Source organism: Olsenella sp. KH3B4, from assembly GCA_900111695.1.
Lineage (GTDB): Bacteria > Actinomycetota > Coriobacteriia > Coriobacteriales > Atopobiaceae > Tractidigestivibacter.
On record FOHD01000001.1, the window covers coordinates 115344 to 230068 of the forward strand.

Sequence of the window (114725 nt, forward strand, 5' to 3'; positions counted from 1 at the left end):
CCTTGGGTGTAGCCAGTGCGGCCGCGGGATCCACCGAGCAAATCCCCTCACGAAGCATCCATCCATAGAAGTCACGGACTGCCGAGAGCCGACGATCAACCGTTCGCACCGTGTAGCCCGAACGCCCGAGGTCAGCGAGAAAGCCACGCAGTTCCCGGTGGGTTGCCCGCAGGGGATCCACGTGCATGCGCTCGGCCCACGAGGCAAAAGACGCCAGGTCTGCCCGATAGGCCCTCACGGTGTTCTCGGAAAGCCCACGGACTTGCCCGAGATACGCGAGAAAGGCGCGGCGCTCGTCAGGCAGCACGTGCGAGCCAAGGGGGGCAGCGGCCTTCGAGTGCGATAAGCCCTTCTCGCCTTCACGCCGCACGCTCATGAGACGGATTCCTGCCCCGCTATTGGAAAGAGGTCCCGCCTCTCCCCCACAAACGAGGCCATGTCGGCTCGGGCGCGCTCCGCCATGCGACGGCGCCGATCATCCTTCCTTCTTGGGGCGTCCTCCAGCGGCGGGACAAGACCAAAGTTCACGTGCATGGGCTGGTACCCCACAGTTGCCGGATTGGTCGCATAGGCGACAAGCGATCCCAACGCACCGGTCTGCGGAAGCTCCGGGTATGGGAGGTCGGCGAGCTCCGCATAGGTGTTGAGGGCGGCGAGAAGCCCAGACGCAATGGCCTCGACGTAGCCCTCGGTGCCTGTTATCTGACCCGCGAGACGAACTTGGGTACCGGGGATGGCAAACGTAGCGTCGAGCGCGTGCGGCGAGTCCACAAACGAGTTCCTGTGCATGACGCCGTAGCGGAGATAATCAGCCTCAGCAAGGCCGGGGATCATCCTGAAGACGCGTCGTTGCTCGGGCCACGTGAGGTTGGTCTGGAAACCCACAAGGTTGTAAGCAGTACGTCGGGCATTCTCGGCACGCAGCTGCACCGCCGCCCAAGGTCGCCGGCCCGTCCTTGGGTCGGTAAGGCCCACGGGCTTGAGTGCCCCAAAGCGAATCGAGTCATGCCCCGTGCGGGCCACTTCCTCGATGGGCTGGCAGGCACAGAAGAGGTCCGCCTGCTCGAAGTCGCGCGATATGACGCGCTCGGCAGAGAGGAGCGCGTCCATGAAGGCATCGTACTCATCGCGCTCCATGGGACAATTGAGGTAGTCACCCGCAGCGTTCTCCTCGTAACGAGATTGCGAGAAGGCGATGGAGCGGTCGATGCTCTCGGCTGAGACTATTGGTGCCGCGGCGTCGAAGAACGACATGGACCCTTCGCCCACGGCCTTTGAGATTGCCTGAAAGAGCGCGTCCGAGCAGAGCGGTCCGGCGGCGATAACGGCGGGACCATCCGGTATCTGCGTGACTTCCTCGTGAATAACGTCGACAAGCGGGTGCGACGAGACCGCCTCGGTCACGGCGCTCGAGAACCTCTCCCGATCGACGGCTAACGCACCTCCGGCAGGCACGGAGCAATCTCGGGCGATAGACAGAAGGTGGCAACCCATGGTATCGAGCTCCCATTTGAGGACGCCGGCCGCCGTCTCTGGCTTGGTGGACTTGAGGGAGTTAGAACACACGAGCTCGGCGAAGCGGTCGGTATGATGCGCAGGTGACATACGCACGGGCCTCTGCTCGTGGAGTCGAACCCTCACGCCCCTGTCGGCAAGCTGCAGCGCGCACTCGCTTCCCGCAAGGCCCGCTCCCACCACGTCAACTGTCTGCTGCATGCTCCTCCTTCTGTCCCGCAGGGGACGCCTTGGTCCCAGTCAGACCATTGTGCGACAAATAGAACGCGCTCGTGGGCGCATATCTCCCGTCCGCAAGCTTGGTAACCACACCGGCCGCCTCGTAGTCGGAGAGCGCACTCAGGACGGTGATGATGCTCTCGCCCAAGCGGGCAGCGAGGTCATCCGCCCGAGAGGGAGACGCGACAAGCGCAGAGAGCACCCGTCCGAGATCCTCGCGCCGCCCCGGGGCATCCGTGAATCGAAGCCTCCCATAGTCCAGGGATATGGCAGCCTCGAGCGAGGCCTCGTCGCAGATGACGCGCGCGCCCTCGGAGATGAGCCAGTTGGTTCCCGTAGAAAGCGGTGAGAAGATCGACCCCGGGATGCCGTAGACCTTGCGTCCGAGCTCCACAGCAACGTCCGCCGTGCTCATGGTACCCGAATGCATCCCTGCCTCTGTCACGAACAGACACGCTGACAGCGCCGCGATGATGGCGTTTCTCTTGGGGAAGGCATAGCGCCGAGGCGGAGACCCCCACCGCTCGAGGGAGACAACCGCTCCGCCTGTCGCGACTGCACCAGCAAAGACATCTGCCGAGCTCGCTGGGTAGACCATGTCGGCACCACACCCCGAGACAACGACCGTTTTTCCACCTGCCTCGAGTGCGGCGCGTCCCGCGGCACAGTCGCACCCCATGGCTCCTCCAGATACCACAACGATGCCGCTCTCGGCGGCCACCCTCCCAGCCATCTCCGCCACGGCAACTCCGTAGGGACTCGCCTTTCGCGCCCCGACGATCGAGAGGCAAGGCCCCTGGAGCACCTCGGGGTCTCCCCTCCCGTAGAGTATTTCGGGGACTGGATCAAGGTCGTCAAGCGCAGGCGGAAACGCCTCCTCTCCCCGCCTCAACTCCCAGCGCTCTCCCTCACGCGCGGCTCCGCCTCTCATAGCTGCCTCCTCGATCGGTATTGAAGGGCCTCCCCTACGTCATCGCGTGACACAAGCTCGTGGCCACCCATGTCAGCAATGGTTCGTGCGACGCGTCCCACACGCGCTATTGCGCGCCCGCCCAGGGCAAGTCTTTCCGCTGAATCCTCGAAGAATGCGCGAGCGCTCGGCTCGAAGCCAAGCCTCGCCACGCCACGCACCCCGCTGCCATAGCGAGCCTCGTCACGCGCCTCGCGCCAGGAGGAGAACTCCCGCGCTGCCAAGACCTGCTCGAGCATCTCGGAAGAGCCCGCACCCTCCGAGCCCCTAATGACATCTGTCGAGGCGGGTCTGTGGACGTCAACCACAACGTCTATGCGATCCATGAGTGGACCCCCTATGCGTCCCTGGTAGGCAGCCACGCGGGCAGGTGGGCAGGTGCACTCGTGAGCGTCGTCGCCCAGGTGTCCGCAAGGACAGGGGTTGGCCGCAGCCACCAGCTGAAAATCGCACGGAAAGACGTACACGCCATCGACCCGCACGATTCTCACCTCATGGTCCTCAAGGGGCTGGCGCAGAGACTGCAAGGCATTTGTCGCGAACTCGGGGAGCTCGTCTAGGAAGAGGACCCCTCCATGGGCAAGTGACACCTCTCCAGGCATGACCGGCCTGCCTCCCCCAACAAGGCCGCCTACGGAAATCGAGTGGTGGGGTGCACGAAACGGCCGCTCTCCTCGCTCGAGAGGACCTATGGGCTGTCCCGCCACCGAGTGGATAAGCATTGCCTCGGACCGCTCGGCATCCGTGAGCGGCGGAAGTATTGTGGGCATTCTACGTGCAAGCATGGTCTTGCCCGAACCAGGTGGCCCCACCATGAGCATGCCGTGCCGCCCGGCTGCCGCGATCACCATGGCACGCTTGGGGATGTCCTGGTCGACAACATCTCTGAAGTCGAGTTCACAGGAATCACCCGAATCTGCCTCATCGAGGTCGTGGCCCGTAGTCAGGAGGGGCAGCTCGCCAACGCCAGCCTTTAACCGCGAGATGGAAGAAATGCCATAGGCGCCTGTGGAGAGCGCAAGCGGCAACCGCGTGTTTTCGGAGCAGGCAAGCGAGAGCCCCTCTCGCTCGGCAAGCGCGGCGTACGCAACAGCTCCCCGTGGTGGGCACACGCTCCCGTCAAGGGCAAGCTCGCCCACAAAGAGCAGCTTGGAGAGACCCTCGTGCGGTATCTGACCCGTGGCGGCAAGCACGGCCACGGCTATTGGGAGATCGAATGCGGTACCGGTCTTTCGGATTTCTGCAGGAGCAAGGTTTACGGTCACGTGAAGCCGAGGAATCTTGTAGCCGCATGACTTCATGGCGCAGCGCACCCTTGACCGGGCTTCGAGAACCGAGGTATCTGGCATGCCCACAATGGAGAGTCCCGGAATCCCACCCGAAACGCTTACCTCGACCGTCACCGGCACGGCCTCGACGCCCCTCAGGGTTGCCGTGGGGATGCGCACGTCCGGGCTGCCCATCAGTCGTCCCAGCTATAGGCGCAGATGAGGTGACGGAGCTTTGCGTGGCCATATCCCACCACGTTGATGGCAACCACGTCAAAGCGAACCGAGTCGACCTCGGTATGCTCAACGAGGTACAGGAGGCCCAGCAGACGATAGCGTTCCTGCTTCTTGGGGTCGACGGCAATCTCGGGCACGTAGTCTGCCTCGTCACCCAGGGCAAGCCTTGTCTTCACCTCAACGAGTACCACGCTGTGGCGCATCTCCTCGTCTGGCTCATCCTCGGTGGCAACTATGTCAACCTCACCAGCGCGGCACCGCCAGTTCATTTCGAGAATGCGATAGCCATTCTCGGCAAGAAAATTGGCGGCAAGTCGCTCACCCTCGGCACCAAGCTCCTTTGTCGTGTACTCGTCAAGCGGCTTGCGCTCTGCGTCCTGCCAGTCTGGTCCGAAGCCCACCCCCTCGTCCTCGTCGAAGTCGACGCACAAGGACTCCCTGGGTCCTCCAAACCCCACACCGTACCCGTCGAACTCGTGGCCAAGGTGCCCAAAGCAGAACTCGCTGTGAGGACGTCCACTCTCGACGCCTCGACCCTGTCCACCACGCACGCCAAACGTCGTCTCCTCCATCGCAGTCTCCTCTCTCGCAACCAATCGGGAGAGCGATGATGTCACCACACCCTTGCACGAGGCCGACAGCGCGCGATTACGCGGCTGGCAGACAGCCGACAGTTCAAGAATGCGAGGAGAAGATTAGGCAGCTCGAAGCCATAAGGCAGCAAATGCACCTCACGAGCGTCAAAACCAAAACTGCAGGGGAGAATTTTCCGCAAGAGCAAACCGGCAGCAAAAACCCACTATCTAGAAGAGGGGCGGCGTCTCGAGGAAGTTCCCGCAGAAGGATACGCGGTGGATGGGCGAAAGGCCGTGCTCGCGTATGGCCGCGATGTGCTCAGGCGAGCCGTAACCTTTGCATTCCGCAAGGTGATACTCCGGATACTCCTCGGCAAGCGAGACCATGAGCGCGTCTCTCGTCACCTTGGCAACAATGGAAGCGGCGGCTATGCACGAGACCCGCGCGTCACCCTTCACAAGCGTGACCTCCTTGGGGCTCACGTGCACTGGGTTTCCGTCGATGAGAACGGCATCCGCATCGACCCCGGCATCGTCAATGGCGCGTTTCATGGCCATGCGAAGGGCAACCCCCATTCCCACGGCATCGATGGAGGCGGGTTCCACGTGGGCAATCCCCACGGATATGGCGACGTCTGCAATGCGCGCGGCGAGAACCTCGCGCTGCGCGGGAGTGAGCTGCTTGGAATCGTTGATTCCCCAGATGATTGGCTCGTCAGGAAGCGCCACGGCAGCCACGGTGAGCGGCCCTGCGAGTGCGCCACGGCCCACCTCGTCCACGCCCAGCACAATGCCGGGGCCGCCAAGCTCCCGAGCCTTGGCATACATCGCCAGCACGCGCTCGCGCTCGCTCCTCTCACGCGCCAAGCGCCTCTTGGCAACCTCGCGTGCGTGCTGCACCTGCTTGCGCGGGTCGTCGGCATAGCGCTCCTCCAGGCGGACGAATTCGTCCTCGTCGGCGCAGGCAAAGAGCGCCGCGACCTCGTGTGCCGTTGCCGAAGACCGAGCCATTGAATCCTCCCCATAGGGCGCCCCCACACGCAGAGAATCGGGCGCGCTTTGACTACATAGAGAAGAGGGGCCACCCAAGTGGGCAGCCCCTCCAGACCAAACGATGGTATGCTCTAGCGCTTCTCGGGGATGCGCGCGGCCTTGCCCACGCGATCGCGGAGGTAGTAGAGCTTCGCGCGACGGACATCACCGTGGTGCACGACCTCGAGCTTGGCAATCTTGGGGCTGTGAAGGGGGAACGTACGCTCCACGCCAACACCAAAGCTGATCTTGCGAACGGTGAAGGTCTCGCGAGAACCGGCACCGCTCATGCGGATAACGTCACCCTGGAAGACCTGCTCGCGGGTGCGGTCACCCTCGATGATGCGGTAGTGGACCTTGACGTTGTCGCCAACCAGGACCGTGGGGATGTCCTCACGAATCTGCTGACGCTCGATCGCGCGAATGTAATCCATGCTATTTCCTCGTCTCTAGACCAGAGGTGCCGACGCACATGCGAGCGACACATAGGCTTACACACAAGCGAGAATTATAGAGCACCGCACGGGGCAGGACAAGAACTACATAACTTGATGGAAATGGTATTGGCGCTATCTCTGCGCTCCCTATAGGCAAAAACCCGCAACGACACCTGAGGGGGTGCTTGCATCCCCGACAGAAGACGGATACCCCGTCTCGCTCGCTCGGAAGAAGTACTGGCTGGAGCTGGTGTCGGCATAGTTCAAGGGATACGCGGATCGATACCACCACGGCCGAGCGGACCCACGGTACGTGAGCGCCAGCGCGCCCGATGGCCCGCCGGTCTCCCCCGTCACACCTGCCGCCGAGAAGTACGCGTACTGAGAGCCCTCGGCGTTGAGCACGGCATCCAGTCCGGCCGTATACGAGATCTCCGACGCAAACTCGTCCTCGAACCAGGTGATGTTGCCGCAGACCTCGACTGCTGAGAAGGTCCACAGTCCATCGGCCGTCTGGGTGACCGACGCGACGTCCGAGGTAACCCCCACGTTGTTGGTGGCCTTGGAAACGCTCACGACATGGGAGGCAAGGTCATCCGGAAGGAGCGCCATACCGTCACCTGCAAGCCACGCCCTGAGCGAGGAGGACTCCCACCCGCCCTGGTTGGTGTTAGAGGTTTCCATGGGCTGCTCGGAGAGCATGGACACCATGAGCGTCATGCCCGCAACGCCAGAGCCATCGGCGCGCTGGTCATGCCTGAACCCCACAATGCGCGCGGGCGCCAAGGTGTTGTCATCGAGAACCACCTCGCGTGTCTCGTTGACGGGCACGCCTGCGGCATCTGCCAGGTTGTATTCTTGTGCAATCGCCAGGCCATCGTTGTCCGTCGCGGCAGCGGCAATCTTTGTGGAAATCTGGGAGAGCTCGTCCCAGCTGTAGTCCGAGAAGTCCTTTGGCTCAAGCGCCTGCGCAGCTTCGGCGGCCTGCCCATCGGCGACTTGGCCGCTCTGCTGGGCAGCCTCCCCCGCAAGTCCGGGAGCCACATTCTCTACCAGCGGACGCAGCTTGCCCGTCATGGCAAGCGCGAGCACCCCCACCGCAAACGCAATAAACACGCAGGCAGCGATCAACAGCCCACGCCCCGTGCCCCTGCTCTCCCTGCGGCCATGCTTTGGAGCCATACATCCCCCCTGGTAGCGTTCCAAGACGAGAAAAGCCTACCAGACATACGCGCACACGGTACCTCGTCATCACCTGCCACGCACCATGACGCCCTTCCAAGAGCGGGGCACGGTGAGGTCTTCGAACACGCGCACGGCATAGCGGTCTGTCATGCCAGAAACGTAGTCTGCCACCTGCACGTCGGGATGATTGCCATCGTGCTTGAGGTACTCCTCCGGGACCTCGTCCATGTGGGTCACAAGATGGTCGAAGAGAAGCTCGATCATGCGCGTGGCCTTGGGCTCTTCTTCTTTGGCATCACCTTTGGTGTAGAGCGACTCAAAGAGGAACGAGCGGAGCTCCATCATCGCGTGCCATACGCCATCGGACATGCGGATGTCCCCAGCCTCTGCACTCCCCGCGCAGATGTCGCGCACCATGGCGTCAATGCGCTCGGATGAGCTACCGCCAAGAAGCTCGCGCGGACCCTGTGGCAGGTCGTTCTCCGTGAGAAGGCCAGCGCGCTCGGCGTCATCGATGTCATGACACACATAGGCAATGCGATCCGCGCAGGCAACGACCCTGCCCTCGAGCGTCTGAGCGCGCTGCGACCCAGTGTGGCAGAGGATGCCGTCACGAACCTCCCAGGTGAGGTTGAGCCCACGGCCATCTTTCTCAAGACACTCGACCAGCCTCACGCTCTGCCTGTTATGTCGAAAGAGAGAGCGGCCCTCATCGGACTCCGGGTCGATGCCCCGATAACGGGCCATGGCCCGTGAGAGGGCTCGCTCCCCGCAATGACCAAATGGCGTGTGGCCAAGATCGTGTCCAAGGGCGATGGCCTCGGTGAGGTCCTCGTTCAAACCGAGTGCCCGCGAGATTGTGCGGGCAATCTGAGCAACCTCGAGGGTATGCGTGAGGCGCGTGCGATAGTGGTCGCCTTCGGGGGCCAGAAAGACCTGCGTCTTGTTGGCAAGACGCCTGAAACTCTTGCAGTGAAGGATTCGGTCCCTGTCACGCTGGTAGCAGGGCCTGAGAAAGTCCTCCTCCTCTGGCAGATCCCTGCCCCTTGACTGCGAGCTCTTGGCTGCCTGAGCAGAGAGGAGCTCCTCCTCGCGAGCAATCTGATCCTCCCTGTCGTGAACCCTCATGAGCGCCTCCAACATGCCGGATGCCCTAATAAAGAACAGGGGGAGAGGCACCAGGCCTCTCCCCCAATGTGCTAGACGTACATCAACGCCAAGTTACTTGGCGACCTTGGCAGGACCGCCGTTGGAGTTGATCTTTGCCTGCGCGGCCGCAAGGCGGGCGATGGGCACGCGGTACGGCGAGCAGGAAACGTAGTCGAGGCCAAGGTCATAGTAGACCTGGATGGACTCGGGGTCGCCGCCCGTCTCGCCGCAGACGCCGCAGACGATGTCCGGGTTGGCCTTGTGACCACCCTCGACGCCCATCTGGACAAGCTTGGCAACGCCGGGGTCGACAGTCGCGAACGGATTGCGCTTGACGATCTTCTTGTCAAGGTAGAGCGGCATGAACGCGGACTCTACGTCGTCGCGGGAGAACCCGAGGCAGGTCTGGGTGAGGTCGTTGGTGCCGAAGGAGAAGAAGTCGGCGTGCTTGCCGATCTCGTCGGCGGTGATGGCAGCGCGAGGGAGCTCGATCATGGTGCCGATGGGGATCTCGAGCTTGACGCCCGTCTCCTCCTCGACCTCCTTGAGGGTCTTCTCGACGCCGGCGCGGACGAGCTCGATCTCGGTCTCGAAGGCGACGAGCGGGATCATGATCTCGGGCTTGGGGTCGAAGCCCTCCTTCTTGAGCTCGGCAGCGGCACCAGCGATGGCGCGGACCTGCATGACGTTGAGCTCGGGATAGACGATGCCCAGGCGGCAGCCGCGAAGGCCGAGCATGGGGTTGGCCTCCTGGAAGGAGTCGAGCTTGGCGAGCAGGGCGCGCTTCTCGGTGCAGTCCTTGCCGGCGCACTCCTCCTTGGTGATCTCCACCTCAAGGTCGCGGGGGTTGTCGAGGAACTCGTGCAGAGGGGGATCGAGCAGGCGAACGATGACGGTCTTGCCGTCCATGGCCTTGAACATGCCAAGGAAGTCGCCCTTCTGGGCCTCGCCCAGCTTCTTGAGGGAATCCTGCTTGACGTCGTCGGACTCGGCGAGGATGAAGTTCTGGATGAGCTGCTTGCGCTCGCCCAGGAACATGTGCTCGGTGCGGTCGAGGCCAATGCCCTCGGCGCCGTTGTCGGCAGAGAGCTGCGCGTCGGCAGGGTTGTCAGCGTTGGCGCGAACGCCGATCACGCGGCCGCGTGCGGGGTCCTTGCGGACGTCGTCGGCCCAGTCGAGGATGGTCTCGAGGTCGCCGCCGAGCTGCGGACGAACCAGGGGCACCTCGCCCAGGATGACGTCACCCGTGGTGCCGTCGATGGAGATGATGTCGCCCTCGTGAAGGACAACGTCGGTGCCGGCAACCTTGCACTCCTTGTTGGGAGCGTCGATGTGGAGCGCCTCGACGCCGCAGACGCAGGGAGCGCCCATGCCACGGGCAATGACGGCCGCGTGGGACGTCTTTCCGCCGTGGGACGTGAGGATGCCCTCGGCCGCGACCATGCCCTTGAGGTCATCGGGCGTGGTCTCCCAGCGCACGAGAATGGAGGGCTTGCCGGCCTCCTTGAAGGCCTCGGCGTCAGCGGACGAGAACACCACGGCACCGGTGGCGGCACCGGGGGAGGCGTTCAGGCCCTTGGCGAGGACCTCGTACTTGGCCTTGGGGTCGAACTGCGGGTGCAGGAGCTGGTCGAGCTGCTCGGGGGCAACGCGCATGACGGCGGTCTCCCTGGAGATGCGGCCCTCCTCGTACATCTGGATGGCAACCTTGAGCGCGGAGAGCGCGGTGCGCTTGCCAACGCGGGTCTGGAGCATCCAGAGCTTGCCCTCCTGAATGGTGAACTCGAGGTCCATCATGTCAGCGTAGTGGTCCTCGAGGATCTCGAAGACGTGGTAGAGCTCCTTGCCAGCCTCCTCGAGGCCCGGGGTCTTGGGCAGGTCGGAGATGGGCTCGGTGTTGCGGATGCCGGCCACGACGTCCTCGCCCTGTGCGTTCACCAGGAAGTCGCCGTAGCGCTCGTTGGTGCCGTCGGCGGGGTTGCGCGTGAACGCGACGCCAGTAGCCGAGGTGTCGCCCATGTTGCCAAAGACCATGCACTGCACGTTGACGGCGGTGCCCAGGTCGTCGGGGATCTTGTTCTGCTTGCGGTAGAGAATTGCGCGCGGCGTGTTCCAAGATCCAAAGACAGCCTGCTCGGCAAGACGAAGCTGGAGGTACGGGTCATGCGGGAACACGGGCTTGCCGTCGACAACGACCTCGGGGTACTTCTCGGGGTCAACGTTGTCGGCGAAGATCTGCTTGAAGGTGACGACGAGGTCCTTGAGGTCGTCGGCGTTGAGCTCGGTGTCGAGCTTCACGCCGCGCTCGGCCTTCTTGGCGTTGATGGCGTCCTCGAAGAGCTGACCGTCGACGCCCATGACAACGTCCGAGAACATCTGGACAAAGCGACGGTAGGAGTCGTAGCCAAAGCGGGGGTTGCCGGTCTTCTTAATGAGACCCTGGACGGAGTCGTCGTTGAGGCCGAGGTTCAGGACGGTGTCCATCATGCCTGGCATGGAGAAGGGGGCACCAGAGCGAACAGAGACGAGCAGCGGGTCGTCCTTGTCGCCGAGCTTCTTGCCCATGCGCTTCTCGAGGTCCTTGCGGTAGACGTCAATCTCGTCGAGGACGCCGTCAGGCCAGACATTGCCAGCGGACGAGTAAGCGACGCAGGTCTGGCAGGTGATGGAGAATCCCGGAGGAACGGGAAGGCCAATGTTGGCCATCTCCGCCAGGTTGGCGCCCTTGCCGCCGGTAATCCACTTCGCCTCGTCGACGGTAGCACCGGCAACTTCGGTCACGTTGTTGCCGTTCTCGTCCTTTCCGAAGCGGTACACGTGCTTCTCAGACATTTCACTCCCCTGTTCGAACAACCTGACACGCCTTTCGGCGCGCACTCACATCGCGGACCCAGGTTCAGGTCACCGCAACGCCCAATTCTAGACAGGCCCATTTTCGGGAGATGCCAAAATCAAGCCGTAACCGGTGGACGGAAAAATACTCCGGCGAACGAAACAAAAATGGGGCCAGACGCAAGTCTGGCCCCCTGAACGGGCACATATGTACCTACAAGTTACTCCTGCGATGCCGGATGCTCGGAGAAAGTGGCACCAATGGCGTGGCTCGGCTCCTCGCCCGTGAGCGTCGAGATGACGGTGACGGCAGGGCCAAGCAGGTCGATAGAGGGGATGCCCCTCCTGTCAAGCTCGCGGCGAATCTCGCGGCGAAGCTGACCGTTTGCGAAGGTGTGGAATACTGCGCTCGGCCTGTCCGGGTCGAAGTTCTTGTCGAAGTAGTCTCGGACCTGCTCGACGCTCTCTACGCCAGATACACGGATGATCTCGACGGAGCCATCGCCGAACTGAGCAGCAGCAGCCTCCACAACGGCCTTTGCGGTCTCGCCGCGCGCGTCAGAGAGCACGTAGATGGCAGGGACAACGTGGCCGAAGACATCATCGTCCAGATCAAGTTTCCTCATAGTCTATCCTCCCAAGTGACCCAATCGTGCGGGGACGTTGCAGCAAGTGTAACCGCTCTTACCCTACTTTCGCTTCGAAAGTGCACCAATATCGGCGACGTCACCAAAGACGCCTGCGAAACGGTTGAGAAGTCGAAGACGGTTGTCCCTCACCGCCGGATCGGGGTCCATCACGAGGACGTCGGTGAAGAATCGATCGATGGGGCCACGGAGGCCCGCCAGAGCCTCGCAGGCGGCGTCGAAGTCACCGGCAGCGAGGGCAGCCGAAACGGCCTTCTCGCCCTCCTCGCAGGCGGCGAGAAGCGACTTCTCGGCATCACCGAGAACGCCGGCGTCAACCGTGGTGCCGAGCGAAGCGTTAGCGAGGTGAGCTGCGCGGGCATACGCCGTCGCAAGGTCCTCGAAGAGCTCCGGGCTCTCGGAGCGCGCACGGTCAAGAGCCGCGGCGCGGCGGATGAACTCCTCAGGGTCGATGACACCAACGGCACCCACGGCCTCAATGGCATCGGGCGCGATTCCCTCGTCCTTGGCGATGGCCGCAAGGCGACCCTGGAAGAAGGAGGCAACGGACGAGGCGACCGCATCGGCATCAAACTCGATGCCCTGCGCAGCATAGGACGCAAGCGCAAGCTCGATGAGCGGACGCAGGTGCACTGCGGGAAGCGTGCGCAGCATGGCAATCACGCCGATGGCCGCGCGACGCACGGCGAAGGGGTCTGAGGAGCCAGTGGGCGGCTCGTCGATAGCGAAGATGCCGCACACGGTGTCGAGCTTGTCCGCGATTGCCACGCACTTACCAACGAGGCCAGACGGGAGCTCATCGCCGGCAAAACGGGGACGATAGTGCTCGCGGATGGCGTCGCAGACTTCCTGGGGCTCCCCGGCAGCCTTGGCGTAGTAGCCGCCCATGACGCCCTGCTGGTTGGTGAACTCTACCACGGCTTGGCTGACAAGGTCGGCCTTTGCAAGGTGCGCAGCTCGCTTGGCAAGGTCGCAGGTGCGCTCGTCAGCACCCGCAGCCTTTGCCACGGCCTCGGCAAGCACCTCCATACGCGTGACCTTCTGGCGAACGGTGCCGAGCTTCTCCTGGAACACGACGGTGCCAAGGCGCTCGACAAACTCGTCCATGGGGACCTTCAGGTCCTCCTCATAGAAGAACTTGGCGTCGTCGAGGCGGGCGCGCACGACGCGCTCGTTGCCGTCGACAACGGTCGCGGAGACCTTGGGATCTGCATTTGAGACCACGACGAACTCGCGCGTAAGGTTGCCCTCGGCGTCATAGACGGGGAAGTAGCGCTGGTTGGAGAGCATTGACTCGCAGATGATCTCATGCGGTACCTTGAGGAACTCCTCGTCGAAGGTGCCCACCAAAACCGTGGGCCACTCGCAGAGGTTCACGACCTCGTCAAGCGTGCGCTTGGGGGTGTCGACGTGGCAGCCGGGACGCTCGGCCTCGACCTTGCGAACGCCGTCGAGGATGGCGGCACGGCGCTCGTCCTCGAGCAAAACGCCATTCTCGCGCAGCACGTCGGCATAGACTGCGGGGCTCTCGACCTTGTGGTCACCGGCGCCGAGGACACGATGCCCACGCGTGGTGCCAGCGCTCGTGACGTCGGCGTACCTCACGGGCACGACGTCAGAACCGAGAAGAGCGCAGATCCAGCGGATGGGACGCACGAAGGTCTGGTGCTCGGAACCCCAGCGCTGACTCCTGTAGTTGGGCCATTCGATAGAGCCAATGACCTGCTCGGAAAGGGCAGAGAGGATGGGCGTGGCGGGACGGGCGTCCACGTGCTTCTCGGCAAAGACGTACTCGCGACCATCGGAATCGACGCGGCGCGCAAGCTGGGAGGCTTCGACGCCAAACTTGCGGGCAAATCCCTGGGCGGCCTTGGTGGGGGCGCCATCGGCGTCAAAGGCGATACTGGCGGCCGGCCCACGCTTGACCTCGTTGAGCTCCTCGGTGGCGAGAGCCACGTCATGGACGTAGGCCACGAGCCTTCTCGGCGACTGATGGGTCTCGACCTTGCCATGCGCAAGGCCGGCTTCGTCCAGCCCCTTGCGCACCAGCTCGCCGAGCTGCACAACCGCATGGTTGAGCGGAGCGGACGGCATCTCCTCGCAGCCAATCTCGAGCAGGAAGTCCCTTGTCTCTGCCATCTAGGCCACCTCCCCCTTCTTGGTTGCGGCATCCTTCTTGCCAGCGACCTCGGCGAGGTAGGCCTCGCAGCAGTCCTTGGCGACGGTGCGGACGCGCAGGATGTAGTTGGCACGCTCCGTGGCGGAGATGGCACCGCGGGAGTCGAGCAGGTTGAACGCATGACTGCACTTCATGACGCAGTCATAGGCGGGAAGCGGCAGGTGGGCGTCGAGGCAGGAATGGCACTCTGCCTCATACTCGTCGAACTTCTCGCGCATGAGGTCAACGTTGGCGACCTCGAAGTTGTACGCAGAGAACTCGCGCTCGTTCTCGAGGAAGACGTCGCCGTAGGTCATGGGGGTGCCATCTGGCAGGTAGCTCCAGACAATGTCGTAGACCGAGTTCACTCCCTGGGCGTACATGGCAATGCGCTCGAGGCCATAGGTAATCTCGACCGGGACGGGGTCTACCTCGATGCCGCCGACCTGCTGGAAGTAGGTGAACTGCGTGACCTCCATGCCGTCCATCCACACCTCCCAGCCAAGGCCCCAGGCGCCCAGCGTGGGGCTCTCCCAGTCGTCCTCGACGAAGCGGACGTCGTGCTCAGCGGGATCCAGGCCAATTGCGGCGAGCGAGCCCAGGTAGAGGTCCTGGGAATCCACCGGAGAGGGCTTGAGGAGCACCTGGAACTGGTAGTAGTGCTGCAGGCGGTTGGGGTTCTCTCCATAGCGGCCGTCAGCGGGACGACGGCAGGGCTGCGGATAGCAGGTACGCCAGGCGGCCGGCCCAAGCGAGCGCAGGAGGGTGGCCGTGTGGAACGTTCCCGCACCCACCTCAGAGTCGTAAGGCTGCATCACAGTGCAGCCCTTGTCGGCCCAGTAGTGCTCGAGGGCAAGAATCATGTCTTGGAACGTTAGCGGACTTTCGCTCATTTCCGTCCTTCCTCCGGGAGGAGACGCCAACGCGGCCGCTAGAGGGCCTTTACGTCGGAAATCGGCCAATAGATGCAGAGTATCTTCGACGTCACCGAGCTCACCCTCACCGGGCCAAAGTAGCGCGAGTCGAGGGAGTTGGTACGGTTGTCGCCCATGACCCAGATGTATCCGTCTGGGATGGTGTACGGGTAGCTAATCCCCGCCGAGCCAGCCTGGTCCGAGAGCGAGTAGCTGGGTTTGCCCAGGGTGTAGGAGGACTCATCGAGCTGGACGCCATCCACGTAGACGCTGCCGTCACGCAGGTCGACGGTCTGGCCAGCAACTGCAATGACGCGCTTCACGAGCGTGGTGCCGGGCTCGCGCGGGCTCTCGAACGTCACGACATCACCCGCCTTGGGAGACTCCCAGTTAAGGGTGACCTTCTCGCCTAGAAGCAGGTCACCCTCCTGAATGGTCTCGAGCATGGAGCCCGAGGGGACCTCATAGACTCCCACCACAAAGGTGCGAAGGAGCAGCGCGACGCCAAGTGCCACGAGGATGGTAACGACGACGTCGAGAATGCCGCCCTTCTTATCCTTTGCTGCCTTGCCCTTGGCCATGCTATTCGCCTTCCGTTGCAGAACACCCGTTGCCAGCCGACCCTCCGCGGCTCTCCCCCATCACCTGGCGAGCGAACTCCCACTCCTCGTCGGAGAGATGAGCCCCGTCAAGCAGGTCGGGACGCCAGAGAGCGGTGCGCTCGATGGCGCTTCTCCTGCGCCATGCGTTCACCGCGCCGTGGTCACCGGAGAGAAGGACCTCCGGCACACGTAGCCCATCATAGTCCGCCGGCCGTGTGTACTGTGCGTACTCCAGAAGGCCATCCGAGAAAGACTCGTCGCGCGCACTCATCTCGTCCCCAAGCGCACCAGGAAGGAGACGAACCACGGCATCGATAACGACAAGCGCGGGGAGCTCGCCGCCGGTAAGGACGTAATCTCCCAGGGAGAGGACATCGTCCGCAAGACCGTAGACGCGCTCGTCCATACCCTCGTAGCGACCACAGACAAAGAGCAGCCGCTCCTCGCGAGAAAGACGCTCTGCCACGGTCTCGTCAAAGCGATGCCCGCAAGGCGAGAAGAACACCACATGCGGGGCGCACGCTCCGCGCTGTGAGATGTCGCGGACGGCTTCGAAGATGGGGGCTGGCTTCATGAGCATGCCCTGCCCTCCCCCAAAGGGGGCGTCGTCAACCGTGCGGTGCCGGTCGTGCGTCCAGTCACGAAGGTCGTACGCCTCGAACGAGAAGATGCCCTTCGCCTGGGCACGACCCATAATCGATGCGTCGAGGTAAGACGAGAAGACGCCTGGGAATACCGAGAGTGTCTCGACAATCACTGGTCCCCACCCCCGTCGATCAGCCCAGCGGGCACGCAGACAGCGATGGGACCATCGTCCGGTACCCCAGCGACCACGTCTTCCACGACGGGCAGGAGGACCTCGCCGAACGGACCCTCAACAACCCAGACATCATTGGCGGGCCCGACCATGACCTCCTCGATCGTGCCGAGGTAGCCGAGGCTCTTGTCACAAACCTCGCGACCAAAGAGCGCCTCAGCGTCGTGGAGCGCCACATCATCAGGCAGGTCCTTCTCGCGGGCAAGAAGGTAGCGGCCGCGAAGACCGTCTGCCTGGTCGATACCCGTTACGCCCGAGAGCGAGACCAGCTGCCCGCGAGCGCCCTCGGTGACATGCGTGACCATGAAGGACCTTGGCCCCTTGAGACGAGGAGGCACCACGAAGACCTCGAGGCCCTCGCGAACAAGAGGGGGAAGGCCGTGAACGGCAACCGTCACGACCTCCCCCGTTCTACCGTGCGACTTCTCGACACGGGCTATGACTCTATAGCGATCCCGCAAGGTTGCCTAGCCTACGACCTCGACCTCGACAGAGGTCCCCACGCGCTGGCCAAGGGCACGCGCGAGGGTGCGGATTGCTTTTATCGTGCGGCCCTTACGGCCAATCACGCGGCCGGCATCCTCCTCGGCACACGTGACCTCGATGAGGGAGCCCTCGTCGCTATCGGTGACGTCAAGCGAGACTGCGCCCTCATCATCGACAAGCCCGCAGACGATGTACTCGACAAGGTCTGCCACCTTGTCGGAGGGCATCTCCTGCTCCTCGTCGACCTCGTCGTTAATGGTGTCTTCCATAGAGGTGCCCCTACTCGGCAGCAGCCTCAGCAGCCTCCTCGGCCGCCTTGGCAGCCTTGGCAGCGGCCTTCTTGGAGATCTTGGTCTTCTTCTCGACGACGGGCTGGCCGTTGCGGACAACGTCGATGAGGTGGGAGACGGAGTTGGTGGGCTGGGCGCCCTTGGAGACCCAGGCGTCAACCTTCTCGAGGTCAATCTCGATGGTCTTGGGGTTGGTCAGGGGGTTGTAACGGCCCACCTGCTCAATGTAACGGCCATCGCGAGGCATGTGGCTGTCAGCGACGACAATGCGATAGTACGGACGCTTCTTGGCACCGTGACGGGCCAGACGAATCTTAACTGCCAATGAAAACTCCTCCATACGAGCGGTGCCCTGGTGTAGTGTCATGGCTGCACCGCATAGCCACATAGCAACTAGACATTCTACGCCCACGCGGCATATGCGCAAGTTGCAGATTTTGTGAACCGTGCCGTTATGCACTGCATCATCTTTGCGTTTAAGTGGGATTTAAGACTCACAACGTACGATTGTGCTGGGAAGACGCAATTAAAGGAGGAACTCTCATGAACGTACTCGTTGTCGAAGACGAGCGAAACCTCGCCGACGCCATTGTCCGTATTCTCTCCGACGCAGGCTACAACGCCGAGGCCGTCTATGATGGCACGTCCGGCCTCACGAGCGCAAAGAGTGGCCTCTATGATGCCATCGTGCTCGACGTGATGCTTCCGGGCATAAACGGCTATGACGTGGTCCACGAGCTGCGCCACGCCAACATCTCGACCCCCGTGCTCATGCTTACGGCGCTCAACTCCACCGAGGACAAGGTCGAGGGCCTTGACTCTGGCGCTGATGACTACATGACGAAGCCCTTCGAGGCCCAGGAGCTTCTCGCCCGCCTGCGCGCCATCACCCGCCGCAAGGGCGAAGTCATGATCGACGAGATCAAGTTTGCCGACCTGACCCTCGACCTCACCACGCACGACCTCTCGTGCGGCGAGAAGAAGATTCACCTCTCCGGCAAGGAGTTCGAGCTCATGCGCATGCTCATGAGCGCATCCTCACGCGTGATCTCTAAGCAGGACCTTCTCACGAGAGTCTGGGGCGCCGACGCCGAGGCCTCCGAGAACTCCGTCGAGGCCTACATCTCGTTCCTGCGTAAGAAGCTCGCCCACGTTGGCTCCAAGGTCCAGATCACAACGCTCAGGATGCTTGGCTACAGGCTGGAGCTCTTCGAGGACTAGCGGCAGGCTGAGGACCTTTTTTGGGAGGTGCCCCGGATGCTGCAAAAGCTTCGCAGGGAGTTTGTCGTCATTACCATGTCCCTTGTCGGGTTGGTTCTTGTGGTTGCCCTTGGTTCCGCGCTCGTGAGCAGCTACATGAACCAATCCAATATGGTGTACTCGGCCTTGACCCACGGACTCACGGGGGACCTCGACTTCAAGCCGCACTTTGGGGACCAGGACGATGGGCATGGCCCCAACTGGCTCACGCTCTCTGCCGACGTGTCGGAAGACGGCACCATCATCGCGAAGAGCTCCTACTACATAGACCCTGATGTTCTCACCCAGATAATCGCCGAGGTGCTTTCCTCGAGCGAGGACTCAGGGCACGATGCGGCCCTGCATCTCTCGTGGATGCGCATGCAGAATGAAACGGGCTGGCGAATATCTATTGTAGACACCCAGTACGTCGATGCCGCGCTTGCGCGGCAGACCGTGACAGACGTCGTGATTGTCCTCGCGGCTATGGCGGCGCTCTTTGTCATTGTTTGGATTCTCTCATCGTGGATCATGAAGCCCATCCAGAAGTCATGGGATTCTCAGCGCCGCTTTGTGTCCGACGCGTCGCACGAGCTCAAGACTCCCCTTGCCGTCATTCTTGCCAACACGCAGATTCTTCTCGACGACAAGCACGTGCCACCAGACACGCGCGCGTGGATCGAGAGCACCAACGACGAGGCCACCCACATGAAGGCGCTCGTTGAGGACCTGCTTACTCTTGCCCGCACCGACGAGGCCCAGGCGGACGGGGCAAAGCGCGTCCTTGCCATGGAAGACGTAGACCTCTCCGAGCTGGTAGACGAGTGCGCAATCGAGTTCGATGGCGTGGCGTACGAGCGCGGATGTTCCATCGAGAGCGACATAGCGCCAGGGATCCACATCCAGGCTGACCGCACCCAGCTCGCACGAGCGGTGCGCACTCTTGTAGACAACGCGACCAAGTACGCCACAAAGGGGACGGTTGTCCGCGTGCGACTCACAAAGCCGGACAAGCACGCAGTGCTGACCGTGAACAACGCGAGTGCCCCCATGGACCCCGATGACCTCGAGCACATCTTCGACCGCTTCTATCGCTCCGACAAGGCACGCAGCCGCGAGGAGACCGGAGGCTTTGGGCTGGGGCTTGCCATCTGCAAGGGCATCATTGACGCCCACGGTGGCTCCATCTGTGCAAAGAGCACCGCCGAGGAGGGCACCACCTTCACCGTCACCCTATAATCGGGGCATGGCAGATAACGCGCATGACATCCTCGAGTGGGACGGTCCGGCTATCGGTCTTCTCGACCTCGACGCATTCTTCGCGTCGGTCGAGCAGCTCGACCATCCCGAATGGCGGGGGCTCCCTGTAATCGTAGGAGGCTCCGCCGATCATAGAGGCGTTGTCTCCACGGCTTCATACGAGGCGAGGCGCTACGGGGTCCACTCCGCCATGCCGTCGGCACAGGCCAGAAGGCTCTGTCCCCAGGCCATCTGGACGCAGGGGAACTTCGCGCGCTACCGCGAGATGAGTTCCGCCGTCATGGACATACTCCTGGCCGAGACGCCGCTTGTGGAACAGGTCTCGATCGACGAGGCCTTCTTCGACGTGACTCCCGGGCGCTTCTCGCGCGAGAATCCCATCGAGATATGCCGTCGCGTGCAGACCCGTGTGGCGGCGCTTGGGGTGAGCTGCTCCATTGGCCTCGGCGTCAACAAGACCGTCGCGAAGATTGCCTCCGAGAGAGACAAGCCGCGCGGCCTTACGGTTGTCTTCCCGGGGACCCAGGCATCGTTTCTGGCACCACTTCCCGTAGGCGCCATGAGCGGCGTGGGACCCGCAACCGAGAAGCGGCTTGCCACCATGGGAATCCACACGCTGGGCGATTTGGCGCGGGCAAGCACCAGCGAGCTGAGGGCAGCGCTTGGCGTAACTGGCCCACGGCTGGTTGAGCGCGCCGCCGGCCTCGAGACGAGTCACGTGACGGAGCGCGCCATGCCCGAGGAGGTCAAGTCCGTCTCGAACGAGAGGACCTTCGACCACGACCTCACCCGCGGCGACGAGGTGCGCGCGGCGGTGCTCCACATAGCTGCCATGACGGGGAGAAGGCTGCGGCGCAAGGGGCTCGAGGGAAGCACCGTGACCCTCAAACTGCGCTATGCCGACCTCCACGTGCGCACGGCACAGCGGCAGCTCCCCTCGCCCACCAACGACGAGCACGTCTTTGGCCCCGTTGCCGTAGACCTGCTGCGTGGCCTCTGGCACGAGGGAACCCCCGTGCGCCTGGTTGGCGTTGGGATTTCCGACTTCTCGGACGGGCGCGGCCAGCAGATGGGCCTCTTCGACGAGGTGACTGAAGACAGCGGAAGCCACCACCGTGACCAGGCATCTCTCGCAAAGCTCACCGACGCCCTGCGTGACCGCTTTGGCGACGACGCCGTGAGCTATGGGCGGGACCTGCGATTCCGCGACCACACCACGGGCACAGCCCCCATGGGCAAGAACGACGCGTAGCGCCGGGCAGCCCAAACGAAAATCGAGGGGCTCCCCTGCGAAAGCCCCTCGTATCCGTAGACTAGCGGTCTTCTCGGAAGTACGGCAGGCCAAGGCTTTCCGGTGGTTGGCTCTCGCGCTTGTTGCGCATGCTCGTGAAGACGAGCACCACGATGGTCACCACATAGGGAAGCATCTTGTACAGCTCCTTGACCGCAAGGTCCGTACCTGTGGGGATGAAGAGGTAGAGGATGTAGAGGCCACCAAAGAGGATTGACGCAAAAATGCTCACGTTGGGGCGCCAGATAGTGAAGATGACCAGCGCAATGGCCAGCCAGCCACGGTCGCCAAATGCATCGTTCGACCAGACGCCGTTGGCGTAGTCCATCACGTAATAGAGGCCTCCAAGCCCAGCTATCATGCAGCCAAGGCAGGTGGCTGTGAACTTGTAGCGCGTGATGTCGATGCCGGCCGCGTCAGCGGTGGCCGGGTCCTCGCCCACCGCACGGAGCTGCAAGCCAACCCGAGTATGGCCAAGCACGTGTGACGACACCAGCGCTATGGCGATGGCTACGTAGGCAAGAAAGCCAAACGAGAGAAGCATCTGGCCAAATACGCCAAGCGAATCCGCAAAGGGAAGCGTGGTCCTGAAGAGGCCAGACGTGGTAGAGAGGGCAATCGAGGGAACGTCGGCGCCGGCGAGCTTGATGAGCGAGCCGCCAAAGAAGTTGCCAAAGCCAACGCCAAAGGTCGTCATGGCAAGGCCTGTGACGTTTTGGTTCGCGCGCAGGGTGACGGTGAGGAAGCAGTAGAGAAGCCCCATCAGGAGCGACCCCACGAGGCAGCACGCCATAGGAATCAAGATGCCAAGCGCGGCGTTCATCTGGGTTGGGTCCTCGAAGCTATGTTCATAAAGAAACGAGCCAATGACGCCGCAGATGCCCCCAACGTACATGACGCCAGGAATGCCAAGGTTGAGGTTACCGGACTTCTCGGTGATGATCTCGCCTGTGCTGCCGTAGAGAAGCGGGATGCTCTGGGCAATGGCCCGAGGGATGAACGCGACCAGATCAAGCATCTGTCTTCTCGACCTCCTCCGTCTTCCTGGTGAAGTTGACCTTATAGGTGATGAAGAACTCGCTGCCAATGATGAAGAACAGGATGATGCCCGTGAGGATGTCGGCAAAGCTCTGGTTGAGGGTGTAGATGGTCGAAATCTCACTGGCGCCGCGCTCCATGAAAACCAGGAGGAACGAGCTGGCGATCATCGAGAACGGATTGAACTTGGCGAGCCAGGCGACCATGACACCCGTGAAACCACGGCTGTTCGCAATGGTGGTGGTGAGGGTGTGATCCGTTCCGCCAACCAAAAGCAACCCAGCAAAGCCGCAAATGGCGCCCGAGAGCAGCATGGTGCGTATGATGACCTTGGGAACGTTGATGCCTACGTAGCGAGCGGTGTTGGTTGACTCCCCCACCACCGAGATCTCGTAGCCGTGCTTGGTGTACTTGAGGTAGACATACATCAAGATAGTAATGATGGCCACTAGGATGACATTGAGCAGGTACTTGTAGCTGCCAATTTGAGGAAGCCAACCGGCCTCGGTGGACTGGTTGATGATGCCGATCTTGCCCGAGCCCTTTGGCACCTCCCACACGATGATGAAGTAGGCAACAAGCTGCATTGCCACGTAGTTCATCATGAGTGTGAACAGGGTTTCGTTTGTATTCCACTTCGCCTTGAAGAGAGCGGGAATGAGTCCCCACACGGCTCCGGCGACAACGGCGGACACAACCATGCAGAGGATGAGCAGGGCATTGGGAACCTTGTCACCAAGAACAATCATGCACGCCGCCGTGGCAAGGGCGCCCATGAGTACCTGCCCCTCACCGCCCAGGTTCCAAAACTTCATCTTGAAGGCGGGTGTTAGGGCAAGCGAGACGCACAGGAGAATGGCGATCTCCTGCAGCAGAATCCAGACCTTGCGTGCAGACCCAAAGGTGCCATTGAAGAACGTCACGTAAACGTCGATGGGGTTGAGCCCGGTTAAGATCGTGGTAATGACGCCGCAGATCACCAGCGCCAGAATGACCGAGAGCAGCCGGATGGCCATTGCCTGAGGGAGGGGCATCTCCTTTCGTTTCGTGATGTGTATCATGCCGCCTCGCCTCCCTTGAGCTTCGTCATCATGAGGCCGACTTCGTTCTTGGTGGTTGACTTCGCGTCAACGATGCCGCTGACCTTGCCGCCGCACAGGACCAAGATCTTGTCGCACAGCTCGAGAAGGACGTCGAGGTCCTCACCTGCGTACACCACGGCCACGCCAGCCTGCTTTTGCCTGTTGATGAGGTCGTAGATGAGGTAGGAGGAGTTGACGTCCAGGCCGCGCACGGCATAGGCGCAGAGAAGCACGCTTGGCGAGGAAGAGATCTCGCGTCCCACCAGGACCTTCTGGACGTTTCCTCCCGAGAGCCGGCGCACGGCGGTATCGACCCCCGGTGTGTCGACCTCAAGCTCGGCGACGACCTTCTCGGCAAGCTCGCGTGGGGCCTTGCGGTCCGCAAAGATGGACGTACCGTCGCGGAAGGAGCGCAGCAACATGTTGTCGGTGATGCTCATGCTGCCCACAAGCCCCATGCCCAGTCGGTCCTCCGGGACAAACGAGAGGGCCACGCCCATCCTGGAGATCTGGTAGGGGTCCTTGCCCGTAAGCTCCAGGGCCTTCCCGTCATTGCCAAGGTACTCAATGCTGCCAGACTCGACGGCCTGGAGACCCGCGATTGCCTCGAGCAGCTCCTTCTGGCCGCTGTTCGAGATGCCCGCAATGCCTAGCACCTCTCCGCCGTAGGCCGAGAAGGAAACGTCATCGAGCTTCAGGACGCCCTCGGCATCCCTCACGCTGAGCCCCTTCACGCGGATGCGCTCTGTAGGGTCCACGGGCGCGGGCCGCTCGATGTTAAGCGTCACCTGGTGGCCCACCATCATGTTGGTCATCTGCTGCGCAGAGGACTCGGCCGTAATCATCTCGCCTGCGTTTTTGCCCTTACGGAGCACCACCACGCGGTCGCTTATCTCCTCGACCTCATGGAGCTTGTGCGTGATGATGACGATGGCCTTGCCGTCGTTGCGCATGTTGCGAAGGACGGCGAAGAGTCTCTCGGTCTCTTGCGGGGTGAGCACGGCGGTCGGCTCGTCCAGGATCAAGATGTCGGCGCCGCGATAGATGAGCTTGACGATCTCGACGGTCTGCTTCTGAGACACGCTCATCTCGTAGACCTTCTGGTCAGGGTCAACGTCAAAGCCATACGTGTCACAGATGTCTCTTATCTTGCTTGCAGCTGCCTTGAGGTCGAACGCACCCCCGTCGTTCAGGCCAAGAACGATATTCTCGGTGGCCGAGAACACGTTCACAAGCCGGAAGTGCTGGTGGACCATGCCAATGCCATGCTCGAAGGCATCCTTGGGGGAAGCAATGGTAGCAGGCGTACCCTGAATCTCGATTTGCCCCGCATCCGGGAAGTAGATGCCAGAGAGCATGTTCATGAGCGTGGTCTTGCCACTTCCGTTCTCACCGAGAAGCGCCAGGATCTCGCCTCCATAGATGTCGAGGTCAACGTCGCTGTTTGCCTTGACTTGACCAAAGGACTTGCTGATGTGTCTCATCCGCACGGCTGGTTGCTTTTTTGCCACGGGATTTCCCATCACTCGAAGGTGTTGACCGCGTCAAAGAGGGACGGCCTCCGATACTGTCGGAGGCCGTCCACGCTGAGATGTGACCGATTAGAAGGCGGTATCCAGAAGCTCGATACCATCAATCTGAACATCGAAGTATGGCGCCGAGCGGTACTCGGACTCGTGGAAGTACCCGTCAGAGACAGCCTCGGTATCTGCGGTGTAGTTGGCATCGGTGTCAACGTCCGCCATGTAGGAATCGAGCTTTGCTCCCTTGACTGTAAAGGTGGAGGTGTCAAAGACGTGCACGCTGCCGTCCTCAAGCTTGCCCTTGACCTCGTCAAGCTTGTCCTGGGTGCCCTGGGCGGCGACGGAGGTGTTGAGGTCGGTGAGCTCGACGGAACCCGTAGAGAGAGTGCCCGTCCAGTCGGTATCGATGGAAGAGCCATCCTTCACAGCCTGGATGGCGTACTTGTAGTACGGGACCCAGTTGATGCGCGACGAGATGATGTAGGTGTTGGGGCAGGCGTCCTGGGTGCTGCCGTTGTAGGAAACGTCTGGTACGTCCGCGTTCTCGCAGGCGGTAGGAGCGCCCATGGAGTCTGCGTGCTGGGAGATGAGGACGCAGCCATCGTTGATAAGCTTGGTCGCACCCTCCTTCTCGGCGGTCTCGTCGTACCAGGAGCCCGTGAAGGTGACCTCCATGGTAACGGAGGGGCAAACCGACTTGGCGCCGAGGTAGAAGGAGGTGTAGCCGGAGATGACCTCTGCATACGTATAGGCGCCCACATAGCCCATCTTGGCCTGGTCGGCGGTAATCTTTCCGGAGTCGATCATCTCGTTGAGCTTCATGCCTGCAGCAACGCCCGCAAGGTAGCGGCCCTCATAGATGGAGGCAAAGGCGTTGTGGTAGTTATCGAGGCCCTCGGTGTGCGCCTTGGTACCGGTAGAGTGGCAGAACTGGATGTCGGGGAACTCCTTTGCCGCCTGAATCATGTAGTCCTCGTGACCAAAGGAGTCCGCGAAAATGATGTTGCAGCCAGCGTCGGCAAGCTCCGCCGCCGCGTTGTAGCACTCCTGCCCCTCCGGGACGTTAGTCTTGATCATGTAGGTGTCTTCGCTAATGCCCAGCTCCTTGCACGCCTCTTTGGCGGCGTTGATGAAGTTGAGGTCATACGTGGAGTTCTCGTCATGCAGGGTAATGAAGCCCGGCTTGATGGCAGCCGCATTGGAAGAGGAGCCGTCGCTTGCGCTGGCATCGGAGCTGGTGCCACTACCGCCGCTGCTGGCACAACCGGCAAGTACAAGCGCTACGGCACTGCCACCTCCCAGCTTGACAAACTGACGGCGGCTGAAGGTTTGCTCGGTAAAACTCTTCATGATGACCATCCCTTCGCGTTAGACCCAAAGTCCGTGCCAGTAGCCAAAGTCGTGGCAATGGGAATGCCTGGCCTTTGGTTTCCCGGAAAAATAGCACAGACGTTCAGACGCATAGGGATGGTGGTCGCGCTGAACACACAGCAGACCCACGCGTTAACGATGCTGAAATTATGTTAGGGAAAAGGAACTTGACGGCACGAGGGCGGCCAAAAGCCAGCACGAGGCACTGCCGGACGTATGGGCTACTCGCCCTCCTCCGAGTTGTCCTCTCCCTCCAGGTTCATGTCAACCTCCGGAGCGTCGCCCCAGAGCTTCTCAAGTCGATAGAAGTCACGCGTCTCGGGTTTGAAGACGTGCACGACAACGCTGCCAAAGTCGATGAGCACCCAGTTCCTGCCCTCGCGCCCCTCGGTCGAGATGACAGAGACGCCGCAGTTGGCACGAACCTTCTCGCGCACCTCGTCGACAATGGCGTCGGTCTGCGGATTGCTTGTTGCCGAACAAATCACGAAGTAGTCGCAGACGTCCGTCTTAGCCGTGAGGTCAAGGACGACGATGTCCTGTGCCTTCTTTGAGTCGGCGGCCATGCTTGCGACCCGTGCGATTTCATACGGTGTGATTGCCATGTTCTCCCCTATCGAGCCCCGGCGCGATTACGCGACGCGGCCAGTCGATTGTACGTATCGATGGTACCCGGCCAGAGATACCTCGAGCCTTTGAGCACGTAGATAATGCCGCCGACAAAAGATTCCCAAAAGAGGTCTTCTAGCGATACCTCTCCCACGAGCGCACGCGAGGCCTCGATGCCGGGCGTCTTGGGGCGGAGCGGCTCGATGCCGTCTGCCACGAAGAGCACCATGTCCAGGGGGCTCATCTGGGCTGCGGCGGTCGTGTGGACCTCGACGGCATGCCACACCGCCGGCGGAACCTCTGGGTAGCGGGCGGGCAGCTCGCGCGCAGCCACGATCCCGTGAAGCAGCGGGGCAACGAGCTCAAGGTCAACCCCCATGTCAATCCCAAGCTCGCGCGAGCGAGAAATGATCTTCTCGCCGTCGAGCGCCTTCTCCCAGTCATGGAGTATTCCTGCCAGGCGGGCCTCGTAGGGGTCTACCCCATAGAGAAGCGCAAGCCCCTCGGCGCAGGAGGCAACCGAGAGCGAGTGCGCAAGGCGATGCTGCTTGTGCGCAAGCTGGACCTTGAGGTCGGCCTCAAGACGTGCGATGAGCGTGCGCTGACCTGTGGTGTAGTCCGGCTCGGCATGGTCGATAACGCCCTTGTAACCTGTCACGCGACCACCTCGGAGGTGTGCCCATACCGGTTGGTGGACGTGCCGTAGAGACCATGCTTGTGGAGGTAGCCCGTCACCGGATCGGGGGTGAGGTAGCGTAGGCTCTGTCCAGCCTTGACCCGCTCCCTTAGGTGGCTAGACGAGATGGCAAGCGCGGGAACCGAGAGGTACGTCACGTCGAAGGCAAGCCCGGAGGCGTCAATGGCATCCCAGGCGCGATCAAGGTCGTAGCCCGGGCGCGTCGCAGCGACCAGGTGCGCGAGGCGGGCGATGTCCTGCGCGTCTCGCCACTTGACAATCTCGGTGATGGCATCGGCACCAGTGATGAAGTAGAACTCGACGTTCTCGGGGTAGAGCGAACGCAGGAGGCGCAGCGTATCGGCCGTGTAGGTGATGCCCTCTCGGTCCACCTCGAAACGCGAGGCAACAAAGTGGGGGTTGTCTGCCGTGGCGAGCAGCGTCATGGCATAGCGGTCCTCGCCCGAGCTCACGTTGCGATCCTGCTTGAAGGCGGGATGCCCGGCAGGCATGAAGACGACAAGGTCGAGGTCAAGGTCGTCGAAGGCCTGCTCGGCAGCAACAAGGTGCCCGTTGTGGATGGGGTCGAAGGTGCCACCCATGATGCCAAGCCGGTAGGTACGGCCGTCATCGACACCAAGAACTGGCAGGTCGCGTTCCCTGAGGGCGGTTGCGTCAACGCTCATCGTACCTGTCCGTCCCCGCGCACGACGTACTTGGTGGTGGTGAGGGCGGAGGCTCCCATGGGGCCGCGGGCGTGCAGCTTCTGGGTCGAGATGCCTATCTCGCCGCCGAGTCCAAAGACACCGCCGTCCGTAAAGCGGGTGGACGCGTTGGCGTAGACCACGGCGGCGTCCACACCGGCGAGAAACGTCTCGCAGGCCTCATAGGAGTCGCTCACGATAGCCTCGGAGTGACCCGTGCCGTAACGGTTGACGTGTTCGATTGCCTCGACAACGTCCTCTACGCACTTCACGCTCATCTTGAGGTCAAGGTATTCCCTGCCCCAGTCGTCCTCGGTCGCCGCAGCCATGGGAACCTGGGCACTGGCAGCAACCTTGCGGGCTAGCTCGTCGCCCACAAGCTCCACACCATGCGCGTGGAGGGCCATGAGGACGGGCGGGAGGAGCTTCTCGGCAGCACAAGCGTCGACGAGAAGTGACTCCGCGGCGTTGCAGACGCCGGGCCGTGAGCACTTGGCATTGACGACGATGTTCACGGCCTTCTCGACATCTGCATCTCGATGCAGGTAGATATGGCAGTTGCCGGTGCCGGTCTCAATCACGGGGACCGTGGCGTTCTCTACACAGTAGCGGATGAGCGAAGCTCCCCCGCGCGGGATGAGCACGTCGACAAGACCCGTAGCGTGCACGAGCTCGGAGGTCTGGGTGTGTTCGGCGTCATCATCCACGTATTGCACGGCATCTGCGGGAAGGCCGCACTCGACAAGTGCATCCCTGCAGCAGGCCGCAAGCGCCATGCAGGACTCCCTGGCAGCCGACCCGCCCTTGAGGACGCAGGCGTTGCCGGAACGGATGCAGAGGCCGAAGGCATCGGCCGTGACGTTGGGTCGTGCTTCGTAAATCATGGCAACGACGCCCATGGGCACCGAGAGCCGCTCCACGCGCACCCCGGAGTCGAGGGTCCTACCCCAGCTCACACGACCAAGCGGATCTTCCTGCCGGGCGATCTCCTCAAGCGAGGAAGCGATGCCATCGAGTCGCCCGGCGTCGAGCATGAGCCTGTCGAGCAGGGGCGCCGGCATGCCCGCAGTGCGAGAACGGTCCATGTCGTGGCCGTTGGCCACCACAATGGAATCCGTGCGCTCGCGGATGAGGCGTGCAGCAGCGGCAATGGCAGCGGACCTCTTGGCCGCAGCGGCCTGTCCAAGCGCATGCGAGGCAGCGCGCGCAAGCGACGCCTTGGTACGAGCCTCAGACATTGGGTTGCTCCCTTCGAAGACCGGTTAGCTATGCCTATCCTAGCAGCACGTGGTTGGCATGGACACCGGTCGTAAGGCATGAGACAAAGGGACTGTCCCTTTGTCTCATGCTAGAACACCAGCAGCTCGTCGCGATGGATCGCGGGCTGAGCCGCATCTGCGCCCAAGAACCGGGCAACCACGTCGAGCTTGAGGCCACGGACGCGTGACATGTCGTCTGACGAGTAGCGCACGGCCCCTCTCCCCAGCAGCGTGCCGTTAAGGTCGCGAACGTCCACCACGTCTCCGGCGGCGTAGGTTCCACGAGTCTCGACCACGCCAACGGGAAGGACCGAGGCGCCCCGCTCGGTGACGGCGCGGGCGGCGCCATCATCCAGAACAAGCGTGCCACGCACAACCTCGGCGAGGCCAATCCAGAGCTTGCGGCCCAGCTCGTGCGGGGTCTCCTTGCTGCTGGCCTCGAACCGCGTGCCAACGTCCACACCATGGGCGGCATCAACAAGCGCATGCTCGCGACGGCCCCGGCAGATGATCGTGGGGATGCCGGCAGCGAGCATGGCACGGGCAGCACGCACCTTCGAAGCCATCCCACCGGTCCCATAGCTGGTGCCCGCACCCCCCGCTATGGAAGAAACGCGACCGTCGACCTCACTTACACGGCCTATGAGCTTGGCCGTGGGGTCAGTCTGGGGGTTGGCCGTGTAGAGACCGTCGACATCCGAAAGAATCACGTAGAGGTCTGCCGAGACAAGACCCGCCACAATGGCCCCGAGCATGTCGTTGTCGCCAAAGGCAAACTCCGCAACGGAGACCGTATCGTTCTCGTTGACCACGGGCATGGCCCCAAGCTCGATGAGGCGTATGAGAGTGTTGCGCGCATTGAGGTACGCCTCGCGGTCGACAACATCACGACGCGTGAGCAAGACCTGCCCGCAGGGAATGCCGCGCTCGGCAAGGACGTCTGCGTACGCCTCGGTAAGCTTGGCCTGTCCAGCTGCGGCGCATGCCTGGAGCGTCATGATGTCCGAAGGCCGCTCGGCAAGCCCCAGCTCGTCTCGGCCCGCAGCAGCGGCGCCAGACGAGACGAGAACCACGTGCGTCCCCTCATGCGCAAGCTCTACCACCTGGTCGCAGAGCGAGCGTATGAAGGCGCGGTCGAGCGCACCGCGCTCGTCCACGAGGGTGGACGAGCCTACCTTGGCCACGACGAGCGAAGGCGCCTTGGACATCACTGGTCGCCCCCGTCGTCTCGCACGTCAGGCTCGTCTTCGGCAAGCTCGGCGTAGTCGTCCTTGGTGGGCTCGCCCTCGTAGGTGAAGGCAAGCTCGAGGATACGCACCTCATCGCCGGGCACGCAACCTGCCTTCTCAAGGCGGTCATCGAGGCCCGAGCGCTCAAAGCGATGCTGCAGGTACGCCACGGCCTCATCGTTATCCCAGTCGGTCTGGATGACCATGCGCTCGATGGCGGCGCCGCTCACGCGCCACACGTGGGCGCCCTCGCGCTTGACCGACATCGTGCGGTCGCGCTGCTGGCGGCGGCGCTCCCACTGCGCGGAGGCCTCTGCAGCCTCGCCCGTGGGTGCGGGTGCCGAAGCCCGCAGCTTGGCAACGGCATCTGCCGTATCGCTCACCAGGGCGTCGATACCCTCTCCCGTGACGGCCGAGATAGCGTGGAACGTGTGCCCGTCCGCCTCGGCGGCCTCGCGGAGCGCACTCACGGCATCCTCGGTTCCAGGCATATCGCACTTGTTGGCGACCACGATCTGTGGGCGCTCGGCAAGCTCGGAGGCGTATGCCGCCAGCTCTGCGTTGGTGGTGCGGTAGTCCTCGACGGCGTCTCTGCCCTCAAATCCGCCTGTCACGTCAACCACGTGCAGGATGAGCGCCGTGCGCTCGATGTGGCGCAGGAACTCGTGGCCAAGGCCCTTGCCTTCGGATGCGCCCTCGATGAGGCCGGGGACGTCAGCGCAGACGAAGGAGCGGCCGTCACGAGCACGGGCCACGCCAAGGTTTGGAACGAGCGTCGTGAAGGGGTACTCGGCAATCTTGGGGCGAGCGGCCGAGATGCGCGCGATGATGGAGCTCTTCCCCACCGAAGGCATGCCAACAAGGGCGGCGTCGGCCATGAGCTTCATCTCGAGCTCAATCCAGTGCTCCTGGGCAGGTTCGCCCTTCTCGGCAAATGCAGGCGCTCGGCGAACGGAAGTCACGAAGTGCGTGTTGCCAAGGCCACCCATGCCACCCGGGGCAACAACAACGCGCTCGCCGGGACGGGTGAGGTCGGCAATCTGATACGCAGGCTTCTGCGTTGCCGGATCAAGCTCGCGCACGACGGTGCCCAGGGGCACGCGAAGCACGAGGTCTGCGCCATCCTTCCCGTGCATGCGCTTGCCTTGGCCGTGCGTGCCACGCTCGGCCTTGAAGTGATGCTTGTAGCGATAGTCGATAAGCGACGAGAGCTGCGGGTCCGCCTCGACAATCACGTCGCCGCCGTGTCCGCCGTCACCGCCATCCGGGCCGCCCTTGGGAACATAGGCCTCGCGTCGGAACGACATGCATCCCGCGCCGCCGTCGCCGCCCTTTACGTTGATGTGAGACAGGTCTGTGAATGTGACCACGGTTTCCTCCTTGGTTGCCCCTGATGGTACGGCAACTCACAGGGGATGCGCACGAAGCGCGATATGAAACGGGCCCCGCCGAAGCGGGGCCCAATCTGGTCTATGGTGCGCGCCGCTACTCGGTGACGACGTTGACGACGTGCTTCGTGCCCTTCTTGAACTGCACGACGCCATCGGCGAGGGCGAAGAGGGTGTCATCCTTGCCACGACCGACGTTCTCGCCGGGGGTGATGTGGGTGCCACGCTGACGAACGATAATCTGGCCGGTCTTGATTGCCTGACCGCCGTAGATCTTCACGCCAAGACGCTGCGCGTGCGAGTCGCGGCCGTTGCGAGACGAGCCGAGGCCTTTCTTGTGTGCCATAGTGCTACCTGCCTATCTGAAGTGGATGGAGTGGGTGAGGCTACGCGGTGGGGAGCTCGGAGATCCTCAGCTTGGTGAGGTTCTGACGGTGACCCTTGGTGCGGTGGTAGCGCTTACGCTTCTTGAACTTGAAGACGAGAACCTTCTCGCCCTTGTGCTGGTCGACGACCTCGGCAGTGACCTTCTTGTCCTCGAGGGCGGCAGGGTCAACGATTGTCTTCTCGCCGTCGTTCAGGAGGAGAACGTCGAGCTGGACCGAATCGCCAGGCTGCGCGTCGAGCTTCTCGACGTCGAGGACGTCGCCCTTGGCAACCTTATACTGCTTGCCACCAGTTGCTACGATTGCGTACATGTGTGTAACCCTTCATTGCTGGCGTGAGTGCAACAGTAAGTTATCTTACTAGCCGCGCGGAAAACCGTCAACGAAAAATCGCCTTGACCTGCAGCGCCGCAAGGGAAACTGAATCGGGTGACCGAGGTCTGGCGCTTTTCCGCACAACCTTAGTAAGTCTATCCTCCATGGAGCCCTGTGATAGAGCAGCTACATTGGCTCCACAAGACTCCCATCTTCATCAACGTGCCGCTGGCCAAGCCTGCACACGGAAATCGCCGGCATGGGAAGGCCCACCTCCTGTGCGGCGGCAGCAATGAGCACAGCCGGCCTAAGAGAACCCTCCTCCGTGGAGCGGCAGTCCAAGAGCAAGCCGGAACCAACGGGCTTTTCCTCGAAGGAGGCAAGCGTTCGGCCAAGGTCGATGCGCTTCTCCTTCTCGCCGCGCATATAGGTGAGGACGCCACGCTCGCGCACGGCGCGGATGCCGCGAGTGATTGCCTCGACGCTCGTACCGTCAATAATGTCAACGCTCCACATGGAGCGCGTGAGCCAGGCCTCGAGGGCGGGTAGGTCGTAGGAGACATACGAGGCGGCGACTGGCTCAAGGAGACTGGGGCTCGACTTCACGAGCCTCTCGAGGGCGTCCTCGGGTGCCACCTCCTCGGTAAGGTAGAGGTCGAAGTACTCCCCCAGCGACGCCGCTCCAACGGGGAGCGCCTGCGAGAACTGCAGGCGCATGCGGCGCGCGAATCCATTGCCCACGGCAAAGGGCAGCGCCGAGCGACGAACGCTCCTATTGATGGTGTTGATAACCTCGAGGTGCCCCAGGTGCGCAAGCCTGCCGTCCTTGCGGTAGCGCACGCGCAGCCGGTACTGGTTGAGCTTGCTGTTGGTGATGGCGACGGTATTGATCATGCGCGCTCACCCCAGATAACGTTATCGACGCCAAGTGTGGGACACACGCCACACCCAACGCAGGTCTCGCGCGTGCAGTCCGGCGTGGTGACACCCTGGGCAGCGCGCCGCCACTCGCGCTGGAGGAAGCCCTTCGAGACCCCAGGAGAGGTATGGTCCCATGGAAGCCTTGCGTCGAGTGGGAACCCCTCAGACGCAATGGAGGGCAGGTCATAGCCAAGCTCCTCCGCAGCCGCCTCCCAGGCATCGTAGTCAAACTCGCTCGTCCACGCATCGAAGCGGCAGCCACGACGCCATGCGGCCAGCACGAGGTCAAAGCCCGCGCGCCCCATCTTGGAGAGCGCCCCCTCCACAAGGGAGGTCCTGGGATCGTGATAGGAGATCTTCACGTCACGGTCGGTGTTGGCGCCAAGAAGAAGCCGCGCACGACGCTCGACTTCTCCCACCTCAAGCTGTCCCGCCCACTGGAACGGGGTATACGCCTTTGGCACAAAGACGGCAACGGATGCCGAGACCTGCACCTTGCTCTTCTTGCCGCGTCCCACTATCTCCCGGCCAATCTCAAGCACGCGGTGCGTGGCAGCGGGTATCGCCAGGATATCCTCGTCCGTCTCGGTGGGGAGCCCCATCATGAAGTAGAGCTTGACGCGGCGCCAGCCATGCTCGAAGGCATTTCTCGCGGCGCGCTCGAGGTCCTCCTCGGTTACGTTCTTGTTGATAACGTCACGCAGGCGCTGCGTGCCCGCCTCGGGAGCAAAGGTGAGGCCGCCGCGCTTGGAGCCAGAGGCGGCGTTCGCCATGTCCACGCCAAAGGAGTCGAGGCGCTGGGAGGGAATAGATACGCGAATCCCCCGGCCGGCAAGGCGCTTGTCGAGCTCGTAGAGCATGGGGGCGCACTGCGAGTGGTCTGTGGTCGAGAGCGACGTGAGGGAAAGCTCGTCGTAGCCCGTCTCGGCGAGGCCCCGCTCGCTGGCCTCCACCACCTGGTCCATGGGGCGCTCTCGAACCGGGCGGTACGTCATGCCCGCCTGGCAGAAGCGACACCCACGCGCGCAGCCGCGCAGGACCTCGATGGCAAGGCGGTCCTGGATAATGCCCATGTAGGGCACAATGTGCTCGGCACAGGCGGGAGTCGACGCAAAGTCAGAAACGCAGCGCTTGAGGACAACCTCGGGGGCACCGGTGCCGGGTCTCGGCACGGCATAGCCCCATCGCGTGGAAGTCTCATCAACAACCACGTCGTAGAGCGACGGAACGTAGACGCCCTGGATGCGCGAGAGCGCGAGAAGGACATCCTCGCGAGAAGCCCCAGCGGCGCGGGAGTTCCTCACGCAGGCAGCCATCTCGACAATGGCATCCTCGCCATCACCCAGGAGAATGGCGTCGAACATGGGCGAGAGGGGCTCGGCGTTCCACACGGACGGACCGCCCGCTATGACTATGGCATCGTCCTCGGCGCGCTCAGCCGCGCGGACGGGGATGCCGGCAAGGTCCAGCGTCTCGACAATGTTCGTGGCAACGAGCTCGTGGGCGAGCGTGAACCCCACCAGGTCGAAGGAGGCCAGGGGGGAAGCGGACTCGAGGGCAAGAAGCGGCACGTGGCGCTCGCGCATGAGGTCCGCCATGTCACGCCAGGGCAGGTAGCAGCGCTCGCAGGAGATGCCGTCGGCAGCGTTAAGGGCGTCGTAGAGAATCGAGATACCCAGGTTTGGCTGGCCAACCTCATAGGTGTCAGGGTAGACGAGACACGCATGGAAGGGGCCGGGCTGGTCCTCAACGGCACCCCACTCGTGGTCGAGGTACCGCGAGGGCTTCTCGACGAGCGGAAGCAGGGGCTCGATGAGCCGGAAGAGGTCCTCTCGGGCTTGTCGCACGACTACTCACCCCTACCCACGGAGCCATCGGGGCCGAGCACAACGTACGAGGGCTCGGGCGCGCGATGCGCGCGCACCTTGCGAGAAGACCCCTGGTTTCGTACACCATCCCCAGACTTCCGGGGAAGCTCGAGGTGACGCGCCGGTGCCTGCCGGGAAAGCTCCTCGCCATGTGGGCGGAGCGAGCCGTCCTCGAAGTCAAAGCGAACCTGCAGGGCGCGGGCAGTGGCCACGGTCCCCACATAGCCCATGGCACCCTTGAAGACCCAGCCAAGGCCGGGAACGGCCTGGGAGACAGCGCGAGCGAGCGCACGGTAGCCAAAACCGGCACCTACCACGCCAGCAAGCTCAACGGCTCGCCAAGGGTCTAGCCCGCGCCCGTAGGCAACAGCGATGTCGAGGGCAAGCTTAGCCTGGTTGGCGGTCATGACAGCCATGTCGGAGCCGGGGATGAGGGTCACGGCCCCCACGGCGGCGTTCTCCATGGCGCAGCGACGCACCAGGGCATCGACCTCGGCGGGACGGCAGAAGGGGAAGTTCGCCGCCAGCGCCAGCCCCTTATCCGTGGCGCCTACGAGCCAGGTACCCAGCCGCGGAACAAGCGCAAGCGCATCGGCGCACGCAAGGACCTCCAGGTAGGGCATGGCCTCCTCGGGAAGCTCGACGTCAGGGACCTCGACCGCGGACTCCGCCACAAGGGCTACAGGGACACCACGTCGAGCGGCGTCGCGAGCAAGCACAGCCTCGGCAACAGCCTGGTCACCACAGACAACCACCAGAGCGTCTGGCGCCACGTCGTCAGGCGCGGGGGCGTCGACGGGGCGGACGTCCACGATGCCCGTTGCCTCGCGTGCAACAAGTGCTTCCTTGATAGCAAGGACGTGCCCACGGGGTGCGCCTGGAGAGATGCGCACCCACAGGCGCACGGCCTCAGAGCCGCCCTCGCGAGCATCCTTGCCTGCCCCGGCGACCTCGAGAATCTTTCCCCATGGAATCTTGCGCGCCATAATCCTCCTTACGACCGGCCGCCGCTAGGCGGACTTCTGCCGGTGCCTCCACACAGACTGTACCATCCCCACGGCCATGAGCTGCGCAATCATGGAGGTCGCACCATAGCTGATGAACGGAAGCGGGATGCCTGTGATGGGCATGATGCCCATGCACATGCCTACCTCCTCGAGCACCTGAAACGTCCACATGGCAGCGCAGCCCACGCAGACGAGCTTGCCGAACATCGACTCGCAGCGCATGCCAAGAACTATCGTCGAGAGAATCATCCACGCGAAGAGCCCAAGCAGCACGACCCCGCCGACAAAGCCGAACTCCTCAGCGAGAAGGGCAAAGACGAAGTCGGTCTGGGCCTCCGGAAGAAAGCCGTTGCCCGCCTGCGTGGCGCCACCGATGCCCTTGCCGAAAAACCCGCCGGACCCCACGGCGATTTTTGCCTGTTGCAGGTTGTAGCCATTGTTAGTTGGGTCAACCGATGGGTCGACAAACACGATGAGGCGGTTGAGCTGGTAGGTCTTCAGGATGTGCGGGAAACCGTCGAGCATCGACGTCACGATGATGGCAGTCGCGCCAACAACAATCAGCGCTATGGTCACAAGAACCCAGCTGCGCTTGGCCCCCGCGCAGATGATGATGGTCGCGCCAAACACCAGAAGCACCAGGCCAGTACCCAGGTCTGGCTGGAGAAGGATCAGGCCGAAGGGCACGAGGAGAATCGCGCAGAGCCGCACGTAGTCGCGAAGCGACTCGATCTTGCCGTTGTACTGGGCACCGAGCGCCGCCATGAGGTAGATGACCACGAGCTTGGCAAGCTCCGACGGCTGGAAGGTGATGCCGATGCCCGGAACCTTAACCCAACCCGTGATGCCTTTCGCCGAGTAGCTCAGGCCGGGAACCTTTGGCGCAATCATGAGAACGCACGCGACGATGAAGAGCACGCGCGTCATGCCCTGGAGGTTCCTATAGTCATAGCGCCACAAGAGCACGGCGCCTACGAGACCCATCGCAATACCCACGAGGTGCCTGGGGAAGTTCGCCTCGGGAATCGTGAGGGAAGCCGACCAGATTACCACCACGCCATAGACGACAAGAAGGAGCGCAGGGATGAGCTGCGAGAGGTAGAGCCCGCCCAGGGTCTTGCCAACCCTGCCGGAACCGGAGGAGTGCCTTCCGGAGGAACCCCGGTTGAGGTGGCTGCTCGCAGAGTTGAGAAGGCCTTGTCGCCGAGCCATGTTTGCCATGAGTTCGCCCCCTACCGGTCGACGTTGGTCGTGTCGTAGGCGACGTCATCCGGCTGGCCGTAGATGGCTCCGATGATGTCACGAACGATGTACATGGCTGAGGAGGCACCGGAGAGCACCCGGTCGACGTTTGCACCCACGACGTACTTGGGGTTCTCGGCAGGAACAAAGCCCATGAACCAGCCAACGGGCTCGCCAACCGAAGTCTGCTCTGCCGTTCCGGTCTTGCCCCGCGCGGCCACGCTGAGGTTATTCCAGTGTGCTGCCTGGGTGGCGGACTCCTTGTAGACAACACCCGAGAGTCCCTCGTCAACGACGTCGAAGTTTGCGGAATCCTCATCGGCGTTGATGATGACCTCAGGGCTGTAATCGATGACCGTACCGGAGCCCGTAGCGCTCTTGACGCTCTTCAGGACGTGCGGCTTGTAGATGGGCCCGCGGTTGGCGATGCCGGCGTAGGCGTCAACCATCTGCATACAGGTAACCAGTAGGTCGCCCTGGCCGATGGAGAGGTTCGCGTTGTCGCCGCCCTGCCAGGTTCGCTGCTCGTCCGTGGCGCTCGACCAGTAGTTCCATTTCCACTCGGCATCTGGGACGCGGCCCTGGACCTCGCTGGGAAGATCTATCCCCGTGAGAGACCCCAAGCCAAACTTCTTGAAGGTCTCCTGCATGCCCTCGGGGTTGTCTTCATCGTAGAAGAATCCCTTGCCTATCTCGTAGAAGACGACGTCGCAGGAGTAGGTGATGCCAGTGACGAGGTTCATCTCCCCATGTCCGGAGGTCCACCAGCACTTCATGCCGTAGTCCTTGCCAAACCCCGTCCACCAGCCTGTGCAGTACCAGGTGGAGCTGGCGGTTGCGATGCCGTAGCTCAGGGCGGCGAGCGTGGTGAGCGACTTGATGATGGATCCCGAGGGGTACTGACCGGAGATGGCGCGATTCATGAGCGGGTAGTTGGCATCCTCGGACTGCAGGGAATCCCAGTCGCTGGTCGAGATGCCGCCCACGAAGATGCTCGGATTGTACGTGGGATAGCTCGCCATGGCGATGACCTCGCCGTTCGTGCAGTCGATTGCGACGGCGCAGGCACCCGTGGCAGAGTAGCCGGCCTTCTGCTGGTACTCCACAACCTTGACAATCGACTCCTCGGCGGCCTTCTGGATGTCCATGTCCAAGGTGAGAAGAACATCAGAGCCGCTCCTGGGCTCGACAAGTGTCGAATAGTCGAGCACGTTGCCGTCCGCGTCAACATAGACGGTCTGCTCGCCAGCGACGCCCTGAAGGACGCTCTCATATTGAAGCTCGATGCCAGACTGGCCAACCGTGTCTCCCGAGCTGTACTTCACGGCCCCCTCGTCGGAGGAGTCGGTCGAGTTGAGCTGGTCTGACGTAACGGTACCGGTGTAGCCCACGACGTGCGCGGCAAGCGAGCCATACGGATACGAGCGCTGGGTCCTCTGGTCAACCGAGACGCCAGGGAAGACCGTTGGGTGCTCGCCGAGAAACGCCACAACCCTACGCGAAACGTCAACGGCAATCGAGCGCAGGCTCTGCGCGCCCGCCGACGAATCCTCGACCTTGCGCTTAACGGCAAGCGCAGGCATGCCGATGAGGTTGCCGATGAGCGTGAGCTCGATGTCGTCATCGGCAACGTCCGCCTCGGCGAGGACCGTCAGGCTCGACCGGTTGGTGACGATCTCCTTGCCGTTGCGGTCGAGGATGCGCCCGCGGGGAGCGGGGACGGACACCGTGCGCGTCCTGTTGGACTCTGCCTGCTTGGTGTACTCATCGGAGGACAGGAGCTGCATCGACCAGAGCTTGGCGAGAAGGACGGCGATGATGCCACCGGAAACCGCAGCCTGGCCCACAAGGCGACCTTGCGTCGTTGTCTCACCAGACGTGTCCGACCCGCCCGACGCCTTTGGCCCATTGCCGCCAATGTCGAACTTGAAGTTGGTCTCGGAGCGTCCAAAGACGAGAAACACGGCTACGAGGGCCGCCGCCACCGCGACACAGACGATGATGATAATGACCGTGAAGCTCATGATGTGACCCTAGAGACCCCTGGTGTTGAGGTGCGAGCCGCCGCGATGCCGGCCACCCATCGAGAGGCTTGGGCCTGCACCAGCGGAGCGTGAGTAGTACCAGGCAAAGGGCAGGAAGGCAGCAATGGTGAGGAACGCCGTGGGAAGCGTGCGGAGCGCCACCACGTCGAGAAACGACGATGACTGCCCAACCATGAGCATGGCAAGGTGGTAGATGAGCGAGACGACAAGCGTAGTGACGGAGAACTCCACCACGCTTGCACCAAACTCGCCGGCCATGCGGTTTCTCCCCTCCTGTCCCAGAACATATGCCGCGACCGCGCACAGCCCGGCCATAAGGCCGATGGGTCCCGTGGTCGAGAGGTCAAAGAAGAGTCCCGCAAAGAAGCCCGCGAGAACCCCCTTCCGACCGCCGATGTTGAAGGCGGCGCACACGGTAAAGACCAGGGCAAAGTTGGCCCGTCCGTTCCCGATTCCTATGTTGGGCGCAAGCGCAAGCTGGAGCACGGCGCACACAATGGCGAGGACGAGCGTGCCCCGCCGGTCCCTGTTCTTGTCAGCCACCTGCATGGCGAGCCCCCCTCCCTAATTTGACGTAGACGTGGTCGACGTCGTTGATGACGAACCCGCAGAAGTTCCCGTCGTCGAGGCGGCACTACCCGTGCTACTCGAGTCAGTGCCCGCGGCATCAGAACTAGCGGAGTCCGTATTCGTCGAATCCGCGCCCGAGGTGTCCGTCGTGCTTGACGAGGTCTCCTGGGCGTCTGCGGCCGCCACGTCCTCGGAGGTCGCAACCTGGGAGTCCGTGAGTGACGTAATGACGAGAACCTCCTCGGCGTTCTCTGTGTGGGCATACGGCTCGACGACGATCGTGTAGTACATGGAGCCCGGGTTCTTCTCGACGCTCGTAACCTTGCCGAGAGGAAGCCCCTTGGGGAAGACGCCACCCAAGCCGCTCGTGACCACGATGTCCCCGACCTCGACGGTCTGATCGGTGCGAATCATGTCGAGGCTTACCTCGCCCGCAGCGGAGCCATTGAGCATGCCCTGGGCCCGGCTCGACTGAACCATGGCCGAGATGCTCGAGGACTCGTCGGTTACGAGAAGCACGGTGGAGGACGTGGCTCCGCACTCGACAATCTGCCCAATGACACCCGAGGACGAGGTTACCGGCATGCCAACGGAGAGGCCGGAACTGGTGCCCTTGTCGATGATGACGGTCGAAGACCACGAGTCGCTGGAACCCGAGATGATGTGGGCGGCAGTGGACTGCAGGTCATAGGTGCTCTGGAGATCGAGGAGCCCCTGCAGGCGCGTTGCCGTCTGCTCGGCCTCCTCGAGTTCCGCGTTCCTGCTTCGAAGCTCGTCGTTCTCGGCCTGAAGCTCTGAAAGCGTTTCCTGGTCTGCCGTGAGGTTGGAGAAGATGTTGCCCAGTCCCTGGAACGGCATAGAGATGGCGGAACCCACGAGGCGCACCGGGGTCGTGATGGTTTGGAAGGCGCCGCGCATGACGCCCAAAGGCCCATCGTCTCCCGTGCGAACGCCCACGGTGAAGAGCACAACCGAGATGATGAGGCACACGACTAGCTCGCGCCCGCCTGTACCCTGATTGTTGTTTCCCAGCCCCGGCGTTGGGGCACGTCTTCCACTGAGCGGCACGCCTACTGGCCTGTACTCTGGACGAAGCCACCGGAAAGCGCGTTTGCCTCGAGGACCTTAGCGCAACCGTTGACAACGTTTTCAAGGGCGGTGGGACTCACGTTGACGGGTACGCCTGTCTCCTCGCGGAGACGCTGGTCAAGACCGCGAAGAAGGCCACCGCCGCCCGTGAGCAGGATGCCATAGAACATGAGGTCCGACGCGAGGTCTGGCGGCGTCACGTCAAGGGCGTCCTTGACGGCCTTCGTGACCTCGTCAAGCGGGCGATCCAGGGCGCGACGGATCTCCTCGCTCTCGATGCGAACCGTCTTGGGCAGGCCGCTCATGACATCGCGGCCGTTGACCTCGACGTCAAGCTCCTCAGCAAGCGGAGCGGCGGAACCAACCTTGATTTTGATGTCCTCGGCCGTGCGCTCGCCGATGGAGAGGTTGTACGCATCGCGGACGTGCTCGAGGATGGTCTGGTCGAACTCGTCGCCCGCAGTGCGAATGGACTGCGAGACAACGATTCCACCCATCGAGATGACAGCAACCTCGGTGGTACCGCCACCAATGTCCACGACCATCGAACCGGTTGGGTCCTCGATAGGAAGATCAGCGCCAATGGCGGCTGCCATGGGCTCCTCGATGAGATAGGCCTGGCGAGCGCCAGCCTGTATGGTGGCCTCGAACACAGCACGCTTCTCGACAGACGTAACGCCCGAAGGTACGCAGACAACCACGCGCGGCCTAGGCGACCAGGGATAGCGACGCTCGCGAGCCTTCTCGATGAAGTACCTGAGCATGACCTCGGTGACATCGAAGTCTGCGATGACGCCATCTTTGAGGGGACGCTCGGCGATGATGGAACCCGGAGTGCGACCAATCATGCGCTTGGCGTCGGCGCCCACGGCAAGGACACGGCTCTCGCTCTTGTCGATGGCAACAACCGAGGGCTCGTTGATGACGATGCCCTGGCCCCTAACGGCAACAAGCGTATTGGCGGTGCCGAGGTCAATGGCAAGGTCGCCGCCATATTCGCCGAACAGTGAGTCGAAAATCGACATAGCTTCCTTATCCCGTCTGCGCGTCCTGAAGGCGCGCACCTAGCACGACGCGAAGGGGCTCTAACCCTGCGACGCGGTACCCGTAGTGGTCGTGGTAACCCCGCTTGAAGACGTGGCAGATGAGGAATCCGCCGTGGAGGACGCATCATCGCTTGTCACGCTCGTCACCTTCCAAGAGATGCCATCGCGCACCAGAGAGATGGTGTAGGTCTGCGTGTCCCCAGTGGGAAGAGCGGCGCTGACCGTGGCCGTGGACTCGGTCATGCTCCGGTCGACCTCGGTGGACTTGATTGTTGCGCCCGTGGGAACCGTGGACTCGATGGTGGCGGCATCGGAGGCGGGCACCGAGGCGGCAATGAAGCTGCCCAGGTCCTCACCAGAGGTCTTGGCGTCAAACAGCTGCTCGATCACAGCCTCCTGGGTGGGCCAGCCGTAGCCACGGTAGTACGCAAACCCTGCGGCGCCGAGCGCCACCACAAGGATGACGAGGATCGTGATGAAGACCTTGAGCCCGCTGTGGTTGTGCTTGCGGCGGATCTTGCGCTCCTTCTTGTCCTGCTCGACGAGGTCCTCCTCGGAGACGGAGAAGAAGCCCGTGTCATCGGCAGAAGGCATGAGCTCGCCAGACGCACCCGTGGGGTCGAGGGGATCATATCCCCCACCGTAGCCGGCAGCAGCAAGCAGGGCGTCGGTATCGGAGGGGCGCTTCTTGCTCACTATGGCAGCCATGGCCTTGCGGGCGGCGTCATAGGACGCCTGCGCCTCGGGCGAGAGCACAAGCGTGCCGTCTGCCGTGGCGTGATCGAAGGCGTCAACCGCCTCTGACATGCGGTTTGCAGCAACATAGGCAAGGCCGAGGTCACAGTAGACCTGGTTCTGGCTCTGAAGGGGCGCCGAGAAATCAAGGGCCGTACGGTAGGCCTCAACTGCGTCAATGGGACGGCCCAGCTGCATGAAGCAGCCGCCGAGGTCGCACAGAGCGGAGGACGGGTTGGGGTTCGACTCGTCGATGGCAGCGTTCCTGTAGGCGATGCCCGCGTTGCGGGGGTCGCCAAGGCGCTCGTAGGCGGTGCCCAACGCCATGTGGGCCTTGTACGGGGTGGCATAGGAGGTGTCGCTTAGGGCCTGCGTGAGCGCAGAGACTGCCTCGGCAGGGTGACCAGCGGCGAGAAGCGCACGACCACGGTTGCAGGAGAGCGGACCAACCTTGCCATACGCAGTGTCGCGCAGGGCGCTCTCATATGCGGCAGCAGCAGCCTCGTATTGGCCGAGCTTCATGTAGGAGTTGCCCACGAGGTGGTCAACGGGGCCGGAAACCTCTCCCGGGTCCTTAGCCTGCGAGAGTCTGTCAACCGCGGTGAGCCAATCGCCCTGTTGATAGGCGGCCTTGCCCGCCTCGTATGTCTGCTGATTCACGTGAGACCCCCTCGCTTCTGCACCGGCGAAACCCTATGCACGGTGCTCGATCGTAATCGAGTTGATAACGTCGCCCTTGCGAAGAGCGGCAATGGTGTCGAGACCCTCGACGGTCTGCCCAAACACGGTGTAGCCCTTGTCCAGGAAGTGCTGGGGGCCAAGGCAGAAGTAGAACTGAGACCCGGCAGAGTTGGGATCGGACGCGCGTGCCATGGCAAGCGCCCCGTCCTCATGGCTGTTGCGGGGGTTGGTGGTGTACTCCTCGTGGATGCAGTAGCCCGGACCACCGGTGCCGTTGCCCGCCGGATCGCCACCCTGAATGACGAAGCCGGGCTCATAGCGGTGGAACGTGAGCCCGTTGTAGAAGCCCTTCTCGGCAAGCTCGCAGAAGTTGGCAACGTGGATGGGCGCCCCATTACCATCAAGACGCACCACAATGGTGCCCTTGCTGGTATCGAAGATCGCGACCTCGTCGCCCTTCACCTTGTACGAAGGCGTGTAGAGCGGCTTAGAACCAAAGAGACCCATGACCCCTCCAAAGTGTGAAGCTCGCGGCGCCGGGGAGACGCCGAGAGAATCGTAGCAATCTTTCATCCCTACGATAGTACCAGCAAGCAGCGGCCTGCACGCAATCGTCAGACGCCTCCGGCAGGTTCGATTACTCCTCCGCAGGCTTCCACGCCTCGTAGTTCTCGTCAAAGAGCGTCTTATAGCTGTCGGTTCCGGAGGAGTAGCCAATCTTCTCGAGCGGGGCCAAGATCTTCTTCTCCGTCGCCATGGTGACCGAGATCTTCCAGGCCTCGCAGATGGCATCCGAGCGGTTGCGCAGCCAGTTCCCTAGCGTGGTTAGGTTGGAGATGTCATCTGCGTAGGTGCCGTCGGAGTCATCGAGCGAAGTTATGTCGTCGATGAGGTTAGAGATCTCGATCGCGGTCTGGTCGGCGGTGGCCTTGGCAGACTTGCGGTCGGACTCCGAGCCGCTCACGCCCGTCGAGACGAGCGCTGCCACGCTATCGTCGAGCTGGCCGGCGTAGGTGCCGAGCTTCTCGTAGTCATCGCTGAGCGACTGGGCGACGGTGGGCGTGGCAGTATCATCCCCCGAATCCGAGGAGGAATCAGCACTGTCGCTTGAGCTGTCGCTCGTTGTAGCCGCAGAGCCATCCTGCCCAGAAAGCGAGGAGATGTAGCCTGGATAGCCTGCCATGGAGGTGTCGGCGTCCGTCTGTGCATGAGTGATGTACAGGTTGGGGTCCCAGGGGTGAGTGATCCAGAGAGCCATGCCACCCGCAAGCACAAGTGCCGCACCAGCTGCAACCATGAGCACACGCGTACGCGGCATGCGGTCGTGGCGCACCGTCGCTGACTCGGGACCGGGCTCGGACGGAATGGCGCTCTCGATGCGCGGCATGGCTCGGGTGGCGTCAGCGCCACCCTCGTCTACGTCATCGGCGTCTGGATCGGCTGGCCCGCCAATGGTGGGAATGCCCAGGTCGCGCACGGCCTGGCCACTCTTCGAGCGCACAGGCGCGCCAACGGGTGCACCGCATTTTGGACAGGAATGGGCGTCTGGGGGAACCAGGGCACCGCATGTGGGGCACCATGCCACCTTGGTCACGGGAATCCTCTGCGTGAGACCCAGGTCATAGTGACAGGTGGGGCAGGCAACGGCACCAGTTGGTACCTCCGCGCCACAGTTTGGACACCTCATGCAAATCCCTCCTGTCTGTCTCTTACCCAGCGAACAAAATCCAGCCGCACATTCTCGCCGTTCTGCACGCCACGCACAATACCGCCGAGCAAGCCCTCACAAGCCCTATGAAATCTCGTCGAGGACGTAGGGCAGGATGCCGCCCTTTGCGAGGAAACGCCCTTCCATGGGCGTGTCGACGCGGACGACACAGGTGAAGGTGACAGCCGTGCCATCCGGGCGCGTTGCCGTGACATCCACCTCCCGCGGGCTGGGAAGCCCATCCTTCAAGCTCACAGGCGAAACGTCGAATGTCTCCTCACCAGTAAGACCAAGGGATTCCGCATTCTCGCCCTCCCGGAACTGAAGCGGAAGCACCCCCATCTGCACCAGGTTGGAGCGGTGGATGCGCTCGAAGCTCTCGGCGATGACGGCTTGTACGCCCAAAAGCAGAGGACCCTTACCTGCCCAGTCACGGCTTGAGCCAGAGCCGTAGAGCTTGCCCGCAACCACCACCAGGGGAACGTCGTGCTCGGCGTAGTCCATGGCGGCATCGTAGATGCTCTTGACCTCGCCGTCGATGAAGTCGCGCGTCCACCCGCCCACGCGACCGTCCGCAAGCGCGTTCTTGAGCTTCACATTGGCGAAGGTGCCCCGAGCCATAACCTCGTGGTTGCCCCTGCGGCTACCGTAGGTGTTGAAGTCCTTCTGTGCCACGCCGTGCTCGGTGAGGTAGCGCGCAGCCGGGGAATCTGGCGCAATGGCACCGGCGGGCGAGATGTGGTCGGTGGTCACAAAGTCGCCAAGAAGTGCCAGGGCGCGGGCGCCAGACACCTGGATGGTCTCGCGTTTGCGGGCGATGTCGAAGTACGGCGCGCGGCGCACATACGTGGAGGAATCATCCCACGGGAAGGTCGAGGAGGACGAGGACTCGATCGCACGCCAGGAGGCGGAGCCCTCCTTGAGCGACTCCTGGACGTCTGCGAAGAGGGACGGCGTGAGGACGTGCGAGAGGACCTCGGCAACCTCGGCGTTGGAGGGAACCAGGTCTGCGAGCATCACGGGCTCACCGTTTGCGCCCGTGCCAACCGGATCCTTGGCAAGGTCTACGTCCATGGTGCCCACGAGCGAGTAGGCAACCACGTAGGCGGGCTGGCAGAGGTAGTTCTGGCTCACGTAGGGCGAGATGCGGCCCTCGAAGTTGCGGTTGCCCGAGAGGACGCTCGTGAGCTCCATCTCGTCTGCGTGCTCGCGCAGGGCGGAATGGATGTCACCGGAGTTGCCAATGCAGCTCATGCAGCCAAATCCGCAGGTGAAGAAGCCGAGCTTCGCAAGCGGAGCGGTGAGGCCGGCGCGCTCGAGCAGGAGCTGGGTGGCGTGGCTGCCGGGGGCGAGGATCTTCTTGACCCAGGGCTTGGGGGTAAGGCCGCGCTCGACGGCACGCTTGGCGAGAAGCCCAGCGGCGACCATCATGGCGGGGTCTGTCGCGGTGGTGCAGCTGGTGATGGCCGCAATGGCAAGCGCACCGTGGTGGAGCCCATAGGTCGCGTCGCCGCAGGCGATGTCGAAAGACTGCGCCAGGTCGCAACACCCGTTCTTCTCGGCACTCTGCTCGAACCGGTCGCGAAGGCCAGCAATAGTCACGCGGTCGTGCGGGCGCGAGGGACCGGCGAGGCTCGGTTCCACCGTCGCGAGGTCAAGCGTCACCGTGCGGGCGTAGGTGCGTCCGCTCGTGGCGCCAAAGGTACCCTGGCGCTCAAGGTAGGCCTGGGCGAACACCACGTCTTTGGGGTCGCGGCCGGTGAGCCTGAGGTAGTCTAGCGTCTTCTCGTCAACCGGGAAGAGCGTGGTGGTGGCACCGTACTCCGGCGTCATGTTGGCGACACAGGAGCGCTGCGTGGCGGTGAGGGTTGCCACGCCCTCTCCCGTCACCTCGACGAGGCAGCCGACGACGCCAGCCGCGCGCATGAGCTGCGCAACCGTGAGGGCAAGGTCCATGCCGGAGATGCCGTCGCGCAGGGCACCGGTAAGCCTCAGCTCCACCACCGGCGGCACGAGCATCGAGATGGGCTGCCCCAGCGCCGCAGCCTCGGCCTCGATGCCGCCAACGCCCCAGCCCATGACGCCAACGCCGTTTGCCGTGGTGGTGTGCGAGTCGGTGCCCACAAGTGTGTCAAAGCAGGCCACGGGCTCATTAAGCGAAGAAAGCGCGTCGGTGGTCACCACGCGGCAGAAGCGCTCGATGTTGAGCTGGTGGCAGATGCCGCCTCCGGGCGGGACGATCTCGACGTTGCCAAAGGACTCGCCGGCCCACTTGAGGAATGCGAAGCGCTCGTGGTTGCGCTTTGCCTCGAGCTCCTGGTTCTTCTCGCACGCGTCCTGCTCGCCAGCGACGTCAGCGATGACCGAGTGGTCAACGACAAGGGTGCAGGGGATGTGGGGGTTCACACGCGAGGGGTCGCCGCCACGGGCAACCATAGCGTCGCGCATGGAGGCAAAGTCGACAAAGACGGGCACGCCGGTGAAGTCCTGGAAGAGGACACGCGCAGGCATGAACTCGATCTCGGAGCCCTGCTTTCCGGCAAGGCCGGCCTCGACCACGGCATGCGCCTGGCGAACCGCATCATCATCGGTGGCGGAGCGGCGCACGACGTTCTCGAGAAGCTCGACCAAGGCGCGGGGCAGCCGGTCTTCGCCGGGAATGCCGGAGACGTCGTAGGCGAGCGCCTCCCTGCCGCCCGCAGAAACGCGAACGGGGCGACGGGCGGCAAGAACGGCCTCCCTAAACTCCTTGGTGATTGGCGTTCCTTCTGTGAGTGACATGGGTCTCCTCCAGTCTGTCCGCAAGGCGGGCGATGCCCCCGCCGGCATTGGCAAGGGCTATCGAGCGGTTGAAGAGCGTATCGAAGAGGACGCACGAGAGCGCCCCCGCAACGACGACCAAGACACACATACTAGGCGTGAGAGGCGCAACCTTGAAGAAGGCACCAAAGACCGTACACCCGACGGCAACAATCGCGCCAACCGTAACGAGCAGCGCAGTGCGCAATGGCGTAAGAGGCTGCGAGATGCGCCAGATGAGTCGAATGCCCACGATCGCGACAAGCAGCATGCAGACGGTTGACGTCTGAGCAAAGGTCATGGGCATGAGGCGCTCAGCGACAAGCGCCACGACGAGCGCCGCCGTGATCCCAGCCGAGGCAGGGAGCGAACGCGCGAGTACGTGGCCGAGAAAGCCGCCGCTCACGCGGTCGTGATTTGGCTCGAGCGCAAGCACGAACGACGGGATGCCGATGATGGCGGACGAGATGAGCGACATCTGTATGGGGATGAAGGGGTACGGCGGGAAGAAGATGCACACCAAGGCGAGAAGTGCCGTGTAGACGGTCTTGACGAGGAAGAGCGAGGCAGAGCGCTGGAGGTTGTTGATCGAGCGACGCCCCTCAACAACCACCTCGGGCATGTGCGAGAAGTCATTATCGGCAAGGACAATCTCCGAGACGTTTCGCGCCGCGGCAGAACCGGATGCCACCGAGATCGAGCAGTCTGCCTCGCGCAGCGCGAGCACGTCGTTCACACCGTCGCCCGTCATGGCAACCACGTGACCATCCGCCCGAAGCGCACGCACGAGCGAGCGCTTCTGTTCGGGCGTCACGCGTCCAAAGACGTGGTAGCAACGAGCAGCGGCAACGAGGTCCTCCTCGGTCTTGAGCGTAGATGCGTCGACGGCCTGCTCGGCATGAGGCACGCCCGCCCTCGCCGCGATGGCCGATACGGTCACGGGATCGTCGCCCGAAATGACACGCAGGTCAACGCCCTGCTCGATAAAGTAGCGCATGGTCTGCGGCGCAGTGGCGCGCAGCTCGTCTCTGATGCCAACTACGCCGAGAAGCGATGCCTCGCCAGTAGGGGCGCCATCAGCGTCGAAGCCCGCGACCTCGCAGACAACGAGTACGCGCTCGCAGGGGTCATAGCCAGCCGCAAGGGCCGCCGCTTGGGCAACGCCCTTCTCGTCCAGCACAAAACGGGCGGCACCCATGACAAGGGGGCGCCCCCCTGCCGTCACGCAGCCAGAGCACTTGCGCCGCGAGTCAAAGGGAACCACGCGAAGTGGCGTCTCTCCCCTCTCGACGCCAACCTTGTCGGCATGGGCGAGAAGCGCCTGCGCCGTGTCGTTGGCATCGCCCTCGGATGCGCGGACCACTTCCGCAAGGGCCCCGTCGACCTCGGCCACCGTGTGGCCGGGCGCGGCGTTTACGTGCGAGACCTCCATGCGACCGGTGGTGATGGTGCCCGTCTTGTCAAGGCACAGGGTGTCAACGCGCGCGAGCGTCTCCACGCAATAGGTCTGCTGCACGAGTACCTTGCGCATGGCCAGGCGCGTGGTGGCGATGGCAAGGATGCTCGAGGTGAGAAGCACCAGCCCCTGCGGAATCATCCCCACCACGGCAGCAACAGCCGAGAGAATGGCGTCGTTCAAGGTCGCGCTGTCCATGAAGAGCGTGCGCAGGAAGAGCCCGATCCCTAGCGGGAAGAGCGCATAGGTACCCAGGCGGATGATGGCGCGAAGCGAGTCGAGAATCTGCGAATGCACGGGCTTGACGTACTTGGCCTCGGCGTTGATGCGAGCTGCATAGCCTTCCTGGCCCACCTTGGTCACGCGGGCGAGAAGGTCTCCGGAGTCCACGAAGCTTCCGCTTAGAAGCGTGTCGCCCGGTCCCTTGGGAACGGGGCGGCTCTCGCCCGTAAGCAGGGACTCGTCCATCTGCACCCGACCCCTGAGCACCACGGAGTCCGCAGGGACCTGCTCGCCGTGGGCAAGCAGGATGCAGTCGTCGAGCACCAGCTCGGAGGGGAGCAGCTCGACCGTCTTGCCATCGCGCATTACGCGGACGCGCTTCTCGGTGAGAATCGAGAGCCTATCGACCATGCGCTTTGCGCGAACCTCTTGGAAGATGCCGATGATGAGGTTGCAGATGACCACGCCCATGAAGAGAAGGTTCCGCCATTGGCCCGTAATGGCCACAAGGACCGCCATCCCAAGGTTGACGAAGTTAAAGAGCGTAAACGTGTGCTCGGCAAGGATCTGGCGCACGGACTTGGTCTTGACATCGGTGTTGGCGTTGGTCTTCCCGGAGGCGACACGCTCCTCGACCTCGGCAGACGAGAGGCCCTCAACGCTTGTTGCAGGCATGTCGTCGTTGGCAGGTGTGGTGTTGCGCGTCATGGTCTCCCCTCGCTTTGACTGCCGAATGGGACAGCGGGTGCCGAATGCTCATTGTATGCGAGCCGGGCAAGCGGGCGGAGGGTCGGCTTAGGTCTTGTGGGCGAGTCGTGACGATGGCATTCCGCCGTGACGGTAGCCAAGTTGGAAAGTTTGCCTATAATCAAAGGCCGTTGGCCCCGTAGCTCAGTGGATTAGAGCGTTCGCCTCCGGAGCGAAAGGTCGTGGGTTCGAACCCCACCGGGGTCACCAGGTAGATGCAGCCCAGGGCGCATGGCACCCTGGGCTTTTTTGGGCCTAGCCCGCGGGCGGGGGCCTGGCCCTTCTCGCACGCCTAGCCTGTCTCTTCTCGCACACCCAGAGAATATCGCCATTTCTCAAAATGGCTACGCGCCAACTCGGGAAACGTCCTTCTCGTTTAAGGAATGGCGATATTCTCCGTTTTTATGGACAGCGGGGACGTGAGCAGCCGCAGACAGCAAGGCCAGCCTGCGCCCCGCGCGGCGCCCCGTGCCCCGCGACGCCACCCCAGCGCCCCAGACCCCACAGACCATTAGTTCACCTTTGTTAACGCCGCAGGCACAAGCCCTGCAAACAGACTCCTCCGTGGTAGCATTCCAATCCCTATGCAACAAGACGGCCGCGCACATCCGTGGCCTCGGAAAGGTTTGCCACCATGATTGCAGTAGTTAAAGAGACGGCCACCAAAGACCAGCTCGACCACTTCGTAAAGTGGATCGAGGGGCGTGGCTTCAAGACAAACGTATCCCAGGGCGACAACGAGACCATCGTCGGCATCATCGGCGACACAACCCAGATCGACCCGTTCCTTCTCGAGTCCATGGACATCATCGAGCGCGTCCAGCGCGTCTCCGAGCCCTTCAAGAAGGCCAACCGCAAGTTCCACCCCGAGGACACTGTTGTGGAATGCGGTCACGGCGTGAAAATCGGCGGCGGCAACTTCCAGGTAATCGCCGGCCCCTGCTCCGTTGAAGGCAAGAACCTCTTCGACATCGCCCGCGCCGTCAAGGCGTCCGGCGCAACCATGCTCCGCGGCGGGGCATACAAGCCCCGCACCAGCCCGTACTCCTACCAGGGCATGGGCGAGAAGGGCCTTGACCTTCTCGTCGAGGCAGCAGGAGAACTCGACATGCCCATCGTGACGGAGGTCATGGACCCGCGCGACGTTCAGCTCTTCCTCGACAAGGGCATCGACGTCATGCAGATTGGCGCCCGCAACGCCCAGAACTTCCCGCTCCTGCGCGAGGTGGGCAAGACCCAGGTGCCAATCCTTCTCAAGCGCGGCCTCTCCGAGACCATCGACGAACTCCTCATGGGCGCCGAGTACATCATGAGCGAGGGGAACCCCAACGTGATTCTCTGCGAGCGCGGCATCCGCACCTTTGAGACGCGGACGAGAAACACCTTCGACGTAAACGCGATTCCCGTGCTTCACCACCTCTCCCACCTGCCGGTTGTTGGCGATCCCAGCCACGCCACGGGCTACACGCGCTACGTCCGTCCCGCAGCCTATGCGGCAACGGCGGCGGGTGCCGACGGCCTCGAGATCGAGGTTCACAACAACCCCAGCGAGGCGTGGTCCGATGGCGCGCAGGCGCTCACGCCCGCACAGTTCGACGATGCCATGCGCCGCATCCGCCTTATCCGCGAGGCAGTGACGGCACCCGTCGAGGAGGAGAAGTAAATGGCCGAGAAAGACCAGGCCGCCCTCTCCCCCACCTTCGTCCCCGATCGCGTGGGCGTGGTGGGCCTTGGCCTGATGGGTGGCTCCTTCGCCAAGGCACTGGCCGCGGCTGGCCGTGAGGTGTACGGCTGGAACCGCACGCACTCCGTCACCGAGATGGCCGAGATCGAGACCATCAGGGGCGAGCTCACCGACGAAACCATCCCCACCTGCGAGCTCATCATCCTCGCCGGCTACCCCCAGGTGAGCATCGACTGGCTCGAGGACATGGCCCATCTCATCTCACCCGGCGCCATCGTCATCGACACCGTCGGCGTCAAGCGCATCATCTGCGAGCGCTGCGGCAAGATTGCCGAGGGCCAACCCTGGACCTTTGTAGGCTGCCACCCCATGGCCGGCACGCAGTACTCGGGCTTTGCCCACGCCAGGGCGAACATGTTCCACAACGCGCCCATGGTCGTCGTGCCGCCGCAGATGGACGACTTCGACCGTGTGGCCATTCTCGAGCGCCTGAAGCACCTGCTCGAGCCCTGTGGGTTCGGCTCGTTCACGCTCTCCACCGCCGAGAACCACGACCGCATGATTGCCTACACCTCGCAGCTAGCGCATGTCGTCTCCAACGCCTATGTGAAGAGCCCCACGGCACAGGAGCACAAGGGCTTCTCGGCAGGCTCGTACAAGGACCTCACGCGCGTGGCGCGCCTGAACGCCCCCATGTGGACCGAGCTCTTCCTCGACAATGCGGACAACCTGTCGCGCGAGGTGGGGACCATCATCGAGAATCTCCAGGCATACAAGGATGCAATCGACGCGCGGGATGCCGAGAAGCTGGAGAGGCTGCTCGCGGAGGGCGATCGCCTGAAGAAGGAGGCCGAGGCACGATGAGCGAGACCCGCGCAATCCCCGTGAACACGCCCTCTCGCTCGTACGAGGTGCACGTTGGCCGAGGGCTTCTCGCCTCCCTGGGCGCACTTGTCGCCGCGGCATGCCCCAAAGTCACACACGTGGCTCTCATTTCGGACTCAAATGTCGCGCCGCTCTATGCAAAGCCTGTTGAGGAGTCGCTCGAGGAGGCAGGCATTGCCGTCACGACGCTCACCTTTCCTGCTGGCGAGGAGCACAAGCGCCTCTCCACGCTGGGGGACATCCTCGAGCGCATGGCCAACGCCGGGCTCACGCGCTCGGACGCGGTCGTCGCTCTCGGCGGGGGCGTCACCGGTGACATGGCAGGCCTTGCCGCAGCCCTCTACCAGCGCGGCATTCAGGTTGTCCAGGTTCCCACCTCGTTGCTCGCCATGGTCGACTCATCCGTGGGCGGAAAGACGGCGGTCGACCTCGAGGCGGGCAAGAACCTTGCCGGTGCCTTTCTGCAGCCCTCGCTGGTCGTGGCCGACATCGACTGCCTTGCAACCGTTTCCCCAGGCCTGCTGCGTGACTCGTGCGGCGAGATGATCAAGCACGGCGTGCTTGCAGACGAGAAGCTCTTTGACGAGCTTCAGGCGGCACCCGTGTGCACGCCCGGGTTTGACCCCGACAAGCTTGTGGGCATTGTGGCCAGAAACGTCGAGATCAAGCGCGATGTGGTCGACGCGGACGAGCAGGAGCGCGGCCGTCGTCAGACGCTCAATCTTGGACACACCATCGGCCACGCCATCGAGGCCGCAAGCGACTTCACGCTCGGGCACGGCAGCTGCGTCGCGGCAGGCCTCTGCTGCGTTGCTCGCGCCTCGGCCCAGCTTGGCTGGTGCTCGCCGGACGTGGCCACCCGCATCGTGGACTGCGTGAGGGCATACGGGCTTCCCACCAACACGGACATCGACCACGCCACGCTCCTCGAGTACGCGGCGCGTGACAAGAAGCGCCGTGCCAACAGCGTGACCCTTGTGGTGCCCACGCGCATTGGTGGCGTCGAGCTGCGCAAGGTCTCGCTCGAGGAGCTCCGCCACGTGATCGACCTTGGCTGCGGTGAGTAGCGCATGGACGTAACCATCCATCCTTCCCCGCTTCACGGCACCATACCCGCCATCGCCTCGAAGTCCATGGCCCACCGGTTGCTCATCATGGCGGCCCTCTGCCCGGGGACCACAGACATCAACTGCAACGCGACCTCCAAAGACATCGAGGCCACCGTCAGCTGCCTGGAGGCTCTTGGCGCACGCATCGCAAGCACACGCCTGGGCTTTAGAGTGAACCCGCTTCCGGGCACAAGCGCCACAGACAACATCCGTCAAGCCATACCTGGAGCACACCTCGACTGTGGCGAGTCCGGCTCGACGCTTCGATTCATGCTGCCCATCGTCGCCGCGCTCGGCCGAGGTGGCAGCCTCGACGGCCACGGTCGCCTTGCCGACCGCCCGCTCTCGCCCCTCTACGAGGAGCTCGTCTGCCACGGTGTCACGCTCTCTACGCGCGGAAAGCTCCCACTTGAGGTTTCGGGCACGCTCCTGCCGGGCCGCTTCTCCATTCCCGGCAACGTCTCGTCCCAATTCGTGAGCGGCCTGCTCATGGCCACCCCGCTCCTCTCGGCGCCAAGCGAGATTGTGGTCACCGAGCCCGTGGAGTCGCGCTCCTACATCCGCCTCACCATTCGAGCGCTTGCCGAGTTTGGCATCGACGTGGACGTCACGCACGAGACCGTTGACGGCAATCGTGCCACGGTCCTCTCGGTTTCCCCTGCGCGCAGCGCCGTGTCGCCGGGCACCGTTACGGTCGAGGGCGACTGGTCGAACGCCGCCTTCTGGCTTGCGGCGGGGGCCATCGCGGGGGGCGTCTCCGTGAGCGGGCTCGACCTCGCGAGCGCCCAGGGGGACCGCACCATCTTGGCCTGCGCCGCCGCGTTTGGCGCCCGCGTGAGCCGCTCAGGAAACGTTGCCTCCACAACGCCAGACACGCTGCGCGGCCGCACCATCGACGTGCGAGACACACCGGACCTCGTGCCCCCGCTGGCCGCTATCGCCGCCAATGCCACGGGCACCACGGTCATCGCCAACGCCGGGCGCCTTCGCCTCAAGGAGTCTGACCGCCTGAGCACCGTGAACAAGGCCCTCACGGCCATGGGGGCCAGCATCGAGGAAGAGCCTGACGCCCTTGTCATCCACGGCAACGGCCCGCTTTCCGGCGGTACCGTCGACGCGGCGAACGACCATCGCATAGCCATGATGGCCGCCATCGCCGGTGCCAATGCCACCGGCCCCACAACCATCCGCGGCGCCGAGTGCGTCGCAAAGTCATACCCACGCTTCTTCGAGGACTTCCGGAACCTCGGAGGGATTGCAGAGGAAGGCTAGAGATGCCCTCAAGCTTTGGACAGACGCTCCGCGTCACGGTGTTCGGCCAGTCTCACTCCCCCGCCATCGGGTGCGTGGTCGAGGGCCTGCCCTCGGGGCTCGTCGTTGACCAGGATGCCCTTGCCGCCTTCATGGCTCGACGCGCCCCTGGCCAGGGAAGCTGGACCACGCCCCGCCGCGAGGAGGACCGCCCACGCATCGTGAGCGGCCTCAACGTCCATGGCGCCACCTGTGGAGCGCCGCTCGCCGCCGTCATCGAGAACACCAACACGCGCTCGGGCGACTACGACAACCTCCTCAAGGTACCCCGCCCCGGCCACGCCGACCTCACCGCATGGGAGAAGTGGCACGGCAACCAGGACGTTCCCGGAGGCGGGCACTTCTCCGGACGGCTCACCGCACCCCTGTGCGTCGCTGGCGGCATTGCCCTCCAGGCGCTCGCGGCACGCGGGGTGCGCATTGGCGCCCACCTGCTCTCCGTTGCCAACGTGGAGGACGAGCGCTTCGACGCCCTCGACAACTCCCCGGCGTCGCAGGCACACCTTGCCGAGCAGCTCGACATCCTCGCTTCCGGCCCGCGCTTCCCTACGATAGACGCCGAGGCCGGCACGCGCATGCTCGCCGCGATCGACGATGCCCGCCGAAGCCTCGACTCCGTGGGCGGCGTCATCGAGTGCGTTGCCTGCGGCATGCCTGCGGGCGCCGGCTCGCCCATGTTCGACGGCATCGAGAACATGCTGGCTCGCGCAGCGTTTGGCATCCCAGCCGTCAAGGGCATCGAGTTTGGCCGCGGCTTCGAGGCGGCACGCCTCCATGGCAGCGAGAACAACGACCCTTACGAGATGCGCGAGGGCGTGCCCACCCCCAAGACCAACAATGCCGGCGGCATCCTCGGCGGCATTACCACCGGGGCTCCCGTTCTCTTTAGGATTGCGATGAAGCCCACCTCGTCCATCGCGCGCGAGCAGGACTCCGTCGACCTCGAGAGCGGCACAAACGCCAAGCTCAGCGTACACGGCCGGCACGACCCGTGCGTGGCGACGCGCGCCGTCCCCGTGGCCGAGGCAATATGTGCCCTCGTGCTTCTCGACGCCTTGCTCAGCTATCCGGCCGAGTAGCCTGCCGCCAAGCGCCTTAGACATACCAGAAAGAACCGGAGATGCACCCCATGGAAGACCTCTCGGACATCCGTCATGAGATCGACGACATAGACAACGCCATCCTCGACCTGTTCCAGCAGCGCATGGACTGCGCGGAGCGCGTGGCCGCCTACAAGCGCGCCAACAACCTCCCCGTACTCGACCGCTCCCGCGAGCGCGAGCACATGGCCGCCCTTGCGGGAAAGGCCCCAGAGGACCTGCGGACCTACACCGAGGTCCTCTTCCAGCTCCTCATGGAGGCCTCGCGCGCGCGGCAGGGGCAGCGCCTGGCGCAAGAGCAGGCGCCCCAGACGCTTGCGGCAATCGACCGCGCTTGCGAGACGACCCCGGGGCTCTTCCCGCGCGAGGCCTACGTTGCCTGCCAGGGCGTCGAGGGCGCCTACTCGCAGTTTGCGGCAGACCGCATCTTCAAGCACCCGCTCATCTCGTATTTCGAGTCCTTCGAGGGGGTCTTCCGGGCCGTCGAGACGGACTTCTCGCGCTATGGCGTGCTACCCATTGAGAACTCCACCGCAGGTTCCGTGAACAAGGTCTACGACCTCATGATGCAGCACGACTTCCACATCGTGCGCACCACGCGCGTGAAGATCGACCACAACCTCCTGGCAAAGCCCGGCACCACGGTCGAGCAGATCCACGACGTCTACAGCCACGAGCAGGCCATCAACCAGTGCGCCGGCTTCATCGAGCGTATGGGGCTCACCCCGCATGTGGTCGAGAACACCGCAATGGCCGCCAAGAGCGTTGCCGACAGCGACCGCACGGACGTCGCCGCGCTCTCGAGCCGCGCATGTGCCCAGCTCTATGGCCTGGACGTGCTCATGCGCGACGTCCAGGACCGCGACGACAACTACACGCGCTTTGCCTGCATCTCCAAGCCGCTCGAGGTCTACCCCGGCGCCGACCGTACCTCGCTCATGATCGTGGTGGACCACCGCCCCGGCACGCTCTTCAAGGTGCTCGCGAAGTTCTACGCGCTGGACATCAACATCATCAAGCTCGAGAGCCGCCCCATCCCCGGCCGCGACTTCGAGTTCATGTTCTACTTCGACGTGGAGTGCCCGGTCACCGCGCCCGAGTTCCGCACGCTCATGGCCACCATCGGTGACGCTTGCGAGGAGTGCCGCTACCTTGGCAGCTACTCGGAGGTGCTCTAAATGACCCAAAGCCTCGAACAGCAGCAGGAATCCGCCGGTTCGCCCTTTGGCCTTCTCGGCAGAAAGCTCGGCCACAGCTGGTCGCCACGCATCCACACCACCCTGGGAAGCGTCCCCTACGACCTCTTCGAGCGCGAGCCCAACGAGGTGGAAGCCTTCATCCGCAAGGGGACCTGGCGCGGCGTCAACGTGACCATCCCCTACAAGCGCGATGCCGCGCGTCTGGCAGACGAGCGCTCCCCGCGTGTCGAGAGGCTGGGGGCGGCAAACACGCTCGTCCGGCGTCCCGACGGAACGATTTACGCCGAGAACACCGACGTCCTGGGCTTCTCGCTCATGCTCCAACGCTTTTGCGGGCGACGGCTGGGAACAACCGCGGAAGAGCTGCTCTCCGGCAAGCCTGCCCTGGTGCTTGGCAGCGGAGGGGCCAGCGCGGCCGTCCAGGCGGCGCTCGAGGACGCAGGGGCGCGCGTCTCCGTCATCTCGCGCTCTGGCACAGACACATACGAGACGCTGGTGGCGCGCCACGCGGACGCGGTTCTCATGGTGAACGCAACCCCGGTTGGGATGTACCCCAACTGCCCTGCGACGCCCGTGCCCGAAGATGACCTTGCACGGCTCAAGAACCTCGCGGGCGTTCTCGACGTGATCTATAACCCCACGCGAACGGGCATCGTGCTTGCGGCAGAGCGCCTGGGCATCCCCGCCGAGACGGGCCTCTCCATGCTTGTCGCGCAGGCTCTGCGTTCGAGCGAGCTCTTCCAGGACAGGAAGCTGGACGTTTCGCTCGTAGACCAGATCGAGTCCCAGATCCTCTCCGAGACGGGCAACGTCATTCTCATAGGCATGCCGGGCTGCGGCAAAACGACTACGGGCAAGCGGCTCGCGCGCGTGCTGGGCAGGCCTTTTGTCGACATCGACGATGCCATCGAGGCAAACACGGGAGAGAATGCTGCGCACATCATCGACACCAGGGGCGAGCAGGAGTTCCGACGCATCGAGTCCAGAATCACGGGCGAGTATGGCGCGCACTCGGGGCTGGTCATCGCCTGTGGGGGCGGCGTGGTCACCGTGCCAGCCAACTATGACCTTCTCCACCAGAACGGCACCATCGCCTTCATCGACCGTCCACTTTCCGATCTTGAGACCGTGGGAAGACCCGTCACGGCGTCAAAGGGCGTTGAAGCGCTCGCGCGGGAGCGCATGGCCACGTACCATGCCTGGGCAGACGTCGAGGTAGCCTCGACAGGCTCCCCCGCTGGGAACGCCCGGGCGATAAGGGACCTGCTTGGACTCTAGCATCTGCCGCTTGCGTCGACCGAAAAGGGGCAACGTCTACGGAGTCATGACAAACCAGACGCCGTAACGTTGGTGAGCTAGCCCTATACTCTCTTCGACACATTTGAACAAGTGGGGCAGCGATGGAAGACCTTGGGGAGAAGGCCTTTTTGAGCAGGGCGCCGCACAAAGAAAGGGTTTGGCGCAAATGGCAAACACGGATGTCGCCGAGCAGGTCCTCGACGCCCTCGGGGGCAAGGACAACGTAAAGGCGAACGACATCTGCATGACACGGCTCAGGATTCTCACCGAGAAGCCCGGTCTTATCGACCTCAACAAGCTTCGCTCCATCAGGGGCGTCCTGGGCACCGTGCGTCGAGGCTCGAACGGAGTCGAGATTGTGTTTGGACCCGGCTCAATTAACGAGGTCAGCGATGACATTGTCCGGCTCACGGGGATCGAGCCCAGCTACTCGGCATTCCGCGACTCCTCCTCCGCGCCCGAGGACTCTATCAGCGTGCAGATCAACGGCCACGCGCCCATCCCCAAGGCGGTTCGTGCTGCCGTAGCGGCAAAGAAGCCCCTTGCCTCATCGCACATGGGCTCCCCATCGAGTGATGAAGATGATGACGCCAGCGATATGGAAGAGCTGGCCTCGCTTCTCGAGGCCACGGGCTCCGCGGATTCGCCTCGCCTCCTTGTGGTCAATGGCCCCAACATCAACATGCTCGGCGTGCGCGAGCCGAAGATCTACGGCCGCAAGACCTATGCAGACCTGGTACGCCTCTGCCGTTCGGCCGCCCAAGAGGCGGGCTTCTCAGAGTGCCGCTGCTTCCAGTCAAACCACGAGGGCGACCTCGTCGACGTGATACAGGCCGCCTACGGCGAGTTCGACGGCATCGTCATCAATCCTGCCGCCTATACGCACACCTCGGTGGCATTGCTTGACGCCCTCAAGTCAGTGGCACTGCCCACCATCGAGGTGCACATCTCGAAGGTCGATGAGCGCGAGGACTTCCGCCAGATATCGTATGTGCGCGCCGCGTGCTTCGAGACCATTGTTGGCATGGGCCTCGAGGGCTACCGCAAGGCAATCAAGGACATGGCCGCCCATCTCCGCGAGCACAGAGGGGCCGAGAAGGGCTAGAAACGCACGGATGCGCAGGCACCAGCGCCGCTATTGCACCATGGGATTGCAGCACCACGTACCAGAGTCGCTCACGAGCCAGTCAACGGGCACATCGTGCTCGTCTCTCGGCAGCGGGTTCCCAGAGAGCTGCTGCCCGCGCACCAGCGCAACCTTCTCACCGGGATAGAACGCCAGGAACCTGTCGTAGTACCCGCCGCCGTAGCCAATACGATAGCCATCGGCATCAAAGACAAGGCCAGGCACGATGCACACCGAGCCAACCAGCTGCGGCGTCGTGAGGGGTTGTCCGCAGTCACGAGACGGCTCCATGAGGCCGCGAAACCCTGGCTCAAGGTCGTCCTCAGAGGAAATCACGAAGAAGTCGAGCGCATGAGAGCGACGGCAGCGAGGAACGGCCACCTGCTTGCCAGCTTGCCAAGCGGCCCGCATGAGAGCGTGCGTGTCGACCTCAGTGCCAAACGAGACATAGGTAAGGACGAGACGGGCTTCTCGCCATGCGGAAAGAAGCTCAAGCCGTTGGAGGATGCGCGCGTCCGTAGCCGCACGCACGACAGGCGACATTCGCGTGCGAACGCGCACATACTCCTCGCGGAGGGCGGTCTTGCCAGCGTCTGTACCTTGGGAACTCGCCACCGCATCCTCCTTCTCCACTAGTGTCCACTTTACCCCATAATCGCATCGGTCTGCTAACGTTGCCCATCTTGCAACCGCACGGCAAGACGACGGTCCCGAGAACGGGTCCTGCGGTCCCCGGGCGGACACGGAAGCGCGATTGCCGTAAGATTGACATTTGTGAACGCACGTACCGCCAAGCGGTATTGACGAGCAAAGGACCAGGAGAAACCATGCCCAACGAGGGAAGCTACGAAGCCGCACTTAAGCGCAGTGACCAGATTCAGGCCGACCTGCCCCAGCACCCCGAGAACTACACCATGCTCACAGGCGACAGGCCCACGGGACGTCTGCACCTGGGCCACTACTTTGGCACCATCAAGGAGCGCGTGCGTCTCCAGAACCTTGGCGTCAACACCAACATCATCATTGCGGACTACCAGGTCATCACCGACCGCGACACCACCGAGCACATCCGCGACAACGTCTACAACATGGTGATCGACTACCTTGCCTGCGGCATCGACCCCGAGAAGACCATGATCTTCACGCACTCCGCCGTTCCCGAGGAGAACCAGCTCATGCTGCCGTTCCTCTCGCTGGTCACAGAGGCCGAGATGGAGCGCAACCCCACGGTGAAGGCAGAGCAGGCGGCCTCCGGGCATGCGCTCACGGGACTTCTCCTCACCTATCCCGTGCACCAGGCGTGCGACATCCTCTTCTGCAAGGGCAACATTGTGCCCGTAGGACGAGACCAGCTCCCTCACATCGAGATTACCTCGAAGATCGCCCGCCGCTTCAACGAGCGCTACGGAAAGGTCTTCCCCGAGGTCGCGGGACTTCTCACCTCCACGCCGCTCCTTCCTGGCCTCGATGGCCGCAAGATGAGCAAGTCCTATGGCAACGCCATTTCTCTCTCGATGACGGCCGAGGAGACCGCAAAGCTCATCAAGAAGTCAAAGACCGACTCCGAGAGAAACATAACGTTTGACCCCGAGGGGCGCCCCGGCGTCTCGGCTCTGCTCACCACGGCCGGCATCTGCAGCGGGCGCGACCCCAAGGAAATTGCCGACGAGATTGGCATGGGAGGCGCAGGCCAGCTCAAGCGCTACACCACCGAGGTGGTAAACGAGTACTTTGCCCCCATCCGCGAGCGCCGCGAGAAGCTCGCCGGGAACCTCGACTACGTGAAGGACGTCCTGCACGACGGCAACCGCCGCGCGAACGAGATAGCTCACGAGACCCTGAACGAGGTCCGTGAGGCCATGGGCATGGTGTACTAGGCCATACACGGCAGCATCCCTGCACCGCGTCTCTTTGGAGTTGACACACAAGTTGGTCTTGTCAAACTTTATGCCATCAACTTGACGAGAGACGCGGTGCATCCATGAAGGAACCCAGCATTGAGAAAAACTCGGTACAGGAGACGCTTGTCGTTCCCCTCTATGGCCGCATGCTCGGAAGCGAGCTCTATCCGTCCATCCTGCAAGACCCATACGCACGCGATGCCCTGACCAGACTCGACTTTGACACGAGCCGGCTCGACAACAGGCGAGACTCGCTCGCGTGGAAGTTTGGCTCTCTCGAGGGCATAGTCCGAAGCCGCGACATCCTCATCGAGATGGAGTCGTTCCTCGAGACACATCCTCAAGCAGCCGTCGTCAACATGGGATGTGGCCTCGACGCAACGCCGCTTCTGGCGGACAACGGCTCGATGCTCCTCTATAACATCGACCGACAAGACGTCATCGATGCAAGGAACGCGCTTGTGCCTCCAATGGAGCGCGAAAGGAACCTCGTCGCAGACCTCAAGGACGCCACCGCATGGATTCCAGAGGTCGATGCCTCCGAAGGCGTCTTCCTTTTTGCCGCAGGCGTCTTCATGTACTTCAAAACAGATGAGGTAAGAGACCTCACGCTTACCCTCCAAAAGGCATTTTCCCAGGGAGTTCTCGTGTTCGACACGCTTGGCTCGTTTGGCATACGAACCCTCATGAAGGGGACGCTTCGAACCATGGGCATCGAGGACGTCGAGGGGCGTTTCTCGTGCGAGAAGCCCGAGCGCGACTGCCTGTGGGATGATGGCCTGCACATCTCGTCACGACCGTACCTCACGGGCTACGTCGACCTAAAGTCTGCCGGCGTGCAGCCCATCCTGCGTGCGACTGCACATTTGTTCGACTCGATCATGAAGATGAGAGTCGTGAGGGTGGAATTCTAGCGGCCAATCCCCCAGGCCGTGTTCCGCTCCCCTAACGCGCGAGATGCGCAAGCACGTAGGCAGGCGCACACACGTAGACGCGGCCACGCTCGTCCCTGAGGTCACAGCAGCGCTTGGGCCTCCCGTTCAGGCCGACGAACCGGTAGCGGCGGCCGCGCACCACAAGCTCGGAGCCCACGAGGGACTCCACCTCGGAGCGCGGGACCTCGGGCACCCTGCGGGTCGGCTCGCGCCGCGTGGCGCGGACGTTCGTGCCGTACGCCCCGTTGACCCTGGCGGCAGCCTCGCGGAAGCGCTCCCCGTGGTCGAAACAGCCCGGTAGCGTGTGGATAAGCTCGTGGTAGAGGACGTCTCGCGCCTGAGCGTCGGTCTTGCACGCATCGACGGAGCACGAGATCTGGAAGAGCGGCCTGCGCCCGCCGCGCAGCTTCTTGCAGCTGCCAATACGAGAGCGGTTGTGTGTGAGTCTCACGGAAGGAAGGTACTCGCGCGGAGAGAGACCAATGCGCCGCAGGCAGATGGCACAGTCCTCGAGCAGCGCATCGAACTTCTCTTGCATCCCAGCATCAACCACCGGCTGCCCTTCCTGCAGTGTAGTACGCTCTTTGGAAGCGTGGCCTGTTGCATCGTCGTGACGCTCAAGCAGGCCCAACGATAACGGAATGCGGGGGGTTGGGCTTTCTCTCGGAGGGCGTGTCCTTGATGTCCTTCGCCCTCAGAGGGAAAGCCCAACCCCCGCCCCACAGCTACGTTTGCCTACTTGAGCGTCGCGTACATCACGGCCTTAATCGTGTGCATGCGGTTCTCGGCCTCATCGAAGACGCGAGAGCGAGGCCCCTCGAAGACCTCGTTTGTGACCTCCATCTCGGCAAGGCCGAACTTCTCGTAGATGTCCTCGCCAATGGTGGTGTGGCGGTCGTGGAAGCTGGGGAGGCAGTGCATGAAGATGGCATCGGGGGCGGCCTTGGCCATCACGTCCGCGGTGACCTGGTAGGGCTTGAGGAGCTTGATGCGCTCGGCCCACAGGCTGTCAGGCTCGCCCATCGAGACCCAGATGTCGGTGTAGATGACGGAAGCGTTGCGCGCGCCCTCGTCCACGTCCTCAGTGAGGGTGATGGCAGAGCCGTTCTCGGCGGCAATGGCGCGGCACTGCTCGACGAGTTGGGGCGCGGGCATCTGCTTCTCTGGCCCGCACGCGCAGAAGTCGATGCCAAGCTTCGCGCACACCACCATGAGAGAGTTGCCCACGTTGTTGCCGGCATCGCCCATGAAGGTGAGCTTGCGGCCGGAGAGGTCGTTACCAAACTCCTCGCGCATGGTGAGGACGTCGGCGAGCATCTGCGTGGGATGGAACTCGGTGGTAAGGCCGTTCCACACGGGAACGCCCGCGTAGTCTGCGAGCGTCTGCACGATGGACTGCGCGTAGCCGCGGTACTCGATGCCGTCGAACATACGGCCAAGCACGCGGGCGGTGTCCTCGATGGACTCCTTCTTGCCCATCTGGCTCGAGCCGGGGTCGAGGTAGGTAACGCCCATGCCAAGGTCACGGCCGGCAACCTCGAAGCTGCAGCGCGTGCGGGTGGAGGTCTTCTCGAAGAGCAGGACGATGTTCTTGCCCTCGAGGTAGCGGTGCGGCTCGTGCGCGTGCTTCTTGGCCTTGAGGTCTGCAGAGAGGTCGAGAAGATAGCGAATCTCCTCAGGCGTGAAGTCGAGCAGCTTGAGGAAGTTGCGTCCAGAGAGGTTGACGGCCATGGATGGTCCTTTCTTCCCACACGCGGGATGAGGTTGTGGTGCCGTTTGAGCAAGGCAGCAAGACAAAGTCTAAACCCTCGTTTGGACGAGAAGACAGCCGTCCGCCTACTTCACGGCATCCCTCCAGAACGCATTGCCCGAGAACCCCCCAAGGTCTCTCGAGAGGCAAGCTAGGGTTCTGTGTAATTGGAGAGCAGCTTCACACAGTTCTCCAGATAAACATCCCTAGCAACATCGCTCTCTACGGCGAGGTCATACTGGCACGCGTCGGCAAAGGCAATACGCGGCCATGCGCCATCCACGGGGAGTGCATAGATTCCCACACGCTCTGGATGCTCGGCAATGTCCAGCGATATGCGCGAATAGGGATGCTCTATGAGACAGAAGGTCTGCTTGTACGTGTCACGGTTCTTCTCGCGTGGGTATACCTTCGGCTCTAGGAACAGGAGATATTCCTGTCCATCCCTCATGGGCATGAGGCCAAACATGCTGGGGCCAGATGATGCCCCCCACACCTCTCGAACCCTACTGAACTGCCCAATGCCCAGCCCGTTATGAGGCTCCGCAATTTTATATGCATCATATACGATGAGGTCGTCACCCGCTTTCACGTCATCGCCCCTCAGAACCGAGGTTACTTCCAAGTGGCATTGGAAAGCTTGATAGACGTAGTTTCTCTTCCCCTTGAAAGTTGCCGTTATCACAATCGGGGCATTCTCAAGCTCTTCCTCTGGAGTCATCCCCGAGTTCTCCCCCGAATCGCCGTCAAGACGAGTCTCCCCCTGCAGGCCTGGCTCAATAACCGCAGACGTACCTTCTCCCTTCGCGTACAGTCGAAGGTCCTCTTCGGACGCTCGTGCGCTCACCACAAAGGGCAGCTGCTGCACGGCCACCCCATCATTGGCATAATTCGTGAGGCTCATCCTCATGGCTAGACCAATGCACGCACATAAAGCCACGAGACATCCGCAGATGATCACCGTCGTTCTCACACTCAGCATTGGCAGTCGAAGAACTCGACGTCTCATCGCCGATTCACTTCCCCCGCTACGTGCCCGTCGACCATGCGCCACTCTCGTTCGAACAGAGCCTCGAGCGCAGGCTCGTTATGGCACGACACAAGCACTGTGCAACCGCGTTCGTGCTCCTCGCGAACAATCCTTGACACAGTTTCAATGCCTTCCACGTCGAGCGCATTAGTGGGCTCGTCAAGAATGAGCAGCTCCGGGGCCTCCATGATTGCCTGAGCAATGGTCAGGCGCTGACGCATCCCCATGCTGTACGTTGAAAATGGCCGCTTGTCATCGGGGTCCAGGCCTACGCGCTCAAGCGCCTTGCGAACCTCACGCTTCCCCACCACCTCCTTGATAGAGGCCAGCATCAATAGGTTCTTCATGCCGGTGCTCTCGTCCCAGAAGCCTGTCGTCTCAAGGACAAGCCCGAGGCTTCGGGGAAAATCGACATCGTCTCCAATCCTCTGCCCGAAGACATCAATCTCACCCGAGGTTAGATGGATGAGCCCTGATATGGCCCTGAAGAGCATCGTCTTCCCAGAGCCATTGATGCCACTGAACCCATAGATGCCCCCGCGCGGCAGCGAAAGCGTCACATCATCAAGCACTGTGCGACCACGAATAATCTTGGTCGCATGGCTCACTACAATCGCATCTGGCATGAGGACCTCCTATCAGAGAACATCCCAAGTGCGCACGAGGCGAATGATCAGCCACGCGATGAGCACAACACCCATAGACAAGCAAACCAAAGACGCGCCAACGCTGAAGCCCGCGACGCCATTCCCAAAGCCCATCGTCCAACCGGAGCAATCGTGCCAGGCAAGAACCCCCTGTGTTGAAAGAAGCCAAGGTGCAACAGCCCTCGACATCTCATACGGCATGTTTCCGACACCAACCAGAGCCGCCGCGTGCACCGCAAACACAATCGAAAACGCAACGATTGAATCAGTCTTTATCGCAAGGCAATTTGTTACAAGGACGAGGAGTAATGAAAGGGCAAAACCCAGCAGAGCATCGGCAAACGAAACTCCAAGCAACTCAGACAGCTCAACATTGCAACCGAGCGCAACCAACCCAATAGCGCTGGCAAGCCGTCCAAGGAAAGCGAATGAGGCTGAGAATATCACGAGCTGAGCTAGTCTGCCCAACGTCCAAGCATCGCGAGACACCAGACGGGGAATCACGAACGACGCGTCTTGTTCAAGGCCCGCAGTGAAATGGTCGGAGAAAAGAAAGCAGAAGGACGCCATTGGGGAGAGCAGCGCAACAAATGCAAAGATGGAAGGCCTACTCCCATACTGATTGGGAACAAGAAGGCCACCGCCCAGAAAGGCGTAGAGGGCTTGATTTGGATCTATGATTCCCGCGCTAAGGGCCGCAATCAGACTTACCAGCACGCAAATACCCATCCGCGCAAAGTGTCTTGTCCTCGGCAGCAGACAGAAAACGTGATGGTCACAGGTCTTAGAACTCACGCGACTCACCCTCTTCGGGCAAATAGTCTCTCCTCCGCACAAGGTAGGCGGCAAGCAGGCCGAGAATGACGCATGCAGATGCGAGCCGGAGCGCCCCTATCCCCTCGGCAACAAGGCCATCTTCCGGTGTAGCGACCACGAGAAGCCAGCCGGTCCAGAGAGCGGTGTTGTTGAGAGCCGATGTCATGCACAGAAGGTAGTCAAGCGCTCCATAGCCAAAAGCCGCAAGAGCCGCATACGCACCAGATCTTGTTATCAGGCGAACGACAAGAACGACAAGCCCTACTACCAGAAAATAGAAAGTTTGCAGCGTTGTTGAGAGGAGTCCGTACTTCAGATAGTCCCCTGCCGCAAACGCTACTGAGGATGAAAGCCGTACGCTCATAAGACAGCACGTCGTGAGAAGAGCAGAAAACACCACCGTACGAGCCGTCAACCGGGCCAGAGCATGGGACAGGGCAGTGATACGATTCGTGCGGGTCACCCATATGGCCGCATCCAACGGTCCCAAAGCCCCAGTCGCACAGAACGTGAACGTGGGGACGTATACAAACGCAGCGAGAGCATAGTTAGCAAACTGGGCGTAAGAGCGAGACAGCGAGATAGCGCCCTCAGTCGAGACACTGTCCACCCGTAACAGGTTCGCCAAAGTACAGAGCCCCACAAGGACACCGAGCCCTGCAGATAATCTATTGTCCGAGAGACTAAAGCGACCCCCCGTGACGCTCATAGCAGCACGTCCCTATGACCACCGAGGGAAAGCCCCAGCGCAACAAGAAGAAGCAGGAGCACCGCGAGAGGTGCGGCGAAAAACACGACTTGGTTCCGTGGGACCACGAGGGAGACAATCAGACACTGTGCCACGTTCAAGTCCGGCGGCAGCAGGTACGAAGAGACAATCAATAAAAGAGCGGGCACCCCCACAACAAATAGTCGGCTCGTGTGAAGGTAAAGCGAGAGCACGAAGGACGCAAGAGCAAGAAGGGCTCCCCACAGGGCGTCGTAGAAAATAAACGCCAGGTTAAGGAGGTATCGGGCGTTCAGGAATGAATCGAGAAATAGGGTGCGACTGTACCAGCCAGTCGCGTCGGCCTCGGCAGCCGAGGTGTTCAGGAGAAGGTGATAGGCATCTTGTCCGGCCGTTGCGGGGAAGGCAAAAAATGCAAGCAGCTGAGACGCCAGCAATGGAATAGCAACCACGAGAAAGCCACCTGCAAACGCGGCAAATGCTCCCGATGAGAGATAGGAGCGAAGCGTAGAGCGCGTGGCGACGCAACCCGCATACCTGCGCCTCCCATCAAGGAAGAAGCTGTCGCCATAGACCGCCGCAGCAAGAAACGGCATCAGGAAGTAGAGGTAGAAACAAAAGAGAGGCGTCTGCATGGACTCGTAATTACCCACCCATCCCACGTCCGCAGCGGGGACCTCGCCCATGTCGTGACCCCAGAACACCAGACATGTTTGGATGAAGCAAGCAGACATCGCCACGAGTCCAACCACAACTGCATAGCGCCATGCCTTTCCGGCAGCCATGCGCCTAAAGTGGAACTTGAGAACACCCCAATCCGTGCTCATATCGCCCTCCGTCTGCCACGCATTTTAAAGGGCAGGATGCTCGTCGTGATCCCGCCCCATGGCACTAGACGTTAATAACTAGCGGAAGCTTACGTATCCCCTAGTACGATCACACGAATTTGGGCCCCAGCCCACCTGATGTCCCATAAGCGTCACAGAACCCCTGAAGGAACTGTAATAAGAAGGGTATTTAGTCTCACCCGCATTGACCGTAACAGAGTCCGCACATTGCCCTTGACCCGGCAGCTCAATCCAGAAATTCCCACCGTAATCAGAATATGAGTAAACTTGAACGGTCGCAGAGGAGCCACCGTTATGGTATCCGTTACGAACTGTTACTGGTGCCTGCCATGCAGGCAGGCAGACGTTGAATGACCCACCGTCAGCTAGCGCAGGCGCCGCAGCACCCAAGACGGCAACAAGTGCCAAACTGGCAGCGACAATTACTTTCTTTATTTCTGTTGCCATAACAACCCGCATCCTTTCGCAAAGAGGATTACGTTGCAGGCAGCAAATCCTAATAGTGCATTCTTTCCTAGGGACCTGTTGCCCAAGCTGCGCCTCAAACGCCTGTCCCTACCCAAGCTACGCCATAGTTGCACTTCAATCACCTCCCTACCAGCTGTATATGGCGACATCTGTACTAGTCACTCGCTTGCCATCGAGAGTCTTCTTGCACAGGAATCGATACGTACCGGAGCCCACATTCTCCCAAGTTGCCTTGGTAAAGCCATTGCGCTTGAATGATGCAGATCCGACAAGAGAAGCCCTGCCATTTGAAATGCGAAACAAGCTCACAGTGAATGAACCGTCGATTGGGCAGCTAGCCGTCATCTCAATTCCGACATTTCTGCCATCGAAGTATCGATCCTGGAAGGATTGCGTACTCAACAAGTTGAGCGAATCACCGTACCAAGAGCGCGAAATAGGCACTACAGGGTTCGTACGAGAATACGAAACGTTTGCGGCAACTCCGGTACTGTCAACCACATTAGCCAATGCAACATGGGGAACAGAAATCAAACCCAACGAAAAGAGAATCACTCCGAACAATATTGTTACTACATGATTTGGTGTTTTGGAAAAGATCGCTTCCACAGCAAAACACTCCCTTTCAACGATTCTTCCTTTGAATGGGAGTGTGCGCTAATCACGCATCCCTGTCTGTCATTCGTGAGGATGCATTTGCTCCAGGCTTGTCACTTTCGCCTCATGTATCAAAAGTTTCCTCAGGTCACGCATTGAGTGGACTCCAAGGTCATCATAGGTCCGCTGTCGGTATGACTTCACCGTTGCCAAAGTAGTGCAACGACGCCGGCAAACTTCGGACACTCCGTAACCGCACACAAGGTCTAGAACGATATTCAATCTCATACCATCGATGCCGCGCCCCTGAAGATAGTGAACGGCTCGGTCTAGCTCGTTGTCGGTTGGCTCGGCGATGGGAACCGCAGCAACTCGCGCTTGGTAAACGAGCACTACGACAAAAAGGGCAATGAGCGAGGGAAAGAGTATGAAAATCCAATCTGTTACCACACCCACATAATAGAGCTCAAGATGATATGCAATCGCAATTCCAGCGGAACCCAAGAGCGCAAGCGATGGTACATAAAATAGAGACCTAAAGCCAGCAAGGACGACGCGCCAGCGAGGAAGCGCCTGATCTCCTCTGCATGCATGTGCTTTTCCCACGGCAAGAGACGCAACGATAATAAGGACCAGCGCCCAAACTTTGTAGAGCCACATTCCGCTCCATCCGCAATAGGCGCCGAAAGACAACACAAGTACAAGAACAACTGACATGGCCGTATCAGCGATACGCATCAAGACACTTTGTTCGGAACAAGGATGCGACGACCGTCCACAAGACTTCAGTGTCCAAAGAAATGCAACCAGTGAAAGAGCTAGGGCAGCCCCCCACGTTATGTAAGTTGTACCCCTGTGATACCACTGCCCGCCAATTTGCACATTGTTCGACGCATCAACAAGCAGCGCCATCGAAAGGCAGGCAAAGGCGACGGCAGTCGAAACCGAGGGCTCGGGTTTGACCTCAGAGTCCCTCCTCCCTGAACAAACTTCTGATTTGGGTGCCGCGGGGAACTCCTTTGTCAAATCAAGGCCGATTGTCATCTTTCTCAGTTCGCTTGCCCCGCTAACACAAAGCTTCTCGTAGCCGCGATGCCGATAGGTCGCAACGCTGGCCGGAGATATCCCCAGATCGGATCCGATCGTCTTTGCAGTGGCCCCTAGGGCGGTTCGAGCAAGAACCGAAGCCTCACGCTCAGTAAGAGTGTTTCTCGAAGCTTCAGCAAGACGCCGCTCCATGCGGCTCACACTTTGCTCCAGGGATGCAGGCGCAGTCGGCCCCCCTCTCACCGAGCAATCGTCCCCTGAAGAACCACAGGTGTTCACATCAGATCTACGCTCAGTCCAACGGACATGCAGGAGCAGCACCACCGAAAGCAGCACTATGCAGAAGCAGAAGGATCCGAAGAATGATGCATCTTCAACTCCTGCGTCCAAGACGTCCATGCGATACTCGCTCACGAAGCTACGAAACGCGAGATACGCCATGTGGCCGGAGAGCAAGGCCGGAACACTCCATGCGGCGCCACTCCTGCAAAAACACGCCCCTCCCGCTAGCGCAAGGACAAGGACCACGAGGCAGAGAGCGAGTGAGGGCAGAAACGAATTGGTCCCCCAAAGGCACACGAAAAGCATGCATGCCGTTGGCCACGAGCTTCCGAGCAAAAAAGACGCAACGACGCCCTCTCGTGATGGAGCGCCCTTGCAAATCCCATCCCCCAAGGCCGAGACGCCCCAACAAGAGACTGCCAGCGCCCCACAGGCAAACTCAACAATCGACATAATTTCATTGAGCGTGACCTGCTCCTCCGTGATGAGACCGTCGAAACCACGTACAAACGCATAAGACTCGGCAATGACAAGCCCCGCGGTAGCAACCCATCCCAAGCGCACCAGAATGACGTGGAGATGGACCAAGGCGTGCTTTTGCTCCTCGCCGAAGCACGGCTCCAGCAAGCCAGCAATCACTACCAGAATGACCGCAAGAGAAAAGGCGCCCATGTCAATTTGCCCAGGAACCATAGGCCCAAAGTTCCACACCCCATACGGCATTGCCGCAAGAATTGCAGTCCAGATACACCAGCCCATACTTCTCCTCGCAGGCGCCCAAATCCGGTGCAAGGATAATCGACTGAATACAATAAATAACAATCAAATCGGCAATGGGTATGACAGCCCCTCTCGCCGCCCGCCTACTTCACGGCATCCCTCCAGAACGCCATGCTCATGCAGTGAGGGCCGCCACGACCGCGGGAGAGCTCTGCCGAGGGAATCTCCAGGAGGTTTACGCCGGCGTGGTAGAGGATGTCGTTGGTGACGGCGTTGCGCTGGTAGACCATCACCGTGCCGGGACGCACCGCAAGGGTGTTTGAGCCGTCGTTCCACTGCTCGCGGGCGGCGGCAATGGGGTCGTCTCCGCCGCACTTGATAAGACGAACGGCAGGAAGCCCCAGCGCGCTGGCGAGCACCTGGTCCAGCGTCCCCTCCATCTGGGAGATGCGGGTCTCGCCCTCATGCGCCCCACGCGTGATGGAGAAGACCTTGAGCGTTCCCAGAATACCGGGGTGAACCGTGAAGGTATCGACGTCAACCTGCGTGAAGACGGTGTCGAGGTGCATGAAGGAGCGCTTGTGCGGAATCGAGAAGGCATAGACGGCACGCACCTGGGAGTCCTCGCTCCACAGCAGGTGCTTGGCAAGCCGGTCGATTGCCGCCGGCTGCGTGCGCTCGGAGATGCCCACGCCAATCACGCTGGCACTCAGCACCAGGATGTCACCGCCCTCGATGTGGTAGGGGCTCGCCGGGTCATACCAGATGGGCGCATGCTCGTACTCGGGGTGATACATGAAGAGGTAGCGGCCAAAGAGCGACTCGCGGCGCCTTGTCGCCGAGCGCATGCGGTTGAGGCTCACACCCGTGCCAATGACCGAGAAGGTATCGCGCGTGAAGTACACGTTGGGAATGGGGTCCACGAGGATGGGGTTCTCGTCTCCCCCACCCGCCTCCATCACATCGGCAAGCGAAGCGTCCTTCACCGAGGTGAGGTCGACCTCGTCGGCGCGAACGCCCGTGATGGCCTTCTCCACAAGCTCGAGCGGGTCGTCGATTGCCTCGAGGCGCTGACGCACGGCCTCGCGCACGCCAGGCCCGTCGATACCGCATTCGGAAACGTAGTCGCGTATGAACTCGCCACGCGCTGCGGGCTTTGCCGAGAGGGCATCGGCAACCAGTTGGTCCAGGTAGAGCACCTCCACGCCCTCGTCGCGGAGCATCTGGGCAAAGCGGTCGTGCTCTGCCTGCGCGGTCTCGAGGAACGGGATGTCGTCAAAGAGCAGTCGCCCGATGTTGTCGGGCGAGAGGTTGAGAAGCTCGTCTCCTGGCCTATGGAGCATGACCTTGCGCAGCTCGCCGATCTCCGAGCCAATGTTGAGCCCCGTTGTCATCGCACCCTCCGTAATGCCTTGGTAAGCACCTGCCGACCATCTTGACGATACCCCATGAGAGCCCGTTTTGTGGTTTTGAGCCCTGCTAGAATCAGGACCAGAACAATCAATCCATTCGCGCGGAAACGCGTACGGGGAGGAATGGCCATGTCGGAGCAGCAGAAGGCACCGTCAGAGAATGCGGAGTCTCGGAAGGCAAAGGCGCGCGGCAACGCCCTCGAGAAGGCAGCCGCGGCATTTGCCGATGACGCCACCGAGAAGGACGAGACGGGCGCCCGCCGCAAGCGCGACTTCTCCTACACGCAGAACCGCGAGCTCAGCTGGCTACGCTTCGACTGCCGTGTGCTCGACGAGGCGTTTGACGAGACGGTCCCCCTCTTCGAGCGCCTCAAGTTCTGCGCCATCTTTGGCTCCAACCTCGACGAGTGGTTCATGATTCGCATCGGCGGCCTCTCCGACCTCGCCTCGCTCAAGAACCAGCCGCGCGACAACAAGTCAAACAGGACGCCCGCCGAGCAGCTTGACGACGTCTTTGCCGCCCTGCCGGCAGACGTCGCTCGCCAGCAGGAGGCGCTTTCCCTGGTGGAAGGCGAGCTTGCCTCCCACGGCCTTCAGCGCGTGACGCCCGACGCGTACACGCCGGAGGACCGCGCGGCCCTCTCGAAGTACTTCGACTCGCGGCTTGCGCCCATCATCTCCCCCATGGTCGTTGACCCCCGCCACCCCTTCCCCAACCTGAGGAACGGCCGCCTGTTTGTGGCCTGCACGCTCAACGGTCCTGACGAGACTGGGGTCCTGGGCATCATCGAGGTGCCCGCCTCAGAGTCGCGTGTGGTGGAGCTGCCCTCCGGCGCCAGGACCTTCCGCTACACCCTCATCGAGGACGTCATGCGTACCTTCCTCGACCGTAGCTTTGGCGACTACGTTCCCAAGAAGTCGGCGGTGCTGCGCGTCACGCGCAACGCCGACATCGACCCCGACGGCGAGGGCGTCGAGGAGGAGGAAGACTACCGCCAGCACATGAAGAAGATCCTCAAGCTGCGCCAGCGCCTGCAGCCGGTGCGGCTCGAGGTATCCGGCGAGCTTGGTCGCAAGTGGGAGGCGCTCGTCTCCCAGGAGCTTGGCCTTGAGGAGCGCCGCGTCTTCCACGTGAACATGCCGCTTGACCTGGGCTACGTCTATGGCCTCGAGGCAAAGATCCCCGATTGGGCACACGCCGGGGTTGTCTTCCCGCCGTTCGAGCCCCAGCCCTCCCCCATGGTGAGCCCCAAGCTCCCCATGCGTGGCCAGGTGGAGGACCACGACGTCCTTCTCACCTACCCGTACGAGAGCATGTCTCCGCTCCTGCGTCTCGTGCGTGAGGCCTCGTCAGACGACCAGTGCATCTCCATCAAGATCACGCTCTACCGCGTCGCCAAGAGCAGCCACCTCTGCGAGAGCCTCATCGCCGCGGCGGAGGCAGGCAAGGACGTCACCGTCCTCATGGAGCTCCGCGCCCGCTTTGACGAGGAGAACAACATCGCCTGGGCCGAGCGACTTGAGGACGCCGGCTGCACCGTGATCTATGGCTCCGAGGGCTTCAAGTGCCACTCGAAGATCTGCCAGATCACCTACCACGACAACACTGGCATCAGCCGCATCACCTGTCTTGGCACGGGCAACTTCAACGAGAAGACCGCCAAGCTCTACTCGGACTTCATGCTCATGACGGCCAACCCCACCATCGGCGCCGACGGCAACACCTTCTTCCGCAACCTCTCGCTGGGCAACCTCCGCGGCTCCTACCAGCTGTTGGGCGTGGCGCCGGCGAGCCTCAAGCCGCTCGTGATGCGCGGCCTCGACCGCGAGATCGAGCGCGCCCGCGCCAACCAGCCCGCGCAGGTATTCCTCAAGATGAACTCCCTCACCGACCGCGACGTGATTGACAAGATCGCCGAGGCCTGCGAGGCCGGCGTGCGCGTCCTCATGATCGTGCGCGGCATCTGCTGCATCCGCGCCAATGTCCCCGGCAAGACCGACGGCCTTGTGGTGCGCCAGATTGTGGGCCGCTTCCTCGAGCACGCCCGTGTCTACGCCTTTGGCGCCGAGTCCGACACGATCTACCTCTCCAGCGCCGACATGATGACGAGAAACACCGAGCGCCGCGTGGAGATTGCCTACCCTGTGCTCGACCCCACCTGCCGCGCGCTGGTCACGACCTTCGTGAACATCCAGCTGGCAGACAACGTGAAGGCGCGCCAGCTCACCGCCGAGGGAACCTGGGAGAAGGTCCCGCGCGAGAAGGGCGAGCCGCCCATCAACAGCCAGGAGGTCCTGCTCGCCCTCGCCCGCGTGCGCGCGCACGCCAAGCACTCAGAGGTCACCGAGCTCACGCCCTTCTCACGCATCGAGAAGATTCCGCACGGACTTGCGCAGGCGCTCTCCTCGCTGCCCGCAACGGGCGGCTACGACCACCCGCATGTTGCCGAGAAGCTCGTCGCCTCGATCGACCCCACGTCAGAGACCACGGCGCGCATCACCGAGCGAGAGGAAAAGCGCAAGGAAGCCAAGAAGCAGGAGGAGAAGCACGCCGCACAGGTTGCCGAGCGCGTGCTCACCGCTGCCGAAGACGCAGAAGTGGAAGAGGAGGTCCGCACAGACGAGGAGCCGGCGAAGGCAGAGGCCTCCGCACCGCAGGAGGGCACCCAGCCTGAGACCGCACCGGTTGCCGAGGAGAAGCCGGAGGCGGCCGCGGCAGCCGAGACAGAACCCGCAGCGCCAGCCCCCGCATCGGTCCCCGCCCCCACCCCCGTCACGCCGGCGCCGACACCCGCCCGGAAGAAGCGAAGCCGCATCGCCACAGCTTTCTCACTCATTGGCCGCGGTTTTGGCGTACTCTTTGGCGGACCGATGGACGAGGGCTAACGCAAGGACACATGCATGACGACAACGAGGCTCAAGATCGAGCGTATGGGCTACGGCCCAGAGGCGATTGCGCACGACGGTGACGGCAAGACCGTTTTCGTGACGGGTGGCGTGCCAGGTGACACGGTGGAGGCAGAGACCGATGCCGACGAGGCGCGCTTCTCCCGTGCGCATGTGACCAAGGTGCTCGAGGCCTCGCCAGACCGCGTGACACCACCGTGTCCCTTTGTGGACGTCTGCGGCGGCTGCCCCTGGGCACACCTCTCCTACGAGGCGCAACTTGCTGCCAAGCGCTCCGGCGTCGTTAACGCTCTCGTGCGCCTGGGGGGCTTCCCGACCGAGACTGCCGAGGCCCTCGTGGCACCCATCGTCGCCCCCGGCGACCCCTGGGGCTACCGCAACAAGGTCGAGCTTGCCGTGGAGACCCAGCGCGGGCGCGCCGTGGTGGGGATGCATGCGGCAGGATCTGCCAGCGTGGTGAAGGTCCCTGCCTGCCCGCTTCTGGACACCAAGTTCAAGGGCGTCGTGAAGGCCGTGCAGGGGGCAATGAACTTCCTGGCGGGCTCTCGTGACCTGGGACTCGAGCGCGTGGGCATTCGCGCTTCTCGGCGCACGAAGGAGCTCGAGGTGGCCCTCTGGGGTGCGCCCGGTCCCTTCCCGCGCCCGCAGGTGGCCAAGGTGCTGGGCGATGCCACGAAGGTGACATCCGTCGTGCGCGTCATGCAGAAGGGGCCAGCCAAGGCACGCCGCATTGCCGGCATCGAGCGGCTCTCGGGCAAGGGCTCCTGGGGCGAGCTTGTGGGCAGCGAGTCCATGCGTGTCTCGGCGCCCTCATTCTTCCAGGTGAACACCAGAGGCGCCGACAAGCTAGTCTCGCTGGTGATGGAGGGGCTCTCCCCCACCGAGGACGAGGAGGCCATGGACCTCTATTGCGGCGCGGGCACCTTCACCCTGCCGCTTGCGCGCAAGTCCGGCTTCGTCTCGGCAGTCGAGTCCTATGGACCTGCCGTGAGGGACCTGCGTCACAACCTTGATGCGGCGAACCTCACCAACGTTGACCCCATAGGTGGAGACGCCGGCATCGAGTTTCCCGACGTTGATGCGGACGTTATCGTGGTTGACCCGCCCCGCGCGGGGCTTGCGGCAGACGTGGTCGCGCAGCTCTCTGACCAGCCGGCGCGCGCCATTGCCTATGTGTCCTGCGATCCCGCAACGCTTGCACGCGACCTTGCGCGCTTCCGCGACGAGGGCGTGTTCGAGCCCGTAAGCGTGACGCCGGTCGACCTCTTCCCGCAGACCTTCCACGTTGAGAACGTGACCATCCTGCATAGAGTAGACGCGCGATAGCTCCGTGCGGACTTTTGGGCACAGACGTATGCCAGGCAAACAATTTGCCACAACGCACAGCCCCAGGAAGACCGAATATTACTGCGCCACTCCGTTTGCGTACAACCTGGCAACACCACGTTTACCCGCAAATCCCCCTCTTTTGCTAGGAATAAACCGCAGCTCAGCGGCCAAATTCCGTGTCTCGCAGCTCTTTTTAGACCGTAGGCAGAATAACGTTGCGCACCGCTGCGGAAACGTGTAAAAAGATTAAGACCTTGGGTAAGGGGCCCAGGGACGAGAAGTTCAAGTGAGAGGAACGCAACATGAAGGCTTCTGTCAACGAGGATTGCATCGGCTGCGGTCTCTGCGAGGGCACCTGCCCCGACGTCTTCAGCATCGGCGACGACGGCGTGGCGCACGCCATCGAGGGCGACGTGCCCGAGGACGCCGAGGACGGCGCCCAGGAGGCGGCGGACAACTGCCCCGTCTCCGCCATCACCGTCGAGTAGCCCACACGGCTCACACGGCTTTGGCACAGGCGAGGGGGTCGCAGAAGCGGCCCCCTCGCTTTTCGTATGCAAGTCGTCTGCAGCCGCTTGGCCAGAACGACTATGCTACGACTTGATACACCCACGTGATTGGAACCATATGTACCTGGCATCGCAATCCCCCAGAAGGCGCCAGCTCCTCGAGGCGGCAGGCTTCTCCCTCACCATTGTTCCCGCAGACATTGACGAGACCCGACTTGAAGGCGAGACGCCTTCGCACCTGGTCGAGCGCCTTGCGTGCCAGAAGGCCGAAGCAACGCGCCTGGCGCTGGCAGGTAAGGCGACCGATGACGTACTTCTCGCCGCCGACACCATTGTGTGGACCGAGGATGGCGACGTGCTGGGAAAGCCCGCAGATGAGCAAGCCGCCTGCGCCACGCTGCGCGAGCTCTCGGGCCGTACACATCACGTCTCCACTGGCGTCTGCCTCATGCAGCTGGACCGCGCCGCAAACGCAGTCGCCACCAGATCCTTCATCGAGACCACACGCGTCTCGTTCTTCGACCTCACAGACGAGGAGATCCGTGCCTACGTGGCCTCCGGCGAGCCCATGGACAAGGCAGGCGCCTACGGCATCCAGGGCAAGGGAAGGCTGCTCGTGAGCGGCATTGAGGGCGACTGGGCAAACGTCGTGGGACTGCCGGTTGCCCGCGTCGTGCGGGAGCTCGAGGGTCTTCTTGGCAGACAGGACCTTGTAGCCCGCTGTCTGGACGCACAGGACTAGCAAGCGAAGGGACAAGGCATGGCGAACATCGAGAGCATCACTCAGATTCCGGGAATCTTTGCCGCCCACGCGACCAACGCCGAGGCAGGTACCGGCTGCACGGTCATCGTATGCCCCAAGGGCGCTACGGGTGGCGTGGACGTGCGCGGCGGCGCCCCCGCAACGCGCGAGACAGACCTTCTCCGCCCCGAGGAGACCGTCCAGACGCTCAATGCTGTAGTGCTTTCGGGCGGATCTGCCTACGGACTCGCGGCCTCCTGCGGGGTCGCGGAAGAGCTCGAGCGCCATGGCATAGGCCTCGATGTGGGCGTTGGCGTCGTGCCCATCGTCTCGGGCGCCTGCGTGTTTGACCTGGCCTGCGGAGACCCCCACGTGCGTCCCAGCGCAGAGGACGGCGCCCAGGCAACGCGCCTGGCGCTCGCCGGCAGCGGAGAGCCTCTCACCCGCGGCAACGTGGGAGCCGGCACGGGCTGCACCGTGGGCAAGCTCGGTGGCCCCGCGCGCACCATGAAGAGCGGCCTCGGCGAGGACGTGGAGACCGCAGGCGCCCTTATCTGCGGTGCGGTGGCCGCCGTCAACGCATGCGGAGACGTCGTCGACCCAACAACCGGAGCACCCATCGCAGGCCTCCGCACGCCGGACGGTGCGGGACGCGCGAGCACCGAGGAAGAGGTTCTCTCGCTGGCGGCTCAGATGCCCCTCGAGCGCCGCACCAACACCACTATCTCGTGCGTGGTCACCAACGCGCGTCTCGCCAAGCCGCAGGCCACAAAGGTGGCCCAGATGGCGGCTGACGCCTATGCCCACGCTATTAGGCCAACGCACACCACCAACGACGGCGACACCATCTTTGTGATGGCAACGGGAGAGGTCGAGGCACAAGTGGATGTCGTGGGGGTTCTCGCCACGCGCGCCCTCGAGCGAGCAATTGCAGACGGTGCGAGAAGCGCCACTGCCGCCTACGGCTTCCCCGCCGCCCGCGACCTGGCATAGACTGCGCGGGAACACCTACGCCGCCGCTCTCGCCCCACGCTCTCCTCGCGGAGAATATCGCTCTTTTGCAAGGGCGACCCGCAAATCCGCAGGTCGCCTTTATCTCGTCTCAGAAATAGCGATAAACTCCGCCGAGGAGTGCTCCTAGAACCAGGGGCAAGACGCGCCGAGGGAAGACGCATGCACAGTGCCCTGTTTGCTTCAGGAGTTCTTCGCGAAGCGTAACTCCAGAAGCAAACGGGGCACTGTGCTTCAGGGGCGTCTCCCCTCGCGCGTCCCTAGTTGAATTTCACGTGCTTTTGGGCCACGCGGTAGCCCCAGAGCGTGATGTCTTTGCCCACAAGGCCTGGAAGGTTGGTCGCAATGCCCACCACGCCGTGGCGAGCACGCCGGTACATCTTAGGATCGTAGGCCTTAAGGTCAACCCAGAGCTTCTGCAGCTGCTCCTCGGCATCGGGCCTATCAGACTTCTTCGAGAAGACCGAGCAGATGGCCATGATGATGGTGAAGTAGCTCATCATGTACTCGCGGAGCTTGCGCGGCTGGACGTCGTCGTAGAGGTGGTAGGCCTCCCACATCACGCGGGCAACGCGCCAGTAGTGGTCAACGCGGCTCGTGAGCACGGCATCGTTTACGGACTGGTCCTCTCGCCCAATGAAGTACCGGTAGAGGTCCACGTCAAGGTAGTAGAGGCTGTGGCACTTGGGGAACGGCACGTAGGCGTAGATGTTGTCCACGTAGAACGTGTGGGCCGGCATCTGGAGGTTGGCGGCGCGCAGGGTCTTGGTACGATACGTGAGCGCGTGCATGAGAAGATACTGCGTCTTCTTGAAGTGACCAATCTCCCCCCAGGTAAAGACGCGTCCCACCGGCAGCACGTGGCGATAGTCGACCACGTTCTGCGTGCCATCCTCCACGTGCTCGTAGACGTAGTTGGTGATCACGAGGTCAACGTTGTCGCCAAGCTCATCAAAGCGGCGGAGCGTGGTGAGAAGGCGCTGGAGTGCCTCTGCGTCGAACCAGTCATCGGAGTCGATGTTCTTGAAGTACGCGCCCTGGGCCACGCCCATAGCCGCCATCACGGCCTTGCCGTGACCGCCGTTCTCCTGGTGAACCGCACGGATGATGTTGGGATAGCGCTCGGCCCACTCGTCTGCCTTCTGGGGGGTGTCATCCTTGGTGGAGCCATCGTCCACAATCACAATCTCGACGTCCTCGGCATAGCCGGATCCCTCGAGAATGGAAGTGATGCACTTGTCCATGTAGGCCGCCGCGTTGTAGCACGGGATGCCAAAGGTGATGGTCTTCTCCATGTGGGTTTGTCCTTGGTCGAGGGAGCGTGGCTGTGGTTGGCGCGTACGCGCGAGACAGAAACGGGGCGGAGCGCTGTGCCCCGCCCCGAAGCGTGCTACTTGTGCACCTGGATGAGCTCGTCGGACAGGTTGAGCGCCGAGGCAACCACACCATCCATGTCGTAGTAGCGGTACTCCGCAAGGCGGCCGACGCAGTGGAAGTTGAGAATGCCGGCAACACGCTCGCGGTAGCGGCGATAGAGCTCGAGGTTGTCGTCCTCAAGGATGGCGTAGTACGGCGTCTGGCCACTCTCGGGCACGTAGGCCTTGGAGTACTCCCGCATGATGGTCGTGCGACCGGGTGCCACCTGGCCGGTCATGTTCTTGAACTCGGTGATGCGCGTGAAGTCCTCGGAGGTGGTGTAGTTGACGGTGCCCACGGGCTGGAACTGGTCGATGGGGAGCGTCTCGAACTGCATGTCGAGCGTGCGATACGGCAGCGCACCCAGATCAAGCCCAAAGAGCTCGTCAAGGGGACCGGAGTAGACAATCTCTCCGCCGTAGGGACGCCCGCAGATGAGGACGTTCGAGGTGCTCACCTTAAGGATGTCACGCACGTCTACGCCGAGAAACACGGAGATCAGGTCGTGGTTGAGCATGTTCTCGAAGAGCTTGGTGTAACCCTCGGCGGGCATGCCCTGGTACTTTGCCGTGGGGAAGTAGCGATCGTCGTCGCCAACAAAGACGGGCACGCGTCCGGTGATCGACGGGTCAATCTGGTCGGGGGTCTTGCCCCACTGCTTCATGGTGTAGTGGAGAAAGACGTTCTCATAGACGTAGTCAGCGACCTCGGAGAGCTCGGGGTCGTTCTTCTCGCGGAGCTCCATGATGGGGACCTTCTTGTTCTCACCGAAGGTCGCCACGAGCTTCTGGTAGAGCGCCTCTCCCCTCTCGTCGCCAAAGGCGAGCTTGAGCGAAGTGTGGTTGAAGGGGACCGGCATGAGCGTGCCGTGGATGTTGGCCAGAACCTTGTGCTGGTAGCCAGTCCACTCCGTGAAGCGCGAGAGGTACTGGTTCACGCGGTCGTTCATGGTGTGGTAGATGTGTGGACCGTACTTGTGCACCAGGATGCCCGCATCATCCACGTAGTCGTAGGCATTGCCGCCAATGTGGTCGCGTCGCTCGATGACGGCAACCTTCATGCCGCACGCCTCGGCAAGGCGGCGTGCGCAGACCGCACCTGCGTAGCCCGCGCCCACGATGATGGCGTCGTATGCATCAGGGTTGAAGCCCGCAGGCAGTCCGTTTGCGATTCCCATGAAAGTCCTTCCCAAGCGCCCCGTGAGGCACCTATTCCACCAACCGCACAAGGCGGTACATCAGACGGGGCACACAATACGCATGCATCCAGTCTCAATCTGGCTGTTGATTCTAACACTCGCTCCTATAATGGGTGCGGCCCCATGTGACCGGAGGGCGTTGGCCGCACAATCTACAGGCCAGTACCCGCGAGTGGCCAGCTCGGGGATGCAAGCGGAAGACGTCAAGACAAGAGGGAGAATCGATGAGCGAGTTTCTCGACCGTATGAAGAGCGCCGCGAAGAAAGACAAGAAGAAGATCGTCCTTCCCGAGGGGGAGGATCCGCGCACCATCGCGGCCGCGCGACAGATTGTTGACGAGGGCATCGCTGAGCTCGTGATCCTAGGCGACCCCGCTAAGGTCAACGTCCCCGGCGTCACCGTGATTGACCCTCGCACCGCCGAGAAGCACGACGAGTACGCCGCCGCCTTCGCCGAGCTGCGCAAGAAGAAGGGCGTCACGCTGCCCGAGGCCATGGAGCAGATGAACGACGCCACCTACTTTGGCACCATGATGGTCAAGATGGGCGACGCCGACGGCCTGGTCTCTGGCGCCTGCCACTCCACTGCCAACACGCTGCGTCCCGCGCTCCAGATTCTGAAGACCGCCCCCGGCACCAAGCTCGTCTCGGCATTCTTCATCATGTGCACCGACAAGGCGGAGTACGGCGAGAACGGCACCCTGCTCTTTGCTGACTGCGGCCTCAACATCAACCCCACGGCCGACGAGCTCTCCGAGATCGCCATCGCCTCCGCGAACTCCTGGAAGAAGTACATGAGCTCCGAGCCCAAGGTTGCCATGCTCTCCTTCTCCACCATGGGCTCCGCCAAGGGCGACGTTCCCACCAAGGTCCAGGAGGCAACCACTCTCGCGCACGAGAAGGCCCCCGAGCTCGCCGTCGACGGCGACCTGCAGCTTGACGCTGCCCTGGTGCCGAGCGTGGCCGAGCTCAAGGCTCCCGGCTCCACCGTTGCCGGTCACGCCAACGTGCTCGTGTTCCCCGACCTCGAGGCCGGAAACATTGGCTACAAGCTTGTCCAGCGCTTCGCCGGCGCCGAGGCCTACGGCCCGGTGCTCCAGGGCATCGCGAAGCCTGTCAACGACCTTTCGCGTGGCTGCTCCGCCGAGGACATCGTGGGCGTTGTTGCCATCACCGCCGTCCAGGCGCAGATGGCCGAGTAGGTCTGGCGAGTAGAGCCTGCGTAAACGTGCCCCCCGGCGTCAATTAGGCTCCGGAGGGCTTCTTTTGTACGTAGTTGCTGCGGAAATGCGCCCCGTGGCGCCAGAACGGCGCCGCAGCGAGGGTTTCGCGCGGGGTTGCTGCCAAAACACAGGCCCTGTGGCGTCAATTTGGCGCCACAGGGCCTCTCACATACGCATTAGCTGCGATAACGTACGCTCCGGCGTCATACGTCCCGCAGCGGCACCTCAGACGTAAACCCTACTTCCCCAGAGGGTGCGGGCCAGCGGCACGAACCTCGGGCGTCATCGACTGCAGGCGCTTCTCGGCATTCTCGACGAACATCTGCGCGAGCTTCTCGGCAGTGGCATCGTAGGCATCCTTGTCAGCCCAGGTGCTGCGCGGGTTGAGCAGCTCGTCGGGCACGCCGGGGCAGCTCGTGGGCACATCGAGGTTGAAGCGCTCGTCGTGCACAAACTCGGAGTCGTCGATGATGCCAGACTGAGCGGCCTCAACCATCTTGCGCGTGTACTTGAGCTTGATGCGGCTGCCGGTGCCATAGGAGCCACCGGACCAACCGGTGTTGATGAGGTAGACGCGCGTACCGTTGTGCTCGATCTTCTCGCCGAGCATCTTTGCGTAGACCATGGGGTCAAGCGGCATGAACGGCTCGCCAAAGAGCGAGGAGAACGTGGGCGTGGGCTCCTTGATGCCGCGCTCGGTGCCGGCGACCTTGGAGGTGAAGCCGGTCATGAAGTGGTACATGGCGGCATTCTCGTCCAGCTTGGAGATGGGGGGCAGCACGCCGAAGGCATCGGCGGTGAGGAAGATCACCACGTCGGGGGTGCGCTTGGCACGGCCCTTGACCACGGCGTTGTCGATGAACTCGACCGGGTAGGCAACGCGGCCGTTCTCGGTGAGGGAATCATCATCGTAGTCGGCGATGCGGCTGTTGGGGTCGAGCACCACGTTCTCGCAGAGGGCGCCAAAGCGGATGGCATGCCAGATCTGGGGCTCGGTCTCCTCGGAGATGCGGATGGTCTTGGCGTAGCAGCCACCCTCGATGTTGAAGACGGAATCCTTCGCCCAGCCGTGCTCGTCGTCGCCAATGAGCAGGCGCCCCTCGGCGGCAGAGAGCGTGGTCTTGCCGGTGCCGGAGAGGCCAAAGAAGACCGTGGTGCCGTGCGACTGCGGGTTCATGTTGCAGGAGCAGTGCATGGTGAGCACGTTCTCCTCAACGGGGAGCAGGTAGTTCATAACCGAGAAGATAGACTTCTTGATCTCGCCGGAGTACTGGGTGCCGGCGATGAGAACCACGCGCTCCTTGAAGTTGATGATGACCGCGGCCTCGGAGTGAGTGTGGTGCACGGCCGGGTCAAGCTTGAGGCCGGGGCACGCCATGACCACGAAGTCGGCGCGGCCGTAGTTGGCAAGCTCCTCCTCGGTGGGACGCACGAGCATCTGGTGCGCGAAGAGCGCCTGGCTGGCAAGCTCGGTGAGAACCAGGATTTTGCGGGAGTAGCGCCTGTCGGCGCCTGCGATGCCGTGGACCATGAAGATGCGGCGCTCGGAGAGGTACGAGATGACCTCGTCGTGGACGCGTTGGTAGTCCTCCTCGGAGAAGGGCACGTTCACGTTGCCCCACGCGATCTTGTCGTGGACGTCGGGCGTATCAACGATGAAACGATCCTTGGGCGAGCGTCCTGTGTACTTGCCGGTGGTTACCGCAAGGGCGCCGGTGCTGGTAAGGATGCCCTCCCCACGCGAAACGGCCTTCTCGATAAGGCGCGCTGGCGAAGGGTCTACCGCCGTCCTGTCATCGGTGTGGTGAATCCCGTACTGCTCAAGTTCCTCAACTACCATGCAGACCTCCTAGGTGCAGCTTACGTGCGCCGAACAAAGACAAGCATGCGAGCGGTGGCGCAGCGGAGAAACGCATGGCGCCACGTGTAGACATCGACCCCATCTAAACGGTCACAGATGCCCGAAGAGCTATTCTACTCGCACCTTGGCGCAAGCCCCATCTGTTAACAATCGTGGCACCTTAGAAAAACCTCGATTAACTCAAGGCTTCTCTGGCGGATGCGTCGAAATGATCACATCAAAGGGTGCGCTTTGTCCGTTTTTGGGAATAGACAGAGCAGGCACCAAGGGTGCCTGGCCAGGCACCCGCCTGGGACGCATGCGACGTTTGGGGGAAGCGATGTCGACCATCACAACCATCCACAAGGGAGCGCTCGAGGCCTCTATAGACTCGATGGGCGCCCAGCTCATGAACCTCAAGCTCAACGGCAGCGAGTACCTTTGGCAGGGTGACAAGCGTTTCTGGCCGAGAAGGGCACCCATCCTCTTCCCCATCGTGGGATGCCTGCGCAACAACTTCGCCAAGAGCGCGGCGGGCGATGTTCGTCTTGGACGCCACGGCCTGGCAAGAAACTACGAGCATCGCATCGTCGAGCAGACCGACGACTCCGTGACCTTCGAGCTTGAGAGCACGCCGGAGACCATGCGCGCATACCCATACGCCTTCCGCCTCAACATGACCTACACCGTCGATGGCGAGCGCATGCTGCAGCGCTTCACCGTCACCAACACCGGCGACGAGATCATGCCCTTCACGCTCGGCGGGCATCCTGCCTTCAACGTTCCCGCCCCCGGCTCAGACGGCGAGACGTTCGATGATTACGAGCTTCGCTTCACGCGCCCCTGGACGGCGGTCTCCCCTAGCATCGACACCGATGGCCTCTGCGACTTCAACCAGTCAAACACGCTCTTCGAGGACGCCGACGCGCTGCCCCTCTCGCATGAGCTCTTCGACAAGTACCTCACGCTCACGTTCCAGGACGTCCCCGGCCGCACGGTCACGCTCTTGGGCACCAAGAGCGGCCACGGCGTCGAGCTCGACTTCGACGACTTCCCCTTCCTGGGAGTCTGGTCGGCACCCGGTGCTCCCTTCGTGGCCGTCGAGCCCTGGCGTGGCGTCGCCACCTGCCACGACGAGTCGGACATCTTCGAGGAGAAGCGTGGCATGGAGTCGCTCGACCTGGGCGAGAAGGTCTCCTACGAGTTCTCCGTGTCGCCGTTCTAGAGTTCTGACAGCGCACCACCTGCTCTTCAGCCAGCAGCACGCAAAAGGCCGCCCCGGGCATGACGTCGGGGCGGCCTTCTCGTTGCTGACGCAGTTGCCAGGAACTACTTGGAGAGCAGCTCCTCGACGTCGAGGGCGATCATGTACTCCTCGTTGGTGGGGACGACAAGCACCTTCACCTTGGAGTCCGGCGTGGAGATGACGCGTGGGTCGTCGGAGCGGACCTCGTTGGCCTTCTCGTCAATCTTGACGCCCAGCCACTCGAGCTCCTTGGCCACGCCCAGGCGCATCTCGGCGGAGTTCTCGCCAATGCCTGCGGAGAAGGCCATGGTGTCAAAGCCGTGCATGGACTGCGCCATCTCTGCGATGAGCTGAGAGGTGCGGTAGTAGAACATGTCGAGCGCCATCTGGCAGTTCTTGTCGCCCTTCTCGGCGCCCGCCTCGATGTCGCGGGAGTCGGAAGAGACGCCGGAGAGCGCAAGCAGACCAGACTGCTTGTTCATCATGGTGTCGACCTCGTCGATGGTGTAGCCGCCCTCGCGCACCAGGTAGCAGACGGTAGCAGGGTCGATGGTTCCGCAGCGGGTGCCCATGATGAGGCCGTCGAGCGGCGTGAGGCCCATGGTGGTGTCCATGTCGTGGCCGTCCTGGATGGCGGCAAGAGACGCGCCGGAGCCAAGGTGGCAGGAGACGAGCTTGTGCACGTCGCCGTTGAGGAACTGGCTCGTGGTGCGCCAGATGTAGCGGTGAGAAGTGCCGTGCGCGCCGTACTTGCGGATGTGAAGCTTGTCCACGACGTCACGCGGGAGGGCGTAGCGCCATGCCTTCTCGGGGATGTTGTAGTGGAACGAGGTGTCGGCCACGATCACGTTGCCGATGGAGGGGAACATCTCGCGGCAGATCTGGATGACGTCCGCCTCGGCGTAGTTGTGCAGCGGCGCGAGCGGCGCGACCTCTCGGACCCAGCCCAGGGTCTCGTCGGTAACAACCTTGGACTCGGGGAAGTACCAGCCACCCTGAACGACACGATGGCCAATGCCCTCGATCTTCGCGGTGTCAAAGCCCGCCTCGTCGAGAATCTGGAAGACGTACTTCACGGCAGTCTTGTGGTCGGGCAGGGCCACCTCGAGCTTCTTCTTCTCGCCGCCGCGCTCCTCATGGCCAACAAATGACCCGTCGATGCCGATGCGCTCGCAGTTGCCCTTTGCGTAGACCTCGCGAGTCTTGGTGTCGAGCAACTGGTACTTGAGAGACGAGCTGCCGGCGTTGATGACAAGAACGTTCATGAATCTCCTCTCGAAGGGTGCGATGCCCCAAATGCACACGCAACAAGGGCCATGATAGCGCCGCACGGGCTCGTTGCCACCCAGATGGCCTCGAACCCGCGCGGAAGGCGCAGAAAACCCTGTGACGTTTAGGCGTCTTTGCCCGAGAAGAGCGTCTTCTCAACTAGTTCGCAGGCTATCTCGATGCAGCGCGGACAGGGAGTGAGAACCACGCCCGTCTCGCGGCCCTTGAGGTCATGGCACGCCGTGGCACCAGCCTCGCGCCCAAACTCCGCCACCATCTGGCGGGAGAGCGCATAGGTCGAACCCTTGCTCGTGGGGTGCGCGAGGTCACCCGTGCTGTTTACAAGGCCAGCCAGCATGCAAGCGCCCGAGAGCGCGCCGCAGGTGCCCTCCATGCCTCCCATGCCAAGCCCCAAGCCCTCGCACGCCTTGAAGAGCGTGGTCTCGTCCATGCCTACCAAGTCCGCATAGGTGCAGACGACGGCCTGCGCGCAGTTGTAGCCCCGGGCGTGGCGCTCGGCGGCAAGCTCGCTTCTGGGCTCCACGCTACTTCCCCTCCCCTGCAGTGGGATCGAGCTTGCGGCCGCCAAGCACATGGACGTGAAGGTGATGCACTGACTGGCCGCCGTCGTCGCCGGTATTGGTAATGCAGCGGAAGCCGGTCTTGTCTATGCCCGTCTGCTCCGCAACGACCTTCACCGCGTGCGCGATGGCGGCGAGCGTCTCGGCGGGAACGTTGTCGGTGATGTTCTCGTAGTGCTTCTTGGGAACCACGAGCACGTGAGTGGGCGTGAGCGGGTTGATGTCCGGGAAGGCGACCACAAGATCGTCCTCGTACAGGAACTTGGTGGGAATCTCGCCGTTCGCAATCTTGCAGAAGAGGCAGTCTGACATTTCTTACTCCTTATCTCGTCCCATGTGTGCGGGATTTTCCTGCCGGGCAATGGAATCCCGTTGCCCGGCAATGGGATTCCATTGCCGGGCAACTCAATCCCGCCGTGGAGCTAGTCGTCCAGGTAGGCCGTGGAGGGTGCCGCGGTGGTGTCGGTAACGGGGGCGTCCTCGTCGGTGGCGTCGAGAAGCACGCGCACCTTCTGCTCTGCGTTGGCAAGGCGCTCACGCAGGCTCTTCAGGAGTTCCACGCCCCTGCTGTAGCGCTCGAGCGACTCCTCGAGCTCAAGGTCGCCCGCCTCGAGCGAGCGCACGATCTGCTCAAGCTCGACGGAGGCCTCCTTGAAGCTGAGGTCCTCCACCTTCCTTGTGTCCTTGGTGGCGTCGTCTGCCATCTTTGTCTCCCTTCCTCGCGGCAAAGCCGCGTGTTCGCATTGAACGTGTGACAAGTTGTCCTACGACGCGGCCTGGCCCACACTGGTCACCGTAGCCCCAAGCTCCCCCTGGCCAAGGAGGACGAGGATACTCTCGCCCACTTCTACCTGGGACGTATTGGAGAGCACATGCCCCTCGGCGTCTCGGGCAAGGGCGTAGCCGCGGCCCAAGACCTTAAGCGGCGAGAGCGCGTCGAGCGTTGCCGCATGCCGCGCCACGGACGTCTGGTACGGACGCAGAAGGCCCCGGCCTGCCACGGACAGGCGATGCGCGTCACTCTCGACACGCTCGCAGGATCGTGCGAGCGCCTTGGGGATTGCGGCATGCAGCCTCTCCTCGGTGAGGTCTAGCGTGCGAGCGCGGTCCTCCAACGTGGCCATAGGATCGGTGAGGCAGCGCCGCGACGCAAGTGAGTCCACATAGACCGAGAGACGAGAGAGACCCGCCTCCATGGATCGCGTGGCCCTCTCGCCGAGGGCGTCCACGGCGTTGGCGTCTGCCTGCAGCGTAGCTGCCATGGCATTACCCAGGCGAACGCCGCGCTGGTTAATGAGGGTCTCAATCTCGTTCATGGCAGGCGCCACGGACTCCGCTGCCGCCGTGGGCGTGGAGCAGCGCCTGTCAGAGACCATGTCGCAGATCGACGTGTCCGGCTCGTGGCCAATGCCCGTGATCACGGGAACGGGGCAGGCCGCGACGGCGCGGGCGAGCTGCTCGTCGTTAAAGCACATGAGGTCCTCGAAGGAGCCACCGCCACGTACCAGCAGGATTGCGTCCGGCCGCGAGGCGGCGGCAACCTCAAGCGCGCGGATGATGGTTGCCGGGGCATGCTTTCCCTGCACGGCGCAACCAACGGCATCTATCTGGACCAGCGGATTTCTTCTCCGCAACGTGCGCTTGACGTCCTCGATTACGCTACCGGAAAGCGACGTGACAACGCAGACGCGCGTGCAGAAGGCAGGGATGTGCCGTTTGCGGGCGAGGTCCATGAGCCCCTCGCGCTCCAGCTTGCGTGCAAGCTCGGCAACCTGCTGGCGGAGAAGCCCCTCCCCCGCCACCGTGATGTGTTTGGCGACAAACGAGAGCTTGCCCGTGTTCTGGTAGACGTCGAAGGCGCCCGATATCTGGATCTGCAAGCCGTCGCGCAGCTGCGTGCCCGAGGTCTCGACAAAGTCGCGGTACACACCGCGCCAGGCGATGGTCGACATGGATGCGGTGGCATCCTTGACCTCGAAGTAGCAGTGCCCCGAGCGGGCATTGGGCCCGCGGAAGCCGCTCACCTCTCCCATGACCACCAAGGTGGGAATCTGCGCCACCTGGCCCTTTGCCACCTGCACCGCCTCGGTTACCGAGAGCGGCTCCTCCTTGGTGCCCACCATGGGCTAGTCCCTCCTATCGGTACGACCTATGAGGTAGAGCAGCTGCACCACCGAGACGAGCGCCGCAGCGACATAGGTGAGCGCCGCCGCCGTGAGCACCTCCTTGGCACCCTGGCGGTCTATCCCCTGGCCGTGCGTCTCGAGGAACTGCACGGCGCGCCTCGAGGCGTTAATCTCTACCGGAAGTGTGACCAGCTGGAAGATGACCGAAAAGGCAAAAAGCACGATGGCAATGCGCACAAGGCCCACAGCGTTCATGAAGACGCCGGCGAGAAAAACCAGCATCCAGACGTTCTGCGAGAAGTTCACCACCGGCACGAGCGCCGTCCTTACGCGCATGGGAGCGTAGTTCTTGGCGCGCTGCACCGCGTGCCCCGCCTCGTGGCATGCCACGGCAACGGAGGCCACGGAACCGCCGCGCATGTTCTCCTGGGAAAGGTGCAGGTTGTTGTCGCGCGGATCGTAGTAGTCGGTAAGGTGCCCGGGAACCGAGGTGATGCCCACACTTGAGGCGCCGCCCTCATTGAGCATCTGACGCGCAACGTCCGCACCGGTGCCGTTAAACGAGGCATCGACCTTGGACCAGCGCTCATACTTGCGCTTGATGTAGGACTGGGTGATGAGCCCCAAGAAGAGGGAGAGAATCACGATGCCGTAGTAGGCAAAGTCGATTCCGTACCCGTACGTGTAATAGCCCATGTGAAAAGCTCCAATCGTTGGGGGCCGTGGGACATATGTACCCAAGGCCGTCCGACGCCAACGATGATACAGAAGCCGCGCGACACAAATAGCGCACGTAAGGCGCCAGCCAGCCGAACCAGCCAAAGCTCGAGACCCGCTAGATGACCTCGATTCGGCCGTCACGCACCGTGAGGCCAACTGATCCCTCAAGCAGGCTCTCGAGCTGCCTACCCGCCAGCTCGTGGCGCCAGCCGGTCGCGAGGCGCGACTTCGAGCGGTCCTGAGCAAACTCCACCAGGTCATCCCTTGTGGCTATGAGCTGCGTCGCGATGCCGGACTTCTCGGAGACAATCCTCACGAGGGCCACCATGAGGTCAACCACGCTCTCCAGCTCGGCAGATGGGTGAGAATGGCGCTCCTGCTGCGGGCACGCGGAACCGGGGACCTCCTCGCCTACGCGGACGGCATCGAGAAGGTCGCGCACGTCCTTCTCGCCCAACTGGTCGGTACCACGAATCTTACGTAGGCGTTCACGGCTGCGCGGTGCGCGCTTACAGACCTCGACCACCACCTCGTCCGAGAGAACCCACTTGCGGGGCACGTCGTGACCTGCCGCTGTCTGCTCGCGCCACGCACAGACCTCGCGGGCAATAGCGAGTTGACGGCGCGTGAGGGAACCCGAGCGCTTGAGCCTGAGGTAGGCCTCGCGAGGATTCCGGTGCATGTGAGAGGGGTCGGTCACCTCGGCCATCTCGGGCTGCACCCAGGCGAGACGGTCCTTCTCGACAAGCTGCTCCATCATGCGGTCGTAGATGGCGGGCAGGTAGCGCACGTCATCCTCGGCATACGTGAGCTGCTCTGGATCGAGCGGGCGGCGCGACCAGTCCGTGAGCGACTCGGCCTTGGGAAGCCTCACGCCGGCGTAGGCCTCGACCAGAGACGCGTAGCTCACCTGCTGTCGCATGCCTAGGAATGCGGCGGCAACCTGCGTGTCGAAAACCGAGGCGCAGGTCACGCCCATGCCGTCGAGAATAACCTCGAGGTCCTGCCCGCAGGCATGGAACACCTTCGTGACCCGATCGTCTGCGAAGATGCTCGCCAGGGGCGAGAGGTCCTCGATGAGGATGGGGTCGATGGCGCCAATCTCCGTGGGCGTGCCAACCTGCACGAGACAGAGCTTGGGATAGTAGGTCCTCTCGCGGAGAAACTCCGTGTCCACGGCAATGACGCGCTCGTTGCCAATTCGCTCGCAGAAGGCACTCAGTTCATCGCTTGTGGATATGTACACTCGACTCTCCCAGCTCAAAGGTGTTAGCCAAAGGTCCTGGCGTTGGGCTACCATGTGCATGTGGCCCGGCGGGGGGCCGGCGCCCGGAACATGATACATGCTATCCCTTGCTGGGGGACCGGGGAGGATCATCATGCGCAGCGTCATCATCCACAACCCTTTGTCGGGCTTTGGCTCCGATGCCATCTTCGAGTTCGAGCGCGCCCTTGTCCACGCCGGCGACGAGTGCACGTTTCGCGCCCTTGCCCCAGACTTTGAGCCCGCAGATGTCGTGCGCGACGTCGACGACTTCGACATCTGCGTGCTCTCCGGGGGCGACGGCTCGGTAACCGGGCTGCTCTACGCCCTACGCAACCACAGCGTGCCCGTCTGCGTGTTCCCCTCGGGTACGGCAAACCTGCTCTTCGCAAACATCGGCAACGCACCAGAGCCTGCCGCCCTCGCCCGAGCCTGCCGCGTGGGGCATACCGCGAGCGTGGACCTTGGCGAGATCACATGGGATGACGAGCAGGGCAACACGCACGTGAAGGGCTTTGGCCTCATGTCCGGCACGGGGTTTGACGCCCAGCTCATGGAGGCCGCACTGCCAAACAAGGCTGCCATGGGCCAGGCGGCCTACTTCGCCGCCGCCTTTGCCAACCCGCGTCCCACGATCGAGGAGTTCACCATCATAGTGGACGGCCAGGAGTACCATCGCCGCGGCATCTCCTGCATGGTGGCGAACAACGCGATGATTCAGGGTGACATCCAGATTGTGCCTGACTGCCGGATGGACGACGGGCTACTCGACGTCATCGTCATCGAAACGCAGGACGCGGCCCAGGTGCTGCGCCCCCTCTTCTTTGGCATCGTCGACAAGACGGGCAAGTCCATTGGCCGACCGCACCTTGAGGCATTCCGCGGTCGAGGGATCACGGTGCGCACAGAGGAGCCCGTTCCGCTCGAGGTCGATGGTGATGTAGTGAGCTCCGGCGTCACCGAGTACCACGCCAGGGTCCTTCCCGGGGTGTGCAACCTCGTGGTTGACAGCATGAGCTCGTACCAGCCCAGCTCAGACGCCCCCGCGCGCTTCACGGATGCCGACGAGATAGCGTTTCCCAAGGAGTAGCGCAGCGGGCGCCACCGGCGCCCGCCACCATATACGAAGGTTTACTCTGAAAGCTTCAGGCAGTAGTTCTCGCCCTTGAGAGCGACCTTGGCACCTGCGGCGGCATCTGGGCTCTCCGGGTGCGCGAGCACGTACTTGCTGCAGCCAAAGAGCAGCCCAGAGTCACCGCACTCAACAGCAAGGCTGGGCTTCTCGGTGTTGACGCCCTTCGGGAGTATGACCGCAATCTTGTAGCCGGCGCCTGCGATGTCAATGGGCGCGTAATGCAAGGTCGTCGCGTAGATCTCGACCATGGTGCGCGCGGGCACCCGGAAGGCGACCACGTCTGACGTGTCGAAGACCCCGTCAACGATGTCCCACTGATGCCCAAAGAGCATGACGCAGTCGGTCGACACGGGCATGTTGAACTCACTCGTGCGGTGGTACTCGAGGGAGTTCAGGAACGTGTTGTGCCCGGCAACGGCACCCACCTGGACGTCAAGACCTCCCACGAGGGTCCTGGCAAGCTCTCCCACGCCAGCCGCCTCGTGGATCGCAGGAATCTCCGGCTTGTATTCAAGCCCATCCGGCATCTCGACGTTCTTCTCCACTGCGTCCACCAGGGAGTCCACGATGTTGCCCGGGATGTCATCCCACACCGCCCCGTACTCGCGGAACTTAGGGTCCCTGCACGAGAGAATATCCATGCTCTCCTCCAACCAACGAGTCAACAAGACCGATCAACATCCTAGGGCGGCCCTGCATGGCAGACACCGACTGTCCGGTGTGTGGCGGGGAGAAGCGTTGGACGGGGTTACACCGCGTCGTCGGCGGGAAAGCGAACGCCTGCCTGCTCGCGCGCCGCGTCCATCACCCTTAGGGACTCGAGCGTGACCCGCGTCCACATGTAGGCGCGCTCGACCGCAGCCGCATCGCCTCGCACGGCATCGCAGAAGTCCACAAGCTCGCAGAGCATGTCGTTCTCGGGGTTCTCGACCAAAACCTTGCGCTCGGATCCTCCCACGGTCCCCCAGGTCATGCCACGGTCAATGTGCTCGACAACGCGGAGGCCGTGCGGCTTGGTGATGTCCTGGTAGATGAGAGTTGCCCGCTCGCCCTCGATCTGGCAGGGCGCGAGGTCGTCCGAAACCTTGCCAAACGAGAGCGTCACGGACTTATCGCCATACCCCAGAAGCAACGCACCGGCAACGTCAACCATCCTGTAGGGTGAGCCCTCGGGCTCGCCCGGCACGGAGGTCGTGACAAACGACGCACTCACCGAGGAGGGGCGCCCAAAGAGCGCCATGGCGGGCTCGACGCAGTAGACGCCAATGTCCATGAGGCTTCCCCCGGAAAGGCGCGGGTCAAAGACGTTGAGGCGCTCCCCCGCCCTCAGACGTGTGATACGCGACGTCACCTTTGCGAAGCCCATCTGGGCAAGACGCACATCACCCAGCTGCGGAACGGTCTCCGCGACGGCCCTAAAGCCGGGGGTATGGATGGAGCGCATTGCCTCCATGGCAATGACGCCCTGCTCAGAGGCTGCATCGAACACACGCTTTGCCTCACGCGCATTGGAGGCGAAGGACTTCTCAACTAGCACGTGCTTTCCCGCGCGGACAAGCGCGAGCGCCTGCGAGGCATGCACGGCGTTGGGCGAGCTGATGTAGACGGCATCGACGTCGGGAGAGGAACCCAAGTCCTCAAGGGAGTCAAAGGCGAGCGACCCGCAGTGCTCCTGGGAGAACGACCGCGCCCGAGAGAGGTCTCTCGAATAGGCGCCCACGTATTCGGCGCCATCATAGGAGCCGAGCGCGTCGAGGAACCTCTGGCAAATGCCGCTCGTTCCTATGGTTGCGATGCGAACCCTCTGCCCTTTTGCCATACTGGCGCCCCTTCCCGTGCGAACGTCAGGAGCGCCGGAGTCCCAAACGGCGAGACCCAGGAGGACGCCCCCTCATTGGCAACGATTCTAGAACAGCGGGCGTGGGGGCGTCAGTGGGCCTGGGCGGTGGGGTCGGCTGCGGGAACAGCAGCCATAGAACGAACAGAGCCAAGGCAGGACTGCACGGATTGAATCACCGTCTGGGAGAGCTCGTCCTCGCTCATGCTTCGCTCGCCCAAGAGCCAACTGCCAAGCAAGCTCACAATGCCGCCTGCGGCAAAGTCCACGGCACATGAGAGCCTCGAGGAGAATGACTCGGAAACCTGGACCGAGACCTCGGAGAGCCTGCACAGACGCCCCGAGAGCTCCCTCCTGAGGCGCTCGGACAGGAGCGTGCGGGCTGGCGTGCGGGCAAGGGAACCAAAAGCCGTGGCACCGTCGGCAGCAAGGGCCTTGAGCTGTGAGAGCACCTTTGAGAGGCCCGCAGGCGTGCGTACGTCACCCGACTCCACAATGCCGGAGACCTCGCTTACCGCGTCGTTCTCTATCTCCAGAAGAACGGCGCGGACGCTTGGGTAGTGGGCGTAGAAGGTCTTCTTGTTGATGAGCGCGCGATCGGCTACGTCCTTTGCCGTGATGTCCTGCGTTGGCTTCTCGGAGAACAGCGAGACAACGGCCGCTCGTATGGCGGCCTGTGAGCGCTTGATGCGAAGGTCGATATGTCCCGCAGCCTGGACGCCCATCTCTGTCACCTCTCAAGAACGATGCGACGCATCCCATGTACAGCCGATATTTCTAATTGTATACTTATTTCCAGAATTAGAAATAAATCGAATCTCCGGATTAAGGGAGACAATCGTGAATTCTACTCCTGAAGAGATACGCCAACGTTACGAGGAGCTTTCGTTCCCCACGCTTGCTACCCCTCGCGTGGCGCTCATGGCAGGCTACGTGCAGCACGGCCAGACCACCACACTCGAGCACGTTGCCGCCGTAGCCTACCTAAGCCTTGCCCTCGTAAGGTGGCTTGGGCTTCACTGCGACGAGCGCGCCCTGGTACGCGGTGCTCTTCTGCATGACTACTACCTGTACGACTGGCACGACCACAACGCCGCTCCGGACAACTGGCACGGCTTCACCCATCCCTGCCACGCGTTGAGGAATGCCGAGAAAGACTTCCCAGACCTCACCGATCTCGAGCGCGACATCATTGCTCACCACATGTTCCCGCTAGTGCCATCTCCCCCAAGGCACAAGGAGGCCCTGGTGGTCTCCCTTGTCGACAAGATCTGCTCGACCGTGGAGGTCTTTGCTCGCCAGCCGTGGCACAAGGCCGAGAACGGAGGGACAGCATGGTAGAGCGCCTCATAGCGGCATGTGCCGCCCTCGCCGCAATGCCGGGACACAGTATTTCGCCGTTTGGCCTGTCCCTTCTCGTCCTCTCCATGGCCACCATCTCTGTGGGCGGATGGGTCTGGGAGACTATCTACTGCTCGATTGTGGAGCGCCGCCCCGTACGCCGAGGCTTTCTGTTTGGCCCGGCCTGCCCCATCTACGGCACAGGCGCCATTGCGGTCTACGTGCTTCTTGGGCACCTCAAGAGTCCCGTTGCCGTGTTTGTCGCAGGCGCCCTGCTTGCAACCGTCATCGAGTATTCCACGGGGCGCGTGCTGGAGGAGCGATTTGGCAAGCGCTGGTGGGACTATACGGGCTGGCCGCTCAACTACCGTGGGCTTATCTGCCCCATTGCCTCGGCGGTGTTCGGGGTTTTCTCGGTGCTGGTGGTCTTTGTCATAGAGCCACAGCTCCTGGCCTATTTCTCTTCATGGGGAGAGCCTGCGTGCGAGGCGGCTGCAGCCGCCTGCGCGCTGACCTTTGTCGCAGACGCGTCCCTCTCTGTCATTGCCCAGGATGCAGATGGCAAGGGCAGGAGAATCGCACTTAGACGATAGTCCGGTTTGCTGCTAAGGTGAGGAGTGTTTGGCTACCAAACCGGAGGCAGCATGTACTCATTTGACAGCAGGGTGCGCTACAGCGAGTGCGACGAGAACGGCGTGCTTGGCCTAGTGCCCATGATGAACTACCTGCAGGACTGTTCTACCTTCCAGTGCGAGGAGGTTGGCAGGGGGCTCAAGGAGCTCCGCCACGACCACCTTGGCTGGTTTGTGACCTCGTGGCTCATCCAGATCGACTCGCTTCCCCACTTCTGCGACACCATCACGACAAGCACCTGGTGCTACGCCATGAAGCGGCTGCAGGCCGAGCGCTGCTTCGAGATTCGCGGGGCAGACGGCACCACGCACGTGCGCGCTGACTCCCAGTGGTACATGTACGACTTCTCGCAGGAGCGCGTAATCAGCATCCCGCAGAGCGAGTCTGTCTACCTGCAGGGAGACGAGCGGCTTTCCGAGCTGCCGCAGATCTCGCGCCATCTGAAGCCCCAGGGAGAGGGAACGCCTGCCTCCCCCATTGTGATTACCGAGCAGCACCTGGACACCAACCGCCACGTGAACAACGCCGAGTACGTGCGCTTTGCCCTTCTCGCCGCCGGCGAGCAGGGGCACACCATTGACCTTGAGCGCCTCGAGGTGCAGTACCGCACCATGGCGCTTCTCGGCGACACCTTGACTCCCGTGGTCTACGGGGGCGGCAACGACATCACCGTGAGCGTCAACGGCGAGGACGGCAAGGCCCGCGCCATCGTGAGGATGGAGGGACGGGCATGACGGCAGGGTCTGACGAGAACCGCCCCACTATCCACGTAGCGGCGGCAATCATCCAACATGACGAGCACATCCTTGCAGCGCGGCGCGCCCATGGCATGGATGGCTGGGAGTTCCCCGGAGGCAAGGTCGAGGACGGCGAGACGAGCGAGGAGGCCTGCCGTCGCGAGGTCATGGAGGAGCTTGGGTGCAAGCTCCAGGTGATGTGGCTTCTCGACACCCTGACCTACGACTACCCGGAGTTCCATCTGGTCATGGACTGCTTCGTGTGCACACTGGCACCAGGCGCGAAGCCAGAGGCGAAGCCCGGCGAGCATAAGGAGGTTCGCTGGCTCGGACGCGGCGAGCTTCTCGACGTAGCGTGGCTTCCGGCAGACCAGGGGCTCATCCAGACGCTGGGGCTTGCCTGGGACCAGATCATGGAGTCAGAGCACCTGTAGGCAAGAACATCCACACCGCTGCGCACCGGAGGGAGACCAATGAGCAAGGCAGACGACATTTTCGTCGACATGTGCACGGACATCCTCGACCATGGCACCACCACCGAGGGCCAGAAGGTTCGCCCCCACTGGGAGGACGGCACGCCGGCCTACACCATCAAGCGCTTTGGCGTGTGCAACCGCTATGACTTGCGTGAGGAGTTCCCCGCCATCACGCTGCGGCGAACGGCACTCAAGAGCTGCATGGACGAGGTCCTTTGGATCTACCAGCGCAAGTCCAACAATGTCCACGACCTCCACAGCCACATCTGGGACGAGTGGGCAGACGAGACGGGCTCCATTGGCAAGGCGTACGGCTACCAGGTGGGCCAGGTCTCCCACTACGAGGACGGCGACTACGACCAGATGGACCGCGTCCTCAAGGACCTGCGCGAGAACCCCTACTCCCGCCGCATCATGACCAACCTCTACACCTTCTCGGACCTTTCCGAGATGCACCTGTACCCCTGCGCCTACAACGCCATCTACAACGTGACGCAGGAACCCGGCGAGAGCCGCCCCACCCTCAACATGCTCCTCGTCCAGCGAAGCCAGGACGTGCTTGCGGCAAACAACTGGAACGTGTGCCAGTACGCCATCCTGCTCATGATGGTGGCGCAGGTCTCCAACATGAACGCCGGCGAGCTCGTGCACATGATTGCCGACGCCCACATCTACGACCGTCACGTGCCCATCATCCGAGAGCTCATCTCGCGACCGCGCCTCGCTGCGCCCAAGGTGAGCCTCAACCCCAAGGTCACGGACTTCTACCAGTTCACGACCGATGACCTCATCGTTGAGGGCTACGAGTGCGGGCCACAGGTAAGAAACATCCCCATCGCCATCTAGGAGGTTCCATGAACGCCATCGTCGCCGTGTGCTCGGACTGGGGCATTGGCCATAAGGGCGCGCTTCTCGTCCACAGCAAGGCAGACATGCACCGCTTTGTGGAGCTGACCATGGGCGGCACGGTGGTCATGGGGAGGCACACGCTCGAGAGCTTCCCCGGAGGCCCCCTCAAGGGGAGAAGGAACGTCGTGATCACCCATAACCCCGCTGCTCTGCCGGAAGGCGTTGTGGGTGTGGAGTCCCCGGCCGCCGCACTCGAGGCGGTGGCGGCAGATGACCCCAACAAGGTGTGGCTCATTGGCGGCGAGTCAGTCTACCGGGCACTTCTCGACAAGTGCACGCGTGTCTTCGTCACGAAGTTCGACGTCGAGAAGCCCGCCGACGCGTTCTTCCCCAACCTCGACGATGACCCCGCATGGAAGGTGGAATCCGTGCAGGACGGAGGCACCACGACAAAAGGCACGCACTTCTCATTCGTCACGTACGCGAGGCAATGAGACAAAGGGACAGTCCCTTTGTCTCATTCGGCCGTGCGGATGTCGGTACCGCCGTAGAGCGCAGCGTAGAACTCGTTGGGAAGCGGCGTATCGATGACCCACACGCCATCGTCGTCCTTCGTGAGGCTTAGCGTCGCATCGGCCGTGGCAACCGTTGCGTCATCGGCATCGAGGCGCTGGTAGAGGAAGTCGAAGAGCTTGTCCACGAGCGCTGCCCTGCCGCCGGAATCAAGCGTCGACTGCATCTCGTCCGTGAGCATCCATGCCTCGAAGTCTCCCGCGGCATTGGTGATTGCGTCCGAGAGCGTTGCGTTGGTTATGCTCACCGTTGCCGTGGCGGTCTTGCCGTCATCGGCAACGTTTACGTCTCCTACCTGGTACGAGAAGTGCGAGAGCAGGTGCTTGTGGTACTCCCCCGGGTCAACGCCAAAGTCGTCGAGCTTGGCGATGGTTGCGTCGTCGCCAAACTGGGGGTCGGGCACGCCGGCGTCCTTGGGCTTCTCGTCGTCGTTCTTGTCGTCGTCCTCCTTGGGGTGAACGATGGCATCGTAGCCATCCATGAACTGCGTCACGGTCTCGGTGACCTTCTCGGTATCGCTCTTGCAGGCAGAAAGCGAGAGGCACACCACCATGGCGAGTGCGACCATCCCAAGGCACGAGAGCGCCTTGGCAAACGAAGCACGGCGACGAGACGAGAAATGCATGGATGACTCCTTGCGAAGCGAACGACTTCCTGAAAGGAACCAGTCAAGCTTAGTCGAAACGAGCCTCCCCTGCATAGAAAGAGGCACCCGACAAAAGCCGGGTGCCTCGGTTGCACGGGACGGCAGTGTGCAAGCGGCCTACTCGTAGTCGCTGGCCACGTCAATCCAGTTGTTGAGGAACTCCTCGTTGTCCTTGCGTCCGCGAGAGAGCTCGGCTGCGGCAACAACGGGCAGCCAGTAGCTGATCTTCTGCTTGGCGATATCGGCAGTCTTGGAGTAGAGCTCAAGGTACTTGTCGGCAGCAGCGGGGAACTCGAGCGTAAGCAGCATGTAGGTCATTGCCGCATCGGCCTCGGGCAGGCCAACGGTGACGTGGGTCCAGTCGCACACGAAGAGGCTGCCGTCCTCGCCCACAACCACGTTGGTGGGGTTGAAGTCGCCGTGGCAGATGGAGCGGCCGTTGCGAAGGCGGTCGGCGCGCATCTGGAGGTCATAGCGGGCAGAGGGGTCGAGCGACTTCACGCGGCCGATCATGCGCACGATCTTGTCGCACTGGCCTGTGAGGGCAGCGGGGGCCTTGGTGTTCTGGACCTTGACCTGCAGGTCGACAAAGGTCTGGAGAAGCTCGTCGAACTTGTCCGTTCCCTCGGTCTCCTTCATGAGGTCGTGCAGGGTGCGGCCGGGGAAGTACTCGTACGCAAGGGCCCAGGAGCCGTCCTCGACCTGCGAGACCTCGAGCACCTTGGGGGTGTTGAGCCCCTCGGCCTGCTCGATGCGGGCGAGGTTCAGCGCCTCGCGGAAGACGTCGACGGCGGGCTTGGTGCGCACAAAGGACTTGACGATCCTGTTGCCATCCTTGTAGACGACCTTGTTGTGGCGGCGTGCGAGCTCGACGCGCTCGTCAGAAAGCTTCATGGTGATGCCTCCTAGTGACCGGGTTGAGTTGTACTAGTCCTCGTAGGAGCTGGCAGGACGACCATAGTAGGCGTCGAGGTAGAGCTCCTTGATCTCGGACACGAGCGGGTAGCGCGGGTTGGCACCGGTGCACTGGTCGTTGAAGGCCTGCAGGCTCATGTCGTCGAGGGTGTCGAGGAAGTACTGCTCGTCCACGCCGTACTCGGCGATGGTGTGCTTGACGCCCACGTGGTCGAAGAGCTCGCCGATCATCGTGAGGAAGTTCTCGAAGACCTCGCGGTCATCCTTGCCCGTGGCGCCGCAGAAGCGACCGGCCTCCGCATAGCGGTGCAGCGTCTTGGGGTGGTCGTACTGCGGGAAGGTGCCCATCTTGGTGGGTCGCTCGGCCGCGTTGTAGCGCATGACGCGGCGCAGGATGACGGCGTTGGCCAGGCCGTGCGGGATGTGGTGGAACGCGCCGAGCTTGTGGGCCATCGAGTGGTTGACGCCCAGGAATGCGTTGGCGAAGGCAAGGCCGCCCAGCGTGGAGGCGTTTGCCATGTGGTCGCGGGCCTCGACGTCGGAGCCGTCGTCGTAGGCACGCGGCAGGTACTGGAAGACGAGCTTCATGCCGCGCAGGGCGAAGGAATCCGTGAAGTCGGAGGACATCATCGAGACGTAGGCCTCGAGGCAGTGCGTGAGGACGTCCACGCCGGAGGCGGCGGTGAGGCCCTTGGGCTGGGTCATCATGTTGTCGGTGTCGACGATGGCCATGTTGGGCATGAGCTCGTAGTCCGTGATAGGCCACTTGATGCCAGTCTCGGCGTCGGTGATGATGGCGAACGGCGTGACCTCGGAACCGGTACCCGAAGAGGTGGGGATGGCCACGAAGAAGGCCTTCTTGCCCATCTTGGGGAAGGTGTAGACGCGCTTCCTGATGTCCATGAAGTCCATGCTCATGTCAGAGAAGTCCTCGTCGGGGTTCTCGTACATGGACCACATGATCTTGCCGGCGTCCATAGCGGAGCCGCCGCCGATGGCGATGATCGTGTCGGGCTGGAAGGCGCGGAGGAGCTCCTCGCCCTTCTCGGCATCCTGAAGCTTGGGGTCGGGCGAGATGGACCAGAAGGACTCGTGGGCGATGCCCATCTCGTCGAGAGACGCCTCGATGCGCTTGGTGAAGCCGCTCTCGTACAGGAACTTGTCGGTGACGATGAAGGCGCGCTTCTTGCCGTAGACGTCCTTGAGCTCGCGCAGTGCGACGGGCATGCAGCCCTTCTTGAAGTAGACCTTCTCGGGGGTACGGAGCCACAGCATGTTCTCACGCCTCTCAGCCACAGACTTGATGTTCAGAAGGTGCTGGGGGCCGACGTTGCCGGAGACGGAGTTGCCGCCCCAGGAGCCGCACCCGAGCGTGAGCGAGGGGGGCAGCATGAAGTTGTAGAGGTCGCCGATGCCACCCATAGCAGCGGGGGTGTTGATGAGGATGCGGCAGGCCTTCATGACCTCGGCGTGGTGGGCGATCTTCTCCTTCTCGTTGGGGTTGACGAAGAGGGAGGCCGTGTGACCGTAGCCGCCGTCGGCAACGAGGCGGGAGGCCTTGGCGATGGCGTCGTCGAAGTCCTTGGCGCGGTACATGCCGAGGATGGTGGTGAGCTTCTCGTGCGCCCAGGGCTCGGAGGGGTCAACCGAGGTGACCTCGCCGATAAGGACCTTGGTCGAGGGCGGGACCTCGACGCCTGCGGCAGCGGCGATCTTGGTGGCGGGCTGGCCGACCATCTTGGCGTTGACGCCGCCGTTCACGATGACGGTGTTGCCAACCTTGGCTATGTCGTCTCCCTGCAGGAAGAAGCAGCCGCGCTTCTGGAACTCGGCCTTCACCTTGTCGTAGACCTTGTCGACCACGATGACGTTCTGCTCGGTCGCGCAGATCATGCCGTTGTCGAAGGTCTTGGAGTGGATGATGGAGTTGACCGAGAGCTCGATGTCGGCGGAGTCGTCGATGATGGCGGGGTTGTTGCCCGGGCCAACGCCGAGGGCGGGCTTGCCGGAGCTGTAGGCGGCGTTAACCATGCCCGGGCCACCGGTGGCGAGGATGCAGTCGACAGAGCTCATGAGGGCGCCGGTGAGCTCGATGGTGGGTGCGGGCACCCAGTCGATGATGCCCTTGGGGCAACCGGCGGCCTCTGCGGCCTCGCGCACGATGCGCGCCGCCTCAATGGTGCACTTCTTGGCACGCGGGTGGGGGCTAATGATAATGGCGTTTCTCGTCTTAAGGCAGATCAGCGTCTTGAAGATTGCCGTGGACGTGGGGTTGGTGGTGGGGATGACGGCGGCGATGATGCCGAGGGGCTCGGCGATCTTCTTGTAGCCAAATGCCGGGTCGTCCTCGATGACGCCACAGGTCTTGAGGTTCTTGTACTTGTTGTAGATGTACTCGGAGGCAAAGTGGTTCTTGATGACCTTGTCCTCCATGATGCCCATGCCAGTCTCCTCAACCGCCATCTGGGCGAGAGGGATGCGGGCCTTGTTTGCAGCCATGGCAGCCGCGTAGAAAATCTTATCGACCTGCTCCTGCGTGAACGTGGCGAATTCCGCCTGCGCCGCGCGCATCTCCTTGATGCGTGTTGCCAGCGCGTCCACGCTGTCGATGACCGTAGCCTTCTTTGCCATGTTACCTCCATATCCCCAGTCGGCGAGGCGGACCGCCCCGCCGAAATTAACTGCAGAACGTAAAAGAGAACGAGGTAGTGCTGGTGAAGCTCGGTGCCCGCGGTGCGCAGGTGGCCCACGCGGGCTGCCCAAAGGCGCCGGAATAATTCGCCGGTGCCATTCGACGCTCTAATCATACCGCTTACGGTCAATTGTGCATATAGAGGAAAGCTTCGTTTACCAATCTGTGTCTAAACGTGTGTTTGGAGGTTGCCGAGAGACCCCTGGCGCCGGGGTTGCGGGAAGTGGCCTTGAGGCGCCCGAGAGACGCCACGGCGGGGGTTTCGTACGGGGTTGCTGCAGGAACGGGGCCCGTAGCTCCAAAACGACGCCACAGCGGGGGTTTCCGCAACAGAAGCGCTTACGCCAAATCCGAGCGCAGCCGCTCCTCCAGAAGGCCAACCTGCTCCAGCGGATCGCCCGACGTGCACGTGAGGCGACGCCAGGAATCCTCCCCCACCAGCCTCGCGTCAACCAGAGGCCCAAAGCCATTCTCAAGCGTGCGAGAAGCGACGTCGTACGACGAATCCGTGCGCAACCCCGGGTAAACAACCCGCTCCACACGCGGATGGCACAGAAGGTAGCTTGCCACCACCTGCGCCGCGTCGGAGGACGCACGCCACTCGTGAGCACGCTGTTCGAGAAGCGCCAGCTCCGCGTCATCGGCATCACGACCTGCCGAGAGAAGCCCGCGAGCCGCATCGGCAACGCCCTGCTCGCCACGCGCAACCCACACCAGCATCGTGCCGGCGCCCGCCGCAGGCGCAAAGGCAACGTCCGCGCCGAGCCTCACCGCAGCACAGGCACGACCAACGCATGAGAGGTCGCAAACCGCGGCCAGCCCCTGCTCGTGCGCACGCTCCGCGAGGCCCCGAACGTCCGTGCAAGTCACGGGCACCCCAGTCAGAGGCTCGATAGGCGCCGAGAAGCCCCTGCTCAAAGCGCCCCGCAGCTCATCTGCAGAGACAACCCGCAACACGCTACTCCGTTTGGCCATGCATACTCCCAACACGAAAACGGCGGGACAGCCGCCAAAGCCATCCCGCCGCAACGATGAGACAAAGGGACTGTCCCTTTGTCTCATCGACGCTCGCGAATCTCCTTGGTGACGTCGGCGATGAACTCGTCGAGGTCGCGCTGGACGGTCTCGTTCGAACGATCGCGCACGGAGATGTTACCGGCCTCGGCCTCCTTCTCGCCAAGGATCAGCATGTAGGGCACGCGGTCGATGGAGCGGGCCTCGCGGATCTTGTAGCCGATCTTCTCGTCACGCTCGTCAACCTTCACGCGCACGCCGGCGTCGCGAAGCTTCTGCGCAACCTCGTCGGCGTAGTCGCGGGTCTTCTCGGAGACGGGGAGCACCTTAACCTGGCAAGGCGAGAGCCACGTGGGGAACTTGCCCGCGTACTGCTCGATAAGCATGCCGATAAAACGCTCGAACGAGCCAAAGCCCGCACGGTGAATCATGATGGGCTGCTTCTTGGAGCCGTCCTTGTCGGTGTACTCGAGCTGGAAGTTGTGCGGGAGCTGGAAGTCGAGCTGGATGGTGCCGCACTGCCACTCGCGACCCAGGCAGTCCTGCAGGTGGAAGTCGATCTTGGGGCCGTAGAAGGCGCCGTCACCGGGGTTGAGCTTGTAGTCGACGTGCATGGCTTCAAGAGCGTCCTTCAGGCCCTGCTCGGCGCGCTCCCAGTCCTCGTCGGAACCCATGGAGTTCTCGGGACGAGTAGAGAGCTCGACGCGATACGGGAAGCCAAACTGCGCGTAGTAGGCAGTGATGAGGTGCGCGACGTCCGTGACCTGCTCGGTAATCTGATCCGGACGAATGAAGAGGTGCGCGTCGTCCTGCTGGAACTCGCGGACGCGGAACAGGCCGTGGAGGGCGCCCTTGAGCTCGTGGCGGTGGTCGATGCCAGCCTCGGCGAGCTTGAGCGGCAGGTCACGGTAGCTGCGCGGCTTGCTCTTGTAGATGAGGCAGGCGCCGGGGCAGTTCATAGGCTTGATCGCGTAGTCCTCGTCGTCGATCTTGGTGGTGTACATGTTCTCTTTGTAGTGGTCCCAGTGGCCCGAGGTCTCCCACAGGCTGCGGGACAGGATGATCGGCGTCTGGACCTGGTCGTAGCCGTACTTGTCCTGCATCTCCTGCCAGTACTGCATGAGGGAGTTGCGGATGCGCATGCCGTTGGGGAGCCAGAACGGGAAGCCGGGACCGGCCTCGTTCATCATGAAGATCTCCATCTCCTGGCCGATCTTCCTGTGGTCGCGCTTCTCAGCCTCCTCGCGCATGTGCTCCCACTGGGCAAGCTCGTCCTTGCTCCGGAAGGCAACGCCGTTGATGCGTGTGAGCATCTTGTTGTCCTTGTCGCCCTTCCAGTAGGCGCCGGAGACGCCGGTGAGCTTGAACGCCTTGAGGGCCTTGGTGTAGAGGATGTGCGGGCCAACGCACATGTCAACATACTCGCCCTGCTTGTAGAAGGTGATGCGGGCATCCTCGGGAAGGTCGCCGATGTGCTCGACCTTGTACTTCTCGCCACGCTCCTGCATGTGGGCAATGGCCTCGGCACGGGGCAGCTCGTAGGTCTCGAACTTGAGGTTCTCCTTGCAGATCTTGGCCATCTCGGCCTCGATCTTGGGGAAGTCCTCCTCGGAGATCTTGGTGCCCTCGGGCAGGTCGATGTCGTAGTAGAAGCCGTTCTCGGTGGCCGGGCCAAAGGCAAAGTCCGCCTCGGGGTACAGGCGCTTGATTGCCTGCGCCATGATGTGCGCCGCGGAGTGACGAATAACGTGCAGCTCCTGGTCCTCGGGGCACTCGTCCACATGTCCGTCGTTATAGAGAACCTTCATGAGAAACCTCTTCCTTGGGGTAGATCCCAAACTTTGACAGCGAGAAGAACTGCGGGCCGCATGGGGCGGCACTGCGCATAACGGCGACTGTCACATGGCAAAAGGCCAGGTGAGGGACAGCCGCCTAGATAGTTACCGTAGTAGTGGTACGCGTGGCGAGAAAAGCATGGGTACAAACAACACCCTTAGCCTGACGGTTCATGTGCACGTCGCTCATGTGGCGCATTCCCTACTGACTCCCCCACGCATTGGTGGAACTACTGCGGACGCATGCGACGCCGCCCAACGGCGAGCAGAGCCACCTGCGCTGCCTGCGGTGACGCAGACAGTTGACACTTTACACCAGAGAGCATCGCTTGTGGCAGGGAAGCAAAACGCACACGCAGGAAAAAGGTCTGAAAACGGCTTGGGATTCGTGCGGCGTTGCTGCGGGGATATGCCCCGCGGTGCCGGGGCGACGCCACAGCGAGAAAAAGGGCCCCACCGAAGCGGGGCCCTTCTCGTTACGCTGTATCTCTCGCTACTGGATGCGGGTGCGGCAGTAGGGGCACACCTTCCAGTCGGCGTTGAGCGGACGGTGGCACGTGGGGCAAACGTTCCTCACCTGCGTGTTGCAGATGGGGCACACCACAAAGTCGCGGTCGATGGGCGCACCGCACTTGGGGCAGATGCCGTAGTGCGAGAGCTGGTGCTCGCGCAGGGCGATGTCGAGGTCCTGCTCCTCGCGGTCAATCAGGTAGGAGCTGGGACGCAGTATGACATAGGCGAGAAGACCAACGACGGGAATGACCGAGATGATCGCCCACATCCACCAAGGCTCCGCGCCACGACGCTGGGCGTCGCGAATGACGTAGACGATGGAGAGCACGTAGAGCATCACAACGCACACAACCAGGAGGTACAGGACCATCCTGACCTCGGGCGTAAGAATTTGGTCGATAAGGTCTTGCATTCCCTGGACTCCTCTTGTTGACACATGTGTACGCGACGTCTTGATTCCAGCTGCCAAAGACGTACTACCGAGAAACGCGATTGACGATTGTATCAGATGTGGCGGAGAATGCCTGCAACCTCGGCAGCAAGCATGATTGAGGCACACGCAATGCGCGTTTCTCCACATAATGCGGACGCGGCCTCAACAACACGCCCATATGGTGTCTTGTCGGCAGTGCAGCCACCTATCTGATGATGTCGCCGTTCTCGTCGTACTTATAGAAGCCCTCCCCGGCGGCCATGCCCAGCTTGCCCTCGTCGATGTACTTCTGCAGCACAGCCTTCATGCCCTTGAAGTTGTAGGGCAGCATCATCTTCCTGAGCAGCGGGGTCACGATGCCGGGCACCTTCTGGTACTGGTCCACGATGTTCATCGCCGTGGTGAGGCCAACGGTATCGAAGACCTGGAAGGGGCCCTTGGGGGCACCAGTGCCCGACGTCCACGCCTTGTCGATGCTCTGGGGGTCTGAGATGCCGTTGGCGTAGAGGTCAAGGCCCGAGAGCATCCAGGGCACGAGCTGGGAGTTGAGGAGGTAGCCTGCCTTCTCCTTCTTCACGGGCAGCGGCAGCATGTGGATGCCGCGGGCGAATTCAAGCACCGCGTTGAACGAGGCGTCGCTCGTCTCGCTTTGCACCATCACCTCGGTCACGTTGTGCTTCCAGATGGAGTTGGCAAAGTGCAGCGCAAGGTAGCGATCGGGTCGGCCGGTGTCCTTGGTGAACTGCGAAGGCAGAAGCGACGAAGAGTTAGTAACAATAATGGTCTTCTCGGGCATGAGGGGCGCAACCTTCTTGAAGAAGTCCGCCTTCTGGTCGGCCACCTCGGCCATCGACTCGATCACTAGGTCAGCGTCGGCAACGGCCTTGCCAAGGTCGAGCTCGAGCTTCATGTCGTCATGCGCCTTGCGCGCGCGTGCGGCGCACTCATCGGCGTCAAACGAGTCGAAATCGGCGAGGCCCGGGCACCAGGCGGGGTCGTCCTCGCTCGTGGCACCCTTCATGCCCTCGATGGCCTCGAGGTACTGCTGCTCAAACTTATCAAGCTTGGGCTGGCAGCGGCCAATAGAACCCTCGGAGCGCAGCCAGATGGTAACGTCGTATCCCCAGTAGGCCGTCTGCAGCGCAATCTGAGAACCGAGGACTCCGCCGCCAGCGACCACAACCTTTTTGAAGCTCATATCCGTCCTCCCATCGAAAATGCAACTATATTGACCGCAATTCTATCGTAGTTGGACCAGGCATCGGCGCGAGTAGTTCGCGGATGCAACCAGATGGGTGGTAGACGGCTTGCGCGCAGGACCTAGCCGCGAGCCTGTACGCCGGGGCGAAATATGCCCGCCACTTCGCCGGCAGTAGTGATTGACCCGCAGGCCACATACGACTCGCCCTCAAGTGCGCTCACCGCCTCGGGAATAGAGGCAAACGTGGCGACGGGCGCATTGCCCGCATGCGAGAAGATCTGAGCAAGTTCACTTGCAGGAAGGGCACGCGGAGAGGAGGTCTGAGCGCAGTAGACGCGAGGGAACTCCGGAGCAAGCAGCTGGACGATCCCCTCGACATCCTTGTCAGCTAGAACGGCGCAGAGAAGCGAGGGACGCTCTTCCACCTTAGGGGCAACGGCTCGCACGGCGGTGAGGAAGGTCTGCACGCTCTGCGGATTGTGGCACGCGTCCACAAGAACCACGGGCTCGGGACGCAGGACGTCGAAGCGACCCGGCGTGGGACATGTCACCACGGAATCAAAGAGCTTCTCGGCATCTAGCGGCCGGCCAAGATAGTCCTCGGCCAGCTGTACCGCGCACGCAATGTTTGCTGCCTGGTAGACGGGCTTGAGGGCACTCACCTCTGCGTAGGACGAGCGCGTGGCGCGCACGTCGAGAACAAGCGAGCCGCCAATACGGTTTGGCCGTTCGGTCACGCGATACGTCGCATGGGGGAGGTCGGCGTGCGCACGGGGCACGCCGGGGTGCATCTCCCCCGCCGCGTCTGCCAGGTCCTCGGGACGCAGGAGCGTGGGTACCACTCCCTCGCTGGCGCACTGGTCGAGAAACACTTCCTCCATGGTATCGGGCGTGGCCGTTCCCACGCCAAGCACGCAGGTGCGACCACGCTTGATGATGGCGGCCTTCTCGCCAGCGATCTTCTCCAAGGTGTCGCCCAGGATGCGCATGTGGTCGAGGCCAATCCCCGTGATGGCAACGCTCTTGATTGACTTTACGGCAGAGGTTGCGTCCCAGCGTCCTCCCATGCCGCACTCGAGCACCGCAACGTCCACGCCTGCCTCGGCAAACACCACGCACGCCGCAACGGTGAGCAGATCGAACTCGGTGATGTCGTACGGCCTCTCGCCCGCCGCCGTGCGGCGCGCATTCACGCGCTGTCCAGCCTCAAAGGCTGCCGCGATGCCGCGCGCAAACGCACCCCCAGAGACGGGACGGCCGTCAACCTCCATGCGCTCGGTGTAACTCACAAGCTCGGGCGAGGTGTAGAGCGCAGTCCGGAGGCCCTCGCCGCGCAGAATCGCCGCAGCAAAGCGCGCGGTTGATGTCTTGCCGTTGGTGCCTGCTATCTGCACGCTCTGGAAGGCGAGGTCAGGGTCTCCCAGCTCCGTCAGCATGTCCTCGACGCTCTCGAGCATGGGGCAGATGCCAAAACGCAGCGCGGAGTGCAGCGTTGCCAGTGCCTCGTCGTAGGTTGTTGGGGAAACGTCAAACGGAAGCCTGTACATGCTAGTAATCGCCCTTTCGATGCGGATGATGCGTGCAGCTCTTGGAAATGCCACCCTAGGTTAGCCATTCGAACGTACACCGGCAGCCATGTCCTTGCGGTAGGCAAGCCAGTATCCACAGCCAATAAGCATGGCACCGCCAACCAAATTACCAAGGCTCACCCAGAGGAGATTGGAGCATGCGCCCGCAAGCGGGACAGCCGTGGCATCCCCTCCCTGGCCCAGCGCCTGCACAATGAGCCCATATGGCAAGAAGAACATGTTGGCCACGCAGTGCTCGTATCCGGACGCGACGAAGGCCATGACCGGCATCACGCAGGCAAAGAACTTGTCGGCAAGAGAGTGACCGGCAAACGACATCCAGACGGCAAGGCACACCAGCACGTTGCACGCAATTCCCCGACAGAAAGCCGCAATTGGCGGGAGGGATGCCTTTGACGAGGCCACACCTGCAGCGGCAACGCCAACCGCACCGCCATTGAGACCCGCGAAGCCTGAGCCCACAAGAATGAGGACGAGAAGGAGCGAACCCACGAGATTGCCCGCGTAGACCATGAGCCAGGAGCCCGCGAGCCGCCCCGGGCCATATCGGCAAGAAAGATAGCCAATGACCATGAGGTTGTTGCCGGTGAAGAGCTCGGCCCCAGCTACGACCACGAGGAAGAGGCCAACCGAGAAGACCACGCCGCTTAGGATCTGCGAGGAAGCAAACCCAAGGCTAGAGTCGGACTTCACAACGAGCATACAGGCGGCACCCGTGGCTATGAAGAGGCCAGCCATCACGGCGAGGAGAAACGACCGCCTGGGCGGGTTGGACGCCTTGCCTTCCCCCACGTCCGCCGCCTTGCGAAGCACCTGCGGAGTCGAGAGGCACTCCCAACTCATATTCATCGGAGAACCGCCACCACCGTGCATGGCCATGGCACAAACCTCCCTGGGACCCGGGCACCCCGGGTCCAACGCACAAGTACATCAGTTGTAGAGGCAGGGGAGAAACCGCTCGACTACAGCCCCAGGAGCCTGAGGGCTTCTCCACGACTCTTGGGGTCGGTCTTGAGACAACCACGAACGGCCGAGGTCACGGTCTTGGCGCCGGGCGTACGAATGCCGCGGATGGTCATGCAGGTGTGCTCCGCCTCGACCACGACAAGAACGCCGAGAGGGTCAAGCTCGCGCACCATGGCATCGGCAATCTGACTCGTGAGCCGCTCCTGCAGCTGGAGCCTGTGCGCGTAGCCCGTGACGCACCGGGCGATCTTCGAGAGGCCCGTGATTCGCCCGTCCCGCGGGATGTAGCAGACGCTGGCCTTCCCCATGAAGGGAAGGACGTGGTGCTCGCACATGCTCGCAAAGGGGATGTCGCGGACGACGACCATCTCCTCGTTGCCGGGCTCGTGGAACTGCTTACGCAGGTAGCGGCCGGGGTCCTCCTGCATGCCGCCGAATATCTCCTCGCATGCCCTTGCCACGCGATCCGGCGTGCCCACAAGCCCTGGCCTGTCTGGGTCCTCGCCAATGGCAGCGAGAAGCTCCCTCACGGCAGCCTCGACGCGCGGCTTGTCCAGCTTCCCATACGAAAGCTCGGAGGACCTGCCGGGGCCCTCGGTCTGCTCGGGAAGGTCGTAGTCCTCGTCCTCGCGATAGTCCACCGCTACCTCACTGTCCTTTGAGCCGCCTCGACCACGTGCTTGGCAAGCACCGCCGTGGTCACAGAGCCAACGCCGCCCGGAACGGGCGTGATGGCGCGCACGACGGGCTCGACGGAATCGAAGTCCACGTCGCCCACAAGCTTGCCTGCCTTCTCGTCCCAGTTGATGCCCACGTCGACCACCACCTGCTGGGGAGAGGCGCACGCAGCCCCAACCGTGCCGATGTGACCTGCCGCAGCAACCACGATGTCCGCGTTTCGGCAGGCAGCCGCAAGGTCGCGCGTGCGGGTGTGGCACATGGTCACGGTGGCGTTTCTCGCCTGGAGCATCATCGAGACAGGCTTACCTATAACGAGCGAGCGGCCAACCACAGTCACCTTGGCACCCTCGAGCGGAACCTGGTAGTAGTCGAGAAGCTCGACCACGGCCTCGGCGGTGCAGGGCGGAAAGCCAACCGGCTGGCCTGCAAAGACGCCATAGAGGGAGCCTTGCGTGATGCAGTCCACATCCTTTGCGGGGTCGAGCAAGGCGCAGATGGCAGCCTCGTCCAAGGTCTTGGGAAGCGGCCGGAAGAGAAGGCAACCGTGGATGGACGCATCCTCGTTGACCTCGCGGATCACGCCGGCAAGCCGCTCCTGTGAGCAATCCGCGGGCAGCACGAACTTGCGCAGGCCGAGACCCACCTTATCCGCTCGCTTTGTCGCCCCGCGCTCGTAGGAGAGGTCGTCCTCCCGCTCCCCCACGCGCACGATGGCAAGCGTGGGACGCACGCCTTGGGAGACCAGCTCCTCCACCTGAGGCACAAGTCGTTCCGTGAGCGCCTTTGCGACCGGCGCTCCCTTCATTATCTGCTGGGCCAACGGATTCCCCTCTCTACGAGCAGGTAGGCATTGTCTGCCTTCTTGCACCCCTCGTCGAGCATCTCCTGCGTGCGGGACAGAAGGTCCGCAGCGTATTCATGGTCTGTCATCGACTTGGCGTTGATGAAGATGTTGAGGCTCGCCGCCCTGAGCGCAGCCGAGAGAAGCGTGGCGCCGGCGCCAGCGTCGCTGATCGCGATTCTCGTGCCAATGAGGCTCACCTCGTCAACAAGGTCGATCGCCTCGCAGGTCTTCTCCATGATCTTGAGCGGTGGCTCGCAGGCACACCGAAGCGCGGCCTCCATGACCTCGGCCTTGTGCGCCCGCTCCTCCTCGGTCGACCTGGGGAGACCATAAGCATGCGAGAGCGGCTCGAACGCCTTGGCGTCCTCGTCTGCCAGGGCGAGAAGGTCCGCCCGGACTGCCTCGAAGCGTGGGATGAGCTCCTCGATGCGCCCTTGGACGTCCGCGTACTTCTTCTTGCCAAGCGTGAGGCTCGCGACCATCTGCCCAAGCGAGGCGCCCACGGCGGCGGCGACTGCCGAGGCCCCACCCCCGCCAGGCACAGGGGCCTTGGACGCAAGCACGTCCGAGAACTCCCCCAACCGCATATCCGCAACAGTATCCATGAGTCCCTCCCAAGAAGGAAAAGAGTCAAAGCAAACCTAAATTAGAAGTGCGCCCAAGCGACTCCCCAAGGTGCCCACCGAGAAGCTCGACGTGCCG

The 114725-nt window shown here is 62.6% G+C and carries 106 protein-coding genes and 1 tRNA gene (1 of these 107 only partly in view); 28 read left to right on the forward strand and 79 right to left on the reverse strand.

Going from position 1 to position 114725, the window contains the following annotated elements; translation table 11 throughout:
• The 18 genes from BMX94_RS00545 to rpsP form a co-directional block, all read right to left on the reverse strand.
• Positions 1-376, reverse strand: partial view of a tyrosine recombinase XerC gene (locus BMX94_RS00545; RefSeq protein WP_091002368.1) — the start only. It extends 605 nt beyond the left edge of the window; the window shows 376 of its 981 coding nt (coding positions 1-376); its start codon is at positions 374-376; its stop codon lies off the left edge, out of view.
• Positions 373-1716: a methylenetetrahydrofolate--tRNA-(uracil(54)-C(5))-methyltransferase (FADH(2)-oxidizing) TrmFO gene (trmFO, locus tag BMX94_RS00550; RefSeq protein WP_091002370.1), complete on the reverse strand. Its 1344-nt coding sequence runs from the start codon at positions 1714-1716 to the stop codon at positions 373-375. Before trmFO ends, BMX94_RS00545 begins: the two co-directional genes overlap by 4 nt.
• Entirely contained in the window at positions 1700-2665 is a 966-nt protein-coding gene (locus tag BMX94_RS00555; RefSeq protein WP_091002372.1) for a DNA-processing protein DprA, read from the reverse strand. Before BMX94_RS00555 ends, trmFO begins: the two co-directional genes overlap by 17 nt.
• Positions 2662-4167, reverse strand: a complete 1506-nt coding sequence (locus BMX94_RS00560) for a YifB family Mg chelatase-like AAA ATPase (RefSeq protein ID WP_091002374.1) — start codon at positions 4165-4167, stop codon at positions 2662-2664. The genes BMX94_RS00555 and BMX94_RS00560 overlap by 4 nt, the downstream gene beginning before the upstream one ends.
• Complete coding sequence (locus tag BMX94_RS00565) at positions 4167-4781, reverse strand: YraN family protein (RefSeq protein WP_091002376.1); 615 nt, start codon at positions 4779-4781, stop codon at positions 4167-4169. Before BMX94_RS00565 ends, BMX94_RS00560 begins: the two co-directional genes overlap by 1 nt.
• Positions 4782-5012: 231 nt before the next feature.
• Positions 5013-5795, reverse strand: coding sequence for a ribonuclease HII (gene rnhB / locus BMX94_RS00570; protein WP_091002378.1), 783 nt, complete (start codon positions 5793-5795; stop codon positions 5013-5015).
• Between the two features lie 113 nt (positions 5796-5908).
• Positions 5909-6250 carry a 50S ribosomal protein L19 gene (gene rplS / locus BMX94_RS00575; RefSeq protein ID WP_091002380.1) on the reverse strand — a complete coding sequence of 114 codons (342 nt, stop codon included), beginning with the start codon at positions 6248-6250 and terminating at the stop codon, positions 5909-5911.
• Positions 6251-6400: 150 nt separating this feature from the next.
• On the reverse strand, positions 6401-7435 hold the full coding sequence (locus tag BMX94_RS00580) for a DUF6273 domain-containing protein (protein WP_143052230.1): 1035 nt from the start codon (positions 7433-7435) through the stop codon (positions 6401-6403).
• Between the two features lie 69 nt (positions 7436-7504).
• Positions 7505-8566 carry a deoxyguanosinetriphosphate triphosphohydrolase gene (locus BMX94_RS00585; protein WP_091002384.1) on the reverse strand — a complete coding sequence of 354 codons (1062 nt, stop codon included), beginning with the start codon at positions 8564-8566 and terminating at the stop codon, positions 7505-7507.
• A gap of 93 nt (positions 8567-8659) precedes the next feature.
• Entirely contained in the window at positions 8660-11419 is a 2760-nt protein-coding gene (gene ppdK, locus BMX94_RS00590; RefSeq protein WP_091002386.1) for a pyruvate, phosphate dikinase, read from the reverse strand.
• Between the two features lie 221 nt (positions 11420-11640).
• Positions 11641-12045, reverse strand: a complete 405-nt coding sequence (locus BMX94_RS00595) for a kinase/pyrophosphorylase (RefSeq protein WP_091002388.1) — start codon at positions 12043-12045, stop codon at positions 11641-11643.
• Positions 12046-12108: 63 nt separating this feature from the next.
• The gene (glyS, locus tag BMX94_RS00600; RefSeq protein WP_091002389.1) at positions 12109-14205 is read right to left on the reverse strand and encodes a glycine--tRNA ligase subunit beta; all 2097 of its coding nucleotides are present in this window, start codon (positions 14203-14205) and stop codon (positions 12109-12111) included.
• Positions 14206-15117 (reverse strand): glycine--tRNA ligase subunit alpha, encoded by a 912-nt coding sequence (locus tag BMX94_RS00605; RefSeq protein ID WP_091002391.1) that lies wholly within the window; start codon positions 15115-15117, stop codon positions 14206-14208.
• A 38-nt stretch (positions 15118-15155) separates the two neighbouring features.
• The gene (gene lepB / locus BMX94_RS00610) at positions 15156-15719 is read right to left on the reverse strand and encodes a signal peptidase I (protein WP_091002393.1); all 564 of its coding nucleotides are present in this window, start codon (positions 15717-15719) and stop codon (positions 15156-15158) included.
• A 1-nt stretch (position 15720) separates the two neighbouring features.
• Positions 15721-16497: a tRNA (guanosine(37)-N1)-methyltransferase TrmD gene (trmD, locus tag BMX94_RS00615; RefSeq protein ID WP_091002395.1), complete on the reverse strand. Its 777-nt coding sequence runs from the start codon at positions 16495-16497 to the stop codon at positions 15721-15723.
• Positions 16494-17018 (reverse strand): ribosome maturation factor RimM, encoded by a 525-nt coding sequence (locus BMX94_RS00620; RefSeq protein WP_091002397.1) that lies wholly within the window; start codon positions 17016-17018, stop codon positions 16494-16496. The genes trmD and BMX94_RS00620 overlap by 4 nt, the downstream gene beginning before the upstream one ends.
• A 6-nt stretch (positions 17019-17024) precedes the next feature.
• A complete protein-coding gene (locus tag BMX94_RS00625; protein WP_032111817.1) occupies positions 17025-17312 on the reverse strand; it encodes a KH domain-containing protein in 288 nt (95 codons plus the stop codon).
• Between the two features lie 10 nt (positions 17313-17322).
• On the reverse strand, positions 17323-17658 hold the full coding sequence (rpsP, locus tag BMX94_RS00630) for a 30S ribosomal protein S16 (RefSeq protein WP_091002399.1): 336 nt from the start codon (positions 17656-17658) through the stop codon (positions 17323-17325).
• Positions 17659-17876: 218 nt separating this feature from the next.
• Here rpsP and BMX94_RS00635 point away from each other — a divergent pair, with 218 nt between their 5' ends.
• The 3 genes from BMX94_RS00635 to dinB are packed head-to-tail and all read left to right on the forward strand — an operon-like array spanning position 17877 to position 21084.
• Positions 17877-18554 carry a response regulator transcription factor gene (locus BMX94_RS00635; RefSeq protein ID WP_091002401.1) on the forward strand — a complete coding sequence of 226 codons (678 nt, stop codon included), beginning with the start codon at positions 17877-17879 and terminating at the stop codon, positions 18552-18554.
• A gap of 36 nt (positions 18555-18590) precedes the next feature.
• A complete protein-coding gene (locus BMX94_RS00640; RefSeq protein WP_091002403.1) occupies positions 18591-19811 on the forward strand; it encodes a sensor histidine kinase in 1221 nt (406 codons plus the stop codon).
• A 7-nt stretch (positions 19812-19818) separates the two neighbouring features.
• Positions 19819-21084 (forward strand): DNA polymerase IV, encoded by a 1266-nt coding sequence (gene dinB / locus BMX94_RS00645; protein ID WP_091002405.1) that lies wholly within the window; start codon positions 19819-19821, stop codon positions 21082-21084.
• Between the two features lie 61 nt (positions 21085-21145).
• Here the strand turns inward: dinB and BMX94_RS00650 are convergent, their stop codons facing one another.
• The 25 genes from BMX94_RS00650 to BMX94_RS00770 all read right to left on the reverse strand — a co-directional run bounded on the left by BMX94_RS00650 (position 21146) and on the right by BMX94_RS00770 (position 50800).
• On the reverse strand, positions 21146-22141 hold the full coding sequence (locus BMX94_RS00650) for an ABC transporter permease (RefSeq protein ID WP_091002407.1): 996 nt from the start codon (positions 22139-22141) through the stop codon (positions 21146-21148).
• Positions 22134-23222: an ABC transporter permease gene (locus BMX94_RS00655; protein WP_091002409.1), complete on the reverse strand. Its 1089-nt coding sequence runs from the start codon at positions 23220-23222 to the stop codon at positions 22134-22136. Before BMX94_RS00655 ends, BMX94_RS00650 begins: the two co-directional genes overlap by 8 nt.
• On the reverse strand, positions 23219-24727 hold the full coding sequence (locus tag BMX94_RS00660; protein WP_218138428.1) for an ABC transporter ATP-binding protein: 1509 nt from the start codon (positions 24725-24727) through the stop codon (positions 23219-23221). Before BMX94_RS00660 ends, BMX94_RS00655 begins: the two co-directional genes overlap by 4 nt.
• A 117-nt stretch (positions 24728-24844) precedes the next feature.
• Positions 24845-26116, reverse strand: coding sequence for a BMP family ABC transporter substrate-binding protein (locus BMX94_RS00665; protein WP_091002851.1), 1272 nt, complete (start codon positions 26114-26116; stop codon positions 24845-24847).
• A 242-nt stretch (positions 26117-26358) separates the two neighbouring features.
• On the reverse strand, positions 26359-26742 hold the full coding sequence (gene rsfS, locus BMX94_RS00670) for a ribosome silencing factor (protein ID WP_091002411.1): 384 nt from the start codon (positions 26740-26742) through the stop codon (positions 26359-26361).
• Between the two features lie 8 nt (positions 26743-26750).
• Positions 26751-27404, reverse strand: a complete 654-nt coding sequence (gene yqeK / locus BMX94_RS00675; protein ID WP_286159968.1) for a bis(5'-nucleosyl)-tetraphosphatase (symmetrical) YqeK — start codon at positions 27402-27404, stop codon at positions 26751-26753.
• Complete coding sequence (gene nadD, locus BMX94_RS00680; RefSeq protein WP_091002413.1) at positions 27401-28108, reverse strand: nicotinate-nucleotide adenylyltransferase; 708 nt, start codon at positions 28106-28108, stop codon at positions 27401-27403. The genes yqeK and nadD overlap by 4 nt, the downstream gene beginning before the upstream one ends.
• Entirely contained in the window at positions 28105-29364 is a 1260-nt protein-coding gene (locus BMX94_RS00685) for a glutamate-5-semialdehyde dehydrogenase (RefSeq protein ID WP_091002415.1), read from the reverse strand. Before BMX94_RS00685 ends, nadD begins: the two co-directional genes overlap by 4 nt.
• Positions 29365-29474: 110 nt before the next feature.
• On the reverse strand, positions 29475-30593 hold the full coding sequence (proB, locus tag BMX94_RS00690) for a glutamate 5-kinase (protein WP_091002417.1): 1119 nt from the start codon (positions 30591-30593) through the stop codon (positions 29475-29477).
• Positions 30593-31984 (reverse strand): GTPase ObgE, encoded by a 1392-nt coding sequence (gene obgE / locus BMX94_RS00695; protein WP_091002419.1) that lies wholly within the window; start codon positions 31982-31984, stop codon positions 30593-30595. The genes proB and obgE overlap by 1 nt, the downstream gene beginning before the upstream one ends.
• Positions 31985-32099: 115 nt before the next feature.
• On the reverse strand, positions 32100-32348 hold the full coding sequence (rpmA, locus tag BMX94_RS00700) for a 50S ribosomal protein L27 (protein ID WP_059054493.1): 249 nt from the start codon (positions 32346-32348) through the stop codon (positions 32100-32102).
• A 40-nt stretch (positions 32349-32388) separates the two neighbouring features.
• Entirely contained in the window at positions 32389-32700 is a 312-nt protein-coding gene (gene rplU / locus BMX94_RS00705; protein ID WP_042089376.1) for a 50S ribosomal protein L21, read from the reverse strand.
• 189 nt (positions 32701-32889) lie between these two features.
• Complete coding sequence (locus BMX94_RS00710) at positions 32890-33597, reverse strand: TIGR03936 family radical SAM-associated protein (RefSeq protein WP_091002421.1); 708 nt, start codon at positions 33595-33597, stop codon at positions 32890-32892.
• The gene (locus BMX94_RS00715; RefSeq protein ID WP_091002423.1) at positions 33594-35471 is read right to left on the reverse strand and encodes a TIGR03960 family B12-binding radical SAM protein; all 1878 of its coding nucleotides are present in this window, start codon (positions 35469-35471) and stop codon (positions 33594-33596) included. Before BMX94_RS00715 ends, BMX94_RS00710 begins: the two co-directional genes overlap by 4 nt.
• Positions 35472-35473: 2 nt before the next feature.
• Positions 35474-36478, reverse strand: coding sequence for a DUF697 domain-containing protein (locus BMX94_RS00720; protein ID WP_091002425.1), 1005 nt, complete (start codon positions 36476-36478; stop codon positions 35474-35476).
• A 24-nt stretch (positions 36479-36502) separates the two neighbouring features.
• Entirely contained in the window at positions 36503-37711 is a 1209-nt protein-coding gene (locus tag BMX94_RS00725) for an FtsW/RodA/SpoVE family cell cycle protein (RefSeq protein ID WP_502685905.1), read from the reverse strand.
• A 20-nt stretch (positions 37712-37731) separates the two neighbouring features.
• Complete coding sequence (gene mrdA / locus BMX94_RS00730) at positions 37732-39765, reverse strand: penicillin-binding protein 2 (RefSeq protein WP_091002428.1); 2034 nt, start codon at positions 39763-39765, stop codon at positions 37732-37734.
• 9 nt (positions 39766-39774) lie between these two features.
• Positions 39775-40335 (reverse strand): rod shape-determining protein MreD, encoded by a 561-nt coding sequence (gene mreD, locus BMX94_RS00735; protein ID WP_091002430.1) that lies wholly within the window; start codon positions 40333-40335, stop codon positions 39775-39777.
• Between the two features lie 15 nt (positions 40336-40350).
• Positions 40351-41346 (reverse strand): rod shape-determining protein MreC, encoded by a 996-nt coding sequence (mreC, locus tag BMX94_RS00740; RefSeq protein ID WP_286159969.1) that lies wholly within the window; start codon positions 41344-41346, stop codon positions 40351-40353.
• A gap of 80 nt (positions 41347-41426) precedes the next feature.
• Complete coding sequence (locus BMX94_RS00745) at positions 41427-42470, reverse strand: rod shape-determining protein (protein WP_091002434.1); 1044 nt, start codon at positions 42468-42470, stop codon at positions 41427-41429.
• Between the two features lie 60 nt (positions 42471-42530).
• On the reverse strand, positions 42531-43886 hold the full coding sequence (locus BMX94_RS00750; RefSeq protein ID WP_091002436.1) for a tetratricopeptide repeat protein: 1356 nt from the start codon (positions 43884-43886) through the stop codon (positions 42531-42533).
• A 33-nt stretch (positions 43887-43919) separates the two neighbouring features.
• Positions 43920-44414 carry a peptidylprolyl isomerase gene (locus tag BMX94_RS00755; protein WP_091002438.1) on the reverse strand — a complete coding sequence of 165 codons (495 nt, stop codon included), beginning with the start codon at positions 44412-44414 and terminating at the stop codon, positions 43920-43922.
• Between the two features lie 130 nt (positions 44415-44544).
• Positions 44545-45594 carry a zinc ribbon domain-containing protein gene (locus tag BMX94_RS00760; RefSeq protein ID WP_091002440.1) on the reverse strand — a complete coding sequence of 350 codons (1050 nt, stop codon included), beginning with the start codon at positions 45592-45594 and terminating at the stop codon, positions 44545-44547.
• A gap of 105 nt (positions 45595-45699) precedes the next feature.
• Positions 45700-48396 carry an aconitate hydratase AcnA gene (acnA, locus tag BMX94_RS00765; protein ID WP_091002442.1) on the reverse strand — a complete coding sequence of 899 codons (2697 nt, stop codon included), beginning with the start codon at positions 48394-48396 and terminating at the stop codon, positions 45700-45702.
• Positions 48356-50800, reverse strand: coding sequence for an HAD-IC family P-type ATPase (locus BMX94_RS00770; protein ID WP_091002444.1), 2445 nt, complete (start codon positions 50798-50800; stop codon positions 48356-48358). The genes acnA and BMX94_RS00770 overlap by 41 nt, the downstream gene beginning before the upstream one ends.
• 172 nt (positions 50801-50972) lie before the next feature.
• On the opposite strand from BMX94_RS00770, the gene BMX94_RS00775 reads away from it, so the two are divergent.
• From BMX94_RS00775 to aroQ, 9 genes are all read left to right on the forward strand, one after another.
• Positions 50973-51049: transfer RNA gene (locus BMX94_RS00775), tRNA-Arg, on the forward strand.
• A 424-nt stretch (positions 51050-51473) separates the two neighbouring features.
• Positions 51474-52502: a 3-deoxy-7-phosphoheptulonate synthase gene (gene aroF / locus BMX94_RS00780; RefSeq protein WP_091002446.1), complete on the forward strand. Its 1029-nt coding sequence runs from the start codon at positions 51474-51476 to the stop codon at positions 52500-52502.
• Positions 52503-53387 carry a prephenate dehydrogenase gene (locus BMX94_RS00785; RefSeq protein ID WP_091002448.1) on the forward strand — a complete coding sequence of 295 codons (885 nt, stop codon included), beginning with the start codon at positions 52503-52505 and terminating at the stop codon, positions 53385-53387.
• A complete protein-coding gene (gene aroB, locus BMX94_RS00790; protein ID WP_091002451.1) occupies positions 53384-54475 on the forward strand; it encodes a 3-dehydroquinate synthase in 1092 nt (363 codons plus the stop codon). Before BMX94_RS00785 ends, aroB begins: the two co-directional genes overlap by 4 nt.
• Before the next feature lie 3 nt (positions 54476-54478).
• Complete coding sequence (gene aroA, locus BMX94_RS00795; RefSeq protein WP_091002453.1) at positions 54479-55789, forward strand: 3-phosphoshikimate 1-carboxyvinyltransferase; 1311 nt, start codon at positions 54479-54481, stop codon at positions 55787-55789.
• Positions 55790-55791: 2 nt separating this feature from the next.
• A complete protein-coding gene (aroC, locus tag BMX94_RS00800; protein ID WP_091002455.1) occupies positions 55792-56907 on the forward strand; it encodes a chorismate synthase in 1116 nt (371 codons plus the stop codon).
• Positions 56908-56957: 50 nt separating this feature from the next.
• Positions 56958-58106 carry a bifunctional chorismate mutase/prephenate dehydratase gene (locus tag BMX94_RS00805; RefSeq protein ID WP_177171272.1) on the forward strand — a complete coding sequence of 383 codons (1149 nt, stop codon included), beginning with the start codon at positions 56958-56960 and terminating at the stop codon, positions 58104-58106.
• On the forward strand, positions 58107-59405 hold the full coding sequence (locus tag BMX94_RS00810) for a shikimate kinase (RefSeq protein ID WP_091002459.1): 1299 nt from the start codon (positions 58107-58109) through the stop codon (positions 59403-59405). It abuts the gene before it with no gap.
• Between the two features lie 187 nt (positions 59406-59592).
• Positions 59593-60531 (forward strand): type II 3-dehydroquinate dehydratase, encoded by a 939-nt coding sequence (aroQ, locus tag BMX94_RS00815; RefSeq protein WP_091002461.1) that lies wholly within the window; start codon positions 59593-59595, stop codon positions 60529-60531.
• Positions 60532-60561: 30 nt separating this feature from the next.
• Here aroQ and BMX94_RS00820 read toward each other — a convergent pair whose 3' ends face one another.
• Positions 60562-61167 (reverse strand): 5-formyltetrahydrofolate cyclo-ligase, encoded by a 606-nt coding sequence (locus BMX94_RS00820; RefSeq protein WP_091002855.1) that lies wholly within the window; start codon positions 61165-61167, stop codon positions 60562-60564.
• A gap of 212 nt (positions 61168-61379) precedes the next feature.
• Between BMX94_RS00820 and trpS the strand changes: the two genes are divergently transcribed.
• A complete protein-coding gene (gene trpS / locus BMX94_RS00825) occupies positions 61380-62429 on the forward strand; it encodes a tryptophan--tRNA ligase (RefSeq protein WP_091002463.1) in 1050 nt (349 codons plus the stop codon).
• A 104-nt stretch (positions 62430-62533) separates the two neighbouring features.
• On the forward strand, positions 62534-63367 hold the full coding sequence (locus tag BMX94_RS00830) for a class I SAM-dependent methyltransferase (RefSeq protein WP_091002465.1): 834 nt from the start codon (positions 62534-62536) through the stop codon (positions 63365-63367).
• A gap of 31 nt (positions 63368-63398) precedes the next feature.
• Here the strand turns inward: BMX94_RS00830 and BMX94_RS00835 are convergent, their stop codons facing one another.
• From BMX94_RS00835 to BMX94_RS00875, 10 genes are all read right to left on the reverse strand, one after another.
• Positions 63399-63926 carry a SprT family zinc-dependent metalloprotease gene (locus BMX94_RS00835; protein ID WP_143052231.1) on the reverse strand — a complete coding sequence of 176 codons (528 nt, stop codon included), beginning with the start codon at positions 63924-63926 and terminating at the stop codon, positions 63399-63401.
• 197 nt (positions 63927-64123) lie between these two features.
• Positions 64124-65119: an ornithine carbamoyltransferase gene (gene argF / locus BMX94_RS00840; RefSeq protein ID WP_091002469.1), complete on the reverse strand. Its 996-nt coding sequence runs from the start codon at positions 65117-65119 to the stop codon at positions 64124-64126.
• A 170-nt stretch (positions 65120-65289) separates the two neighbouring features.
• Positions 65290-65859 carry a hypothetical protein gene (locus BMX94_RS00845; protein ID WP_143052232.1) on the reverse strand — a complete coding sequence of 190 codons (570 nt, stop codon included), beginning with the start codon at positions 65857-65859 and terminating at the stop codon, positions 65290-65292.
• 284 nt (positions 65860-66143) lie between these two features.
• The gene (locus tag BMX94_RS00850; RefSeq protein ID WP_091002473.1) at positions 66144-66794 is read right to left on the reverse strand and encodes an ABC transporter ATP-binding protein; all 651 of its coding nucleotides are present in this window, start codon (positions 66792-66794) and stop codon (positions 66144-66146) included.
• Positions 66795-66806: 12 nt separating this feature from the next.
• The gene (locus BMX94_RS00855) at positions 66807-67610 is read right to left on the reverse strand and encodes a hypothetical protein (RefSeq protein ID WP_143052233.1); all 804 of its coding nucleotides are present in this window, start codon (positions 67608-67610) and stop codon (positions 66807-66809) included.
• On the reverse strand, positions 67600-67995 hold the full coding sequence (locus BMX94_RS10475) for a hypothetical protein (protein WP_143052234.1): 396 nt from the start codon (positions 67993-67995) through the stop codon (positions 67600-67602). The genes BMX94_RS00855 and BMX94_RS10475 overlap by 11 nt, the downstream gene beginning before the upstream one ends.
• Before the next feature lie 341 nt (positions 67996-68336).
• The gene (locus tag BMX94_RS00865; RefSeq protein WP_091002479.1) at positions 68337-69185 is read right to left on the reverse strand and encodes a hypothetical protein; all 849 of its coding nucleotides are present in this window, start codon (positions 69183-69185) and stop codon (positions 68337-68339) included.
• Between the two features lie 615 nt (positions 69186-69800).
• The gene (locus tag BMX94_RS10480) at positions 69801-70283 is read right to left on the reverse strand and encodes a hypothetical protein (protein ID WP_143052235.1); all 483 of its coding nucleotides are present in this window, start codon (positions 70281-70283) and stop codon (positions 69801-69803) included.
• Between the two features lie 69 nt (positions 70284-70352).
• On the reverse strand, positions 70353-72359 hold the full coding sequence (locus tag BMX94_RS00870; protein ID WP_091002481.1) for a LuxR C-terminal-related transcriptional regulator: 2007 nt from the start codon (positions 72357-72359) through the stop codon (positions 70353-70355).
• A 104-nt stretch (positions 72360-72463) separates the two neighbouring features.
• Positions 72464-73714, reverse strand: coding sequence for an arginine deiminase (locus BMX94_RS00875; RefSeq protein WP_091002483.1), 1251 nt, complete (start codon positions 73712-73714; stop codon positions 72464-72466).
• Positions 73715-73861: 147 nt separating this feature from the next.
• Here BMX94_RS00875 and ppk1 point away from each other — a divergent pair, with 147 nt between their 5' ends.
• The 5 genes from ppk1 to BMX94_RS00900 all read left to right on the forward strand — a co-directional run bounded on the left by ppk1 (position 73862) and on the right by BMX94_RS00900 (position 80212).
• Positions 73862-76618, forward strand: a complete 2757-nt coding sequence (gene ppk1, locus BMX94_RS00880) for a polyphosphate kinase 1 (protein WP_091002484.1) — start codon at positions 73862-73864, stop codon at positions 76616-76618.
• A 15-nt stretch (positions 76619-76633) separates the two neighbouring features.
• Entirely contained in the window at positions 76634-77965 is a 1332-nt protein-coding gene (rlmD, locus tag BMX94_RS00885; protein WP_091002486.1) for a 23S rRNA (uracil(1939)-C(5))-methyltransferase RlmD, read from the forward strand.
• Positions 77966-78270: 305 nt separating this feature from the next.
• Complete coding sequence (locus BMX94_RS00890) at positions 78271-78456, forward strand: ferredoxin (RefSeq protein WP_032111849.1); 186 nt, start codon at positions 78271-78273, stop codon at positions 78454-78456.
• 139 nt (positions 78457-78595) lie between these two features.
• Positions 78596-79219 (forward strand): Maf family protein, encoded by a 624-nt coding sequence (locus BMX94_RS00895; RefSeq protein ID WP_091002487.1) that lies wholly within the window; start codon positions 78596-78598, stop codon positions 79217-79219.
• Positions 79220-79237: 18 nt separating this feature from the next.
• On the forward strand, positions 79238-80212 hold the full coding sequence (locus BMX94_RS00900; protein WP_091002490.1) for a P1 family peptidase: 975 nt from the start codon (positions 79238-79240) through the stop codon (positions 80210-80212).
• A 278-nt stretch (positions 80213-80490) separates the two neighbouring features.
• Here the strand turns inward: BMX94_RS00900 and BMX94_RS00905 are convergent, their stop codons facing one another.
• Positions 80491-81525 (reverse strand): glycosyltransferase family 2 protein, encoded by a 1035-nt coding sequence (locus tag BMX94_RS00905; RefSeq protein WP_091002492.1) that lies wholly within the window; start codon positions 81523-81525, stop codon positions 80491-80493.
• A gap of 95 nt (positions 81526-81620) precedes the next feature.
• Positions 81621-82823, reverse strand: coding sequence for a UDP-galactopyranose mutase (gene glf, locus BMX94_RS00910; protein WP_059054556.1), 1203 nt, complete (start codon positions 82821-82823; stop codon positions 81621-81623).
• 146 nt (positions 82824-82969) lie between these two features.
• On the opposite strand from glf, the gene pta reads away from it, so the two are divergent.
• Positions 82970-84046: a phosphate acetyltransferase gene (gene pta, locus BMX94_RS00915; protein WP_286159970.1), complete on the forward strand. Its 1077-nt coding sequence runs from the start codon at positions 82970-82972 to the stop codon at positions 84044-84046.
• 259 nt (positions 84047-84305) lie between these two features.
• Here pta and pckA read toward each other — a convergent pair whose 3' ends face one another.
• Positions 84306-85907 (reverse strand): phosphoenolpyruvate carboxykinase (ATP), encoded by a 1602-nt coding sequence (gene pckA / locus BMX94_RS00920; RefSeq protein WP_091002496.1) that lies wholly within the window; start codon positions 85905-85907, stop codon positions 84306-84308.
• Positions 85908-86247: 340 nt separating this feature from the next.
• Here pckA and BMX94_RS00925 point away from each other — a divergent pair, with 340 nt between their 5' ends.
• Positions 86248-87132 carry an aldose 1-epimerase family protein gene (locus BMX94_RS00925; protein WP_091002498.1) on the forward strand — a complete coding sequence of 295 codons (885 nt, stop codon included), beginning with the start codon at positions 86248-86250 and terminating at the stop codon, positions 87130-87132.
• 104 nt (positions 87133-87236) lie between these two features.
• Here BMX94_RS00925 and BMX94_RS00930 read toward each other — a convergent pair whose 3' ends face one another.
• From BMX94_RS00930 to rnd, 7 genes are all read right to left on the reverse strand, one after another.
• Positions 87237-88418 carry an acetate/propionate family kinase gene (locus BMX94_RS00930; RefSeq protein ID WP_091002499.1) on the reverse strand — a complete coding sequence of 394 codons (1182 nt, stop codon included), beginning with the start codon at positions 88416-88418 and terminating at the stop codon, positions 87237-87239.
• 128 nt (positions 88419-88546) lie between these two features.
• Positions 88547-88966, reverse strand: a complete 420-nt coding sequence (locus tag BMX94_RS00935; RefSeq protein ID WP_286159971.1) for a C-GCAxxG-C-C family protein — start codon at positions 88964-88966, stop codon at positions 88547-88549.
• 1 nt (position 88967) lies between these two features.
• Positions 88968-89315 carry a histidine triad nucleotide-binding protein gene (locus BMX94_RS00940; RefSeq protein WP_091002503.1) on the reverse strand — a complete coding sequence of 116 codons (348 nt, stop codon included), beginning with the start codon at positions 89313-89315 and terminating at the stop codon, positions 88968-88970.
• A gap of 110 nt (positions 89316-89425) precedes the next feature.
• A complete protein-coding gene (gene xseB / locus BMX94_RS00945) occupies positions 89426-89707 on the reverse strand; it encodes an exodeoxyribonuclease VII small subunit (protein ID WP_059054576.1) in 282 nt (93 codons plus the stop codon).
• A 60-nt stretch (positions 89708-89767) separates the two neighbouring features.
• Complete coding sequence (gene xseA / locus BMX94_RS00950; protein ID WP_091002505.1) at positions 89768-91126, reverse strand: exodeoxyribonuclease VII large subunit; 1359 nt, start codon at positions 91124-91126, stop codon at positions 89768-89770.
• Positions 91127-91129: 3 nt separating this feature from the next.
• A complete protein-coding gene (locus BMX94_RS00955) occupies positions 91130-91825 on the reverse strand; it encodes a zinc metallopeptidase (RefSeq protein WP_091002507.1) in 696 nt (231 codons plus the stop codon).
• A 139-nt stretch (positions 91826-91964) separates the two neighbouring features.
• Positions 91965-93095, reverse strand: a complete 1131-nt coding sequence (rnd, locus tag BMX94_RS00960) for a ribonuclease D (protein ID WP_091002509.1) — start codon at positions 93093-93095, stop codon at positions 91965-91967.
• A 133-nt stretch (positions 93096-93228) separates the two neighbouring features.
• Here rnd and BMX94_RS00965 point away from each other — a divergent pair, with 133 nt between their 5' ends.
• Positions 93229-94203, forward strand: a complete 975-nt coding sequence (locus tag BMX94_RS00965; protein ID WP_091002511.1) for a diacylglycerol/lipid kinase family protein — start codon at positions 93229-93231, stop codon at positions 94201-94203.
• Between the two features lie 41 nt (positions 94204-94244).
• Here the strand turns inward: BMX94_RS00965 and BMX94_RS00970 are convergent, their stop codons facing one another.
• From BMX94_RS00970 to BMX94_RS00980, 3 genes are all read right to left on the reverse strand, one after another.
• Positions 94245-94889: a DUF4867 family protein gene (locus tag BMX94_RS00970; RefSeq protein WP_091002513.1), complete on the reverse strand. Its 645-nt coding sequence runs from the start codon at positions 94887-94889 to the stop codon at positions 94245-94247.
• A gap of 107 nt (positions 94890-94996) precedes the next feature.
• A complete protein-coding gene (locus BMX94_RS00975) occupies positions 94997-96067 on the reverse strand; it encodes a Gfo/Idh/MocA family protein (protein WP_091002515.1) in 1071 nt (356 codons plus the stop codon).
• Positions 96068-96177: 110 nt separating this feature from the next.
• Positions 96178-96810: a TetR/AcrR family transcriptional regulator gene (locus BMX94_RS00980; RefSeq protein ID WP_091002517.1), complete on the reverse strand. Its 633-nt coding sequence runs from the start codon at positions 96808-96810 to the stop codon at positions 96178-96180.
• 115 nt (positions 96811-96925) lie between these two features.
• Between BMX94_RS00980 and BMX94_RS00985 the strand changes: the two genes are divergently transcribed.
• The 6 genes from BMX94_RS00985 to BMX94_RS01010 are packed head-to-tail and all read left to right on the forward strand — an operon-like array spanning position 96926 to position 100615.
• The gene (locus BMX94_RS00985) at positions 96926-97426 is read left to right on the forward strand and encodes an HD domain-containing protein (RefSeq protein WP_286159972.1); all 501 of its coding nucleotides are present in this window, start codon (positions 96926-96928) and stop codon (positions 97424-97426) included.
• Complete coding sequence (locus BMX94_RS00990; protein ID WP_091002519.1) at positions 97420-98019, forward strand: putative ABC transporter permease; 600 nt, start codon at positions 97420-97422, stop codon at positions 98017-98019. Before BMX94_RS00985 ends, BMX94_RS00990 begins: the two co-directional genes overlap by 7 nt.
• Positions 98020-98070: 51 nt before the next feature.
• Complete coding sequence (locus BMX94_RS00995) at positions 98071-98793, forward strand: acyl-[acyl-carrier-protein] thioesterase (protein WP_091002522.1); 723 nt, start codon at positions 98071-98073, stop codon at positions 98791-98793.
• On the forward strand, positions 98790-99230 hold the full coding sequence (locus BMX94_RS01000; protein ID WP_091002524.1) for a (deoxy)nucleoside triphosphate pyrophosphohydrolase: 441 nt from the start codon (positions 98790-98792) through the stop codon (positions 99228-99230). The genes BMX94_RS00995 and BMX94_RS01000 overlap by 4 nt, the downstream gene beginning before the upstream one ends.
• Positions 99231-99269: 39 nt before the next feature.
• Positions 99270-100118, forward strand: coding sequence for a thymidylate synthase (gene thyA / locus BMX94_RS01005; protein WP_091002526.1), 849 nt, complete (start codon positions 99270-99272; stop codon positions 100116-100118).
• 8 nt (positions 100119-100126) lie between these two features.
• A complete protein-coding gene (locus BMX94_RS01010; RefSeq protein WP_091002528.1) occupies positions 100127-100615 on the forward strand; it encodes a dihydrofolate reductase in 489 nt (162 codons plus the stop codon).
• Between the two features lie 23 nt (positions 100616-100638).
• Here BMX94_RS01010 and BMX94_RS01015 read toward each other — a convergent pair whose 3' ends face one another.
• The 12 genes from BMX94_RS01015 to BMX94_RS01070 all read right to left on the reverse strand — a co-directional run bounded on the left by BMX94_RS01015 (position 100639) and on the right by BMX94_RS01070 (position 114628).
• Complete coding sequence (locus BMX94_RS01015) at positions 100639-101319, reverse strand: hypothetical protein (protein WP_091002529.1); 681 nt, start codon at positions 101317-101319, stop codon at positions 100639-100641.
• Between the two features lie 138 nt (positions 101320-101457).
• Entirely contained in the window at positions 101458-102234 is a 777-nt protein-coding gene (locus BMX94_RS01020) for a phosphotransferase family protein (protein WP_091002531.1), read from the reverse strand.
• Between the two features lie 33 nt (positions 102235-102267).
• Positions 102268-104886 (reverse strand): bifunctional acetaldehyde-CoA/alcohol dehydrogenase, encoded by a 2619-nt coding sequence (adhE, locus tag BMX94_RS01025; protein ID WP_091002533.1) that lies wholly within the window; start codon positions 104884-104886, stop codon positions 102268-102270.
• Positions 104887-105286: 400 nt separating this feature from the next.
• Positions 105287-106009: a PLP-dependent transferase gene (locus BMX94_RS01030; protein WP_091002535.1), complete on the reverse strand. Its 723-nt coding sequence runs from the start codon at positions 106007-106009 to the stop codon at positions 105287-105289.
• Positions 106006-107769: a threonine--tRNA ligase gene (gene thrS, locus BMX94_RS01035; protein WP_091002537.1), complete on the reverse strand. Its 1764-nt coding sequence runs from the start codon at positions 107767-107769 to the stop codon at positions 106006-106008. The genes BMX94_RS01030 and thrS overlap by 4 nt, the downstream gene beginning before the upstream one ends.
• Before the next feature lie 520 nt (positions 107770-108289).
• The gene (locus BMX94_RS01040) at positions 108290-108721 is read right to left on the reverse strand and encodes a zinc ribbon domain-containing protein (RefSeq protein ID WP_091002539.1); all 432 of its coding nucleotides are present in this window, start codon (positions 108719-108721) and stop codon (positions 108290-108292) included.
• 226 nt (positions 108722-108947) lie between these two features.
• Positions 108948-109940 (reverse strand): 3-hydroxyacyl-CoA dehydrogenase, encoded by a 993-nt coding sequence (locus tag BMX94_RS01045; RefSeq protein WP_091002541.1) that lies wholly within the window; start codon positions 109938-109940, stop codon positions 108948-108950.
• A gap of 122 nt (positions 109941-110062) precedes the next feature.
• Positions 110063-111490 carry a bifunctional folylpolyglutamate synthase/dihydrofolate synthase gene (locus tag BMX94_RS01050; protein WP_091002542.1) on the reverse strand — a complete coding sequence of 476 codons (1428 nt, stop codon included), beginning with the start codon at positions 111488-111490 and terminating at the stop codon, positions 110063-110065.
• 60 nt (positions 111491-111550) lie between these two features.
• Positions 111551-112411, reverse strand: coding sequence for a formate/nitrite transporter family protein (locus BMX94_RS01055; protein WP_091002545.1), 861 nt, complete (start codon positions 112409-112411; stop codon positions 111551-111553).
• An 83-nt stretch (positions 112412-112494) separates the two neighbouring features.
• On the reverse strand, positions 112495-113055 hold the full coding sequence (folE, locus tag BMX94_RS01060) for a GTP cyclohydrolase I FolE (RefSeq protein WP_091002859.1): 561 nt from the start codon (positions 113053-113055) through the stop codon (positions 112495-112497).
• Positions 113056-113141: 86 nt separating this feature from the next.
• Positions 113142-113984, reverse strand: a complete 843-nt coding sequence (locus BMX94_RS01065; RefSeq protein WP_091002547.1) for a bifunctional 5,10-methylenetetrahydrofolate dehydrogenase/5,10-methenyltetrahydrofolate cyclohydrolase — start codon at positions 113982-113984, stop codon at positions 113142-113144.
• Positions 113984-114628, reverse strand: coding sequence for a cyclodeaminase/cyclohydrolase family protein (locus BMX94_RS01070; protein ID WP_177171275.1), 645 nt, complete (start codon positions 114626-114628; stop codon positions 113984-113986). Before BMX94_RS01070 ends, BMX94_RS01065 begins: the two co-directional genes overlap by 1 nt.
• Positions 114629-114725: the final 97 nt, after the last annotated feature.

What these genes read in the sequence shown, in the direction of transcription:
- trmFO (WP_091002370.1), bottom strand. Translation starts at nt 1,716, where the DNA reads ATGCAGCAGACAGTTGACGTGGTGGGAGCGGGCCTTGCGGGAAGCGAG.
- BMX94_RS00555 (WP_091002372.1), bottom strand. Translation starts at nt 2,665, where the DNA reads ATGAGAGGCGGAGCCGCGCGTGAGGGAGAGCGCTGGGAGTTGAGGCGG.
- BMX94_RS00560 (WP_091002374.1), bottom strand. Translation starts at nt 4,167, where the DNA reads ATGGGCAGCCCGGACGTGCGCATCCCCACGGCAACCCTGAGGGGCGTC.
- BMX94_RS00565 (WP_091002376.1), bottom strand. Translation starts at nt 4,781, where the DNA reads ATGGAGGAGACGACGTTTGGCGTGCGTGGTGGACAGGGTCGAGGCGTC.
- rnhB (WP_091002378.1), bottom strand. Translation starts at nt 5,795, where the DNA reads ATGGCTCGGTCTTCGGCAACGGCACACGAGGTCGCGGCGCTCTTTGCC.
- rplS (WP_091002380.1), bottom strand. Translation starts at nt 6,250, where the DNA reads ATGGATTACATTCGCGCGATCGAGCGTCAGCAGATTCGTGAGGACATC.
- BMX94_RS00580 (WP_143052230.1), bottom strand. Translation starts at nt 7,435, where the DNA reads ATGGCTCCAAAGCATGGCCGCAGGGAGAGCAGGGGCACGGGGCGTGGG.
- BMX94_RS00585 (WP_091002384.1), bottom strand. Translation starts at nt 8,566, where the DNA reads ATGAGGGTTCACGACAGGGAGGATCAGATTGCTCGCGAGGAGGAGCTC.
- ppdK (WP_091002386.1), bottom strand. Translation starts at nt 11,419, where the DNA reads ATGTCTGAGAAGCACGTGTACCGCTTCGGAAAGGACGAGAACGGCAAC.
- BMX94_RS00595 (WP_091002388.1), bottom strand. Translation starts at nt 12,045, where the DNA reads ATGAGGAAACTTGATCTGGACGATGATGTCTTCGGCCACGTTGTCCCT.
- glyS (WP_091002389.1), bottom strand. Translation starts at nt 14,205, where the DNA reads ATGGCAGAGACAAGGGACTTCCTGCTCGAGATTGGCTGCGAGGAGATG.
- BMX94_RS00605 (WP_091002391.1), bottom strand. Translation starts at nt 15,117, where the DNA reads ATGAGCGAAAGTCCGCTAACGTTCCAAGACATGATTCTTGCCCTCGAG.
- lepB (WP_091002393.1), bottom strand. Translation starts at nt 15,719, where the DNA reads ATGGCCAAGGGCAAGGCAGCAAAGGATAAGAAGGGCGGCATTCTCGAC.
- BMX94_RS00625 (WP_032111817.1), bottom strand. Translation starts at nt 17,312, where the DNA reads ATGGAAGACACCATTAACGACGAGGTCGACGAGGAGCAGGAGATGCCC.
- BMX94_RS00635 (WP_091002401.1), top strand. Translation starts at nt 17,877, where the DNA reads ATGAACGTACTCGTTGTCGAAGACGAGCGAAACCTCGCCGACGCCATT.
- BMX94_RS00640 (WP_091002403.1), top strand. Translation starts at nt 18,591, where the DNA reads ATGCTGCAAAAGCTTCGCAGGGAGTTTGTCGTCATTACCATGTCCCTT.
- dinB (WP_091002405.1), top strand. Translation starts at nt 19,819, where the DNA reads ATGGCAGATAACGCGCATGACATCCTCGAGTGGGACGGTCCGGCTATC.
- BMX94_RS00650 (WP_091002407.1), bottom strand. Translation starts at nt 22,141, where the DNA reads ATGCTTGATCTGGTCGCGTTCATCCCTCGGGCCATTGCCCAGAGCATC.
- BMX94_RS00655 (WP_091002409.1), bottom strand. Translation starts at nt 23,222, where the DNA reads ATGATACACATCACGAAACGAAAGGAGATGCCCCTCCCTCAGGCAATG.
- BMX94_RS00660 (WP_218138428.1), bottom strand. Translation starts at nt 24,727, where the DNA reads ATGAGACACATCAGCAAGTCCTTTGGTCAAGTCAAGGCAAACAGCGAC.
- BMX94_RS00665 (WP_091002851.1), bottom strand. Translation starts at nt 26,116, where the DNA reads ATGAAGAGTTTTACCGAGCAAACCTTCAGCCGCCGTCAGTTTGTCAAG.
- rsfS (WP_091002411.1), bottom strand. Translation starts at nt 26,742, where the DNA reads ATGGCAATCACACCGTATGAAATCGCACGGGTCGCAAGCATGGCCGCC.
- nadD (WP_091002413.1), bottom strand. Translation starts at nt 28,108, where the DNA reads ATGAGCGTTGACGCAACCGCCCTCAGGGAACGCGACCTGCCAGTTCTT.
- BMX94_RS00685 (WP_091002415.1), bottom strand. Translation starts at nt 29,364, where the DNA reads ATGTCTGAGGCTCGTACCAAGGCGTCGCTTGCGCGCGCTGCCTCGCAT.
- proB (WP_091002417.1), bottom strand. Translation starts at nt 30,593, where the DNA reads ATGTCCAAGGCGCCTTCGCTCGTCGTGGCCAAGGTAGGCTCGTCCACC.
- rpmA (WP_059054493.1), bottom strand. Translation starts at nt 32,348, where the DNA reads ATGGCACACAAGAAAGGCCTCGGCTCGTCTCGCAACGGCCGCGACTCG.
- rplU (WP_042089376.1), bottom strand. Translation starts at nt 32,700, where the DNA reads ATGTACGCAATCGTAGCAACTGGTGGCAAGCAGTATAAGGTTGCCAAG.
- BMX94_RS00710 (WP_091002421.1), bottom strand. Translation starts at nt 33,597, where the DNA reads ATGATCAATACCGTCGCCATCACCAACAGCAAGCTCAACCAGTACCGG.
- BMX94_RS00720 (WP_091002425.1), bottom strand. Translation starts at nt 36,478, where the DNA reads ATGGCGCGCAAGATTCCATGGGGAAAGATTCTCGAGGTCGCCGGGGCA.
- BMX94_RS00725 (WP_502685905.1), bottom strand. Translation starts at nt 37,711, where the DNA reads ATGGCTCGGCGACAAGGCCTTCTCAACTCTGCGAGCAGCCACCTCAAC.
- mrdA (WP_091002428.1), bottom strand. Translation starts at nt 39,765, where the DNA reads ATGAGCTTCACGGTCATTATCATCATCGTCTGTGTCGCGGTGGCGGCG.
- mreD (WP_091002430.1), bottom strand. Translation starts at nt 40,335, where the DNA reads ATGCAGGTGGCTGACAAGAACAGGGACCGGCGGGGCACGCTCGTCCTC.
- BMX94_RS00745 (WP_091002434.1), bottom strand. Translation starts at nt 42,470, where the DNA reads ATGTCGATTTTCGACTCACTGTTCGGCGAATATGGCGGCGACCTTGCC.
- BMX94_RS00755 (WP_091002438.1), bottom strand. Translation starts at nt 44,414, where the DNA reads ATGGGTCTCTTTGGTTCTAAGCCGCTCTACACGCCTTCGTACAAGGTG.
- BMX94_RS00760 (WP_091002440.1), bottom strand. Translation starts at nt 45,594, where the DNA reads ATGAGGTGTCCAAACTGTGGCGCGGAGGTACCAACTGGTGCCGTTGCC.
- acnA (WP_091002442.1), bottom strand. Translation starts at nt 48,396, where the DNA reads ATGTCACTCACAGAAGGAACGCCAATCACCAAGGAGTTTAGGGAGGCC.
- BMX94_RS00770 (WP_091002444.1), bottom strand. Translation starts at nt 50,800, where the DNA reads ATGACGCGCAACACCACACCTGCCAACGACGACATGCCTGCAACAAGC.
- aroF (WP_091002446.1), top strand. Translation starts at nt 51,474, where the DNA reads ATGATTGCAGTAGTTAAAGAGACGGCCACCAAAGACCAGCTCGACCAC.
- BMX94_RS00785 (WP_091002448.1), top strand. Translation starts at nt 52,503, where the DNA reads ATGGCCGAGAAAGACCAGGCCGCCCTCTCCCCCACCTTCGTCCCCGAT.
- aroB (WP_091002451.1), top strand. Translation starts at nt 53,384, where the DNA reads ATGAGCGAGACCCGCGCAATCCCCGTGAACACGCCCTCTCGCTCGTAC.
- aroA (WP_091002453.1), top strand. Translation starts at nt 54,479, where the DNA reads ATGGACGTAACCATCCATCCTTCCCCGCTTCACGGCACCATACCCGCC.
- aroC (WP_091002455.1), top strand. Translation starts at nt 55,792, where the DNA reads ATGCCCTCAAGCTTTGGACAGACGCTCCGCGTCACGGTGTTCGGCCAG.
- BMX94_RS00805 (WP_177171272.1), top strand. Translation starts at nt 56,958, where the DNA reads ATGGAAGACCTCTCGGACATCCGTCATGAGATCGACGACATAGACAAC.
- BMX94_RS00810 (WP_091002459.1), top strand. Translation starts at nt 58,107, where the DNA reads ATGACCCAAAGCCTCGAACAGCAGCAGGAATCCGCCGGTTCGCCCTTT.
- aroQ (WP_091002461.1), top strand. Translation starts at nt 59,593, where the DNA reads ATGGCAAACACGGATGTCGCCGAGCAGGTCCTCGACGCCCTCGGGGGC.
- trpS (WP_091002463.1), top strand. Translation starts at nt 61,380, where the DNA reads ATGCCCAACGAGGGAAGCTACGAAGCCGCACTTAAGCGCAGTGACCAG.
- BMX94_RS00830 (WP_091002465.1), top strand. Translation starts at nt 62,534, where the DNA reads ATGAAGGAACCCAGCATTGAGAAAAACTCGGTACAGGAGACGCTTGTC.
- BMX94_RS00835 (WP_143052231.1), bottom strand. Translation starts at nt 63,926, where the DNA reads ATGCAAGAGAAGTTCGATGCGCTGCTCGAGGACTGTGCCATCTGCCTG.
- argF (WP_091002469.1), bottom strand. Translation starts at nt 65,119, where the DNA reads ATGGCCGTCAACCTCTCTGGACGCAACTTCCTCAAGCTGCTCGACTTC.
- BMX94_RS00845 (WP_143052232.1), bottom strand. Translation starts at nt 65,859, where the DNA reads ATGACTCCAGAGGAAGAGCTTGAGAATGCCCCGATTGTGATAACGGCA.
- BMX94_RS00850 (WP_091002473.1), bottom strand. Translation starts at nt 66,794, where the DNA reads ATGCCAGATGCGATTGTAGTGAGCCATGCGACCAAGATTATTCGTGGT.
- BMX94_RS10475 (WP_143052234.1), bottom strand. Translation starts at nt 67,995, where the DNA reads ATGAGCGTACGGCTTTCATCCTCAGTAGCGTTTGCGGCAGGGGACTAT.
- BMX94_RS00865 (WP_091002479.1), bottom strand. Translation starts at nt 69,185, where the DNA reads ATGAGCACGGATTGGGGTGTTCTCAAGTTCCACTTTAGGCGCATGGCT.
- BMX94_RS00870 (WP_091002481.1), bottom strand. Translation starts at nt 72,359, where the DNA reads ATGGGCTGGTGTATCTGGACTGCAATTCTTGCGGCAATGCCGTATGGG.
- BMX94_RS00875 (WP_091002483.1), bottom strand. Translation starts at nt 73,714, where the DNA reads ATGACAACGGGGCTCAACATTGGCTCGGAGATCGGCGAGCTGCGCAAG.
- ppk1 (WP_091002484.1), top strand. Translation starts at nt 73,862, where the DNA reads ATGTCGGAGCAGCAGAAGGCACCGTCAGAGAATGCGGAGTCTCGGAAG.
- rlmD (WP_091002486.1), top strand. Translation starts at nt 76,634, where the DNA reads ATGACGACAACGAGGCTCAAGATCGAGCGTATGGGCTACGGCCCAGAG.
- BMX94_RS00890 (WP_032111849.1), top strand. Translation starts at nt 78,271, where the DNA reads ATGAAGGCTTCTGTCAACGAGGATTGCATCGGCTGCGGTCTCTGCGAG.
- BMX94_RS00895 (WP_091002487.1), top strand. Translation starts at nt 78,596, where the DNA reads ATGTACCTGGCATCGCAATCCCCCAGAAGGCGCCAGCTCCTCGAGGCG.
- BMX94_RS00900 (WP_091002490.1), top strand. Translation starts at nt 79,238, where the DNA reads ATGGCGAACATCGAGAGCATCACTCAGATTCCGGGAATCTTTGCCGCC.
- BMX94_RS00905 (WP_091002492.1), bottom strand. Translation starts at nt 81,525, where the DNA reads ATGGAGAAGACCATCACCTTTGGCATCCCGTGCTACAACGCGGCGGCC.
- glf (WP_059054556.1), bottom strand. Translation starts at nt 82,823, where the DNA reads ATGGGAATCGCAAACGGACTGCCTGCGGGCTTCAACCCTGATGCATAC.
- pckA (WP_091002496.1), bottom strand. Translation starts at nt 85,907, where the DNA reads ATGGTAGTTGAGGAACTTGAGCAGTACGGGATTCACCACACCGATGAC.
- BMX94_RS00925 (WP_091002498.1), top strand. Translation starts at nt 86,248, where the DNA reads ATGTCGACCATCACAACCATCCACAAGGGAGCGCTCGAGGCCTCTATA.
- BMX94_RS00930 (WP_091002499.1), bottom strand. Translation starts at nt 88,418, where the DNA reads ATGAACGTTCTTGTCATCAACGCCGGCAGCTCGTCTCTCAAGTACCAG.
- BMX94_RS00940 (WP_091002503.1), bottom strand. Translation starts at nt 89,315, where the DNA reads ATGTCAGACTGCCTCTTCTGCAAGATTGCGAACGGCGAGATTCCCACC.
- xseB (WP_059054576.1), bottom strand. Translation starts at nt 89,707, where the DNA reads ATGGCAGACGACGCCACCAAGGACACAAGGAAGGTGGAGGACCTCAGC.
- xseA (WP_091002505.1), bottom strand. Translation starts at nt 91,126, where the DNA reads ATGGTGGGCACCAAGGAGGAGCCGCTCTCGGTAACCGAGGCGGTGCAG.
- BMX94_RS00955 (WP_091002507.1), bottom strand. Translation starts at nt 91,825, where the DNA reads ATGGGCTATTACACGTACGGGTACGGAATCGACTTTGCCTACTACGGC.
- BMX94_RS00965 (WP_091002511.1), top strand. Translation starts at nt 93,229, where the DNA reads ATGCGCAGCGTCATCATCCACAACCCTTTGTCGGGCTTTGGCTCCGAT.
- BMX94_RS00970 (WP_091002513.1), bottom strand. Translation starts at nt 94,889, where the DNA reads ATGGATATTCTCTCGTGCAGGGACCCTAAGTTCCGCGAGTACGGGGCG.
- BMX94_RS00975 (WP_091002515.1), bottom strand. Translation starts at nt 96,067, where the DNA reads ATGGCAAAAGGGCAGAGGGTTCGCATCGCAACCATAGGAACGAGCGGC.
- BMX94_RS00980 (WP_091002517.1), bottom strand. Translation starts at nt 96,810, where the DNA reads ATGGGCGTCCAGGCTGCGGGACATATCGACCTTCGCATCAAGCGCTCA.
- BMX94_RS00990 (WP_091002519.1), top strand. Translation starts at nt 97,420, where the DNA reads ATGGTAGAGCGCCTCATAGCGGCATGTGCCGCCCTCGCCGCAATGCCG.
- BMX94_RS00995 (WP_091002522.1), top strand. Translation starts at nt 98,071, where the DNA reads ATGTACTCATTTGACAGCAGGGTGCGCTACAGCGAGTGCGACGAGAAC.
- BMX94_RS01000 (WP_091002524.1), top strand. Translation starts at nt 98,790, where the DNA reads ATGACGGCAGGGTCTGACGAGAACCGCCCCACTATCCACGTAGCGGCG.
- thyA (WP_091002526.1), top strand. Translation starts at nt 99,270, where the DNA reads ATGAGCAAGGCAGACGACATTTTCGTCGACATGTGCACGGACATCCTC.
- BMX94_RS01010 (WP_091002528.1), top strand. Translation starts at nt 100,127, where the DNA reads ATGAACGCCATCGTCGCCGTGTGCTCGGACTGGGGCATTGGCCATAAG.
- BMX94_RS01015 (WP_091002529.1), bottom strand. Translation starts at nt 101,319, where the DNA reads ATGCATTTCTCGTCTCGTCGCCGTGCTTCGTTTGCCAAGGCGCTCTCG.
- BMX94_RS01020 (WP_091002531.1), bottom strand. Translation starts at nt 102,234, where the DNA reads ATGAAGCTTTCTGACGAGCGCGTCGAGCTCGCACGCCGCCACAACAAG.
- adhE (WP_091002533.1), bottom strand. Translation starts at nt 104,886, where the DNA reads ATGGCAAAGAAGGCTACGGTCATCGACAGCGTGGACGCGCTGGCAACA.
- BMX94_RS01030 (WP_091002535.1), bottom strand. Translation starts at nt 106,009, where the DNA reads ATGAGACAAAGGGACAGTCCCTTTGTCTCATCGTTGCGGCGGGATGGC.
- thrS (WP_091002537.1), bottom strand. Translation starts at nt 107,769, where the DNA reads ATGAAGGTTCTCTATAACGACGGACATGTGGACGAGTGCCCCGAGGAC.
- BMX94_RS01040 (WP_091002539.1), bottom strand. Translation starts at nt 108,721, where the DNA reads ATGCAAGACCTTATCGACCAAATTCTTACGCCCGAGGTCAGGATGGTC.
- BMX94_RS01045 (WP_091002541.1), bottom strand. Translation starts at nt 109,940, where the DNA reads ATGAGCTTCAAAAAGGTTGTGGTCGCTGGCGGCGGAGTCCTCGGTTCT.
- BMX94_RS01050 (WP_091002542.1), bottom strand. Translation starts at nt 111,490, where the DNA reads ATGTACAGGCTTCCGTTTGACGTTTCCCCAACAACCTACGACGAGGCA.
- BMX94_RS01055 (WP_091002545.1), bottom strand. Translation starts at nt 112,411, where the DNA reads ATGGCCATGCACGGTGGTGGCGGTTCTCCGATGAATATGAGTTGGGAG.
- BMX94_RS01065 (WP_091002547.1), bottom strand. Translation starts at nt 113,984, where the DNA reads ATGAAGGGAGCGCCGGTCGCAAAGGCGCTCACGGAACGACTTGTGCCT.
- BMX94_RS01070 (WP_177171275.1), bottom strand. Translation starts at nt 114,628, where the DNA reads ATGGATACTGTTGCGGATATGCGGTTGGGGGAGTTCTCGGACGTGCTT.